The 115,343-nt window shown below is 51.7% G+C and carries 100 protein-coding genes, 1 pseudogene and 2 riboswitches (1 of these 103 running past the window's edge); of the genes and pseudogenes, 84 read left to right on the forward strand and 17 right to left on the reverse strand.

What is annotated here, in order from left to right; all coding sequences use genetic code 11:
• The coding region (locus tag OXH16_06425; GenBank protein MCY3681012.1) for a tetratricopeptide repeat protein at positions 1-1,013 on the reverse strand (1,013 nt) is incomplete at its 3' end.
• A gap of 247 nt (positions 1,014-1,260) precedes the next feature.
• On the opposite strand from OXH16_06425, the gene OXH16_06430 reads away from it, so the two are divergent.
• From OXH16_06430 to OXH16_06485, 12 genes are all read left to right on the forward strand, one after another.
• Complete coding sequence (locus OXH16_06430; protein ID MCY3681013.1) at positions 1,261-1,722, forward strand: PTS sugar transporter subunit IIA; 462 nt, start codon at positions 1,261-1,263, stop codon at positions 1,720-1,722.
• 69 nt (positions 1,723-1,791) lie between these two features.
• On the forward strand, positions 1,792-3,846 hold the full coding sequence (locus tag OXH16_06435; GenBank protein MCY3681014.1) for a BatA and WFA domain-containing protein: 2,055 nt from the start codon (positions 1,792-1,794) through the stop codon (positions 3,844-3,846).
• 98 nt (positions 3,847-3,944) lie between these two features.
• Positions 3,945-6,389, forward strand: a complete 2,445-nt coding sequence (gene topA / locus OXH16_06440; GenBank protein MCY3681015.1) for a type I DNA topoisomerase — start codon at positions 3,945-3,947, stop codon at positions 6,387-6,389.
• 132 nt (positions 6,390-6,521) lie between these two features.
• Positions 6,522-7,703 carry a putative DNA binding domain-containing protein gene (locus OXH16_06445; GenBank protein ID MCY3681016.1) on the forward strand — a complete coding sequence of 394 codons (1,182 nt, stop codon included), beginning with the start codon at positions 6,522-6,524 and terminating at the stop codon, positions 7,701-7,703.
• 3 nt (positions 7,704-7,706) lie between these two features.
• On the forward strand, positions 7,707-7,997 hold the full coding sequence (locus OXH16_06450; protein MCY3681017.1) for a HigA family addiction module antitoxin: 291 nt from the start codon (positions 7,707-7,709) through the stop codon (positions 7,995-7,997).
• A gap of 39 nt (positions 7,998-8,036) precedes the next feature.
• Positions 8,037-8,924 carry a tyrosine recombinase XerC gene (locus OXH16_06455; GenBank protein ID MCY3681018.1) on the forward strand — a complete coding sequence of 296 codons (888 nt, stop codon included), beginning with the start codon at positions 8,037-8,039 and terminating at the stop codon, positions 8,922-8,924.
• Between the two features lie 109 nt (positions 8,925-9,033).
• A complete protein-coding gene (locus OXH16_06460; protein MCY3681019.1) occupies positions 9,034-10,614 on the forward strand; it encodes an Ig-like domain-containing protein in 1,581 nt (526 codons plus the stop codon).
• Positions 10,614-11,003, forward strand: a complete 390-nt coding sequence (locus OXH16_06465) for a hypothetical protein (protein MCY3681020.1) — start codon at positions 10,614-10,616, stop codon at positions 11,001-11,003. Before OXH16_06460 ends, OXH16_06465 begins: the two co-directional genes overlap by 1 nt.
• A 1-nt stretch (position 11,004) precedes the next feature.
• Entirely contained in the window at positions 11,005-13,515 is a 2,511-nt protein-coding gene (locus OXH16_06470) for a beta-propeller fold lactonase family protein (protein MCY3681021.1), read from the forward strand.
• Positions 13,516-13,645: 130 nt separating this feature from the next.
• Positions 13,646-14,539, forward strand: coding sequence for a peptidyl-alpha-hydroxyglycine alpha-amidating lyase family protein (locus OXH16_06475; protein ID MCY3681022.1), 894 nt, complete (start codon positions 13,646-13,648; stop codon positions 14,537-14,539).
• The gene (gene ubiA, locus OXH16_06480; GenBank protein ID MCY3681023.1) at positions 14,505-15,401 is read left to right on the forward strand and encodes a putative 4-hydroxybenzoate polyprenyltransferase; all 897 of its coding nucleotides are present in this window, start codon (positions 14,505-14,507) and stop codon (positions 15,399-15,401) included. Before OXH16_06475 ends, ubiA begins: the two co-directional genes overlap by 35 nt.
• Before the next feature lie 20 nt (positions 15,402-15,421).
• Positions 15,422-16,018 carry a UbiX family flavin prenyltransferase gene (locus OXH16_06485; GenBank protein ID MCY3681024.1) on the forward strand — a complete coding sequence of 199 codons (597 nt, stop codon included), beginning with the start codon at positions 15,422-15,424 and terminating at the stop codon, positions 16,016-16,018.
• On the opposite strand, the gene OXH16_06490 is transcribed toward OXH16_06485, so the two are convergent.
• From OXH16_06490 to OXH16_06515, 6 genes are all read right to left on the reverse strand, one after another.
• Positions 16,015-18,168, reverse strand: coding sequence for an RNB domain-containing ribonuclease (locus OXH16_06490; protein ID MCY3681025.1), 2,154 nt, complete (start codon positions 18,166-18,168; stop codon positions 16,015-16,017). The genes OXH16_06485 and OXH16_06490 overlap by 4 nt on opposite strands.
• An 81-nt stretch (positions 18,169-18,249) precedes the next feature.
• Positions 18,250-19,674 carry a DUF1501 domain-containing protein gene (locus OXH16_06495; GenBank protein ID MCY3681026.1) on the reverse strand — a complete coding sequence of 475 codons (1,425 nt, stop codon included), beginning with the start codon at positions 19,672-19,674 and terminating at the stop codon, positions 18,250-18,252.
• Between the two features lie 39 nt (positions 19,675-19,713).
• Positions 19,714-21,186, reverse strand: a complete 1,473-nt coding sequence (locus OXH16_06500; GenBank protein ID MCY3681027.1) for a DUF1800 domain-containing protein — start codon at positions 21,184-21,186, stop codon at positions 19,714-19,716.
• Between the two features lie 223 nt (positions 21,187-21,409).
• Positions 21,410-21,727 (reverse strand): hypothetical protein, encoded by a 318-nt coding sequence (locus OXH16_06505; GenBank protein MCY3681028.1) that lies wholly within the window; start codon positions 21,725-21,727, stop codon positions 21,410-21,412.
• 1 nt (position 21,728) lies between these two features.
• Positions 21,729-23,150: an HD domain-containing protein gene (locus OXH16_06510; protein MCY3681029.1), complete on the reverse strand. Its 1,422-nt coding sequence runs from the start codon at positions 23,148-23,150 to the stop codon at positions 21,729-21,731.
• Entirely contained in the window at positions 23,147-25,996 is a 2,850-nt protein-coding gene (locus OXH16_06515) for an exonuclease domain-containing protein (GenBank protein MCY3681030.1), read from the reverse strand. The genes OXH16_06510 and OXH16_06515 overlap by 4 nt, the downstream gene beginning before the upstream one ends.
• Positions 25,997-26,158: 162 nt before the next feature.
• On the opposite strand from OXH16_06515, the gene OXH16_06520 reads away from it, so the two are divergent.
• From OXH16_06520 to OXH16_06540, 5 genes are all read left to right on the forward strand, one after another.
• Positions 26,159-27,175 (forward strand): alcohol dehydrogenase catalytic domain-containing protein, encoded by a 1,017-nt coding sequence (locus OXH16_06520; protein ID MCY3681031.1) that lies wholly within the window; start codon positions 26,159-26,161, stop codon positions 27,173-27,175.
• Positions 27,176-27,192: 17 nt separating this feature from the next.
• On the forward strand, positions 27,193-27,954 hold the full coding sequence (locus OXH16_06525; GenBank protein MCY3681032.1) for an SDR family oxidoreductase: 762 nt from the start codon (positions 27,193-27,195) through the stop codon (positions 27,952-27,954).
• Positions 27,955-28,089: 135 nt separating this feature from the next.
• Positions 28,090-29,073: an aldo/keto reductase gene (locus tag OXH16_06530; protein ID MCY3681033.1), complete on the forward strand. Its 984-nt coding sequence runs from the start codon at positions 28,090-28,092 to the stop codon at positions 29,071-29,073.
• A 165-nt stretch (positions 29,074-29,238) separates the two neighbouring features.
• The gene (locus OXH16_06535; protein ID MCY3681034.1) at positions 29,239-29,556 is read left to right on the forward strand and encodes an HU family DNA-binding protein; all 318 of its coding nucleotides are present in this window, start codon (positions 29,239-29,241) and stop codon (positions 29,554-29,556) included.
• Positions 29,557-29,722: 166 nt separating this feature from the next.
• Positions 29,723-30,661: a formylglycine-generating enzyme family protein gene (locus OXH16_06540; GenBank protein MCY3681035.1), complete on the forward strand. Its 939-nt coding sequence runs from the start codon at positions 29,723-29,725 to the stop codon at positions 30,659-30,661.
• A gap of 56 nt (positions 30,662-30,717) precedes the next feature.
• Here OXH16_06540 and OXH16_06545 read toward each other — a convergent pair whose 3' ends face one another.
• Complete coding sequence (locus OXH16_06545; GenBank protein ID MCY3681036.1) at positions 30,718-31,128, reverse strand: co-chaperone GroES family protein; 411 nt, start codon at positions 31,126-31,128, stop codon at positions 30,718-30,720.
• 371 nt (positions 31,129-31,499) lie between these two features.
• On the opposite strand from OXH16_06545, the gene OXH16_06550 reads away from it, so the two are divergent.
• From OXH16_06550 to mltF, 21 genes are all read left to right on the forward strand, one after another.
• Positions 31,500-32,534, forward strand: a complete 1,035-nt coding sequence (locus OXH16_06550) for a hypothetical protein (protein MCY3681037.1) — start codon at positions 31,500-31,502, stop codon at positions 32,532-32,534.
• Between the two features lie 14 nt (positions 32,535-32,548).
• Entirely contained in the window at positions 32,549-34,435 is a 1,887-nt protein-coding gene (metG, locus tag OXH16_06555; GenBank protein ID MCY3681038.1) for a methionine--tRNA ligase, read from the forward strand.
• A 58-nt stretch (positions 34,436-34,493) separates the two neighbouring features.
• On the forward strand, positions 34,494-35,030 hold the full coding sequence (locus OXH16_06560; GenBank protein ID MCY3681039.1) for a GNAT family N-acetyltransferase: 537 nt from the start codon (positions 34,494-34,496) through the stop codon (positions 35,028-35,030).
• Complete coding sequence (locus OXH16_06565; protein MCY3681040.1) at positions 35,023-35,259, forward strand: hypothetical protein; 237 nt, start codon at positions 35,023-35,025, stop codon at positions 35,257-35,259. Before OXH16_06560 ends, OXH16_06565 begins: the two co-directional genes overlap by 8 nt.
• Positions 35,260-35,294: 35 nt before the next feature.
• Complete coding sequence (locus OXH16_06570; GenBank protein MCY3681041.1) at positions 35,295-36,062, forward strand: TatD family hydrolase; 768 nt, start codon at positions 35,295-35,297, stop codon at positions 36,060-36,062.
• The gene (rsmA, locus tag OXH16_06575; protein MCY3681042.1) at positions 36,059-36,835 is read left to right on the forward strand and encodes a 16S rRNA (adenine(1518)-N(6)/adenine(1519)-N(6))-dimethyltransferase RsmA; all 777 of its coding nucleotides are present in this window, start codon (positions 36,059-36,061) and stop codon (positions 36,833-36,835) included. Before OXH16_06570 ends, rsmA begins: the two co-directional genes overlap by 4 nt.
• 21 nt (positions 36,836-36,856) lie before the next feature.
• Positions 36,857-37,777, forward strand: a complete 921-nt coding sequence (locus OXH16_06580; protein ID MCY3681043.1) for a branched-chain amino acid transaminase — start codon at positions 36,857-36,859, stop codon at positions 37,775-37,777.
• A 26-nt stretch (positions 37,778-37,803) separates the two neighbouring features.
• Entirely contained in the window at positions 37,804-38,610 is an 807-nt protein-coding gene (gene proC / locus OXH16_06585) for a pyrroline-5-carboxylate reductase (GenBank protein MCY3681044.1), read from the forward strand.
• Position 38,611: 1 nt separating this feature from the next.
• Positions 38,612-39,214: an imidazole glycerol phosphate synthase subunit HisH gene (gene hisH, locus OXH16_06590; GenBank protein ID MCY3681045.1), complete on the forward strand. Its 603-nt coding sequence runs from the start codon at positions 38,612-38,614 to the stop codon at positions 39,212-39,214.
• A 1-nt stretch (position 39,215) separates the two neighbouring features.
• A complete protein-coding gene (gene hisF / locus OXH16_06595) occupies positions 39,216-40,013 on the forward strand; it encodes an imidazole glycerol phosphate synthase subunit HisF (protein ID MCY3681046.1) in 798 nt (265 codons plus the stop codon).
• Positions 40,010-41,164, forward strand: coding sequence for a glutamate 5-kinase (proB, locus tag OXH16_06600; GenBank protein MCY3681047.1), 1,155 nt, complete (start codon positions 40,010-40,012; stop codon positions 41,162-41,164). Before hisF ends, proB begins: the two co-directional genes overlap by 4 nt.
• 32 nt (positions 41,165-41,196) lie before the next feature.
• A complete protein-coding gene (locus OXH16_06605) occupies positions 41,197-41,565 on the forward strand; it encodes a septum formation initiator family protein (protein ID MCY3681048.1) in 369 nt (122 codons plus the stop codon).
• Positions 41,562-42,356, forward strand: coding sequence for a DNA repair protein RecO (recO, locus tag OXH16_06610; protein MCY3681049.1), 795 nt, complete (start codon positions 41,562-41,564; stop codon positions 42,354-42,356). Before OXH16_06605 ends, recO begins: the two co-directional genes overlap by 4 nt.
• Positions 42,356-42,886 (forward strand): cyclic nucleotide-binding domain-containing protein, encoded by a 531-nt coding sequence (locus OXH16_06615; GenBank protein ID MCY3681050.1) that lies wholly within the window; start codon positions 42,356-42,358, stop codon positions 42,884-42,886. Before recO ends, OXH16_06615 begins: the two co-directional genes overlap by 1 nt.
• Positions 42,883-44,421 (forward strand): AI-2E family transporter, encoded by a 1,539-nt coding sequence (locus OXH16_06620; protein MCY3681051.1) that lies wholly within the window; start codon positions 42,883-42,885, stop codon positions 44,419-44,421. Before OXH16_06615 ends, OXH16_06620 begins: the two co-directional genes overlap by 4 nt.
• A gap of 22 nt (positions 44,422-44,443) precedes the next feature.
• Positions 44,444-47,155 carry a valine--tRNA ligase gene (locus OXH16_06625; protein MCY3681052.1) on the forward strand — a complete coding sequence of 904 codons (2,712 nt, stop codon included), beginning with the start codon at positions 44,444-44,446 and terminating at the stop codon, positions 47,153-47,155.
• Positions 47,142-48,140 (forward strand): Gfo/Idh/MocA family oxidoreductase, encoded by a 999-nt coding sequence (locus tag OXH16_06630; protein ID MCY3681053.1) that lies wholly within the window; start codon positions 47,142-47,144, stop codon positions 48,138-48,140. Before OXH16_06625 ends, OXH16_06630 begins: the two co-directional genes overlap by 14 nt.
• Positions 48,141-48,143: 3 nt before the next feature.
• A complete protein-coding gene (locus OXH16_06635) occupies positions 48,144-48,632 on the forward strand; it encodes a CinA family protein (GenBank protein MCY3681054.1) in 489 nt (162 codons plus the stop codon).
• 186 nt (positions 48,633-48,818) lie between these two features.
• A complete protein-coding gene (locus OXH16_06640) occupies positions 48,819-49,169 on the forward strand; it encodes an STAS domain-containing protein (protein ID MCY3681055.1) in 351 nt (116 codons plus the stop codon).
• A gap of 61 nt (positions 49,170-49,230) precedes the next feature.
• Positions 49,231-49,596 (forward strand): STAS domain-containing protein, encoded by a 366-nt coding sequence (locus OXH16_06645; protein ID MCY3681056.1) that lies wholly within the window; start codon positions 49,231-49,233, stop codon positions 49,594-49,596.
• A 178-nt stretch (positions 49,597-49,774) separates the two neighbouring features.
• A complete protein-coding gene (gene mltF, locus OXH16_06650; protein ID MCY3681057.1) occupies positions 49,775-51,871 on the forward strand; it encodes a membrane-bound lytic murein transglycosylase MltF in 2,097 nt (698 codons plus the stop codon).
• Between the two features lie 79 nt (positions 51,872-51,950).
• On the opposite strand, the gene thiC is transcribed toward mltF, so the two are convergent.
• Positions 51,951-53,633: a phosphomethylpyrimidine synthase ThiC gene (gene thiC / locus OXH16_06655; GenBank protein MCY3681058.1), complete on the reverse strand. Its 1,683-nt coding sequence runs from the start codon at positions 53,631-53,633 to the stop codon at positions 51,951-51,953.
• 60 nt (positions 53,634-53,693) lie between these two features.
• A riboswitch (TPP riboswitch) is annotated at positions 53,694-53,783 on the reverse strand.
• 96 nt (positions 53,784-53,879) lie between these two features.
• Positions 53,880-53,975, forward strand: a riboswitch (TPP riboswitch).
• Positions 53,976-54,029: 54 nt separating this feature from the next.
• Between thiC and thiO the strand changes: the two genes are divergently transcribed.
• The 10 genes and pseudogenes from thiO (at position 54,030) to OXH16_06705 (ending at position 64,636) form a co-directional block, all read left to right on the forward strand.
• Positions 54,030-55,163 (forward strand): glycine oxidase ThiO, encoded by a 1,134-nt coding sequence (gene thiO, locus OXH16_06660; GenBank protein MCY3681059.1) that lies wholly within the window; start codon positions 54,030-54,032, stop codon positions 55,161-55,163.
• A 4-nt stretch (positions 55,164-55,167) separates the two neighbouring features.
• Positions 55,168-55,374 (forward strand): sulfur carrier protein ThiS, encoded by a 207-nt coding sequence (gene thiS, locus OXH16_06665; GenBank protein MCY3681060.1) that lies wholly within the window; start codon positions 55,168-55,170, stop codon positions 55,372-55,374.
• A 22-nt stretch (positions 55,375-55,396) separates the two neighbouring features.
• On the forward strand, positions 55,397-56,173 hold the full coding sequence (locus tag OXH16_06670; protein MCY3681061.1) for a thiazole synthase: 777 nt from the start codon (positions 55,397-55,399) through the stop codon (positions 56,171-56,173).
• On the forward strand, positions 56,170-56,784 hold the full coding sequence (locus OXH16_06675) for a thiamine phosphate synthase (protein ID MCY3681062.1): 615 nt from the start codon (positions 56,170-56,172) through the stop codon (positions 56,782-56,784). The genes OXH16_06670 and OXH16_06675 overlap by 4 nt, the downstream gene beginning before the upstream one ends.
• Positions 56,781-57,575, forward strand: coding sequence for a bifunctional hydroxymethylpyrimidine kinase/phosphomethylpyrimidine kinase (gene thiD, locus OXH16_06680; GenBank protein ID MCY3681063.1), 795 nt, complete (start codon positions 56,781-56,783; stop codon positions 57,573-57,575). Before OXH16_06675 ends, thiD begins: the two co-directional genes overlap by 4 nt.
• Positions 57,576-57,608: 33 nt before the next feature.
• Positions 57,609-58,220 (forward strand): thiamine phosphate synthase, encoded by a 612-nt coding sequence (gene thiE, locus OXH16_06685; protein ID MCY3681064.1) that lies wholly within the window; start codon positions 57,609-57,611, stop codon positions 58,218-58,220.
• An 8-nt stretch (positions 58,221-58,228) separates the two neighbouring features.
• Complete coding sequence (locus OXH16_06690; GenBank protein ID MCY3681065.1) at positions 58,229-60,217, forward strand: SLBB domain-containing protein; 1,989 nt, start codon at positions 58,229-58,231, stop codon at positions 60,215-60,217.
• A gap of 14 nt (positions 60,218-60,231) precedes the next feature.
• Positions 60,232-61,827, forward strand: coding sequence for an SLBB domain-containing protein (locus OXH16_06695; protein MCY3681066.1), 1,596 nt, complete (start codon positions 60,232-60,234; stop codon positions 61,825-61,827).
• A pseudogene (locus tag OXH16_06700) lies at positions 61,820-63,928 on the forward strand (molybdopterin-dependent oxidoreductase). Before OXH16_06695 ends, OXH16_06700 begins: the two are co-directional and overlap by 8 nt.
• A gap of 234 nt (positions 63,929-64,162) precedes the next feature.
• A complete protein-coding gene (locus OXH16_06705) occupies positions 64,163-64,636 on the forward strand; it encodes a hypothetical protein (protein ID MCY3681067.1) in 474 nt (157 codons plus the stop codon).
• Positions 64,637-64,679: 43 nt separating this feature from the next.
• On the opposite strand, the gene OXH16_06710 is transcribed toward OXH16_06705, so the two are convergent.
• Genes OXH16_06710 through OXH16_06730 form a run of 5 tightly spaced genes read right to left on the reverse strand, consistent with a single transcriptional unit; the run spans position 64,680 to position 71,443 of the window.
• The gene (locus OXH16_06710) at positions 64,680-66,140 is read right to left on the reverse strand and encodes an aminotransferase class I/II-fold pyridoxal phosphate-dependent enzyme (GenBank protein ID MCY3681068.1); all 1,461 of its coding nucleotides are present in this window, start codon (positions 66,138-66,140) and stop codon (positions 64,680-64,682) included.
• A gap of 8 nt (positions 66,141-66,148) precedes the next feature.
• Positions 66,149-67,084: a cache domain-containing protein gene (locus tag OXH16_06715; GenBank protein MCY3681069.1), complete on the reverse strand. Its 936-nt coding sequence runs from the start codon at positions 67,082-67,084 to the stop codon at positions 66,149-66,151.
• 19 nt (positions 67,085-67,103) lie between these two features.
• Positions 67,104-68,717, reverse strand: coding sequence for a branched-chain amino acid ABC transporter substrate-binding protein (locus OXH16_06720; protein MCY3681070.1), 1,614 nt, complete (start codon positions 68,715-68,717; stop codon positions 67,104-67,106).
• Positions 68,718-68,773: 56 nt separating this feature from the next.
• Positions 68,774-70,378, reverse strand: a complete 1,605-nt coding sequence (locus OXH16_06725) for a branched-chain amino acid ABC transporter substrate-binding protein (protein MCY3681071.1) — start codon at positions 70,376-70,378, stop codon at positions 68,774-68,776.
• A gap of 42 nt (positions 70,379-70,420) precedes the next feature.
• Positions 70,421-71,443, reverse strand: a complete 1,023-nt coding sequence (locus OXH16_06730) for a phytanoyl-CoA dioxygenase family protein (protein ID MCY3681072.1) — start codon at positions 71,441-71,443, stop codon at positions 70,421-70,423.
• A gap of 246 nt (positions 71,444-71,689) precedes the next feature.
• Here OXH16_06730 and OXH16_06735 point away from each other — a divergent pair, with 246 nt between their 5' ends.
• Positions 71,690-74,857, forward strand: a complete 3,168-nt coding sequence (locus OXH16_06735; GenBank protein MCY3681073.1) for an efflux RND transporter permease subunit — start codon at positions 71,690-71,692, stop codon at positions 74,855-74,857.
• Between the two features lie 137 nt (positions 74,858-74,994).
• Complete coding sequence (pdxA, locus tag OXH16_06740; GenBank protein ID MCY3681074.1) at positions 74,995-76,023, forward strand: 4-hydroxythreonine-4-phosphate dehydrogenase PdxA; 1,029 nt, start codon at positions 74,995-74,997, stop codon at positions 76,021-76,023.
• On the opposite strand, the gene OXH16_06745 is transcribed toward pdxA, so the two are convergent.
• Positions 76,004-76,381: a Rid family hydrolase gene (locus OXH16_06745; GenBank protein MCY3681075.1), complete on the reverse strand. Its 378-nt coding sequence runs from the start codon at positions 76,379-76,381 to the stop codon at positions 76,004-76,006. The genes pdxA and OXH16_06745 overlap by 20 nt on opposite strands.
• Positions 76,382-76,531: 150 nt before the next feature.
• Here OXH16_06745 and OXH16_06750 point away from each other — a divergent pair, with 150 nt between their 5' ends.
• The 9 genes from OXH16_06750 (at position 76,532) to OXH16_06790 (ending at position 86,439) form a co-directional block, all read left to right on the forward strand.
• Positions 76,532-77,011 (forward strand): hypothetical protein, encoded by a 480-nt coding sequence (locus OXH16_06750; protein ID MCY3681076.1) that lies wholly within the window; start codon positions 76,532-76,534, stop codon positions 77,009-77,011.
• Positions 77,008-77,685, forward strand: a complete 678-nt coding sequence (locus OXH16_06755; protein ID MCY3681077.1) for a helix-hairpin-helix domain-containing protein — start codon at positions 77,008-77,010, stop codon at positions 77,683-77,685. Before OXH16_06750 ends, OXH16_06755 begins: the two co-directional genes overlap by 4 nt.
• A gap of 42 nt (positions 77,686-77,727) precedes the next feature.
• Positions 77,728-78,423, forward strand: coding sequence for a protocatechuate 3,4-dioxygenase (locus tag OXH16_06760; protein MCY3681078.1), 696 nt, complete (start codon positions 77,728-77,730; stop codon positions 78,421-78,423).
• Between the two features lie 75 nt (positions 78,424-78,498).
• Positions 78,499-78,852, forward strand: a complete 354-nt coding sequence (locus OXH16_06765) for a hypothetical protein (protein MCY3681079.1) — start codon at positions 78,499-78,501, stop codon at positions 78,850-78,852.
• A gap of 134 nt (positions 78,853-78,986) precedes the next feature.
• Entirely contained in the window at positions 78,987-80,246 is a 1,260-nt protein-coding gene (locus tag OXH16_06770) for a TolC family protein (GenBank protein ID MCY3681080.1), read from the forward strand.
• Positions 80,247-80,297: 51 nt separating this feature from the next.
• Entirely contained in the window at positions 80,298-81,686 is a 1,389-nt protein-coding gene (locus tag OXH16_06775) for an efflux RND transporter periplasmic adaptor subunit (protein ID MCY3681081.1), read from the forward strand.
• A gap of 27 nt (positions 81,687-81,713) precedes the next feature.
• Positions 81,714-84,932: an efflux RND transporter permease subunit gene (locus tag OXH16_06780; protein ID MCY3681082.1), complete on the forward strand. Its 3,219-nt coding sequence runs from the start codon at positions 81,714-81,716 to the stop codon at positions 84,930-84,932.
• Positions 84,933-85,012: 80 nt separating this feature from the next.
• Entirely contained in the window at positions 85,013-85,369 is a 357-nt protein-coding gene (locus OXH16_06785; protein ID MCY3681083.1) for a heavy-metal-associated domain-containing protein, read from the forward strand.
• A gap of 167 nt (positions 85,370-85,536) precedes the next feature.
• On the forward strand, positions 85,537-86,439 hold the full coding sequence (locus tag OXH16_06790) for a phytanoyl-CoA dioxygenase family protein (GenBank protein MCY3681084.1): 903 nt from the start codon (positions 85,537-85,539) through the stop codon (positions 86,437-86,439).
• Positions 86,440-86,492: 53 nt separating this feature from the next.
• On the opposite strand, the gene OXH16_06795 is transcribed toward OXH16_06790, so the two are convergent.
• Positions 86,493-87,164 carry a response regulator transcription factor gene (locus OXH16_06795; GenBank protein ID MCY3681085.1) on the reverse strand — a complete coding sequence of 224 codons (672 nt, stop codon included), beginning with the start codon at positions 87,162-87,164 and terminating at the stop codon, positions 86,493-86,495.
• Positions 87,165-87,343: 179 nt separating this feature from the next.
• On the opposite strand from OXH16_06795, the gene ggt reads away from it, so the two are divergent.
• The 17 genes from ggt to OXH16_06880 all read left to right on the forward strand — a co-directional run bounded on the left by ggt (position 87,344) and on the right by OXH16_06880 (position 105,936).
• Positions 87,344-88,981, forward strand: a complete 1,638-nt coding sequence (gene ggt / locus OXH16_06800; protein ID MCY3681086.1) for a gamma-glutamyltransferase — start codon at positions 87,344-87,346, stop codon at positions 88,979-88,981.
• An 11-nt stretch (positions 88,982-88,992) separates the two neighbouring features.
• Complete coding sequence (locus tag OXH16_06805; GenBank protein MCY3681087.1) at positions 88,993-90,171, forward strand: mandelate racemase/muconate lactonizing enzyme family protein; 1,179 nt, start codon at positions 88,993-88,995, stop codon at positions 90,169-90,171.
• Positions 90,172-90,185: 14 nt separating this feature from the next.
• On the forward strand, positions 90,186-90,731 hold the full coding sequence (locus tag OXH16_06810) for a YkgJ family cysteine cluster protein (protein ID MCY3681088.1): 546 nt from the start codon (positions 90,186-90,188) through the stop codon (positions 90,729-90,731).
• Between the two features lie 15 nt (positions 90,732-90,746).
• On the forward strand, positions 90,747-91,604 hold the full coding sequence (locus OXH16_06815; GenBank protein MCY3681089.1) for a hypothetical protein: 858 nt from the start codon (positions 90,747-90,749) through the stop codon (positions 91,602-91,604).
• Between the two features lie 17 nt (positions 91,605-91,621).
• Positions 91,622-92,371, forward strand: coding sequence for a RidA family protein (locus tag OXH16_06820; GenBank protein ID MCY3681090.1), 750 nt, complete (start codon positions 91,622-91,624; stop codon positions 92,369-92,371).
• Positions 92,372-92,750: 379 nt separating this feature from the next.
• Positions 92,751-93,242, forward strand: a complete 492-nt coding sequence (gene ilvN, locus OXH16_06825; protein ID MCY3681091.1) for an acetolactate synthase small subunit — start codon at positions 92,751-92,753, stop codon at positions 93,240-93,242.
• A 232-nt stretch (positions 93,243-93,474) separates the two neighbouring features.
• On the forward strand, positions 93,475-95,031 hold the full coding sequence (locus OXH16_06830; protein ID MCY3681092.1) for a 2-isopropylmalate synthase: 1,557 nt from the start codon (positions 93,475-93,477) through the stop codon (positions 95,029-95,031).
• A 187-nt stretch (positions 95,032-95,218) separates the two neighbouring features.
• Positions 95,219-96,616 (forward strand): 3-isopropylmalate dehydratase large subunit, encoded by a 1,398-nt coding sequence (gene leuC, locus OXH16_06835; protein MCY3681093.1) that lies wholly within the window; start codon positions 95,219-95,221, stop codon positions 96,614-96,616.
• A 15-nt stretch (positions 96,617-96,631) separates the two neighbouring features.
• Positions 96,632-97,225, forward strand: coding sequence for a 3-isopropylmalate dehydratase small subunit (locus OXH16_06840; protein MCY3681094.1), 594 nt, complete (start codon positions 96,632-96,634; stop codon positions 97,223-97,225).
• A gap of 169 nt (positions 97,226-97,394) precedes the next feature.
• The gene (gene cimA / locus OXH16_06845; protein ID MCY3681095.1) at positions 97,395-98,975 is read left to right on the forward strand and encodes a citramalate synthase; all 1,581 of its coding nucleotides are present in this window, start codon (positions 97,395-97,397) and stop codon (positions 98,973-98,975) included.
• Positions 98,976-98,995: 20 nt separating this feature from the next.
• Positions 98,996-100,168: an aminotransferase class I/II-fold pyridoxal phosphate-dependent enzyme gene (locus OXH16_06850; GenBank protein ID MCY3681096.1), complete on the forward strand. Its 1,173-nt coding sequence runs from the start codon at positions 98,996-98,998 to the stop codon at positions 100,166-100,168.
• A gap of 48 nt (positions 100,169-100,216) precedes the next feature.
• Positions 100,217-101,515 (forward strand): AAA family ATPase, encoded by a 1,299-nt coding sequence (locus OXH16_06855; GenBank protein ID MCY3681097.1) that lies wholly within the window; start codon positions 100,217-100,219, stop codon positions 101,513-101,515.
• The gene (locus OXH16_06860) at positions 101,512-102,180 is read left to right on the forward strand and encodes a DUF4276 family protein (GenBank protein MCY3681098.1); all 669 of its coding nucleotides are present in this window, start codon (positions 101,512-101,514) and stop codon (positions 102,178-102,180) included. The genes OXH16_06855 and OXH16_06860 overlap by 4 nt, the downstream gene beginning before the upstream one ends.
• A 41-nt stretch (positions 102,181-102,221) precedes the next feature.
• Positions 102,222-103,418, forward strand: a complete 1,197-nt coding sequence (argJ, locus tag OXH16_06865) for a bifunctional glutamate N-acetyltransferase/amino-acid acetyltransferase ArgJ (GenBank protein MCY3681099.1) — start codon at positions 102,222-102,224, stop codon at positions 103,416-103,418.
• A 27-nt stretch (positions 103,419-103,445) separates the two neighbouring features.
• Positions 103,446-103,688: a hypothetical protein gene (locus OXH16_06870; protein MCY3681100.1), complete on the forward strand. Its 243-nt coding sequence runs from the start codon at positions 103,446-103,448 to the stop codon at positions 103,686-103,688.
• A 60-nt stretch (positions 103,689-103,748) separates the two neighbouring features.
• Entirely contained in the window at positions 103,749-104,954 is a 1,206-nt protein-coding gene (locus OXH16_06875) for a pyridoxal phosphate-dependent aminotransferase (protein ID MCY3681101.1), read from the forward strand.
• Between the two features lie 13 nt (positions 104,955-104,967).
• A complete protein-coding gene (locus OXH16_06880; GenBank protein ID MCY3681102.1) occupies positions 104,968-105,936 on the forward strand; it encodes an acetyl-CoA carboxylase carboxyltransferase subunit alpha in 969 nt (322 codons plus the stop codon).
• 487 nt (positions 105,937-106,423) lie between these two features.
• On the opposite strand, the gene OXH16_06885 is transcribed toward OXH16_06880, so the two are convergent.
• Positions 106,424-108,709 (reverse strand): DNA internalization-related competence protein ComEC/Rec2, encoded by a 2,286-nt coding sequence (locus OXH16_06885; protein MCY3681103.1) that lies wholly within the window; start codon positions 108,707-108,709, stop codon positions 106,424-106,426.
• Between the two features lie 329 nt (positions 108,710-109,038).
• On the opposite strand from OXH16_06885, the gene truA reads away from it, so the two are divergent.
• The 8 genes in view from truA to OXH16_06925 are tightly spaced (at most 26 nt apart) and all read left to right on the forward strand, a layout consistent with a single transcriptional unit that may run on beyond the window.
• Positions 109,039-109,779: a tRNA pseudouridine(38-40) synthase TruA gene (gene truA, locus OXH16_06890; protein ID MCY3681104.1), complete on the forward strand. Its 741-nt coding sequence runs from the start codon at positions 109,039-109,041 to the stop codon at positions 109,777-109,779.
• Between the two features lie 11 nt (positions 109,780-109,790).
• Positions 109,791-110,900, forward strand: coding sequence for a trypsin-like peptidase domain-containing protein (locus OXH16_06895; protein ID MCY3681105.1), 1,110 nt, complete (start codon positions 109,791-109,793; stop codon positions 110,898-110,900).
• Positions 110,901-110,921: 21 nt separating this feature from the next.
• Positions 110,922-111,653 carry a CDP-diacylglycerol--serine O-phosphatidyltransferase gene (pssA, locus tag OXH16_06900; protein MCY3681106.1) on the forward strand — a complete coding sequence of 244 codons (732 nt, stop codon included), beginning with the start codon at positions 110,922-110,924 and terminating at the stop codon, positions 111,651-111,653.
• 26 nt (positions 111,654-111,679) lie between these two features.
• A complete protein-coding gene (locus OXH16_06905; protein MCY3681107.1) occupies positions 111,680-111,958 on the forward strand; it encodes a DUF4321 domain-containing protein in 279 nt (92 codons plus the stop codon).
• Between the two features lie 20 nt (positions 111,959-111,978).
• The gene (locus tag OXH16_06910) at positions 111,979-112,215 is read left to right on the forward strand and encodes a twin-arginine translocase TatA/TatE family subunit (protein MCY3681108.1); all 237 of its coding nucleotides are present in this window, start codon (positions 111,979-111,981) and stop codon (positions 112,213-112,215) included.
• A gap of 12 nt (positions 112,216-112,227) precedes the next feature.
• The gene (gatA, locus tag OXH16_06915) at positions 112,228-113,685 is read left to right on the forward strand and encodes an Asp-tRNA(Asn)/Glu-tRNA(Gln) amidotransferase subunit GatA (GenBank protein MCY3681109.1); all 1,458 of its coding nucleotides are present in this window, start codon (positions 112,228-112,230) and stop codon (positions 113,683-113,685) included.
• On the forward strand, positions 113,682-115,133 hold the full coding sequence (gene gatB / locus OXH16_06920) for an Asp-tRNA(Asn)/Glu-tRNA(Gln) amidotransferase subunit GatB (protein ID MCY3681110.1): 1,452 nt from the start codon (positions 113,682-113,684) through the stop codon (positions 115,131-115,133). Before gatA ends, gatB begins: the two co-directional genes overlap by 4 nt.
• 25 nt (positions 115,134-115,158) lie before the next feature.
• Positions 115,159-115,343 carry the 5' portion of a hypothetical protein gene (locus OXH16_06925; GenBank protein MCY3681111.1) on the forward strand. Its footprint extends 58 nt past the window's final position, so only the first 185 of its 243 coding nucleotides appear in the window; the start codon lies at positions 115,159-115,161; its stop codon lies off the right edge, out of view.

Here is a 115,343-nt window from a genome sequence, read left to right on the forward strand (position 1 = left end):
GAGATGTAGTCGGGTTCGCCATATCGAATATAGATTTCTCCCCGGCGATCCCACGGCCACTTTCTGCCAAAATGGGTTCGCGCATGCCATACTCTGCGGTAGTGTTCGGCTCTGCGCAGTGCGCCTCCCGAGGTTTTAAAGGGATCTTTTTGCAACCAGAAGCGTGTGAGAAAACGCTCGCGTTGTGTTTTGTTGTCCGAGGCCGATGCGAGGCGGTAAGCGCGCGCTTCGGCTTTTGAGCCGATATAAGAGATGTCGTCATAGAGGGGCAGTTCTTCTTTGGGCAGGGTCTCGATATAGTGTTGAAATGCCGCCAGTGCGCCTTCGTGGTCGCGTCTTTTTATGAGGGCCTGGGCGAGCAATGGCAGTGCGCGGGGGTCTCGCATGCGCGATGTGATGTCTTCGAGGTCGCGGTATTCTTTGGCTTCGTATAGCGCGTAGGCAAATTGGTATGCGGTTTCGTGGTCTTCGGGGTTGAGATCGAGGTATTTTTTGTAGTAGTAAAGCGCGACCTGATGCGCACTGCCTTCTTCGCGATGTGCGCGGGCGAGCAGGAGATAGGAAGAAGATAGGTCGGGAAATCGCGCAATGGTTTGTGAGGCCGCTTTTCGCGCGCGGCTTCCGGTATCTTCAAGCGCGAGCAAGGTTTTGATGAGGTCGTCGTGGGCGTCGGCGTCTGTGGTGTCGATGGCGACCGCTTTTTCGTAGTGCGACAACGCGCGGTCGGGTTTGTTGCGCAGGTTTTGGTACACGCGACCCAGGCCCGTGTGGGCAATTGCGAGATTGGGGCGCAAGGCGAGTGCATTTTGAAAGGCTGCTTCGGCGCTGTCGGCTTCTTCAAGGCGCAAATAGAGCAGGCCCATGCGCGCGTAGTTCGCCGATGAATCAGACGCGGTAGCCAGGTCTGCTTTCAACCGGTTGATGACGTCGCGGAGGTCGCGGTTTTGCGCGAAGCCCGTGCTTGCAAAACTGATGAGGAGTAGATAAATGGTCGAGTAGAGGACTTTGTGCATGGATAATCCTTTGTAGTGTCGTGGCAGTTTTTATACGTCTGTTTGGATTTTCGGTTTCGCTTAAACGTTAAAAACTTTTGCTGAATTTCTCAATGACTTTTGCGACTTATGGGATCGCGCAGGTATAAATATATCTAATTTTCTTGACTTAGTTGAAGGGGCGTTTTATTTTCCGTCTAAAAGCGATGTGTGCGGATAGGCGCGCAGGCAGAGATGTCTATGCTCTCACTCGAATGAAAGGGCATTTATGACGTTGATGGAGATTTTGTCGGGCAAATCGGTCATTATCGGGCTTAAGGGGCAAAACAAGCGGGAAATTCTCGAAGAGCTTGTTAATGAACTCGAAGTGGGCGATAAAATTACTGACCGCGATAAGGTGCTCCAGGCGGTTTTAGAGCGCGAAGATATTATGAGTACGGGTATTGGGCACGGTATTGCCATTCCCCATGGGAAGTCGGAATATGCCACGACGCTGGGCGGCGTGCTGGGTATCAAGTCGGAAGGTATTAATTTTAATGCTTTAGATGGTAAAAAGACCTACATTTTTTTTCTTCTGGTCTCGCCTCTGGATGTCTCGGGACCTCATATTAAAGCTTTAGCGCGGATATCAAGAGTACTCAAAGGAGAGGATTTTAGACAGCGTTTGATTGGCATTAGAAATCGCGAGGAAGCTCTGGCGATTATTGAGGCAGAAGATAAGAAGAACTAATAAATGTCATAAGATTTGACCCGATGCCTGCTTTGCTGTGAAGCAGGTTTTTTTGTTTGAGCTTTTCTCATGTTCGGTCTTTCATTTACAAATCCAATGTTGTTGCACGGTTTGTGGGCGGCGTTATTGCCGCTTGTGATTCATTTGCTGAATCGGCGCCGTGCAGTAACAGTGTCGTTTTCGAATGTGGCGCTTTTGCAAAAACTCCAGCACGACCGCATGCGACGGCTAAAATTCAAGCATCTCGCGTTGCTCATTTTGCGAACCCTGCTCATTGTTTTCCTTGTGCTGGCTTTCGCGCGTCCGACTTTGAGTGGGGGCAGTGGGCAGGTAGGCGATGCGGGGACATCGGCGGTTATTTTGCTCGATCGTTCGTTGAGTATGCAATACCGCACAGCAGAAGGTACGTTGTTTGAGCGCGCGCTTCGCAAGGTGCAGGCTCTGTTGGCGCTGTTTGATGAGCGCGACGATGTGCGTCTGGCATTGATCGACAAAGGCGTCGAGGAGGTTGATGTGACTTCGCCAGAGCGGTTGCGGTTGTTTATGGATACGCTGCAACCCGGATTTGGCAGTACAGATTTTGAGGCGGGATTGCAATTGGCGCTGTCGCATTTGTCCGGGTCACAGATGTCCAATCGCGAGTTGTATTTTGTAACGGATCGCGCATATAATGGGTGGACGAATTTGCCCGATACACTGTCTAATTTGGACGATGTATCGGTGTGCATCATTTCCGAACGGCCTTCGCAAGTTGCCAATATCGGCATTGGGCAGATCAATACCTCTTCTCCAGAGGTCGGGCGTTCAACCACGCTGGCGATCGAATTGATCAATTACGGTGTGGCAAATCGAGGCGATGTGCCTGTGCAGATATTTTTGGATGGTCGGCGCATTGGCCAGGATATTGCCCATGTGCCTGCGGGTGGCCGTCGCAAATTGCATACGTCGTTTGTGCCCAAAACAGGGGGGGATGTTGCCCTGCGCGTGGAAATAGGGGCAGACGCCCTCGAGGCAGATAATAAGCGCGTGACGGTATTGCGCGTTCCAGAGCGCGTTCGCATTTTGCTGGTGGGTCAGGCGTCCCACGAGTCTTATTATCTCGCAGAGGCATTATCCGTTGTCTCAAGCGAGGTGGTGCAGGTTACACCCGAACGCGTATCAGATCAGGTGTTGGAAGGTGTTGATGTGGTTTTTTTGTGCAATATTGCGCGGCTTTCTACAGGTGCGATTGCCGCTTTGCAAAATCGGATATCGCACGGGGTGGGTCTGGCTATTTTTCTGGGGGATCAAATAGACGTCCGACATTATAATGAGCATGTGTTGCCCGCGCTTTTTCCGGCTAAATTACTCGGTACGCGGGGCGCGTTGTCGGGTGCTTATCAGGCTTTGCAGACGGTTTTGCCCGATCATCCCATGCTATCGGGTTTGGAACTCAAGGGGGCGTTTCAAAGCCCGCGTTTTTTTGTTTCTTATCGGGTTTTGCCCGAGGCAAATGCACGCTCTGTGTTGTCCTTCGCCTCGGGGGCACCCGCGCTTATCGAGTCACGTAAGGGCAATGGTCGCGTCGTGCTGTTTGCGTCTTCGGTGAGCGCGAATTTGGGATGGAATGACGCGCCGCTTTCCGGCTTTTTTGTTCCATTTGTGCATCGCCTGAGTGGATATCTGGCGGTTGGGGCGTTTGGCCGATCTGACTACCGCGTCGGTCAGGTTGTGTACAGAGATATCCGACGGGAAAATGCGTCTGAAGCTGTTTTGCAGGCGCCGGGTGCAGAACCCAGAACAATTTGGCCCCAACAACGCGGCTTGCAATCGGTGTGGCCGGTTGGCGCGGTGGATGTGCCAGGGGTGTGGGAGATTTTTGCGCGCGAGCGCGTCTCTGATCGCTTTGCCGTTCAGGTTGATGAGCGCGAACCCGATTTGACGCCGGTTCCGATGGCGCAACTCGAAGCCCTTTTTGGTAAAGATCGCTTGCGCGTTGTGGATGGCGAGGCCGATTTGAAGGCGGTTGTCCTTTCCCAGAGACACGGTCAGGAACTCTGGCGATGGGTGCTGTTGGTAGCTTTGATGGCGATGGGCGCAGAGATGCTCATTGCACAGTCTGCGCGCACGAGCCGCGGGACGTGACCTTGACTTTTGTAATTGGTGCGCGTATTTTTTTGAATTGCAATGGGTGGGCAGAGAGGCACCGCCTCTACTTCATTTGAATGATAAAGGATGTTTTGATGGCGAAAAATTTGATTATTGTCGAATCACCTGCTAAAGCACGCACAATTTCTCGATTTGTGGGCAAGGACTACAAAGTCGCTGCTTCTATGGGGCATGTGCGAGATCTTCCCGCACGCGAATTGGGCTTTGATGTGGAGAGTTTTGATCCCAAATACGTGGTGTCGCAAGACAAGCGCAGTGTGATTCAGGCGCTGAAAAAGGATATTGAAAAAGATACGACTGTCTATCTGGCGACGGATGAAGACCGAGAAGGAGAATCTATTTCGTGGCATCTGATTTCCGCGCTGGGACTTAAGAATCAGCCTATTAAGCGGATTGTGTTTCACGAGATTACCCGGTCTGCGATTTTGCACGCGCTTGAAAATCCGCGCGAACTGGATCAAAATTTGGTGGATGCACAACAGGCGCGTCGCATTTTGGATCGCGCTGTGGGATATCAGTTGTCGCCTTTGTTGTGGCGAAAGGTAAAGGGCGGATTGTCAGCCGGGCGCGTGCAGAGTGTGGCGGTGCGGATTATTGTTGATCGGGAGCGGGAGATTCGGACGTTTAAGCCAGAGGAATATTGGCGGATTAAATCCGATTTTAAGGATCCCAAATTTCAGGCTGAATTGACGCGGCACAATGGCAAAAAAGCGTCTGTGAAAAATGAAGCCGAGGCAAAAGCTATTGAAGCGAGTGCGCTGAAGGGAGAATTTGTCGTGGCAGAGGTGGGCGAGCGCGAGGGCGTGCGGCGGCCCGTGCCTCCGTTTACGACATCGACGCTGCAACAAGAGGCGTCTCGCAAGCTGGGTTTTTCCGTGGCGCAGACGATGCGGGTTGCACAACAACTTTACGAGGGCAATTTTGAGATTCCCGGATATACCGGCGGTCTGATTACGTATATGCGTACCGATTCGGTGAGTTTGGCCGAGCAGGCGGTGAATCAGGCGCGGGAGGTAATTGTGCGGGAATTTGGTCGGGATTACACTGTGGAAAAGCCCCGGCGATTTGCCAATAGGACTAGGGGGGCGCAAGAAGCGCACGAGGCGATACGTCCGGCGGATTTGTCGATTAAACCCAACGGCGTTAGAGGACATCTCGATCCCCGACAATTTCGGCTTTACGATTTGATCTGGAAGCGCACGTTGGCGACGCAGATGGCCGATGCGCGCATTGCATATACGACGATTCGCATTCGGGCTGGTGAAGCGGGTGAATTGATTTTTGAGGCAAGGGGACAGCGCGTTTTATTTCCCGGATTTTTGAGGGTTTATACCGAGGGGTCCGATAATCCAGATGCGGACGTCAGCAATAAGGATGTGATTTTGCCCAGGGTTGCAAAGGGACAGGTGCTCAATTTGGAGAAGTTGCATTTGGAGCAACTGTTTACCAAACCGCCCGCGCGTTATACCGAGGCTTCACTGGTGAAGAAGCTCGAGGGCGAGGGTATTGGGCGTCCTTCGACTTATTCGCCGACGATTTCGACGATTCAGAGCCGGGAGTATGTAGAGCGCACGCGAGATAAGAAGCTCAAGCCCACGGATATCGGCGAGGTGGTGAACGATTTTTTGATGGCGCATTTTCCCGATATTGTCGATTTGCGTTTTACATCGCATCTCGAGGACGATTTTGACGAGATTGCACAGGGGAAAAATTCGTGGAAGACGATGTTGGAAGATTTTTATCCGCCGTTTAATAAGCGGGTGGAAGACAAAAAGTCGGTTGATAAAATTGGGCGCAAGTTGGGCAAAGATCCCAATACGGGGCGCGAGGTGAGTGTGCGTTTTGGCAATTACGGTCCTTATGTTCAAATTGGTAACGCTGGGGAAAAAGAAAAGCCTTTGTTTGCCTCTTTACCCCCCAATCAGAGTATTTTTGATATTGAATTGGCCGATGCCCTCAAGTGTTTTGAATTGCCCCGCAAACTCGGGCAAAATGATGCGGGTGATGAGGTGCAGGTCAATACGGGTCGCTACGGTCCTTATGTGCGAATAGGTCGCAACTTTTTTTCTTTGCCAGAGGGGGAAGATCTGTTTGGGGTGACGCTGGATCGCGCGTTGGAGATCGCGGCGGCTGAGGAAGATCGCAAAGCCAAAAATGTGATTCGCGATTTTGACGATTTCCAGGTGCTCAATGGGCGGTATGGTCCCTATATTCGCAAAGATGGGAAGAATTACAAAATTCCCAGAGGGATGGATGCGGCGACATTAGACCGCGAGACGCTCGAGAAATTTATGCAGGGCGGGGCGGGCGGCAGGCAGTCGCAGAATGTGATTCACGATTTTGACGGGATTCAGGTTCTTGCCGGGCGGTATGGTCCTTATATCAAACACAATGGAAATAATTACCGCATTCCAAAGGGCGTGGAGGCGTCTTCTTTGACGCAGGCGGCTTGCGAGAAAATTATCGCGGAAAACCCGGCGACGAATAGGAGAAGGCCGAGAAGAAGAAGTAGGAAGTGAAAAGTGTGAAGAGGGGAGCGGTGTACAACTGGTCGTAGTCCAGATCAGTTCAGTGATAGCACCCGTCATTGCGGCATGATGTTGAGCCGCAATTCAGAAGGTTTTAAAAGACTGTGTGAAGCGGGGTGGTCTATGGAATGGGATGACATTGCGCGGCGCATCAAAGCGGGCGAGGATGGCAGGACGGAATTTAAACGCGACCTGAGAGAGTTCTCGGGAATCGGTCGGGCAATTTGCGCCTTTGCCAATGCGGAAGGTGGGTTGATTATCCTGGGTGTTGATGATCTGGGAACGATTGTCGGGGTGAGAGAGAATCCGGATGCGGTGCAGGAAAGGCTGACGAGTTTTCTGCATTCGGGATGTAGTGCGCCGGTTTCTGCGCGCTGTGGGCGTTACAATGATCTGAACGGATGGGTGCATTGGATTGAGGTGCCTCGCCAGCGGGGGTTTGAGCCGCTTAACTATCGAGGACGCGTCTGGATTCGGCGCGGACGCAGCAGTGTAGAACCATCGGCAACCGAACTCCAAGAGTTGTACAATATTTTCGGTTTTATTTTGACGGAAGAACAGGTCATTCCGTCCGCGAGAATAGAGGATATTGATCTCGATGCGTTTCGGGCTTTCCTGCGTGCGCAAGGGCTCGATACAGAGGAGGAACCGCAGCCCGCAATTGCTGACGATCTGTGCAATAGACGCATTTTGGCTGAGTTCGACAATGCCCTGTGTCCAACGCTTTACGGGCTGATGGCGTTTGGCAAAGAGCCGCAGGCACATCCGCAGACAACGAATTTTTTCGTCGAGTGCGTAGCCTATTTGGGCGAGGATCGGGCGTCGGATGTTATTCTCACCGGTGAGGGGAAGGGACGTCTTGAAGAGCAAATACGCCGGTCAGTCGGATGGGTTCGCGGTTTGGGATGGAAGGAGAGCTACCACGGTCTTGATCGGGTGGAGACGCCACTAATTCCCGAGAAGGCACTGCGCGAGGCAATCGTTAATGCCGTTGTTCACCGGGAGTACGCGATTACGGGTTCGAAGGTGCTGCTCGAAGTATTCCGCGACCGAATTGATGTGACCAGTCCAGGGACTTTTCCAAATCACATGAGTGTCGAGAATGTGCGCTCGGGCGGCAATCCCCGATCCCGCAATGAGTTGATGGCAAATGCTATGCTCGTCGCGCGCTTGATGGAACAGCGAGGCCGCGGGTGGCCCGTGATGCGGAGAGAGATGCGGGAATTTAACGGTACTGAGCCAGAAATCGTGCAAGACGAGGGCGGGAAGTTTGTGCGGGTGACGTTTCGAAAGGGGAGCATCTGAACTATGTTGAAGCGAGTTGTTCATCCCGGCGAGATTCTGCGAGACGAGTTGGCGGAATTTGGGGTGTCCCCAGTGACGTTTGCACGCCAGATTGACGTGCCGCCAGATCGCATTGGTCAGATTATCGCGGGTAAGTGTTCTGTAGATAGCGATACCGCTTTGCGATTTGGGCACTGGTTCGGTGTTGATCCTTTATTCTGGCTGAATCTCCAGATGCAGTTTGATCTCGTTGTTGCCGATCAGCAAGTGGGGGCGGCGGTGCGCTCTCTGCCCACTGCTCAGGAGATTATCTGATGGTGCGATTGCCATTTGAAATGGGTCTTTTTTAATGCCATGAAAACAGCCATTACCCAATTTCTCACCCATCTATCGCGGCAGCGGCGATTGTCCGATCATACGTGTGCGGCATATAACACGGATCTGGATCAGTTCGCCGCTTTTTTGCATGGGCGTGGGGTGGATCGCCCGCAGCAGATTGATCGGCATGCGGTGAGGGATTTTTTGGGCTTTTTGCACAATAGGGGATTTGGTCGGCGGTCTGTTGCCCGAAAGCTGGCGGCGGTGCGAACGTTTTTGAGTTATTTGTGTAATGTAGGGGATTTGGATCGGAATCCAGCACTTGATGTGCGCCCGCCCAGGCAGGATAAGATATTGCCCGTTTATCTGGATGTTGACGAGGTTGCCCGCGCGATGTCCCTGCCGTCGCCCAATACGGTGTTGGGATTGCGCGATCGGGCGATTTTGGAGTTGTTTTATAGCTCGGGAATTCGATTGCGCGAGCTTGCGGGGCTTAAAATTGAGGCTGTGGATCTGGCAGATAAACTGGTGCGGGTTGTGGGCAAGGGGAATAAAGAGCGATTGGTTCCTTTCGGGGAACCGGCCCGGGTTGCGCTGGTGGCTTATTTGATGCGGCGAGGAGAACTGGTTTCTGAGCAGACGACCGACCAACGGCATTTGTTTTTGGCGCGGTCCGGGCGTCCGCTGAGTCCCAGTGGTATTCAAGGTCGCGTTGTCCGGTATCTCAGCAAAGCGACCGGGCGGTCTTTGTCTCCCCATGCATTGCGCCACGCCTATGCAACCCATCTGCTGGATGCGGGTGCAGATCTCAATGCGGTGAAGGAGTTGCTCGGCCATGCGAGTCTTTCTACTACACAGGTTTATACGCATGTGAGTGTCGAGCGGTTAAAAAGAGCCTATCGACAAGCACATCCACGGGCGTGAAAAAATAATGTGGCATTATCACCAGCACTTTCGCCAAGCAACTGCTCGCGTCTCGCGTCTTATATCTTACCTTTTTTTCTTTTTTCTTTTTTTTGCCTGTGCGCGGCAGATGCCTCCGCCAGGAGGTCCGCTCGATAAAACGCCGCCGAGGGTGATCGATACAGTGCCCGCAGATGATTCTGTGCGAGTCGGGTTGGATACGCCGATTCGCATTCGCTTTTCTGAGGCGATGGATCGCAGGTCGGTCGAGCGGGCGTTATTTGTTTCGCCACAGGGGGCTGAGGAATTCGATTTCAAGTGGCGTGGGGATGTGCTGGAAATTCGGTTGTCCGATGGCTTACAAGCCAACCGGACGTATCTGGTCACGGTGGGGCAGGAGAGCGCGGATGAGTGGCGCAACCGCATGCGGGCTTCTTATAGTTTTGGATTTGCGACGGGGGATCGCTTAAATCGCGGGGAACTCAATGGGCGGGTGTTGAAGTCTAAGGAGGAAAGGGGACAGGTTTTTGTTTGGGCTTATGATCTGTCTGTGGTGACAGCACCCGATCCGGTGAGAGACCGCCCCACTTATGTGACGCAGCCCGATGAAACGGGCCATTTTGTATTGCCGCGTTTGGGTTCTGGGAATTATCGGGTATTTGCTTTTGGCGATCAGAATAATGATCGCACGTATTCATCTGGCGACTTGTTGGCACTGCCGCCCGGCGATGTGGCGCTTTCCGATGAGGGGCGCGTTCGCCTGGGCGATCTCAAACTCGCGGTGCGCGATACATCAGCACCTGCGCTCGTTGCTGCACGCACTCCCGATCAACAGCATGTTTTGATGCGTTTTGATGAACCTGTGCGCGTTTTGGGCGTTGAAATATCTGGGCTATCGGTGTTGGAGATATATCAAGATCCCGTTGACTCTAGTGGGGTGGGATTGTTTACTGAACTGCAAGCGCAGGGCGTGGAATACAGGGTGCGGGTTGATGTCGCAGATCGGTGGGAGAATCGCGATACCACAGATGTAATGGTGCGAGGCGATGGTACGCGCGATCGACGCGCGCCAGAGGTGCTGGCACGCATACCGACGGAGAATGCCGAGAATGTTTTGCCAACGGCTGTGATTCGCATGTTGTTTTCCGATGCGATGCGTGTAGATCCCGTGTCTGACCTGTGGGTAGAGTCGGATTCGACGGTTGTTCCGCAAGGGCATTTTGAATGGGTTGCGCCCAATCATCTCGTGTTTGTACCGGATAGTCTCTGGAAGAGTGGCGAGACGATTCGGCTCATTGGAAAGCACGAGCGGCTATTGGATATTGGTGGCAATGTTCTTTCTGAACCGATTTCGTTTGTTTTTTCTGTGATGGACACTGCGGCTCTGGGGCGCGTTTCCGGGACGACGTCTTCTTCTGATGTGGTGATATGGGTGGTGGGGTTGACGCATGATTTTTTTCGGGAACAGGTTTTGCGGGATACGACGTTTAGTTTGACGAATTTGCTTCCGGGGACGTATCGCATTTCTGGATTTTTAGATCGCGACCGCAATGGTCAGTGGATATCTGGCCAGGTTCATCCGTTTGTGCCTGCGGAGCCTTTGATCGCGCGGGCTGATACGGTGGAGGTACGGGCGCGATGGGAGACGGAGGTCGAGAAGTTGGAATCCAGGGTCTGGTGGATATTGCCAACCAGTGAGGAGAGTCCGTGATGTTCTTTTGGAAAGATCGAGATCAGTTGCCTCAAGCGGGTATTGTGATTGGGCTGTTGGTGATGCTGTGCGTGGTGTTGTTTTATCAGTTTACATATCGCACGCCCGAAGATGCAGAGCGAGAACGCGCCCGTATTATGTTGCAACGCATTGCGGCTTTGGAACACGCATATCGCGCGGAATATGGCACTTATTTGCCTATTGATGAAAAAAATAACGGAGGTATTTTACAACTCAATAATGCGCCGGGACGATTTCGCTATCGGGTGACTGTTTCAGAGGATGGTTTCAAGGCGTATGCAGAAGCGGATTTTGATCGAGATGGCAAAGCCGAGGTGTGGATGATGGATGCAACGGGATCTGAATCAGTACTTAAACAAGAGGATTAATATGATAAGAAAAATGTGCGTTTTTGGCCTTCTGCTCGCTCTGTGGGTTGGTGCGGAAGGATATGTGATTCTTACAGAACAAAATTCGCGTGGACAAATTGTGACACTTCGCTGGTCGCCTTCTCGGGCCGGGGCGGGTATTCCCTTTGTGGTCAATACCGGGAGTTTTCCCTTTCCCGAGACCGAGGTGGTGCGGATTGCACAGCAGGGATTTAACGACTGGGGCGCGGTGCCGTCGGCATTTATTACCTTTGAATATGAAGGTACAGCACAGCTTGAAGTGTCGGGTAATGATAATCGCAATGTGATTTTTTACGATGCGACGGGAGAGATTATAGGCGCACCTGAGGGGACGGGGGTCATTGCCGTTGCACGGGTTATCAATAACGACGATGGTTTGATTACGGATGTGGATATTGTTTTTAATGGGCGGGATCATCAATTTTCGATTGAGGAGAATGCTACGCCTGAAGACTTCACCGATCTTCACGCTGTGATGACGCATGAAATCGGCCATTTGTTGGGGCTGGATCACAGCCCCTGGGTGGGTGACCCCGAACTGCGTGCGACAATGTTTCCCTATGCTTCGTCCCAGGCACCTCGTGCCGAGCGTTCTCTGGAAGCCGATGATATCGCGGGTATAACGGCGATATACCCGGTAGAAGGGCTGACCGGCGGTGTGCGTGGGCAGGTCTTGAGTGCCGATGGTCCCGCATTTGGCGTGCATGTGGTGGCTTATCAGGCGGGAACAGATTCCCTTATGTTTGTTGCGAGTGTTCTATCGGGGACGGCAGGTGAACAAAAGGGACCCAATGGCGATGGGCGTTATGAAATTCTCGGTTTGCCCCCGGGTGATTATCACGTTGCGATTGAGCCACACCATCGCGCAATTTCTGCTGATAATTTTGGCGGTATTTTTCAGACGTTATATGAAGAAAGATTAGACAGAGAATATTATAACAATGCGTTTGTGCAGGATAATGCCCAGATCATACGCGTTGAGATTGACCGCGTTATAGAGAATATCGATTTTGCGATTGGGCCTTCTGCACCGGGCGCGCCTTTTATTCGGGAGACTATTTTTCCAGCCAATACGCCCGATCCCAATGGTCCCTATCGCTTTTCGGCAAGGGTGACCGATAATACAGGGGTGGCGACTGTTGAATTGCGTTATCGGATTAATGGTGGGGGTGAGCAGGTGCTGCCAATGATCCCTACGGGGAACGATATTTTTGCCGCGGAACTCGACGGGCAAAGTGTGGGATCGAGGATTGAGTATCGGGTGATTGCGCGCGATGGCGATGGCAATGAGACGCCTTCGCCGGCATCTGATTTGCCCATGTTGCAATTCGATGTGATATCACTTTCTGGCTCATCTGTACTTTTTGTTGCATTGCGAGATGCCGATGTCGTGGCTGTTATCGATATGGGTACGGGCGAAGAAGTGGCACACATTCCCACTGGCGTGGTGCCTTTAAGTGTTTTGATGACGCCGGATCAGCGCTATTTGTTTGTCGCCAATACGGGGGGATCTGCCGGTACATCTGAGAATCGGGTCACGGTTATCGAGACCGCCACGCATCAGGTGGTGGCGAATATTGAGGTTGATACTGCGCCTCTGGATCTCGCTTTGAGCGCAGATGGGCAGCTACTTTATGTCACCAATTCACAGTCTAAGAGTATTTCGGTTATAGATGTGGCGAGTTTGACTGTGCGTTCTCGCATTCGGGTGCCGATTAGCGGAGAGAACGGTCCTTATGGCGTGGCGATTCACCCGGATGGGAAGCGGCTTTATGTTACAGATATCAATGGCAATCAGGTATTGGTTGTCGATACCGCACGCAGGGCGACTATTGGTCGCATTGATGTGATTGAGGAACCCCGGTCACTGGTTATATCTGCTGATGGGAAGCGGTTGTATGTGTCGGGTGGGGACTTTGGTGACGTTGGTGGTGGCGGTGTTGCGGTGATTGATACCGAGTCGGAGTCTGTGGTGACGACGATTCGTATGGATGGTGGGATATTTCGCCTCGCTTTATCGCCAGATGGTTCGCGGTTGTATGCGACAGACCGCTTGAATGCCCAATTGGTCGTCGTTGATGTGGCGCAAAATCGCGTTGTGAATACTGTAAAGGTTTTGCCCGAGGGTGAAGAGACGCGCTCTTTGTTTGTGTCGCGCGACGGGTCGCAGATATATGTGGCGAACCAGAGTTCGAATGAGCTGGTTATTTTTGATGCGGAGTCGTTTCAGATTCTGAGAACGCTGAATTTTGAGAATATGCCGCGCGGTATGGCGGTGCGTTCTCAGCCTGCTGTGTTTCTGCCTTTGAAGGAGATAGCCAGTAAAGCAGATTTTGATGGCAGTGGGAAGATCGATTTTGGCGATTTTCTCCTGTTTGTTGCTGCGTTTAGTTCTGAGAGTCCCGATGCGCGTTTTGATTTGAATGGGGATGGCCAGGTCAATTTCGGCGATTTTATTTTCTTTACCAGTGTTTTCGGAAGAACAGTCTGATATGCGATGATTCCTCGAAAAAAGCTCTGGGTTTCCAGAGTTTTTTTGTTTTTACCCTCAAATTGTGGTGTATATTGCAATGGCGTGTGGTTGGCATACGCGTTTGTAAAACTTCAATGTCGAGGCAGGGATGCCTCTCTTAACTGACGAGGAGGATGTGATGACATTTGGACAGGGTGATTATGTCTATACGGTGCAGGAAAATTGGTGGACGCTGCCCGAAGGCTGGTCGTTTGGGTGGATACCGGCGGTGGCCGTCGATTCGCAGGATCGCGTTTATGTGTACAGTCGCAGCGAGCACCCGATGGTGGTTTTTGATCGCGAGGGCAATTTTTTGTCTTCGTGGGGCGAAGATGTGTTAAAAGATGCACATGGCATTTATATCGATGCGGAAGATCATGTCTATTGTGTGGAGCGCAATACGCATTGTTTGCGGAAGTTTACCAGTGATGGCGAGTTGTTGGTGACGGTGGGGACACCGGATCGAGAAGGCGATGAGGGCGAGCCGTTTCGGTTGCCGACCGATGTGGCGTTTGATTCGCAGGGGTTTATGTACGTGTCCGATGGGTATGGCAATGCGAGAATGCACAAGTTCACTCCCGATGGCGAGTTGATCAAGTCCTGGGGCGAACCGGGTACTGGACCGGGACAATTTGATCTGGTGCATTCTGTGCGGGTCGATAAGGATGACCGTTTGTGGGTGGCAGATCGGAGCAATAATCGCATTCAGTTTTTCGATACTGAGGGCAATTTTCAGGGCGAGTGGACGGGTTTGCACCAGCCCGATACGGTTTATATTGATGACGAGGATGGGGTGGTTTATATCGCGGAGTTGGATCAGCGGGTGAGTATCTGGACGGTTGATGGCGAGAAATTGTCCGAGTGGGGGCGCGGGGTTGAAAGCGATATTCCGGGTGAGTTCAAAAAGTGTCCGCACGGTATCTGGCTGGATTCACACGGCGATTTGTACGTGGGAGAAGTGCAGACAGATGGCCGGTTGCAAAAGTTTATCCGGCAAAGGTAAGACTGTGATGGTTGAGGGTATTTTCACTTATGGCCGGATGATTAAATTCGGCCACAGTATTTTTGCCTTGCCATTCGCGCTTTCAGGTGCGGCATTGGCGGCGGCTGGATACGGAATTTCGTCCGAACAGGTGTTCTGGATTGTGGTGGCGATGGTGGGCGCGAGAAGTGCTGCCATGGGTTTTAATCGGCTCGTGGACCGGAAGATGGATGCGGCGAATCCGCGCACGGCTAATCGCGAGTTGCCGCAAGGGGTTATTTCTGCAGGTGCTGTGAAGGTGTTTGTGTGCGTTTTTTCTGCGTTGCTCGTTTTTGCGGCTTATAAGTTAAATCCACTGTGTTTGATGCTGTCGCCCGTGGCATTGGGTATTGTGTTTTTTTATTCTTATACGAAGCGTTTTACGTGGACGACGCAGCTTTTTCTCGGTTTGGCATTGTCTCTCGCGCCAGTGGGGGCTTGGATTGCTGTGACGGGACAATTGGATGCAAAGATTTTACTGCTCGGTGGCGCGGTGTTGATGTGGGTCGCGGGGTTTGATGTGATTTACGCCTGTCAGGATGCGGAGTTTGACCGGCGGTTTGGCGTGTATTCGATTCCGCAGAAGTTTGGGATTGGTCCCGCGTTGTGGATTGCGCGGTTATTTCATGTAATTGCTTTTGGTTTGATGGTGGGGGTGGGGCAGGTGTTCGAACTGGGTGTATTTTATGTGGCTGGCGTGGCGTGCGTAGGCGGTTTGTTGATTTATGAGCATTATCTGGTGAGACATCGGGATTTGTCAAAGGCGGGTATGGCGTCTTTGACGATGAATGGTGTGGTTAGTGTGGTGTATTTTGTCGGGACGCTGGCCGATTTGTTGTTGTAATCCTGGGGGGCCTGTTTGCTATGAGACGTATTACGGTTGCAATTACCGGAGCGAGTGGGGCTATTTATGCGCTGCGCACGTTGCGCGCATTGCTGATGCGCGAGGTTGCGGTGGATGTGGTGATATCCGAATTTGGCTGGATGTTGCTTCGAGACGAGGCGGGGTTTGAGGGAAAACAGCAAAATTTTGGCGGGTTTATTCGGGAACTTTACGGTGTTTCGGTGGATAACATGGCACTACATCCGTTTAAGAATCTCGCTGCAACGCTGGCGAGTGGTTCGGCGCGATCAGACGGTATGGTGGTGGTGCCGTGTTCGATGAAAACACTGGCGAGTATAGCACATGGGTTATCGCGCAATTTGATTGAGCGCGCCGCTGATGTCGCGTTGAAAGAACGTCGGACGCTCATCATTGTGCCGCGGGAGACGCCGATGAATTTGATTCAATTGCGCAATATGGTGGCGGTGGCTGAGGCAGGTGCTGTTGTGGTGCCGGCGATGCCAGCATTTTATCAGAAGCCGGAGACGTTTGATGATTTGGCGGATTTTGTCGTTGGTCGAATTTTGAGTTTATTGGGCATCGAGCACGATTTGTATCCGGCGTGGGAAGGGGACTAAAAGCCGACTGCTGATTTCTGGTAGGTTGTTTCCGTGAAGTGTGCCCAGCCTTTCCAGCGATCGATACCCGTCAGGCGCAGGTCAATTTCGTCGCCGACTTCTACGGGATAACCTGGATAGATGACTGTTTTGAAGGGGTGGTCGAGGAGTTCGACGAGTTCGACGAGGACGCCGCGCATTTTGAGGTGGAGAACTACGGCGCGAAATTCTCGACCAAGTTGGTTTTCCCACGATTGTAATATCAGATCGCGGGTACGGCGGTGTACCAGGTCGTTGATGAGGTCCTGCGTTTCCCACATGCGGTAGCGCAGGGTGTTGAGGTCGTCAACCGTGTAGAGGGATTGGTCGGTTTTAAGGTAGTGATCGATCTGGCGTTGCATTACGAGGTCTGTATATCTGATTGTGGGTTGGGTGATGGGACAATAATGCGAGATGCCATAGCCGTGATGTGTTTCTGGTGTTGTGCTGAGGCCGGTGTTCGGGGTGTGGCGGTGAAGTTCGTGGCGGCGCACGATGGGGTGAAAGATTTGTACGATGGACTCGGTATTTTCAATGGGATCGCGTGTTTCGTAAATTGCGGGGATCCCTTTATTTTTGCACCACCGACCAACGGCTATGCCAGCGAGCAGAGATAGTTCACGGGCAATGTGATGGGCGTGATTTGGCGGTGATTGTTCCTCGAGGTCGTGCATGGCTGTTTGCCTCTTTTTGAGGAGGCGTGCGGATAATTGCGAGAAGAATCGTATGGCGCGGTGCTGCGGGTGAGCGGGGTCGTTTAGTGCATGGTCGATGTTTTCTGGTGAAAGGTCCGTTTTATTGATTGCGGCCGTTTGCGCGATACAAAAATCTTTGATGCGGCTATCCCGATTTACGCGCCAGAAGATGCTGAGTGCTGAGTGCGCTTTGTCGCTCTGGAATTGGCCCAGGTCGTGTGAAAAGCGCGTGGGTAGCATGGGAACGGGTTGATCGGGAAAGGGTATGTGCGCCATGCGCTCGGCAGCGTCGCGGTCGATGTGCGAATTTTTGGGGATGAGTGCGCCCATATCTGGAATGTGTACGCCAAACTCTGCGCCTCCAAAGAGCCGGTGCCGATATGAGAGGGCGATGTTTGGATGATCGGGCGGGTGTATCACAAAGACGGGTTGTTTTTTGAGGTTGCCACAAGCGGGCGCGAGTATTTCTGCCTGGCGGATGGCGAGGTCTGAAAATGCAGTTGGAACTTCGGCGCGGAGTAAGTCGAGGTTTTGATCGCGTTTCCAGACCTTTTTTTTGATGAGTAGTTCGACTGCGGATTTTTGGCGATTTTTTTTGGTTTTGCAAATTTCAGAGATCAATGCCTGAGCGTGAGTTGCGTGTTGGGATTCTCTGCCCCACAATGCGTATTGTCGAATCTGTTCCAGATAGGTTTGCTGGCGCTGGGTCAGTGTGTGTTCTGCTATGGATTCGGTATTATTCGCCATGGCGTGGATAAATTCTTCGCGTTCTTCATCCCGATCTTTTTTGCGGCTGTTGTGTTGACGGCGGAAGTATGCCTGATCTATCGTATAGGGCGAGTACGAGTTGGGATATTGAGGTTGAAAATAAGGACAGGCACCGTGCAGGTGAAGATAGAGGGCGATCCATTGTATCGCATCGTTTTCTGTATCGTAGAAGAGATCGGCGATTTCTGAAAGTGGAAGGGGGGTTGCAGATTCAACGGCGATTTCCCATACGGATTCGAGGTCTATTTCCCGGCTCAAAGCGCGGATGGTCATTGCATAAGTTTTGAGTGGTACATCGGTTGATGAGGTGCCGGTGAGATAGACGAGGTTGGGGTGGTGAAAGCGTAGGCGTCGGCCATCTTCTGATAAAACTGTGATTTCGGAAATTTTGCGGGGCAAAACAGCCTGGCATGTTCCCAGGAGCAGGCGTTTTCGAAAGCGAAACAGGACAATTTCATCCTGGACAGGTGTGCCGGGTAACCTGCCTTTTGTATGAGGCGCATCCTGGGAACTCGGTATTCCATCTTCATCCAGATGGCCCGTGTAGCGCTCGTCGGGTTGATTTTTGTGTTCATTGCGGATGATCAGACCGTAGATGCGTTTGAGCAGGCTGGCGTAGTAGTAGAGGTAGCGATTGGAGATTGTGATTTCGCGTTTGGGTTTTTGCATGGTTTTGCCTCGTCTCTATTGCCCATGAGTAAAGCCCCGGTGAGTGACCGGGGCTTTTATGTTTCAGACGATGCCGGATGCTTAACGGTTTCGGTAGGCATCGACAAATCTCAGAAAATCGCCAAATCCAACCTTGCCATCGCCGTCTAAGTCGTATTTGGCTTCGTCAGTACCGAAAGCCTGGGTAAATTCGAGAAAGTCGGTAAAGTCGAGTTTGCCGTCGGCATTAAAGTCAACTTTGGAGAGATCAAGAGGTGGCCGTCTGAGAATGGGTATGTGAGACGTATTAGATGAAAAGATGCTTGAGACAACATCTTGTGATACGTCAAACCACTGGTTGAGCACCGAGGCATAGACGTGGCGGAAGTCGTGATCGTAGTAAAAGTCTCCTCGTCTGTCAACCTGTTCAAAATTGGGGGCTGGACCTGAAATGCCCGCCTGAACCGATGGACCAAAGAAGAACATGGGGGCAGATGTGCCGTGATCGGTACCTGCGCTGCCGTTTTCTTTTGTTCGACGGCCAAATTCCGAGATGCTCATGCCGAGCACGCGGTCTTGCAACTGATGTTGCCGCAGGTCCTGAACAAAAGCCGTGACTGCTCCATTGAGATCTCTCATCAGGTTATTGTGGCGGTTGAGTTGATTGGCGTGTGTGTCGTATCCGCCCTGTGAGACCAGATATACTTTGGATTGCAAACCACCTGCGATCAATCGCGCGACCAGACTGAGCTGGTTGGCGAGCGAATTATTGGCGGGATATTCAACCCTGTTCGCGCCTCTATTTGCGGCTTCTTTGACCTGTGTGGAGTATTGTAGGGATTCAAAATTGATGCGGCGGATAAAGTCGAGTTCATATCCAGCCGGTGTGGGGATTTGACCGTCTTCGATAATCTGGTTGCCCCGCTCCACGAGATAGACAAATTGCCTGGGGTTGCGCAGTGCAATGCCCATGGCACCATTTTTGCCCAATAGGGCGAGGGAAAGCACGGGACCGATATCAACTGCCAGAGGTTGTTCTGGCAGAGTGTCTGGGAATCCCGGAGTCTGGGATTCAAAATAGCGTCCCAGCCAACCGTGACTCAAAAATTCGTCGGAATTCGATGCGGTCATCCAGATGTCGGTTGATCGGAAGTGCGATCGGTTGGGATTGGGATATCCCACCCCCTGCATGGCCATCAACTGACCTTCGTCATAGAGTTCTTTGAATCCGGTGAGTTGGGGATGCAGGCCCTGTGTTGGGGTGAGTCTGAGGGCTTCTTGTTTTGTGATGTGGATTTTTGGGCGAGCTTGATAATAGGCATCGTTTTCAAAATTGACCAGGGTATTGAGGCCGTCATTACCGCCATTGAGGCGAATGATAACGAGCACGCGGTCGGTCTCGCTGAGGGCTGCTGCAGCCAGGGGACCTACGGCTTCGGCGCGCCCATAAGCCCGCGTCATAAAACCGCCGAGTGCAAACCCGGCACCACCTCGGGTTGCATTTTTCATAAAGTCGCGTCTGTTCATAACGAGCTCCTTCTGGAGGCTAACAGGCAGGCCTCAAGTCTAATTCAGTTGATAGTCGGGCAATTCAAAGATGAGTTTGAGGATATTCTTGATGCGTCGGGGAGCTGCAATATCGTCGGGGTTCCAGTCATAGACATCGGCGCCTTCGAGGAGTGTTTCCAAAAACATTTCGAGACGATATTCATCAACTGGAAAGGCCGTCAGACATTCTCCCATGTCGCGAACGAGTTTTTCTGCGTCGTAGGGTTCGGGAAATGCCTTGACGAATCCCACTGCATCTGGATTGAGAATGGTGTAACGATTGGGATTGCGCGGTTTGGCATCGACCATTTCGTCGGTCATTTTGTGGCGTTCGGGCAGTGTTGATGTGCTGATCCATAGCCGATATCCAGGCCACCCGGCCACATTGGGAGGATCGAGCAGTTTCTGACCGAGCACCTGGGCGATATAAACGAGGTACTCGGAACTGATGCTCCACCCATTCCCAGCTTTGAAACCGAGACTGCGCGCTGTGCCGGCGACGAGTTCGACGGGGCTTTTGATTTTGGAGCCGATGATGGCTGGATCGAAGAAGTGCTGGCTTAAGAGCAATGTCTTCAAAACCGGTTTGATTTCGTAGTTGTTGTCGCGCATGATTTGCGCGAGTGCCGAGACGACGTTTTTGTCTGGATGTTCATAGACAAATTCGCGATAGAGTTTGCCGCATATAAATTCAGCTGTGACTTCTTGCTGGAAGATGATGTCGATAATGTCTTGCTCATTGAAGTTGCCGGTTTGTCCCAGGAATGTTTTCTGACCTTTGTCGAATCGGTTTTCTCTAAATTCGGGTCGCTTACCTACGACAACCCAACCTGTGAGCGCGCGAGCCGCTTCTCCGATGTCTTGTTCTGTGTAGGTGCTGCCCTCGCCCATGGTGAATAATTCCATGAGTTCCCGGGCGTAATTTTCATTGGGTCTTCCCACTCTGTTGGTGTTGCTGTCGAGGTAGTAGATCATGGCCGGATCGCGCGTGACGCCCTCTACGAGTGTTTTGAAGTTGCCGACGGCGTGCTTGCGGAACAGGTAATTTTGGAGATACATCCACTGTGGGCGTCTGACATCTTTGGCCTGGGTGGCAAAGTGATCGTGCCAGAAGAGTACCATGCGCTCTTGAATTGAGAGTTCCTGGTTGACGATGAGTGCCATCCACCAGGCGCGGGTCTGGTCAACTCGCTGGCGCTCAATTTTGCGCTCATCTTGATTCGGTCTTTGAAATGGATCCTGATAAACCCACTGATCGGGTGGACTGGGAGGTAAAAAAGGCATTTCCAGAAGGCGATCTACAATGGCTTCTGGCGTGCTTTGCACGGCTTCTGCAATTTCTTTTGGCGTTGGGCCAATCAGGGTGCGCCGCAAGAGGTGTGCCGCCCGGTGCTCATCCCATGGCTGTTCTGCCGAGGGGATATACGGTTCGAGTCCCGTGGATGCATACGCAAGTTTGGGCGCAACGGGAAAGTGTTCGCGGTTGGACACGGATGCTCCTCCTCTTGATTAAATTTTTGGGGAAGTGCAAATATATGGTCAATATGACAAATTTGCGCTATTAGAGCAAGTTAATATTTTGAATGTGCAAAAGTTTGATATTGGATGGTAAATTTTTAAGAATGTTGGTGGTGAGATAATATTTATAACATAATGACAAATTTGCGCTATTAGAGCAAGTTAATATTTGTAAATATTTGTAAATACTAAAGCTTCAGGGAGAATATTTGGTGAGAGAGTCGAGCAATGCGCGTTGTGCAGCCAAATTTCTTTCCGATGCCACGACAATGGTTTCCTGAATTTTGATACGGGCGTGTTCTATTTTTTCTGCCTGTTCTTTTGGGATGCCCAGGGCGATATTGCGATGAATTTCGCTTTGCAGACTGTCGCGCAGGGTTTGCAGGCGGATGCGCTCTTCATCCAATGTCTTTTGGGCTTGTGTAACCTTCGCCTTTTGACTTTCGAGAACGGGATTGGTTCCCGAACAAGCAAAGATCAGGATGATAGCGAAAAATAAGAGAAAACGAGGCATATTATTTCAGGCTATTGAAATAGTGCTGGATGTGGCGACGGGCGCGGTAGGTTTTTACGCGGTTGATCCAGCTCTTTTTGGGATGCTGGTTTGGATCGGTGTCAATTTCAACGGTGTCGCCCCAGGCAAGTTTGGAGAATGGATAAGCCCGCGCGCCGTTGATACGGCCTCCTTTGCATTGTAAGCCGAGGTCGGTATGTACGGCAAAGGCAAAATCGACGACGGTCGCATCTTCGGGCAATATAAAGGGATCACCCCTGGGGGTGAGTGCGACAATTTCTCGGGTAAAGAGAATGCGTTTGAGTTCAGTCATCAGGTGATGGGAGGCATCGGCGCGGTCGTACCAATCGACAAAATCGTGCAACCAGCGCGTGCGTCGCTCTTCGTGTTGTGCGTCTCCGCGCAATGCGGCGATGCCAAATTCGCCCAGGCGATGCATTGCAGGGGTTTGAATGTGGATTTCGTAGCGTTGATCCCTGTGGTGGACGCTGGTATGCAGGGCCTGATAACCATTGCGTTTGGACAGGGATATAAAATCTTTGAAACGCTCCATAACGGGGAGGAAGTGCTCGTGTAAAATACCCAGGGCCAAATAACACAGACGACGGCGCGAGACAATGACTTCGACTGCGTAGCGATCCTGGATTTGACTGAGGGGACGATGTTGCATTTTGCGGTAAATGCTGCCCAAACTTTTCTGTTGTACGCGCACACTTGTCCGCACGCCATTGGCGTTGAGCAAGTTGCGAATTGTGTCCTGGAATTTTACGAGATGCCCGGTTGGTTCTGTTCTAAATGTCGTCTGTATCTGATTCGCGATACGCGGTTCAAGGCAGCAGAGGCTGCGGTCTTCAAGCTCGCGGCGAATGCGGGCCATGCCCAATAAGTGCGATAGGGGCGCGTATATATCAATGGTTTCTCGCGCAATGCGTTGTCGCCTGTCGATTTCTGAAATACCGTCGAGGCTGCGCATGTTATACATGCGGTCAGCTAATTTGAGGATGAGTACGCGAGGGTCTCTTCTGGCATGGGTGAACAGATGTTGCAGGGTGGCAATGCGCCGCGCAGTGCGACCGGCTTTTGATCCTTCTACTTTTGTAACGCCGCTGACGAGGGTGGCAATGTTTTTGCCAAAGGTGGGTTCAATGTCGTTAAGGGTCAGGGCAGAGTCTTCAACGGCGTCGTGCAATAGTGCCGCTGCCATCATTTCCGCGTCGCGTGCAAAGCCCAATTCAGAAGCCAGGATGAGTGCCACGCCGATGGGATGGGTAATATACGGTTGCCCGGCGTCGCGGTCCTGGCCTTCGTGGCTGGCATTGGCGAAGTGGTATGCATGCCCGACGAGCGGATGATTGCGCTGGGGGATTTGTACCAGCAATTTCCGCAGAGGTTCGCGTATGGATGTCAGGTGTTTGGTATTCACGACGCACTCGCTTTGTCGAACCAGTTTTTGATGGCTTGCAATAAATGGTCTGGTGCTCGAAACGCCCGATGTTGAACTGGCAATGCTTCGAGAAAGGCTCGCCCATAGAAAGTGGATAAAACCCGACTGTCGAAGACGATGACAATGCCTCTGTCGGATTTGTTGCGTATCAGGCGACCAAAACCCTGGCGAAATTTGAGAATGGCTTCGGGGACTGAATAGTGTAAAAAAGGATTTTTGCCCTGTTTTTCGAGTTCTTCCATGTGCGCTGCAACGAGGGGTTCAGATGGCACGGCGAAAGGCAAGCGAATAATACCCAGGATTTCGAGGGCTTCGCCGGGGATATCTACCCCTTCCCAGAAACTGTCGGTGCCTAGGAGCATTGCACGACGGTGGGTCTTAAAGCGGTCGGTAATGCTGCCGCGCGCACCGTCTATCCCCTGTCCCAGGAGCAAGATGCCGTCGGACGATAGATCGTTTTTGAGTGCGTCATAAGACTGGTTGAGCATGCTGTAGGACGTGAATAATGCCAGCGTGCCCCGTCCGACTTTGCGTGCGAGATGGCGCAACAAATCGTCAACAGCTTGTTGAAAATGAGGGGATTTGGGCGATGGCATAAATTGAGGTACGCAGACGAGGGCTTGTAAATTGTAGTCAAAAGGCGAACCCAGGCAACGCGTTTGTACGCGCGCTTCGGGCATGGTGTCGAGCCCCATGCGCTGAAGAAAGTAGATGAGTTTGCCGCGAATACCCAGAGTGGCCGATGTGAAGACGATGGTATGCATTTTGTCGTAGAGTGCTTCGCTCAATACTTCGGCGACGTGCAGGGGCGCGGAGAACAGACGCGTGTCACTGCTGTTTTCTCGGGTTGGCAATTCAACCCAGTAAACGCATTGTTCATCTTCGGGATGGGTCAAGTGGTTGAGGGCTGCGAGCAGGTTGCTGCATTCCTGTGCGCGCCCGTCGAGTTCGTTGACGAGTTCGTCCTGGTTGGGAAAGGTGTCGTCGGGCAAGTCTTTGAGCCAATCGCACAGATTTTTTAAGCTGTTGTTGAGGTCTTTGATCGCTTCGGCAAAGTCATCGAGACTTTCTCCAACCGCTTCAAACGTATTTTCACCCGGGCGATAGCGCACTTTGGGCGTGTAGTAAAATTTTCGGCTGCCCTGTTTGCCGTACAAAAATTCCGTGAGGTCTTGAAAAAAGGCCTGCGCTTTGAGATAGATGTCTTCGGCGGCGTTCACGGCTCGCCCAATGCCTTTGTCAAAGGTGGCGAAGATATTGTCTTTGAGATCGGCTACACCGATCCAGTGACGCAATGCGGGCAGGGTACCGGTGTTCTGAAAACCCGGACTGCGCAGTTGATCGGAAAAATTTTTGATTTGCCATATATTGAGTTCGCACCCCAAATATTGTGCGGCAATTTTTTCGATGTTGTGGGCTTCGTCCAGGATGAGGTCTTCGTATTCGCCCAGCACGGCATTTTCCGAGACGATGTCGGAAAAGAGCAGGGAGTGATTGATAACTACGATATGTGCTTTTTGGGCAGATCGGCGCACGGCGTTGGCAAAACACTGTCCGTTGGTGCGGCACTTTTGCGAGCGGCAATACCCCGAGTCGGAACACACTTTTGACCACAGACTGGCATAGCGACGCATATCAAAGCCGTTGTTTTCCGAGATGTCACCGGTTTGCGTTTGTTCTGCCCATATAACGAGGGATAAAGCGCCTTCGCGCTCGTCTTCGGTAAAGAAGGTTTCGATATTGGCGAGTGCGGCATGCCAGCGGTTGAGGCATATATAGTTGCTGCGACCTTTGAGCAGGACATAGCTGAAGGGGATATCCAGGGTGCGTTCGAGGTGGGGCAGGTCTTTGAAGAACAATTGTTCCTGAAGATTTTTGGTATTGGTGGATACAATGACGCGGCGGCCATTTTGTGCGGCGTGGTGAATGGCCGGGGTGAGATAGGCCATGGATTTGCCCACACCTGTACCCGCTTCGGCGACGAGGAGATGGTTGTTGTTGAAGGCATTGGCAATGGCGCGTACCATTTCGATCTGTTCGGCACGCACTTCATATCCTTTGGTTTGTTGGTCAAATGTGCCGCCGGATTCAAACAGGGTGCAGAGCATGTCTATGTCGAGGGGTTCGCTGTCCTCTGTTTCCGATCGGAGTTCTTCGCCGCCCACATTGGATAGAGGGAGGCCATCTGCCCCGCCACCGCGAATGCGGTTCATAAATTCGCTTTTGATCGCTTCATTGCCCAGATCGACAAAGATGTTGAGTAAGGGGCTATTTGTGCCTTGCAAAAGCCGCAGTATGTTTTGTTTTGTTTGCAATGAGGTTTCGCGTAAGATCTCGATGACACCCGGGTATATGCCTGCGAGTTGCTCGGCATCGCAAAGTGCTTTGTGTGCTGATTGGGATTTGACTTCAAAATAGTCCGCGAGCGTATTCGCCCGATGATCGGATAAATTGGGCAGGGCAATCTGCGCGAGGTCGCGCACGCTGTGTATGTTGTTGCCAAAGGGCAGGCCAGAGGCTTCAGATAAAAAGCGGGTTTCAAATCGGCCCTGATGTACGATGAGGGGCTGGTCGCCGGCAAAGGTCATAAAATTTTCGATTGCCGCGTTGATGCGGGGTGCGTTTCTCACGTCTTTGAATGCGATGCCCGTCAGGCGCGTTGTTTCTTCGGGTACACCCATTTGGGGGCGCACATAGGTCTGAAAGCGATCGGCTATTTCGCCATCTTTGACTTTGACAGCACCGATTTCGATTATTTCGGCTTCTTTCGGGTTCAGACCCGTGGTTTCGAGATCGAGGGTTATGTAGGTGTGGAGAATGGACATGGGGAATGAAAAGATCCTGGATGCTTTAAGTTGACTCTTTGAGTTCTGTGCAGTATCATAAATGCCGACCGGTTTTAGATTTTCCGATCGGCTCTTGCTGGTGGCGATTTATGAATTATACATTACAAAGCCCTGAATTTCAAGGGTTATTGCGGAGGTGAGATGAAAGCGTCTGTTTATCTGGGACCCGAGCGAGTCGAATTGCGCGATATTGAGGAACCCAAACCGGGCGATGATGAGGTGCTCATCAAGGTGGCGCGGGCGGGTTTGTGCGGTACGGATTTGCATGTTTATCAGGGGCATATGGATCAACGAGTGCAAATTCCCCTGGTGATGGGGCACGAGATGTGCGGCGAAATTGTAGAGGTTCCGAAAGATGCCGAGTTTAAAGTGGGAGATCGCGTGGTGGTTGAACCGACAGTGGCATGTGGGATGTGTGCGGCTTGCCGGCGGGGACACCGTCATGTTTGTCAGAATCTGAATTTTTTAGGTATTGACTCTGCGGGGGCATTCCAGGCTTTTTGGAATGCACCTCTCGACCGCCTGCACCGCGTACCCGATGCACTGGACGACGATGCCGGTGCGCTTATTGAACCGCTTGCGGTCGCTGTCCACGATGTTCGGCGTGCAAAGGTGGAATTGGGTGACCGCGCGGTTGTGATTGGCGGTGGCCCGATTGGGATGCTGGTTGCAATGGCGGCGCGATTGGATGGGGCCGAGGTGGTGATTTCCGAAGTGAATCCCTTTCGTTTGGCAAAGGCGAGGGCATTGGGCTTTGAGATTGTGAATCCATTGGAAACAGATCTTCTCGCATATACCGAAGATTGGACCGGGGGCGCAGGTGCGGATCTCGTATTTGAAGTTAGCGGCAGTGCGCCCGGCGCAAAGGTTATGACGGAGTTGGCCCGGGTCCGCGGAACCATTGTGCTGGTTGGGGTACACGCTGAACCACCGCCTGTGGATTTGCAGCGTTTTTTTTGGCGGGAATTGCATCTGGTGGGGTGTCGCGTGTACGAGCCCATAGATTTTGAGCGGGCAATTCGATTGGCGGCGTCTGGCGCGGTTGATGTAAAAGCGCTGGTTACGGATACGCTGCCACTGGCGGATGCGGCAAAGGGATTTGAACAGATGGTGGCAGGTGGCGAGGTGATGAAGGTGCTTTTAGATTGTCAGGCGTAACAGGGGTTATTATGGGAATTTTGGATAAGTTTGATTTGAGCGGTAAGACTGCACTGGTGACGGGGTGTCGGCGCGGTATTGGGCGCGCTTTTGCCCAGGGGTTGGCCGAGGCAGGTGCCGATATTGTGGGGGTGAGTGCATCGCTGGCGTCGGGTAGTGAGGTGGAGGGGGATGTTACCGGATTGGGTCGTAGTTTCCGCCCTTATGCGTGTGATTTTTCCGATCGAGATGCTTTGCGGGCTTTTATAGCACGGGTGAAAGCAGATGTCGCTCAGGTCGATATACTGGTGAATAATGCGGGTACGATCTTGCGGGAACCTGCGGCGGATCATCCGGATGAATACTGGGATAGAGTGATTGAGGTAAATTTGAATGCGCAATTTGTTCTCGCACGCGAGTTCGGCAAAGAGATGGTCGCGCGCGGAGGTGGCAAAATTGTTTTTACAGCGTCTTTGCTGAGTTTTCAGGGTGGCATTACAGTACCGGGTTACGCTGCGGCCAAAGGGGGAATTGCGACTTTGACGATGGCGCTGTCAAATGAGTGGGCGAGCAAGGGGGTGAATGTCAATGCTATTGCGCCGGGGTATATTGCAACGGATAATACCGAAGCCCTGCGCAATGATTCTGTCCGTTCCGAGCAAATTTTGACGCGGATTCCGCGGGGGCGATGGGGGCAACCGGATGATTTGAAAGGCGCGTGTGTGTTTTTGTGTTCAGATGCGGCTAATTATATCAATGGTGCGATTCTGACTGTGGATGGCGGATGGATGGGGCGGTGAAGAAAAAACGCGAATAGACGAATAGACGAATAGACGAACTTGGAATACATACTGGTTTTGGGAGGATGGGCGGGGTTCGTTGATTCGTTGATTCGCAGATTCGTTAATTCGCTCATTTTTAACCGGAGGTTTGATATGGAGTACAGGCCGTTTGGAAAGACCGGGTTGGATGTTTCGGCGATTGGGTTTGGGTGCTGGGAACTCGGTGGGAATTATGGTTATTTTGATGAGGGCGAAGTGATTGCGGGCATTCACAAGGCACTGGATTTGGGGATTAATTGCTTTGATACGGCTGAAGGCTATGGGAAGGGGAAATCAGAGGCTCTGCTCGCGCGCGGTCTGGGAAATCGACGCAAGGATGTGATTGTGGTGACGAAGGTCGGTATTGGATATACGGATTCGGGACGGGAGAAGGGGCGCGACAGTCGCAGAGAGCGAATTATGGCGTCGGTAGAGAACAGTTTGCGGTTTTTGGATACGGATTATATCGATGTCTATTTGATTCACTGGCCCGATCGACACACGCCTTTTGAAGAGCCTATGCAGGTGCTGGAAGATTTGATTCAGCAGGGCAAGGTGCGCTTTGGAGGGGTATCGAATTTCAAGGCTGAGGAGATCGATGCATGTATGAAGACGCGGCGGGTAGATGTGGGGCAATACGGCTATCATATGTTTGATCGGCGTATGGAGAGGGATGTTTTTCCCTATTGCGAAGCGCATGGTATTGGGATGATGGGATATGGCTCTCTGGCGCATGGGCTGCTCGCCGGGGCGTTTGATGAGAATACGATATTCGACGCAGAAGATTGGCGGTCTAAGGGCGGGTTGTTTAATATGCCTTTGTTTACCGAAGAGAATTTTCCGCGCAATTTGAAGGTGGTGGAAGCGTTAAAACAGATGGCGGCAGACCGCGGCACAGCGATTTATCACCTCGCGCTGGCGTGGGTGTTGTCCAACCCTGTGATCAGCACCGCACTGGTTGGCGTGCGTAAACCCGAGGAGGTGGTGTCGAATATGGGGGCATTGGAGGTGGTGTTATCCGAAGACGATAAGTGTGCTATTGATGCGATATTTGATAATTACGGGGTGGATACACGCCCGGATATTTGGGTGGAGTAGGCTAAAAAGACATCAAAAATGAGGAATGGGCAATCTATACTTGACAAATCAAAGCATGCTGGACTATAATTGGGATATGTTACACGATATAGCCTTCAACCTGAGCAGTTGGGAATAAGGTTTGAAGATTATAGGGTACATCCATTTTCACAAAGGGAGAGAATTATGTCGCAAGCTGTAACAAAACGATGGAGCAAAGCCCAAATTGTAAGCGCGATCGCAGAAAGTACCGGTCTGAGTAAAAAAGATGTGGGTAGCGTTCTCGATGGGTTGGACAGTGCCATTGAAAGCCATATCACAGCAGGTTCCGTCGGCGAATTTGTGTTGCCTGGTCTGCTCAAAATCAAAAGGGTTGAAAAACCGGCCCGCGCAGAACGAGAGGGCGTCAATCCCTTCACAGGCGAAAAAATAACAATTGCAGCTAAACCCGCTTCGCAGGGTGTAAGAATCTCAGCTCTCAAAAAACTGAAAGACATGGTTTAGCAATTGTCGCATTTAGGGAACCGTCGCAAAGCCCAGCCTTTTAAGGTTGGGCTTTTATTTTTATAATCACTGTGGGTATGTTTTACGGGACTGGACAAAATACCGCGAAATGATTACTTTCAAAGTCGCGACTAAAAAGCGATAGTCCAATCGCCAAGGAGGCAAAATGCGGCGGTATATGATGGGAGTATTGTTGATTGTATTTGGGGTGTTATCTGGCCTGGTCGATACAACTGAGGCTGTTGAAGTCGTTCTCAAATCGGGTCGCGTTGTGCGAGGCGAACTGATTCGGGAGACCGCGACTTCTATTACGCTTCAGCTTTCTTCCAGCCGGATCGAAATTTCCAAGTTGAGTATCAAGACGATTGATGGACGTTCTCCTTTTGAACAGCCCAGGTCCCGTGTAGCCGTGTCTTCCGATAGTACAGATAAAATGGAGGTGCAAATTCCCGCAGGCGATTTTCTCATGGGAGATACCCGAGATAAAAACGCGCCTGTACACAAGGTTTATCTCGATGCGTACTGGGTCGATACACGCGAAGTTACCAATGCTCAGTACCGCGAATTTGTGACGAGCACAGGGCATGCGGCTCCCCGGTATTGGGGTGAGGCCAAATACAATACCCCCAACCAACCCGTTGTGGGTGTTTCGTGGCATGACGCCAATGCCTATTGTTCGTGGAAGGGCAAACGGCTGCCCACTGAAGCAGAGTGGGAGCGCGCAGCACGGGGGGCACAAAGTCGTCTTTACCCCTGGGGCGACCGTTTTGATGTCACGAGGGCAAATACCCGGGAAACCCGGAGCCGGCGCCCATTGCCTGTGGGAACCTTCCCGGAAGGTGCTACCAGTGAAGGCTTGCTCGATATGTCGGGCAATGTGTGGGAGTGGTGTTGGGATTGGTTTGAAGACGGATATTACCGCGTTTCTCCGCGCAACAATCCCACGGGACCAGAGGCTGGGAAAAAGCGCGTCATAAGGGGTGGGGGCTGGAGTGCCCCTCATATTCACATGGCCCGACGGCGGGGTGAAAAGCCCGATAAAACCTATCCTTCTCTGGGTTTTCGATGCGCCAGATCAGATACTGAGGCACAGGCAAAACAGTGAGTTAAAATAAAAAAGCCGCTGATCAGCGGCTTTTTTATTGATCATTTGCAAAACCATCACAGGTCAAGACCGTCCAGTTCATCCAATACCTCGTCTTCACCTACTATGGTATCCGACTCTCGAATCACAACGAGAATGGAAGCCTGGGGCACAATGAGGTATTTCTCGCCTTCGAAAGAGATCTCCATCGCGGCTTTTTGCAAAAATAAGGCAAAATCGCCTTCTTCAACTTGCAGGGGCAAATACCGCGGTTCTTTTGGAGAATTGCGCCAGGGTTCATCGTCTTCGGGCGTTTCTGGCAGCGGCAGACCAGGGCCTGTGGCCATAATACGACCGCTTTGTACTTCCTCTTTTTCGACCACAGTTTGAGGCAAATAAAGCCCTACTTTGGTTCGTTCTTCCAAATCTTCCCGCTTGACCAAAACGCGGTCGCCAATAACGACGAGTTCTTTGTTTCCTATTTGCATTGCATTTTCTCGCTCAGTGAGGCATTAACATATCTGAAGAATTGTTTGTGAAACTTAAAAAATTGTACCGCAAGTGTCAACAGTTTAGGGGTAAAACTATTTTAGTAATAAAATCTTGACAAATGGGTGGATAAGGTATATTATTTTTCATCGCGTTGTAATATACTTTTGATTATGGAGCCGTTCCATGTTGTTTTTTGCGCCAACAATGCAAATGCCGATGCCCGTCATTGTACGGGCTACACGTGTTGTACATTCTCATTGTGAGCCGGAGCATGGATAGCGGATCATTTTAGTCGTTTGCATTCAAAAAAAGCCGTTGGAATGTTCCGTTCCAGCGGCTTTTTATATGAGAGGTGATATTGGAAAGGGTGACTGGACAGGGGCGCGCGGTTCGGTTTTTGACCGAATTGATTGAAAGAGATCGGGTCCCGCACGCGCTGTTGTTTTTGGGCACTTCTGGTACGGGTGCAGTGGCGGCGGCATTGGATTTTGTGCAGGCGTTGCATTGTCGGGAAGATGGTGCTGTGGCCTGTGGGCATTGTGCCGCATGCCACAAGGTGACAAATCTCAATCATCCGGATAGTGCGCTGCTCTTTCCCTTTTCTTCTCGCGTGAAAGAGGAAGATAGGCAAGCTGCACTGTTTCAGGTATGGCAATCGCCGTATCACTATCCATTGCCAGACGATAATGCAGCGATTGCTATTAATCGCGTTCGGGAGATGCAGCGGCAGTTTACGCACAGTGCTTTTGCAGGGGGATGGCGCACGACTCTTATTTTGCACGCGGATCAAATGCGCGCAGAGGCGGCCAACGCTATGTTGAAAACTTTGGAGGAACCGCCTGTCCGGTCGCTGATGATTTTGATTGCTTCCCATGGCGATGCGTTGTTGCCCACTATTGTGTCGCGGTGTCAGTTTGTAAAATTTCCCGCGCTTTCGCCGCATGACATCAGTGCCGGGTTGGTGGCAAAGGGCGTTGATGAAACAACGGCAGATTTTATTGCACGCACGTGTGGTGGCGATTTTCGCAGGGCATTGGATATGACCGATGGCCATGTCACAGACAGGCAAGATCGATCTTTCAGGTTTTTGGAAGCCTTGTTATGGGAGCAGGAGGAGCGCACGTTTGAAGCACTGGCAAAACTCGACCGACAAGAGGCGTTGGATATTTTGGCAGGTGCAGAGATCTGGCTCAGGGACGCGCTGTTGCTGCAATGTGGTCGGGGTGACCATATTGCCAATGTCGCGCAGGAGGACAATGTCGGGCGATTGGCAGAGGTTTTTTATTTGGACCAGCTCGTCGCAATTGTAAAAAAGATTGAGTCTCTGCGAGAGATGAATCAACGCAATGTAAATATGAATCTGGGCTTGATTTCGCTCTGGCGACAGATCAGGTCCTTTTGAGTGGGTGTAGAAAAATGAGTACATTTTATATTACAACACCGATTTATTACGTCAATGATGAACCCCATATCGGGCATGCGTACACGACGATTATGGCCGATGTGCTGTCGCGTTTTCACCGCCTGGCTGGCGATGATGTGTTGTTTTTGACGGGTACGGATGAGCACGGGCAGAAAGTGGATGAGGCGGCGAAAAAACGCGATTTGTCGCCGCAGGCACACGCAGATGAAATGGTGGTGCGATTTCAGGCGTTGTGGGAGGTTTTAAATATTTCTAACGATGATTTTATTCGCACTACCGAAGCGCGGCACAAGCGCGTTGTCTCCGAGATTTTGCAACGCATTTACGATGCGGGCGAGATTTATTCCGATAATTACGAGGGCTGGTATTGTATTCCGGACGAGCGGTTCTGGACGGAGAAGGATCTGGTTGATGGGAATTGTCCGGATTGCGGTCGGCCTACGGTGAAAATTTCGGAGAAGAATTACTTTTTTAGAATGAGTAAATATCAGGACTGGCTCATTGAGTATATTGAGACACATCCCAATTTTATTCGGCCGGAAAAGCGGCGCAACGAGATCCTCGGATTTTTGCGCCAGCCGCTGGGCGATCTGTGTATTTCTCGCCCTAAAGAGCGTTTGGAATGGGGGATTCCGCTTCCTTTTGATGAAGATTATGTCTGTTATGTGTGGTTCGATGCGCTGATCAATTATATCACGGCACCGGGTTATATCGCCGATGATGCGCGTTTTGAGCACTGGTGGCAGGCGTCTTGTCATTTGATTGGCAAGGATATTTTGACCACGCATTGCGTGTATTGGCCCACGATGCTCAAGGCGATAGGTGTGCCATTGCCCAAAACGATTATGGGGCATGGTTTTTGGCTCGTGGATGAGACAAAGATGGGGAAGTCGCTGGGCAATGCGATTCGACCTCTGGATCTGTCTGATAAATACGGGGTGGATGCGTTTCGGTATTTTCTGGTGCGCGATATGACGCTGGGGCAAGATAGCGATTTTAGCGAGGAGGCTTTTGTTCAGCGCTATAATACCGAGTTAGCCAATGAGTTGGGCAATTTGCTGAATCGCTCGGTGGTGATGGCTGCGCGATATTTGGATGGGGTTGTGCCTGCTGTTGATGGCAATCACGCGGCGCTTGATGCTTTGAAAGCGCAGACGCAGGAGACGCTCGATGCGGTGGGCAAAGCGATTGATGCGATGAATCCCAATGCGGTGCTGGATGCGGTTTGGCGGTTGGTGCGGGAGGCCAATCGGTTTGTCGAGGTGCAGGCGCCGTGGCATTTGGTGAAGGATGCGAGCAAGAGGGATGAGCTTGAGGTGACGATTTACGCGCTGCTGGAAACGATGCGGCAATTGGCCGTGTTGCTGTTTCCGGTGATTCCCTCAAAGGCGTGTGAGATTTGGCGACAACTCGGTGCAAAGGGATCGCCAGAAGATGTTCATTTGGATGATTTAAAAACATGGGGGGGGCTGGATGCCAATTTGAAGGTTGCGCCTGGCGATCCGGTGTTTCCGCGTATTGAGGAGGTCAATGTGGCAGAGGAAAAAACAGAAGAAGATTTGATTTCTTTTTTAGAATTTCAGAAGCTCAAGTTGCGCGTGGCAAAAATTGACGCAGCCGAGCGCGTGAAGGGGGCAGATCGCCTGTTGCAGTTGCAGATCAGTTTGGGCGATGAGCAACGCCAGATCGTCGCCGGGATTGCCGAGTTTTACGAGCCGGAGGCACTCGTGGGGCAGCAGATTGTTGTGGTTGCCAATCTGGAGCCAGCGACTATTCGCGGTGTCGAATCCCAGGGTATGCTGCTGGCGGCTTCCGATGATCAGGGCCTCACACTCGTGACGCCGGATAATGAGATTAGTGATGGGGCTGAGGTTAATTGAGGGTGGTGAGATGTAATATAACCTCACACAAAGACACGAAGACACAAAGATACAAGACATGAAACGCGGGAAGCACATAGAGGTTAAAATTCGCCCCTTGCGGTACAGCGATGCAGCAGCCGTACAGCGCTATGCCTCTGATGAACGCGTTGCTCTTACGACTAACATACCTCAACCATATCCGGAAAATGGTGGGGAAATATTCGTCAGAAGAAGCATTAGAGCACACAGAAATCGAGAGGGTTTCTCTTTCGCTATTGTTGCAGATGGCGATATGATTGGCGTGGTGGGACTCGGAGCAGTTGATTACGAAAAACGCAGCGTCCGGTGTGATTACGCAATCGCATCATCGCACTGGGGCAGGGGAATCACAACCAGAGCTGTTGCTCTCGCGCTACACTACGCGTTCTGTGAACTCGACATGGAGATCGTCCATTCGGCTTGCCTGAAGCGCAATCCGGCGTCTGCTCGTGTTCTGGAGAAGAATGGGTTTCAGGAGATGGATGGGTTTATCTATAACAGTTCCAAGTTCGAGAACGAACCCGCACGGCGGTTTCAACTGACCCGGCAGGCATGGAGAAAACAGAATGTCTGATCATGGAGTGGAGCGTGAAACATTGGTTGAGATGAGTGTTACATATAGCATTGAAGTCAATGGGCGGTTTGTTATTATTGAAGATGTTCCTGCTCGGGTTAATGTTGAGACGGGGGAAAGGTTCTTTTCTCCAGAGACTGTCGAATGTTTGCAACAGGCGGTTTGGGAACGATGTAAACCCGTTCGCACTATTGAAACACCTGTGTATGATTATGCCGCATTAACCTGAATATAGCCGACGGTTTCGGTTTTTAGGATTTCTACATGCTTGTCGATTCACACGCGCATTTGATGTTTCCACAGTTCAGAAAGGATCTGGACGATTTGCTCGCCCGGGCGCGTGCCGCGGGGGTGGGGCAGATTGTGAATGTGGGGACAAATTTGGATACGAGTCGCGCGGCTATTGCCCTTGCTGAGGTAAGGGATGATGTATATGCTTCGGCGGGGTTTCATCCGTCGGATTCTGCAAAGGCGGATGAAGCGGCTTTGAAAAAGTTGCCTGCGCTTTTGAAGCATCACAGGGTTGTTGCAGTTGGCGAGACGGGGCTGGATTTTTATCGCGATTACGCGCCGCGCGAGGTTCAGGAACGGGCGTTTCGGGCGCATATTCGCCTGGCGAGAGAGATGGGCCTGCCGCTGATTATTCACAGTCGGGGTGCCGAGACGCGGGTGTTAGATGTGTTGGAGGAGGGAGGTGGATCGGAGGTGGGTGGTGTGATGCATTGTTTTGGCGGGGATGTCGCAGAAGCTCGTCGTGCGGTTGATCTCAATTTTTATCTGGGTTTTGGTGGTATTGTTACTTTCAAAAATTCGGGTGCGCTGAAGGTCGCATTGGATGTGCCCGCTGAGCGGTTGCTTTTGGAAACAGATTGTCCGTTTCTGGCACCAGCGCCAAAGCGCGGCAAGCGCAATGAGCCGGCTTATGTGCGCTATGTGGCCGAGTGCCTGGCCGATGCTGGATGGGGGGAGACTGGAGATGTGTGTCGGCAGACGACGCAAAATGCTCAGACTTTGTTTGGGTTGATATCGTGAAAACGAAGACGCGGCTGGGCCAGCATTTTCTCACAGATGGCGCATCTATCGAGCGAATCGTAGAGGCTGCACAGATTGAGAAAGAGGATCTGGTCGTAGAAATTGGTCCCGGGCGAGGCGCGTTGACGGGCCTTTTGGTTGGGCGGGCAGAACAGGTGGTCGCTATTGAGATTGATGAGGCGTTGTGTGATCTGCTTTCCGATCGATTTGGTTCGCGGTTAAAAATTGTATCAGATGATGTGCGGCAGGTCAATTTGCCCGCGCTTGTTGAAAATGAAAAACGAGAAAAAGCGATTCTGGTGGGCAATTTGCCCTATCATATTACGGGCGCGCTCATCAGGCAAATTACGGATGCTCGAAGGGCTTGGAAACGCGCTGTGATTACGGTGCAGCGCGAGGTGGGACAACGCATGATCGCACAGCCGGGTAGTAAAATATATGGCGTGTTGTCGGTTGTTACACAGGTGCGGTGTGTTGCAAAACGGTTGTTTGATCTGTCTCCTGCGCATTTTTATCCGCGCCCCAAAGTGCATTCTTCTGTGTTGATGCTGGATTTTGAAGCAAATTCTGCTTATGATATTGCAGATGAAAGGCGTTTGTTTGGCGTGGTGCGCGCCGCATTTCAGCAGCGGAGGAAGATGGTGCGCAATGCATTATCTGGTGTGGTAGATGATGAGATTTTGATGGAAGCGAATATCGATGGTCGCGCGCGTCCCGAAACCATATCGATCGATGGATTTGAACGGATTTGCCGCGCATTGGCTGTGCGATAGTTTTTTAGAAAGGGATTTCTTATGCCCATTCCAAAGTCAGACAAGATCTGGTTTAATGGGAATTTTGTGGGTTGGGACGATGCCCAAATTCACGTGCTGTCCCATGTGGTGCATTACGGTTCGAGTGTTTTTGAGGGGATACGGTGTTATCATACCGAAAGGGGGCCGGCCTGTTTCAGGCTGAGAGATCATGTGAAAAGGCTTTACGATTCGGCCAAAATTTATCGCATGGAAATTCCCTATACACAAGATGAACTGGAAACGGCCATTTTGGAGACGATTCGCATTAATAACTTGCAGGCGTGTTATGTCAGGCCCGTGGTTTTTCGGGGTTTTGGCGAATTGGCGGTCAATCCAATGCCATGCCCGGTTGAGGTGGTGGTCGCGGTGTGGGAATGGGGCAAGTACCTGGGCCCAGAGGCTCTGGAGAAAGGCGTGTCGGTTCGGTTTGCGTCGTGGAATCGCCTGGCGCCCAATACCATGCCTTCGCTGGCCAAGGTGGCGGCAAATTACATGAACGCACAACTCATCAAGATGGAGGCGATGGCCGATGGATATGCCGAGGGTATTGCCCTGGATACACAGGGTTATGTGAGCGAAGGCAGCGGCGAGAATATTTTTATGGCGAAGAATGGACAGATTTACACGCCTTCTACCGAGTCGTCTATTTTACCCGGTATTACGCGACATTCGGTTATTACACTTGCCCGAGATTTGGGACATACGGTGACGACGCGGCCGATTCCAAGAGAGTCCCTGTACATTGCTGATGAGGTATTTTTTACGGGTAGTGCGGCAGAGATCACGCCGATCACGGCTATTGATCATATCAGTATTGGCTGTGGTTCTCGGGGCGAAATCACGAAGAAACTACAGGATGCCTTTTTTGCCGTTGTGGAAGGTCGTGCGGAAGATGAGCGCGGCTGGTTGACGTATGTTTAAAGAAGGTCCTTTAACTGCTAATTGCTATGAAAAATAAAAAAATCGCTGTTATTGGTGCAGGCAATATGGGGGGCGCGCTGATGGCCGGTTGGATTCGGTCGGGAGAGATCGCGCCTGAAAATATCACGGCGGTGGATCTGGTTGCTGAGGTATTGGATCAGAGAAGGCGCGAGTTGGGTGTCCAGGTTGCGGCAGATGCGCGCGAAGTGGTGGGCCATCAGGATATTGTGGTGTTGGGCGTGAAGCCCCAGTTCTGGAAGCAGACCGTTGTGGGCTTTCGGGATTTGTTGCACGGTGATCAGGTGATTATTTCCTTTATGGCGGGTGTGCGTATTGCGGCATTGGAAGCGGAATTGGGTGCGCTGCCCGTTATTCGCGTGATGCCCAATGTGCTGGCGCAGGTCGGTGCTGCAGGTTCGGGAGTGTGTGCTGGCGCACATGTGGGTGAGGATCATCTGAGTCTGGCACTGTCTCTGTTCAGCGCGGTTGGTGCAGCGGTCGTTGTTTCAGAATCACAGATGGATGCGGTGACTGGACTCGCGGGCAGTGGGCCTGCATATGTGTACGCGGTAATTGATGCGCTGGCAGATGGCGGGGTGCGGTCTGGTTTGTCAAAAGATATGGCGTTGACTCTGGCGACTCAGACTGTGCTTGGGGCTGCGCGTATGGTTGCCGAGAGCGGCGAACATCCGGCAATTTTGAAAGATCAGGTGACGTCGGCGGGCGGAACGACTATTGCGGGTTTGCACGCGCTGGAACAGGGCGGTTTGCGCGCGGCTTTGATGGATGCTGTTTTGGCTGCTACAGAGCGATCGAGTGCTTTGGGGGAATGATATGATTGCGGTTGTGGATTATGGGATGGGGAATTTGCGAAGTGTTCAAAAGGCGTTTGAACACGTTGGGGCAGGGGCTGTGATTGTCGATAGACCTGAGGATATTGATGCCGCCGAGCGCGTTGTGCTTCCCGGTGTTGGAGCATTTGGCGATGCGATGAACAATCTGAAAACAGCGGGATTGATTGCGCCCATTGTAAGAGCTATTTCAGAAGGCCGACCTTTTTTGGGTATTTGTCTGGGGTTGCAATTGATGTTTGCCGAGAGTGAAGAAATGGGGCAGCACAGGGGATTGGGCATTTTGCCGGGGAAAGTGAAGCGTTTTCCCGAAGGGCAGCGCGTTCCGCAAATTGGGTGGAATGAGGTGCGAATTCAGCGCGAGACAGCACTTTTAGATGGCGTGCCCGATAGGTCTTATTTTTATTTTGTTCATTCTTTTTTTGTGGCGTCTGAGCGCGATGAAGATGTGGTGGGGGTGACGGATTATGGGATTGATTATGCGTCAATTGCCGGAAGTGGTCGGGCTTTTGGCGTGCAGTTTCACCCTGAGAAAAGTCAGGATGCTGGCTTAAAAATTTTAAAGAATTTTGCGGAGAAGGTATAGGATGCTGGCCAGGCGAATTATTCCGTGTTTGGATGTGAAAAACGGTCGCAATGTGCGCGGGGTCAAATTTTCAGCCGATAAGGATGCCGGCGACCCTATTGAACTCGCGAAACGCTATGATGCAGAAGGTGCCGATGAACTGGTTTTTTACGATATTACGGCGTCGGCGGAGAAGCGCGATATTGTCGGCAAACTCGTGCGGCGCGTGTCCGAAGAGGTGTTTATTCCCTTTACGGTTGGCGGAGGCGTTCGCACGTATCAGGACATTCGCACAATTATCGAAGGGGGCGCGGAAAAAGCATCGATCAATTCGGCTGCCATACACACGCCTGAAATTATTACGCGGGGGGCTGAAAGTTTTGGATCGCAGGCAATTGTGGGGTCAATTGACGCAATTCGACAGCCGAATCTCGATCAAATAGAGGATGTGCAGTGGGAAGTGGTTATCAATGGCGGGCGCACATATACTGGGCGAGATGCCCTCGAATGGGCTGAGGAACTGGTGGACCGGGGTGCGGGGGAACTGGTTTTGAACAGCATTGATGCAGACGGTACAAAAGATGGATACGATATTGAGTTGAACAGCATGGTTGCCGAGCGCGTGGATGTACCGATTGTAGCATCTGGTGGCGCTGGCGGGCCAGAGGATATGTACGAAGTGTTGTCCGAAGGCAAGGCGAGTGCGGCATTGGCGGCGTCGATTTTTCACTACAGTCAATACAGTATTGCGGAAGTCAAAACCTATCTCGCAGAACGCGGGGTGCCAGTGCGTCCCAAAATCGAAATTGATTTGACATGAATGGGCTGAATAGACGGATAAATCGCAGAGCTTTGTTTGCCAATGTGCGTCGGATGGTGGTAAAATTGGGCACGCGGGTGGTGACGGCACATGGCAACACACTGAATCTCGCGGTGATCGACCGCCTGGCCGCCGATGTGGCGGATTTGAGAGATCGCGGTTTACAGGTGGCAATTGTGACATCCGGAGCCGTTGGCGCCGGTATGGGGCGATTGGGGGTGGCGGAGCGGCCGAGACGTTTGGCCGATTTGCAAGCTACGGCCGCGGTGGGGCAGGGATTGGTGATGGATGCGTACAAACGGGCATTTGAGGCACACGGCGTTCTGGTGGGGCAGGTGCTGTTGACATCAGATGATCTGGACAATCGCACGCGGTATGTGAATGCACGCAATACATTAGATCAATTATTTCGGTATGGTGTTGTGCCGGTTGTCAATGAGAACGACAGTGTGGCGGTGGAAGAATTGCAATTGTCTGTGGGCGAAAATGACCGCCTGTCCGCAATGGTGTCGCATCTGGTGGATGCGGACCTGCTGATGTTGCTGACCGATGTCGATGGGTTGTTTTTAAGTGATCCCGCAAAAGACCCAAACGCGCAACTGGTTCGGTCTGTGTACGGGATGCCCGAAGAACTCTACGCAACTGTGGGGTCTTCGGGGAGTGCGCTGGGACGCGGGGGAATGCGCACAAAGCTCAGGGCGGCGGAGGCCGTGATGCAAGGTGGGCAGATGGCAGTGATTGCAAATGGATGTACAAGCGGTTTGCGCGAAATTTTGGATGGGGCAGATTGTGGTACGTTATTTGTAGCGGATAATCGCAGTTTGAACAGTAGAGATTTGTGGTTGGCGCATTCCCGAAAGCGAGGGGGTGTGGTTGTAGATGATGGTGCAGTAGTAGCTTTGAGCGATGGAGGCAAAAGTTTGTTGCCTTCGGGTATTATTCGCGTTATTGGCGATTTTGAAGTTGGTGAGCTCATTGGCGTTGAATCAGAACAACGCGTTGAGATCGCGCGCGGTTTAACCCGATTTGACGCCGATGATGTGCGACGTATTCGCGGGAAAAAAACGCCAGAAGTTGCAGAAATTCTCGGGATCAACAATGGGGCGGTAGTTATCCATCGGGATGATATGGTGGTGTTAAATCGGAAGTAGGACAACCGACAACTGACGTTGGAGATTGTGTTATGCGCTCATTTTATCGGGGACAAAGTACGGTGTTGCCGGAAAACAGCCCGATGATACCGGGAAGTGCAAGGCGACGCCTGAATAGATTTTTGATATTTGCGCCCGTGGTGCTTTCGCTTTATTTGTTTTTTGCAGGAGATAGTGGGATTTTTCAACTCATAATGCGCAAGCAGCAAATTGCCGCATTAGAACGGGAAATTGAAACTATTCGCCAGCAGAATGCGATGCTGGAACGCGAGGCGAAATTGCTGGAAAACAATTTGGATGAAATTGAGCGCATTGCTCGAGAGCGCTATGGCATGGTGTATCCCAATGAATCGATTTATATGGTCTATCCCAATCCCCCAACAGTATTGGAGTCGCCGTGATTTGCCATACAGATGGGTTGGTGTTGCGCGGTTTTCGCATGAGTGAAAGCAGCAAGGTTGTGGTGCTGTTTTCTCGCGATTACGGCAAGTTGCGTCTGGTAGCCAAAGGAGCGCGACGCCCCAAAAGCAAATTTGGCGCAAGTCTTGAACCCATGACATGGGGGCATTATGTTTTTTATCGGCAAGATAATCGAGAGTTGCAAATATTGAGCGAAGGCGATATTGCACACGCTTTTGAATCGGTAAAACAACACTATGGTCGGATGGCAGCTGGAAGCGCGATATGCGAATTTCTGGATTATGTGACAGAGGATGAAGATCGCAACCCACTTTTGTTTAGTATTGCACTTGAAGCGATGCAATGGGTGGGGAGTATCGCTGAAATAGCGCTGGATGTACCGGTGTGGTATTTCCAGATTCGCGCTGCGGGTGCGGTGGGATATCGCCCCCATATGAGCGGGTGTGTTAAATGCGGTGCTCGGCTCCAGGGGCACCGTCTGGGATTTAGCCCCGGTCTGGGCGGTACACTGTGTGGCAATCACGCAGGGGAGGGCATGCGCGTGCAGTTCGAGACGATAAATTTTATGGCACATCTACAGGTGGGACGTCCCGATCGCATTGATCTTTCCCTCTTGCGGGGTGTAAACCGCGCAGAGGTGACGCGAATATTGCGCGCTTTTTTTGATCAACACATCGAATCGCGCTATCGCCCAAAGGCACTGGATTTTTTTGAACGCTTAAGGGCAGCAGAACCCGCAATGCCCTATCGCGCAGGGATACAGGATTTGTGATGAATCGATTTCTACAGCGATGGTTGGAGCGCGAAAAGCCGCTATTTCCCGAATTGCGCGCTATTCCACTGTTTCGGGAACTGAATCGCCGAGAGTTGCAGGCGGTGGTGCAACTTATAGAGATTCGCAAGTATTCAACAGGCGATATTATTTTTAAACAGGGTGCCCCAGGAGACGGCGTTTACGTAGTGTTAAGAGGGTGTGTAGAGGTGATTCAGAAGGATGGTGAAGACGGTGAGAACATGCTACTTGCCCAATCTGAATCCGGTTCCTTTTTTGGTGAAATAGCACTTTTGGAAGATGTGCCGAGAACAGCAGCAGCCGTGGCGACAAAAGATACCAGACTGGCACTTTTCCCGCGAGATGCACTGCACCAGTTGGCGGGACAACGACCGCATTTGGGGGCAAAAATTGCCATTCAACTTTCGCGGATTGTCGCGGAGCGATTGCGACAAACCAATCACAGTTTGCAGGTTGCCCGAGATGAGCTGGCGACAAAACAAAAAGAAGACGGAGAAGACGCGTCATGAATGAACCCTCATCTGGCGGTCTGGGCACGGCTCAGATTTTGCGTATTGTGATTTTTTTGGGCCTCATCGTTGTGGCGGTCTGGCTGTTATATACTATTCGAAGTACGCTGGTCCCTTTTTTTATTGCGTTTGTGCTGTCGTATTTTCTCATGCCCGTGGTTGATTTTCTCGAATCGTACCGCTTAAATCGTCTTATCGCCGTGGTTGTCGTCTTGCTGGCTGTTTTTGCAATTGTGGTCATTCCGCTTATTGTGGTCGCGCCTATGATTGTGCGCGGTACGGAGGATATGGTCAAGAGCATTATTGGTGAGCAGGGCACATGGTACTGTGTGGTAGAAAATATGGGCGATGATGTGGTGAAGATTGATCGGTTTGAGAGCGAGCTCGAAGATTTTAAGGTCGATGGCTTGCCCCTGGAATTGGCACCCGGTGGGGGAGACGCGGAATCTGCTGTCCCACAGGACAACCCAAAAGTGGTCGGTGGGAGAGATACACTGCGCGTGGTATTTTCTCCACAAGCGGATGAACTGCGCCAGGCGTCTTTGAGGTTGTACGGTTCGTCTGGCAGTCGGGAAGATTCTATTGTGTTGACGCTTAGGGGGAATATGGAGGATGTGTCATCGGTTTCGGATACAATGGCTTCGGTTCAATTTGGCACATCTAAAATTTTAATCTCGGCGACAAAATATGCGTTTGGCAAATACAAGCCCAGTTCTTTGATAGCACTCAAGTCAGTTTATGAAACTTCATTCCTGCCATGGCTGAAATCAGCTCAGATCTATCTCGAAGAAATTTTGCCAATGCTTAAGGGCCGCGATTGGGAGGAAGAAATTTTGCCAATGCTCAAGGGCCGCGATTGGATACAGGCCGCGAATCAGTACCTGCAAAACGTCGTGACAATTTTGCTTAAGGAAACTCCCGGATTGGTCGGGCAATTGCTATCGGGACTTGCCTTGTTCATCATTGTGCCTTTTGCTTTATTCTTTTTTTTAGCAGAGGGCAGAACGATCAAGCGTGCGATTATCGAGCAGGTGCCAAATCGATATCTCGAACTGATATTAAATCTGTTGCATCGCATTGACAGGCAATTGGGGAGCTATATGCGCGGTATGGTGTTATCTGTAATAATTGTTTCGCTTCTGTCAAGTACCGGACTTTATATCATCGGTCTGGAACATTTTTTGGTGATTGGTCTTCTCGCTGGTTTGGCCAATGTAATTCCCTATATGGGACCTGCGATTGGGATTATAGCCGGTGTTGTTGCCGCTGTATTGCAATATTCTGCGCTGAGTTTTGGTGTGGTTATTCCAGTGATTATAGTGTTTGCGATCGTTCAGCTCGTAGATAATGTTTTTGTCGCTCCTATGGTGGTTGGGCGCAGTGTTAATTTGCATCCTCTGCTCGTCATTTTTGCGGTGTTCGTTGGCAGCGAGTTGTTTGGCGCAGTTGGCATGTTATTGGCCGTGCCCACAACAGCGGTGATTAAAGTATCTGTGCGGACGATCTATGAGGGGTGGCGAAGTTATTCGGTTTAGGAGAGAAGGAGTAATGGAGACGATGAAGAATAGAGCTTTGGAGCGTGCATACGATCCAAAAGATATTGAAAAGACGTGGTATGATTTTTGGCACAGGAAGGGATATTTTCGCCCGGAGTTTCGCGCGACAGGTCCCGCCTATACGGTGACGATTCCACCGCCCAATGTGACGGGGGAGTTGCACATGGGTCACGCGCTACAGCACGCGATTCACGACGCGGTGATTCGATACAAACGAATGCGGGGATTTCGCACGCTGTGTTTGCCCGGTACAGATCACGCGGGTATTGGCACGCAGATGAAGGTGGAGCAAGAGATATGGGAGAACGAAAAAAAGACGCGCCGAGAAATTGGGCGCAGAGACTTATTAAAACGGATATGGGCCTGGCGGGAAAAATACGGCAGCACAATTTTGCGACAATTGCGCGAGTTGGGCTGTAGTTATGACTGGTCGCGCGAGCGATTTACAATGGATGAGGAGTACGTGCGGGCGGTGTTGGAGACGTTTGTGCGTTTTTACGAGAAGGGCTGGATTTATCGGGGCAAACGCATGGTGAATTGGTGCCCGCAGTGCGGCACTGTGATTTCCGATCTCGAGGTGGAAGAAAGAGAGGTCGATAGCCACCTGTGGCATATTCGGTACAAAGGGATAGATGACGCGCCCGATGTGGTTGTGGCGACAACGCGTCCGGAAACCATGCTGGGCGATACCGGGGTGGCGGTACATCCATCTGATGCGCGATGGCGCGATGCCGTGGGTAAAATGGTGATGCTGCCGCTTATGGATCGCTCTATTCCCATTGTGGCAGATGATTATGCCGATCCGGAAATGGGGAGCGGTGCAGTGAAGGTGACGCCGGGACACGATCCCAATGATTACGAGATAGGGCAGCGTCACGATTTGCCCGAAATCGCGGTTATTGGTCTGAATGGCGAGATGACAGAAGCTGCGGGTGCTTATGTCGGGCAGGACCGGTATGCGTGTCGTAAGGCAGTGGTCGAGGCACTCGACGAGCTGGGGTTGATGGAGAAAATTGAGGATTATACCCACGCGGTACCCCATCACGACCGCTGTGGCACGGTGATTGAACCGATGCCTATGGAGCAGTGGTTTGTGGCGATGCGCGATTTGGCCGATTTGATTTTGCCTCTTATGCGCGAAAAAAAGATCGATTATGTGCCGGATCGGTTTCGGGAATATTCGATTGAATGGTTGGAGAATATCCGCGACTGGTGTATTTCGAGGCAACTGTGGTGGGGACACCGCATTCCGGTGTGGACGTGTGAAAATTGCAGTGAGGTGATTGTGAATGCAGAACCTCCCGAAGTGTGTACAGCGTGTGGCAGCCAGCAGTTGATGCAAGATCCCGATGTGCTCGATACGTGGTTTTCCTCGGCGCTGTGGCCTTTTGCAACGCTGGGATGGCCCGAAGATACGGAGGATTTGAAGCTGTTTCATCCGACGGATTTGATGATTACGGGACGGGATATTTTATATCTGTGGGTGATTCGGATGATTATGACGGCTGTCGAATTTGTGGGCGAGATTCCGTTTCGGACGGTGCTGGTTCATCCCACGGTGCAAACGCGCGATGGCAAGCGCATGAGCAAGTCATTGGGTACGGGGGTTGATCCGCGCGAATTGATTGACCGCTATGGCGCAGATGCCACGCGCCTGTCGCTTTTGTATCAATGCGGCAGTTCGCAGGATATTCGGTTTGATGCCGATGTGAAGGATAATAAGTTACAAGATTCGCCTATTGCAGAAATGTGCCGCAATTTTTGCAACAAGATCTGGAATGCCGCGCGGTTTGTACAAATGAATCTGGACGATCGCGACATACGCGATGTGGCGTTGAGGACGGTCCCCGAGCGGGTCACGGACCTTTCTGATCGGTGGATTTTGAGTTTGTACAATCGCACGGTGTTGCAGGTTACAGAGGCTTTGGAGGCGTATCGCTTTGACGAAGCGGCGCGCGCGCTGTACGATTTTGTGTGGAGTGCGTATTGCGATTGGTATGTGGAGATGGCGAAAGTGCGCCTGTATGGCGATGATCAAAGCGCCCGTCAAACCGCGCAGTCGATTTTGTGTGTCGTGTTTGAAGGCACGCTGCGCCTGTTGCATCCCGTTGCGCCTTTTATTTCTGAGGCGTTGTGGCAAACATTTCCACGCGAAGGCGAAGCACTTATTGCCGCGCCCTGGCCCAAATGCGACAAGACGCAATTTGATAAAGCGGCGGAGCGAGAAATGGCTTTGATGCGGGATGTGGTGGGTGCTGTGCGCCATATTCGAGGTACAATGCGTATTCCGCCGGGCAAGCGCGTGGATGTGGTGTGTAAGACGGGTTCAGAGGAGGCGCGCGCGATTTTAACTTCTGTTCAGGGCTATATGAAGGCGTTGGGACGCATTGAAAATTTGACCCTCGGCGCGGCTTTGGAACGCCCGGCAGCGTCTGCGAGTGCTGTGGTTGGCGATGTGGAAATTTTTGTGCCTCTGGCCGGTGTGATTGATCTCACTGTAGAACGCCAGAGATTGGAAAAGGAGATTGGGGGATTGGAAAAGGCGCTGGGCGGGTTGGAGAAGAAGTTGAGCAATGCGGGTTTTTTGAACAATGCCCCCGCAGAGGTCGTGGCAAAAGAGCGCGAGCGCGAGCGCGAGTATCGGGATACACTGTCGAAGTTGCGGGAAAATCTGGCAGTGCTTTCAGAGGGAGATTCAAATGTCGAGCGTTAGATTCGGTATTATGGGATTGGGGCGTGGCCGCGGAGCAGCAAAACAGGTGGTAGCAGCAGAGGACAGTGCGCTGGTTTGCGTGTGTGATTTACAGGAAGACAAGGCCGTGGAGCAGGCCGAAATGTATGGATGCGACTGGACGACGGATTACAAGGCGATGTTTGCGCGCGATGATATCGATGCGATCGGTATCTATACGTCCAGTGGCACGCATTGCGATTACGCTATTGAAGCGATAGAAGCAGGCAAACATGCGTTTGTCACCAAGCCGATGGATATTCTCGTAGAAAAGTGCGATGCGGCGATTCAGGCGGCAAAAGATGCGGGAAAGGTTCTGGCAGTGGATTTTGGGAATCGCTATTCTAAGGCAAATCAGCAATTGAAGGCCGCCATTGATCAGGGGATCATTGGACAGATTTTTTTGGGTGATGTGAAGATGAAGTGGTGGCGCGAGCAGAGCTATTACAATGGCGGCTTTCCCGTGGGGTGGCGTAGCCGCAAAGAGACAGAGGGTGGCTCGATAGCCAATCAGGGTGTGCATTTTGTCGATCTCATCAGCTGGTTGCTCGGTCCGGTAAAGGAAGTTTATGGGCGCAGTGCAACCATGACACACGATATTGAAACGGAAGATATTACGATTGCACAGCTGACATTTCAAAGCGGCGCGTGGGGGCTGATTACGACCACGACATCGAGTTATCCAAATTTGGGGACACAAGTGGAGATCAGCGGCACGGAAGGTACTGTACGGTGGGATCAGCGCGGCGGTGTAGAAGTGATGACAAAGGATGAGGAATTGGTAGATTTGAGCCGTTTTGAAGTGCCCGATGCGCCTGCCGATATTGCAGAGGATATGGTTTCTGCTATCACCAAAGGCACGGATCCTGTTGTGTCGGGAGAAGAGGGGCGAAAGTCTGTTGAGATCTTTTGCGCAGCTTATGCGTCTTCAAGATCGGGTTCTCCGGTGGTTATTGATCAGCGGTGAAACATGTCTGAACAATTGGAAGAAAAACTCGGAATATTGCTTCGAGAATGGGGCTGGAATATTGCAGTTGCAGAAACCACGACAGGGGGACTGATCAGCGCTCGCATTGTTTCGGTTCCGGGCAGTTCGGCTTATTATGAGCGCGGGGTTATTGCGTATAGCGCGTTGTCTAAATGCGAGATGCTGAAGATAGATGAAAAGGTAATGGATACTTATGGGGCTGTGAGTGTGGAAGCCGCGTGCGCAATGGCCAAAGGCGTGCGAAATGTGAGTGGTGCAGATTTGGGCCTGGCCGAGACCGGGATCGCCGGTCCCATTCGCGGGCGGTCGCCCAAGCCTATCGGTACGGCGTATATCGCAGTTGCCGGTGCAGAAGGTGTGGTTTGTGAGGTCTTTCAGTTTGATGGAGACCGCGATGCGATTCGCAATGCGATAGCAGATGCTGCCTTGAAAATGGTGATTGAGGCGAAAAAAACAATTGATAACCGATAACGGATGTCACGCAATTTATTGAAAAAACTTTATTTTGCCACCATATCTTGTATATCTCATTTCAAATAAATCACAAGATATAGAGTCGCTGCATAATATCACCTGATAAGCTTGATTTTTTTTTCGTTCAGCCGTATTTTCAGTGCCCTGCGCGATGTTCGGTGAGTTCTGGTCCTGGAGGTTTGTATGAAAATTTCGGAAAAGATCCGCGGCGATGTCGCTATCTTGACCCTGTCGGGTGAATTGATGAGCGGCCCCGAGGTTGCCCCTTTTCAAGATCATATTAAAAAACTTGCAAGTGAGGGTGTAAAAAAGGTAGTGGTTGATTTTTCCAGGGTGAGATGGTTTGGCAGTGCCATGCTGGGTGTGCTAACGGCGAGTTTGACGACGTTGCGGGGTGAAGGCGGCGATTTGAGATTGACGGGCGTTACCAGAAAGATTGAAAGTATTTTGATGGTTACGCAGTTGGCAAATATTTTTACGACTCTGGATACAGTAGATCGGGCTGTGGAAAGTTTTGCCGATCAGGATGTGTAGAGATTTTTGTAAATTGTGGACTGAGCAACGTCCAATTTTTGAAGAGTTGTTCGCCAAATCGATGAGAGTCAAAGTTGACATTCGCGACCAGGTCGCGGTTCTGAGTGTATCGGGTACCCTGATGAGTGGTCCTACAGTCGTTCCTTTTCAGCACTATGTCGAAGAGGTCATGGCCGATGGCATTACAAATGTCGTGGTCGATTTTTCCAGAGTGAAATGGTTTGGCAGTACGATGTTGGGAGTATTGGCGGTCAGCCTGGAGATGTTGAGAAATGCCGGAGGTGATCTCAGGTTGGCTGGCATTGCAAATCGGATGGAGAGTTTGATGATGGTCGGAAAATTGTCGTCACATTTTCGCACGCTGGAATCCGTTGACGCGGCTATCGAAAGCTTTGTATCCGACCCGCCGGGGAGACGGGAAGTATAAATCGCCCCAAACTATCATCTATATTTCGTTCATAAAAAAGGGGTGCGGTCATTATCGCAATCCCTTCTTCTTTTAGAAGAAAATACCGCAAAGTATTTAGCTCCATCGGCCCGGCGATGAGGCTCTATATTGAAAGGAGACACATCGTATGTTGCATCGTATGATCCCCCCAGCACTGATGTTCTTATGTGCTTTTGTACAGTGCAGCGAAAAACAACCCGTGCCACCCAAATACACCGGCGATCTTCCGCAATTGCAGGATCGGGGCGTATTGCGAGTTATCGTCAGTGAAGAACCGATTACTTATATGCCCCGACAGGCGGAGCCGGTGACCCTGGATTACGATATCGCCCATAGTCTGGCGGATGCACTCAAGCTGAAGTTGGAGCTTGTAAAGGCCGATAATTATGTCCAGATGTTGGAAAAACTTCTCGAGGGCGAGGGCGATATTATCGCCTCCAGCTTGACGATTACACCGGATCGAGAAAAGATAGCCGCGTTTTCAGTTCCGTATTTATACGTCGATGAATATTTGATTACAGCGCGGGCAGATAGTCTGCCCGAGACAGTAGCTGATCTCGCCGGTATGGAGATTAGCGTGCGGCAGTCCAGTTCGTATTATCAGACCTTGATCGATGTTCAAAAGGAAGTGCCTTCTTTACGCATCCACACTGTGTCAGATACGCTCGGTACCGAAGATCTGGTCAAAGGCATTGCTCAGGGCGAATACAAAGCGACTTTATGCGACGCGCATTTATGGCATGCCATCGCCAATTATCACGATAATCTCGTTGCGCCACTCGTTGTGGCCGAAGCGCGTCCACTCGCCCTGATGATGCGCCCCAATGATACAAAGCTCAAGGTCGTGGTGGATGAGTATTTGCTGGCGCATCAATTTACGCGCCAGCGCCAGCAGACATTTACCGATGATCTACCTGGCCTTAAAGAACGCCGCCGGTTGCGGATGATTACGCGCAATAATGCGATGACTTATTTTATTTACCGGGGGCAGCAGATAGGGTTCGAATACGAGCTTATAAAGCGATTTGCCTCGCGGCACGATCTGCGTCTCGAAATTGTTATTCCGAATAGTCACGCCGAGCTGTTGCCGTATTTGAATGGAGGCAAGGGCGACGTCGTGGCGTCGGCGATGACTATTACTGAGGAACGGCAAGAGCAGGCGGCATTTACGCTACCCTATAATGAGGTGAGTGAACTGGTGGTGGTGCACGCGGATGACGATTCGATTGCCAGCCTCCAGGATCTGGCTGGACGGACGATACATGTGCGCGCCAGTTCTTCGTTTTATACGACGCTGATGGCATTGCGGGATTCCGTCAAAGGTCTCGAGATTGCAATAGTGCCCGACGATGTAGAAACCGAAGATATTTTGGCTGGAGTTGAAGAGGGTATTTATGATCTCACGATGTGCGATTCCCATTTGCTCGATATAGAACGCGCGTATGGCCGCCGCCTCAAAGCTGCTTTGAGTATAAAGCCCGCAGCACTGGGTTGGGCGGTTCGCAAGGATAATTCAGAGTTGCTGACGGCATTGAACGAATACATAAAACAAGAAAAAGGCGGCTTGTTTTTTAATATGATGAAAAAGAGGTATTTTAAGAGCACGCGCGCTGTTGCCAGAGCCAAAGATTCAATGCGGGTCGGTTTGAGCGGGCAGTTGTCGCCTTATGATGATCTGACAAAAAAATACGCCTCTCAATACGGGCAGGACTGGCGGTTGATTACCGCACAGATGTACCAGGAATCTAGATTTGATCCAGGGGCTGTCAGTTGGGTCGGTGCGCAGGGGCTGATGCAGGTGATGCCGAGCACGGGAGAGCAGTTGGGATTTACCGATCTTCACGACCCCCAGGAGAGCATTCACGCAGGGGTCAAGTATATGCGTCAGCTTATCAACCGGTTTGATCACAATTTGCCTATGGAAGAGCGGATTCGCTTTGCGCTGGCTTCTTATAATGCGGGATACGGCCATGTGCTCGACGCCCGCCGTCTGGCGCGAGAAATGAGATGGGATCCCAACCGCTGGTTCGGCAATGTGGAAAAGGCGATGCGCTTGCTGTCCCAACCGGCCTACTACGAGCGGGCGCGATACGGTTTTTGTCGTGGCGGTCAACCCGTACACTATGTCGAAAATATTCAGAATTTCTACGATGCTTATGTCGAAATACTGAATACGACAATACCTGCGAAGGTGACACAGCCGCTTAGCTCAGGCCTCGGCGGACCTCCGCCTATTGTAGAAGATCGCCGCTGAGTCTCCATCCCTTTTAAAAACAGGTATTGCTCAAAAATAGAGCAATACCTGTTTTTATTTTCGGTTTTATCTTTCTGCATCAATCCGCGGTCTGATAAATCTCAGATCCTTTTTCTTTGAACTCTCGCGCTTTTTCAGCCATGCCGATTTCGAGGGCTTCGGCTGATTCTATGCCTTTTTCTTCGGCATAGGCGCGCACGTCTTGCGTGATTTTCATGCTGCAGAAATTGGGGCCGCACATGCTGCAGAAGTGTGCGATTTTGGCGCCCTGGGCAGGTAGTGTTTCGTCGTGATAAGAGCGGGCTGTATCGGGATCGAGCGAGAGATTGAATTGATCTTCCCACCGGAACTCAAAGCGCGCTTTTGACAGGGCGTCGTCCCAGTCTTGCGCGCCTTTGTGTCCTTTGGCGAGGTCGGCGGCGTGAGCGGCTATTTTGTACGCGATCAGGCCGTCTTTTACATCTTGCTTGTTCGGCAAGCCGAGGTGTTCTTTTGGGGTGACGTAGCAGAGCATAGCCGTGCCATACCATCCGATCATTGCCGCGCCAATGGCGGAGGTGATGTGATCATAGCCCGGCGCAATATCTGTGGTGAGAGGCCCCAGGGTATAGAAGGGGGCTTCGTGACACCACTCCATTTGTTTATCGACATTTTCTTTGATGAGGTGCATCGGGATGTGCCCGGGGCCTTCGTTCATGACTTGAACATCGTATTCCCAGGCGATTTTGGTGAGTTCACCCTGGGTTTGCAATTCGGCAAACTGCGCTTCATCATTGGCATCGGCAATGGATCCTGGGCGCAACCCGTCGCCGAGAGAGAATGAAATATCGTATTGTTTCATTACTTCGCATATGTCGCGGAAACGGGTGTAGAGAAAACTTTCCTGGTGATGGGCGAGACACCATTTGGCCATGATGGAGCCGCCGCGAGATACGATGCCTGTGACCCGTTTGGCGGTGAGGGGCACATAGCGGAGCAGTACGCCGGCATGCACGGTGAAGTAATCGACGCCTTGTTCGGCCTGTTCGATGAGGGTGTCCATAAAGATGTCAAAGGTGAGGTCTTCGGCAACGCCGCCCACTTTTTCCAGAGCCTGATAAATCGGCACTGTTCCGATGGGTACGGGAGAGTTGCGGATGATCCACTCGCGGGTTTCGTGGATGTCTTTGCCCGTAGATAGGTCCATCACCGTGTCGGCACCCCATTGGGTGGACCACTGCATCTTTTCGACTTCTTCTTCTATAGAGGAAGTGACCACCGAGTTGCCAATATTGGAATTGACTTTGACGAGGAAATTGCGCCCAATGATCATGGGTTCGCTTTCGGGGTGGTTGATATTTGCCGGGATGATGGCGCGGCCTCGCGCAACTTCTGAGCGCACAAATTCGGGATCGACATTTTCCCTGATGGCGATGAATTCCATTTCGGGCGTGATTTCACCGCGTTTGGCATAGTGCATCTGCGTGACGTTGCCTGTGCCGCGAAGAACGGTTTTGCGGCGAAGATTTTCCGGGATTTCTGGTGCCTCTGGCTGCGGGGCATAGGTTGGTGTGACATCCTCGACATCGCCCCGCGCCCGTATCCACGGTTCGCGCAAAGGGGGCAGACCATTTCGCACATCCCCACCTTGTGGTCCGCTGGTGTCATAGACGTAAACGGGATCTTCACCATTTGTCAGAGATATTTTGCGGGCAGGAACGCGAATTCCGTGTTTGCCTTCGAGATAGACTTTTGTAGCGTTGTTGCCATTCTGGTTGCTCATTGCCTTCTCCTTAAAAAAAAATAACCGACGATGTGTGCGAAGGCATCGGCGGTTTGTATCTCCATAATGCGCCGTGTTCCCTTCGCTGGCATTACCCAGATCAGGTTCGTAGGGTGTGTTCTCAGCCTTTCGGCACCCCTGTACGGTCAGCGTTGTTTTGAAAACGTAAGGAATATATTGGCGTCTGTCAAGTGTTATGGAGAACGTCTTGACCTGGGGATGTGAAAATGGTATCTTTGCAAAACTGAAAGAAGACAGGGGTGCTTGCTGCTGCGAGCTGAGATTATACCCTTTGTACCTGATCCGGATCGTGCCGGCGTAGGGAGTTTGTTAAACGGATGGTGAAACCACCTTTCGACTCTGCGCGGAGGGTGGTTTTTTTAGGTTGAGGTGGCGATGATGCAAAAGCGCGTGCTCATTGTGGGGGGTGGAGTGATTGGGCTGGCGATTGGCTGGCGGTTGGCGCGTGCGGGGTGTGCGGTGGCTCTGTTTGATCGGGATCGCGTTGGATATTCCGCGAGCTGGGCTTCGGCGGGTATGTTGTCGCCGCTGTCAGAGGTGCAATTCGAAGAGGAAGACCTGTTGCATCTCGGTTTGAAGGGGCTGGCGGTTTATCCCGAATTTGTCGGTGAATTGGAGGCTGACACCGGGTGTTGTGTGGGCTATCGCCGCGATGGGGTGCTGCTGGTGGGCATTACGCAAGACGATCTGGAGTACTTAAAATTTCGGTATCGCTATCAGCGCGATCTGGCGTTGTCTGTTACCTATCTCTCGGGTGATGAGGCCCGGGAACGAGAGCCTCATTTGTCGGCTCAGGTGAGCGCTGCTGTGTGGTGTCCGGGCGATCATCAAGTGGATAATCGGCGTCTGGTGGCGGCGTTGAAGAAGGGACTTGTGGCTGCAGGTGGCGAGGTTTTTGAAGAGATGGGAGTAGATGCGCTTTTGATAGATGGGACGCGGGTGCGCGGGGTGCGGGTTGGCGAAGAAATTTTTGAGGGCGATACCGTGGTGTTGGCTTCGGGATGCTGGTCGCGTCTGATACCGGGTTTGCCCGATTGTGCCAGGCCTCCGGTGCGACCCGTGCGCGGGCAGATTATGCGCCTATCTATGACGGAGGACTTCGCGCTCAATACAATGGTCTGGTATTCGCGGGTGGCGACTTCTACGGTGGCGTATCTCGTGCCCAAGGACAATGGGCATCTCGTTTTGGGGGCTACGTCAGAAGAGATGGGATTTGATGAAGATGTGACCGCGGGAGGGATGTTTGAGCTGTTGCGCGCCGCGTGGGAGGTGGTGCCGGGGGTTTACGATTTGCCTCTGGTCGAGTCTGCGGCGGGATTGCGTCCAGGTAGCCGGGATGACGCACCTATTTTGGGCAAGACGCCTATTGAGGGTTTAATTATGGCAACTGGTCATTATCGGAAAGGTATTTTGCTGGCACCGTTGACTGCGCTATCTATTGCCGAATTGATTTTGGAGCGGCGTACCCTGGCACTTATCAGGCCTTTTGGAATTGACCGATTTGGATAAACCGATGCAACTTACAGTAAATGGCCAAGAGCAATCAGTGGATGAGGCGTCAACGCTGCTTGATTTGCTGATTGAGATGAATTTTAACGCCGAACAAAAGGGTATTGCCGTGGCTGTAAATGCGGAGGTTATCGCGCGGGCGATGTGGGCAGATACGCGGTTGTGCAATGGCGACAGGGTGGATATTATTCATGCGGTTCAGGGGGGATAGTGGGAATAACTGTGAGGATATTATGACTGGCGATTTTAAAATAGCAGGCGTAACATATCGTTCACGGCTGTTGATAGGCACTGCGCGTTATCCCAATATGCAGGTGATGCTGAAGTCCGTTGAAGCCAGTGGCGCAGAGATTGTAACGGTGGGCATTCGGCGGCTCAATGTGAATGACGAATCTGGCGAGGGTGTTCTCAATTTGATCGATCGATCGCGATACACTATTTTGCCAAATACAGCCGGGTGTTTTACAGCTCAAGACGCGGTGCTTACTGCGCGATTGGCCCGAGAAGCGCTGAAAACCGATCTGATTAAGTTAGAGGTGATTGGCGATGAGCGCACTTTGTTTCCGGATGTGGTGGGGTTGCTCCAGGCTACCGAGACTCTGGTGAATGACGGGTTTACTGTGTTGCCCTATTGCAATGATGATCCGATTACCTGTAAGAAGTTGGAAGATTTGGGGTGTGCCGCAGTGATGCCTTTGGGTGCGCCCATTGGTTCGGGAATGGGGATTCGCAATCCGTACAATATTCAGATTATTCTGAATTCGGTCAATGTGCCGGTGATTGTCGATGCGGGGGTGGGGACCGCATCGGACGCTGCTTTGGCGATGGAATTGGGTTGCGATGGCGTGTTGTTGAATACAGCAGTGGCAGGTGCTCGGCATCCGGTGAAGATGGCGATGGCAATGAAGAAGGGCGTTGAAGCCGGGCGGTTGGCTTTTGAAGCCGGGCGGATTCCCAGAAAGCTGTACGCGACGGCTTCGACAGCGATGGAAGGACGGGTGGAAATTTGAATTTATTGCCACCCCTCTATCTGATTGCTGACCGGGCAACGTGCGGTGATCGACCAATGCTGGATGTGCTCGCGCGTGCGCTGGATGCCGGGGTGCGGCTGGTGCAGTTGCGGGAAAAAGCACTGGATAGAGATGCATTAGAGGCTCTGGCTGAGCGGGTGTTGTCGTTGACAGCGCGTTATGATGCGATGTTGTTGATTAATTCAGTAGCAGATATTGCCGTGAAGATCGGCGCGCAAGGTGTGCATTTGCCAGGTAGTGCATTGCCGAGGGCGGTCCGAGATCGGGTCGGGCCGTCATTTTTAATCGGCTATTCCACGCATACCCATGCAGAATTAGATTGCGCTGATGGGGCAGATTTTGTGACTTATAGCCCCATTTTTACACCGGGGTCCAAACCCGGGTATGATGGTGTGGTAGCTGGGTTGGCGGGGTTGGCAAATGCGGTGATGTATTCTCGCTTACCCGTTTACGCGCTGGGTGGAATTACACCTTCTCGTGCGGCCAAATGTCGCACGACGGGATGTGCGGGCGTTGCGGTGATGTCGGGTATTTTGGCAGCGAGAGATCCGGCCAGGGCGGTATGCGAATTTTTGAAGGCATGGGAATGAAACAAGCGCTGACAATTGCAGGTTCGGATTCCGGTGGTGGCGCAGGCATTCAGGCGGATTTGAAGACATTTCACGCCCATGGCGTGTTTGGTCTGTCTGCGATTACATCGGTTACGGCTCAAAATACGCGAGAGGTGCGTGCGGCTTGTGATTTGTCCGAAGAGATTGTCCGCGCTCAGATAAGTGCCGTGTTTGACGATTTTGAGATTGCTGCGGTGAAGACGGGGATGTTGTCTTTGCGTGCGATTGTAGAGGTTGTGGCCGATGAGTTGGCAACTCGCAATGGGCAACCGCTCGTGGTCGATCCGGTGATGATTTCGACGAGTGGGTTTCCGTTGCTCAAGGATGATGCCATACAATGCGTTACGGACCGTTTGTTGCCGCTGGCTACATTGGCGACGCCGAATTGCCATGAAGCGGAATTGTTGACTGATAAAAAAATAAAAACGCGAGAGGATGCCGGTTTTGCAGCGCGTAAAATTGCCGATTTGGGTGCGTGTGCCGTGCTGGTAAAGGGGGGGCATTTGGAGGGTGCTGCGGTGGATGTGTTGTGGGATGGGGCGTGTGAAACGATTTTTGAGCGTGAACGCATTGATACCGGAAATACACATGGGACGGGTTGTACACTGGCATCGGCGATAGCGGCTAATTTTGCGTTGGGATACGGGTTGTGCGACGCGATAGATAGAGCAAAAAATTATGTTACAGAAGCTATCCGGCATGGTCTGGATATTGGCAAAGGTAGTGGTCCTACAAATCATTTTTATTTTTTAGACTGTACTGAACGCTGAGTACGGGCGGGTTTGAAACCCGCCCCTTCTAATATGAAAAAAATTGGCAGACTTCACGTCATAACCGATGTTGTTTTGCAAGATCGCTTTTCACACGTAGCGCTGGCACAAATGGCTGTTGCCGGGGGAGCGGATACCATTCAGTTTCGACAAAAAGAAGGTTCGACGCGCGCGTTGATTGAGACGGCTATTGCCGTGAAGAATGCGTGTGGCGATGTGCCTTTGATTGTGAATGATCGGGTTGATGTGGCGATTGCTGCAGAGGCCGATGGAGTGCATTTGGGTCAAGATGATTTTCCCATTGAAAAAGCGCGCGATCTGCTTGGGGAAGATGCGGTGATTGGCGGGACGGCAAAGACGCTTTCACAGGCGAGGCAGTGTATTGCCGAAGGTGCGGATTACATCGGTTTTGGGCCGATTTATGCAACGGGTTCAAAAGCCGATGCGGGCCTGGTGAAAGGTCTGGAGGGCTTGCGCGAGATGGTCAGTGGGGTCAATGTTCCTGTTATTGCTATTGGGGGTATTGGAATAGAAAATGCTGGCGAAGTGATGCGCGCAGGGGCGCTGGGTATTGCGGTGATTTCAGCCGTGTGTTGTCAACCCGATCCCACCGAGGCTACCCAAAGGCTGGTGGATCAATTATAGGTGCGATTTTGTCTAAAAGCCATTTGATTATTCACACGCTAATTCTGGTCCCGATTTTTGCGGGATGTCAGCAGAGCGAACAGGTGACGGTTTCGGGTGCGGTTGCAAAGCCGGGGACTTATGTATATCAGCCCGATAAATCGGCGAACAGTTATCTCGAAGGTGCCGGCGGCATGACGGAAGAGGCACTTCTCGATAGTGTATATCTGGTTCGCGGTTTGGTTGACTCTTCTGGCAAAGAGATAATCAAGAGTGTGACGATTCCCCTGTCGGATTATCCAGAAGTTTTGCCCAGTGATGAGATTAAAGTGCCAGTTCGCGTTTATGACGTGCGATTGGATACGGTTCGCGTTTTGCGCAATGTCCGATTGGTTCATGAGAATCGGATTTTCAAAATTCCCTCTGGTGCCCTGGTGTCTGGGTGGACAGAGCGCGGCGTGCTGGTCGCGTTGTTACTTGGGCGCGGAAAAGTTTACGAGATGGCTGATACTGCAAAGGCAGTATGGGCTTTTCATTACTTATACGTTCATTTGCACCCCGATGAATACGGCCGTCTAAGGGGGTTTGCGGGAGATGTGGTTGACAGTTTGGAGGCTCTGGAAGATGCACACGCCATCCATACACGCACCATAAAGCAGTTGGATTATGTACGCCCTGGAGGGTTACAGCTTCCAGACACGGGTTATTGGCGCGTGTTGCTGGGGATTTTGCTAACGCCCAGGAGTGCATCTTTTCCGGGTAGTGGATTGCGCCGGCGTCGCTTTGAGGATGGGCGTGTGTGGACAACTTTTCCCAATGGACGACAGCGTTGGCAGTATCCCGATGGGCGGGTGGAGGTGACATTTCCCGGGGGCGCGAAAGAAATCCGGTTTCCCGATGGACGGGTTGTATCTGGCTATGAACAGCAAGTATCTCGCTTGAAAGATGAGTCGATGGTTCGCAATGGTGTAGCTGGCCGCGCGATGGAGGAACGCACTTCGGAAAGGGCGACGGGGATTTCGGCAGAGGTAATACCCGATGGCACTACGGTAACCCGCCAAAAAGGGGGAAATGAGCCTGCCATTCAGCCCGATGGGTATAGGATTGTGAAAGGGGTGGATGGTTCAACTCGGGAAACATTTTCCGATGGGCGAATTTTGCATCGCAGCGGAACCGGGTATCAAGTGGAGATTTTGCCCGATGGACGAGAGATCGAGAGTAATCGATTTGGACAAAAAATCACCTCGTGGCCCGATGGTCGAAAAGAAGTGCGAATGCCGGCCGCATACAGTTATCCCGGTCCGTTGCGAACAGATCTCGCGGTGGTCAATCCGCTTCCAGATTCGGTTGGTGTAGGTGAAGAACTGACGGTTACAGGGCAGTTACATAGCGAGGTGGAAGATATATCTATCTCGGCCTTTCTCGCGCCCGATGGCAATGTGATCAAAGGGGCTGTGCGAAGGCGGGGGCGGCGGTTTCAGGCGCGGTTTCGGTTTGGGGAGGTGGGACACTGTCGCGTACAGGTTCAGGTTGTCCTGCCCAAAGCACGCACCTTTACGGTTTCTCATCAGGCTGTGGTTGTTGGCAATCCCGAGAAGTTAGAAGATGAAGTTTTGACAATAGCCCCTTATCCGGGCGATGAGGGGGCTGAACGATTTTTGATTGATCAAATTAATGCGGCGCGAAGGCGGATTGGATGTCAGGCTGTACTTCCACATCCCAATTTGATGCATGTGGCGCGCATCCGCCTCGAGGAAATGTTGGCTTTGGGTGAGGTATCCCACTTTTCTTTATCGGGATTGGATGTGACGTGGCATGTAACCACCCGACGCTTGCCATTTTTCCAGGTGAGCGAAAATGTGGCAAACGGATATTTTGTCGAAACGATGCAGGCAGGTTGGATGTTAAGTGCGGGCCATCGTTCAAATATATTGGCGAGACACTGGACACATGTGGGGGTAGCTGTGGCAAAAGATAGGGGCATGGTGTGGGGCGTTCAGGTGTTTGCACGGCAATAAAAGCGAGGTTTGATGTGAATAAAAAACAGGCCGATGTGCCCGATTTGCTTCAGATTGAAGGCGGGTTAAATCCAGGTGTGTCGCGGGAGGTGTCGCAACAAACCAGCGTTCCCGAAGCTCATGTCTATGGCGTGGGTAGTTTTTTTGATTTGTTGACTGATGTGGATAAAAAAGTGCGGGTATGCACGGGTTTGTCGTGTCGCATGGCGGGTGCAGATCAGGTGCTGCAGGCGATGGAAGATGCGGGTCTGCCAGCGATGGGGTGTTCATGTCTGGCAGCTTGTGATCGTCCGCCTGCGGTGTTGCGAGACCGCGATGTGTTGCCCGCTGTATCGGTCGAGGATGTGGTGCGGGCAGATGGCGATTGGACGCGGCTCCTGCCAGAGATAGTGTCCAGTGGCAAAAGCTGGTTGGGACATGTGGGACCAGAGGTGGATGATCCAGATACTATGGCGATTAATTTGTTGGGTCAGGCCGATTGGTCGGGCAAAGCGTTTGCTAAGGCCGCGAAGATGCGTCCCGAAGAAATTATCGAAGAAATAGAGATGTCGGGGCTGCAGGGCCGCGGTGGCGCGGGTTTTTCTGCGTCTTTTAAGTGGAATGCCGTGTGCTCAGAAAAAGAGACCACGCGTTATGTGGTCTTAAATGGCGACGAGAGTGAGCCTGGTACATTTAAGGACCGCGAAATTTTGATGCGTCGTCCCGATCTGGTTGTTGAGGGATTGGCGATTGCGGCTTATACAATCGGGGCGAGAGATGTCTATTTGTACTTGCGGGGCGAGTTCGCTTTTCCAAAGGCTGTGATGGCAAAAGCTGTTGCGAAGTTTGAATCGCATAATATATTTCCCGATATCCGTTTTCACATGCACTCGGGGCAGGGGGCGTATATTTGCGGCGAGGAGACGGCGCTTTTAGAGGCTTTGGAGGGCAAGCGCGGGATGCCGCGTTTGCGCCCACCCTATCCCACAGAATACGGCCTGTGGGGAAAACCCACACTTATTCACAATGTGGAAACGATTGCGTGCGTGCCTTCGATTATTTCTAACGGCGGCGATTGGTTTCGCAATTTGGGGCGCACAGAGGCAGGGTCAAAAGTGTATTGTATTAGCGGGCATGTCAAATGCCCCGGTGTTTATGAGTTGCCATTGGGTGTGACTTTAGATGAGTTGGTCGAAGAGGCCGGCGGATATGTTGGGACTCCGAAAGCGTTTAGCCCCGGAGGGGCGAGTTCGGGTTTTTTGCCGGCTAAATACAGAGATCAGCCATTGGATTTTAAGACAATGGATGGGTTGGGTTCGCTGCTCGGCTCGGCCGGTGTTGTTGTGTTGAACGACACGGTGGATATGAAATGGTCAGTTAGTCAGCAGTTGAGATTTTTTCACGATGAAAGCTGCGGGCAATGCGCCCCCTGTCGCATTGGCACGCGGTATTTACACGAGGCACTGGAAAATCGCATTTGCAATCGAGAACAGGGCCACAAACCTCACTTGCAACACGCAGCAGATGTGGCGTGGCAGATGCGTGAGGGTTCGATATGTGGTCTTGGGCAAATTGCTGCTCTCCCCCTGACGAGTGCCCAAAAATTCTTCCCCGAGGAGTTTGATGAGTAAATTGATATTGAACGGACAGACGATATGCTTTGCCGAAGGGGAAACCCTGCTGGATATTGCATCTCGTCATGGGTTGGAAATTCCGACCCTGTGTCACGATCCGCGTTTAGAACCCGCGGGTGCGTGTCGCTCTTGTCTTGTGGAAGTTGCCGGTGAGCGTTTGATGACGCCGGCCTGTGCGCGCATCGCACAAGATGGTATGGAGGTGACGACTGAGAATGAGCGCATTGATCGGCACCGCCAAACCCTGATGGCTTTGTATATGACCGATCATCCACACGAGCGCGAAGTATCGGAAGTGGGTTCCCCAGATTTATTACTGGATATGGCTGCCGAGTTCGATGCGCCGATGGATTGGGGCTGGATGGAGCCGATGCGGGGAGATCGAGAGGATCGCAATCCCTATGTCGATTTTAATCCCGATACCTGTATTGCGTGTGCGCGATGCGTGCGCTATTGCGAGGAAATAGAAGGTGTTTCGGCTATTACCCTTGCGGGTAGAGGGTCGCATACGACGATTTCTACGGTGGATGAAAAATCTCTGCTGGATACGACGTGCGAGTTGTGCGGTGGATGTATCGATGTGTGTCCAACCGGCGCAATGAATGAAAAATTGCCACTTATGCGCGGGCAAAAACCCGAGCGCGAACTGGTGAAGGTGCGGTCAACCTGCAATTTTTGTGGGGTGGGTTGTCAGCTCGATCTCAATGTGGATTCAGAAGGACGAGATGGTCAGGGACAGATTGTAAAGGTGACGAGTCCACCGCCAGGCACGACGACCAATGACGGCAATTTGTGTGTCAAGGGACGTTTTGCCTATGATTTTGTCCACCACAAAGACCGGTTGACGCAGCCACTTGTGCGGGGTGAGGATGGTGTACTGCGTCCAACTACATGGGACGATGCACTCCAAAAAGCAGCGGATGGGTTGTTGGGCGTTGCGGAGCGACACGGTGTAGATGCCCTGGGTTTTGTGAGTTCGTCGCGGTGTACGATGGAGGAAAATTTTCTCGTTCAGAAGATAGCGCGCGCACTGTTTCGGGCAAATCACGTCCATCAGTGCGCGGCTACGTGACACGCGCCAACTGTGGCCGGTCTGGTCGAAACATTTGGTGCGGGTGCTATGACGAATTCAATTGGCGAGATACGCGATGTTGATTTTTTGTTTGTGATTGGCAGCAATACGAGCGAGGCACATCCGATTATTGCTATGGAAATGAAGCGCGCGATTCGCAAAGGCGCGACCCTCGTTGTCGCCGATCCCCGGGCGATATGGATGACGTCTATTGCGGAAAAGTATTTGCAACTCAATCCCGGTACAGATGTGTGGTTGCTCAATGCCATGGCTCATGTCATTGTGGCAGAGGATTTGATTGACCGCGAGTTTATCGAGAATCAGACGGAAAATTTTGAGCAGGTTAAGGAAGCCGTTGCGTCTTATACACCCGAAAAGGCGGAAGAGATAACGGGTATTTCGGCAGATGATATTCGCTGGACTGCGCGGCAGTATGCTACGACGGAAAAAGCGGGTATATACTATACGCTGGGTATTACGGAACACGCACACGGTACGGATAATGTGTATGCGCTTGCCAATCTGGTTTTGATGACGGGGCATCTGGGCAAGCCGTCGATGGGGATGAATCCCCTGCGCGGACAGAACAATGTGCAGGGTGCAAATGATGCAGGTGCCACGCCGATGTTTTATCCGGGTTATCAGCGCGTGGATGATCCCGAGGTGCGGGCAAAGTACGAAAAGTCATGGGGTGTTCCACTGTCTCCGGTGCCGGGTCTGAATCTCAATGAGATGATGAAGACGGTGGGGGAACAGATGCGCGGCTTTTTTGTGATGGGTGAAGATATTGTATTATCCGAGCCAAATGTTCTCGAGCTGGAAAAGGGTTTGAATAATGTCGATTTTATCGTGATGCAGGATGCGTTTATGAACGAGACGGCGCGTTTTGCCGATGTGATTTTGCCCGCAGCCGTGTTTGCCGAGAAGGAGGGTACGTTTACCAATTCAGAGCGCCGCATTCAGAGGGTTCGCAAAGCGGTTGAACCTCCTGGGCAAGCGCTTCCAGATTGGGAGATTCTGGTGATGCTGGCGAATAAGATGGGCGCGAATTGGTCGTACAAAGATCCGGCAGAAGTGTATGCCGAGATGGTTAAAGACGTTCCTCAATTTGCCGGTATCAGTCACGAGAAGTTGGAGAAGATAGATCGCACAGCAGGAGAAGAGAGCATAGCGGGATTACAGTGGCCGTGTCCCGATGCGGATCATTCGGGTACAAAATTTTTACACGAAGATGGCATTTTGCGCGGCAAGGGGTTGTTTATGCCCGTGCATTATATCCCGCCGGCAGAATTGCCAGATGAAGATTACGGTCTTTTTCTTTCTACGGGACGCACGCTATATCACTACAATGCCGCAACGCAGACGCGCCGAGAGTCTGGACTCGATGCAAAACAGTCCGAGGCTTTTGTGGAGTTGCACCCGAGCGATGCGCGGAAGCGGGGTGTTCATCACGGGGATATGGTGGAGGTGGCGACGCGGCGCGGGCGTGTGCAGTTGCGGGCTATTTTGTCGCGGCAAGTGCGGCCGGGGTGTATCTGGATGCCGTTGCATTTTGCCGAGGCGCGCGCCAATGTGCTGACGAATGATGTGGGCGATGCAGTGACGGGAACAGCCGAGTATAAGGTTTGTGCGGCGGAGGTGCGATTGGTTGAGTCGATGCCCGATAATGAAACGTTCTTTCCGGGGAGTTATTACTACGAAGAGGGACCGGGGTTGCAGCGCGTGGGTGATTGAGTTTGGATTAAAAAAAAGCCGCGAGCATAACTCGCGGCTTTTTTTAGTAGGCTAACGCCTCTCGCCCGAATCGCTCGGCGGCCTCAAGGGTCTCGCGCACATCGTCCCATGTTGTGTTGTGGTTGGCGATGCACAGCCGGAGTGAAAATTTTCCATGCAGAAGCGTCGAGGATATAAAGGCTTTGTCTTCCCAAAAGATGCGGGCGAGTATTGTTTTGTTGATCTCTGCGAGTTCTTCCTCGTCAATAGCGGTAGCAGCGGGGATGATCCGGAAGCCTACGACCCCCAGAGACGCGGGGGTCAGCATCTCCAGTATCTGGCTCTCCCGTACATACTCTTCCGCCCGAACGGCCAGTTCCATTCCCTTTGCTATGGCCCGCCGAAATGCGGCCATTCCGAAGGTCTGGACGGACATCCAGACTTTAAGCGCGCGTACTGATCGGCTCAGTTGCAGGCCGCGATCCGAGAAGTTCGGGTGGTTCGCACCCCATATTGTGTCCTGGAGAATATCGTGATGAACGCCGAAGGCGTTTTCAAGCGTACTCAGGTCCTTCACCAGCAGGCAACCAGCCTCATAAGGTTGGAAGAACCATTTGTGCGCATCCAGCCCGATGGAATCTGCCCGCTCGATCCCGCGCAAGAGTTCCTTGCCCTGTTCGGTCACGATAGCGAAGCCGCCGTATGCAGCGTCAACGTGTAGCCATATTCCTTCTGCCTCACAGTAGTCTGCCATGGCTTCGAGTGGATCGATAGTCCCGGTACTGCTCGTTCCGGCATTGGCGCATATTGCAATGGGGTTGAATCCCGCTGCGCGGTCATCGGCTACAGCCTGTGCGAGTGCTTCCATGTCCAGGCGGAAGAGGTCGTCGCTCGGTATCAGGCGTATGCACTCTGGACGAATGCCGATGATCCTGGCTGCGCGGATGTGCGCGCTATGGCTCTGGTCGTTCATATAGACGGTCGCACGTTTGGGGTGGCCCGCTGCTTCTCGCGCTGCGACAAAGGCGTCGAGGCTGGCCGCCGAGCCTCCGCTTGTGAAAAGCCCACCCGCGCTTTCTGGATAGCCGAGCCATTGCCGCAACCAATCAATGACGACCAGTTCGAGTTGACTCGGACCGCTCCCGACCAGCCAGGTGCATGCATTGACGTTGTATCCGGCGGCCATGAAATCGGCCAGCACGCCGGGCCAGGTGGGTGACGATGGGATAAACGCGAAGCAACGCGGGTGGTCCAGTCGCATCGCAATTGGGAGGATCTCGCGTGCGGCCTGCTCAATGACTTCCTCTGGGGACCGTCCAGCTTCGGGTGGATCCTTCAAGAGTTGTTTCTCCAGTCCCTGCCTGAATTCTCCATCCCAGGCATTTTCTCCGGGCAAGGTCTCAGTTCGCGTCACCAAAAGCTCCGCGGCTTTGTGCGCGAGTTCAAGCATGAGTTCGGGTGCCATCTGGAGGCTGTTGCCCGCCTCGTCTGAAAGTTCTCCTTTTGTCTTAGATTGTCTTTCCATATTCCTTCTCATCCGTCTGCTGCTACCTGTGGATAAAACCCTGAGAGCAGGGTTAATTCCATGCCGGTCTCAGGATCAGTGATTGGGGTGGCATAACCTATCTTGGGTGAGCCAATGGGATCGCCTAACAGTTCGCCATCTCCATTCTCATCTACCGCCGGATTATCGAAATAATACGCGACAAAACCGCCACCTGCAGCGGCTGCAGCGATGAGTTCCTGGACGTATTTGACGCCATTGGGATCTTCAAAATTAATCAGGTTTTGTCCCTCGAGATCTGCATTGGCTGCGTGATACACTATGACGCCCTCGCTGTTTAAAACTGCGAGATAGATGGCTTCGTGTTTCCACCTTCCGCCCTCTTGTCTGAATTCTTCTGCGATGTCCTCGGAAAAGGGGAAGCTTTTCGCGTATTCTTTTGCGGCTTCTACAAATGCTTTCAGGGTTTTCTTATCTACTACATCTCTGGCTGTGATCTGTTTTGTTGGCTCTTCCAGGGAGTATGAAACTTTCACCTGTGCCTTTCCACCAACGGGTAAATAGAGTATGACCTTATAGCCTGCGTTAATTGGTATGCTGGACCAGGAGCCGATCTCGACTCCGTCTTGCGAAGCACGCGCTTGATAATAACCATTGCCCGATGCGATTTCCACCAGTGTTTGACCTTTTTCATCGGTTGTTCCCGACCACTCATAGGCTGGCGTCTGTCCGGCAATGGAGCGCGAAAATTCTACGGTTGCACCGCTTACTGGTGCGCCATCACGATACAAAGTGACCATGACTACAGCCTGTGCTTTGTGATGGGCCACTGCCAATTTGCTCAGAGGGCGTCCGACCTGTTCTTCTGTTCCGATTTCTGACTGCGTCAAGCGCTCTCCGCCGCAGTTCCACATCAGTCCTGCAGCAAGAGCTATGATAGCTATACTGCGAATGTGGTTCAACATGGAATCCTCTAAAAAAAATTTACGGCGTAAACCGATAGACCACGGGCAATTGCGCGGGGTCTGTGATGTTCAAATCTGTGTGGTGGTAGATGTTTATGCGCCCGGTGCCGCAGTCTCCAAATTCGTCGCAGTTGAGCATGCCGATGAGAGCCTGAAAGCCTGACGTCGCGTGGAGTTCCCTGCGCAGTGCGGCGCGATCTACATACAATTTTCCACCAGCTTCGCCTGCAACAATCTCGATGGCGTTGAGCAGTAGCGTTGTGGCATCGTAACCGTGCGCCCAGTAAGGTGTGCCTGGAAATTCGACATACGCAGCTTCATACGCGGCGAGCACTTCACTTACGCTCTTGCCGGTTATAGCATTGACATTTGTGCCGAGGTCTGTCTCCGGTCCCGCAGCGTAAACACCCTCTGACTGCGGTATGGAGAGGAACTCCGAACCGAGGAGAGCCGCACCCGTGATGAGTGTCGCGTCTTTCAGGCTGTCGTGTTCCCGCACCTGCCTGGTAAAAGGTATTCCTTCCCTATTGAAGAGCGGGAAGAAGATGCCGTCTGGTGTGGCTGCTGCAAATTCCGTGAGGACGGATGTCATGTCCGTCTGCCCTTTCGCGATCATGGCGGTAGTAGTGACTGCGCCGCCGAGGGCGCTGAACGCATCGCCAAACGCGGTGGTGAGGCCCCGGGTGTACGAGTCGCCATCGTTGAGGGCCGCCATGCGCCGCAAGCCCAATTCATTATATGCGAAGTCGGCGACTGCTCTCGCCTGGTAGAGATCGTTGACAGAAACGCGATAATAGCCGGAGTGGTAGTCGGAACTCGCGTTGCCAGCGAGGTCGGATGTGAGTGCCGGCGAGGTATTGGACGGCGAGATCATTACCAGCCCCGCCTCGCTGATCACTGGTGAGGCCGCCACTGCTGCGCCGGAGCAGGACGTGCCGATGACGCCCAACACCTGTGGGTCGGCGGTGATCTGCTCTGCGCCCATGCGTCCGCCTTCTGGTCCACATCCGCCGTCTATTGGCTCGCCGAGTTCAACCGCGTGACCGTGGATCATGCCGAAGTCTTGTACGGCCAATTCAATGGCGTTCCGCGGCGGCCCACCGAGCCACCCCTCAATGCTATGTGTGAGCAACGAACGGATTTGAACGCCTTCGCCTTCACCAATTGTGACTAAGGCATCCATAGATGAACTGGTCACCTGTGCTTGTCCCCCGATGGGCAAATCCATGACCTCGTAGCCTGCGTTAATAGGAATGCTGGACCAGGAACCAATCTCGACCCCGTCCTGCGAGGCTTGTGCCTGGTAATAACCATTGCCCGATGTGATTTCCACCCATGCCTGACCATTGTCATTGGTCAGGCCCGACCACTGATAGTCTGGAGCCTGTCCTGCAATAGAGTGCGAAAATTCTACGGTTGCACCGCTTGCTGGCGCGCCATCACGATGCACAGTGACCATTACTACAGCCTGTGCCGCGTGATGAGCTACTGCTAATTTGCTCAGGGGACGTCCAATTTGTTCGTCTGTCCCGGTCTCTGACTGCATTACGCGCTCACCGCCGCAGTTCCACATCAGTCCTGCGGCAAAGACGCTGGTCAATCCCAAAAGTATTACTGCTGTTATATGCTTCAAGGTGATTTCCTCCCTTTTTAAGTGTGATACTTTGAAATAGGTCTTTCTTCAGGATTTTACGGCGAGAACCGATAGACTATGGGCAATTGCGCGGGGTCTGTGATGTTCAAATCCGTGTGGTGGTATATGTTCACGCGCCCGGTGCCACAGTCTCCGAATTCGTCGCAGTTGAGTGTGCCCAGGAGACCCTGAAAGCCGGATGTCGCGTGAAGTTGCCTGCGCAGCCCGGCGCGATCTACATACAATTTCCCGCCAGCTTCACCTGCAACAATCTCGACGGCGTTGAGCAGCAGGGTTGTGGCATCGTAAGCGTGTGTCCAGTATGGCGTGTCCGGAGATCCGCCGTACGTGGCTGCAAATGCGGCGAGTACTTCATCTACGCTCTTGCCAGTGGCAGCATTGACGTTTGAACCAATCACTGGCTCCGGGCCGGCAAAGTAGATGCCCTCCGATTGCGGCAGGGCGAGAAACCCCGTCAGGAGGAGGGCCGAACTCGTGATGAGTGTCGCGTCTTTCAGACTGTCGTGTTCCCGCACCTGCTCGGCGAAGGGCGCACCTTCCAGGTCAAAGAGTGGGAAGTAGATGCCGTCTGGTGTGGCTGCTGCAAATTCTGTGAGGACGGATGTCATGTCCGTTTGCCCTTTTGCAATCGTGGTGGTGGCAGCGACTTCGCCTCCGAGAGCGCGGAACGCATTGCCGAATGCGACGGTGAGGCCCATGGTGTACGGGTCGCCATCGTCTATGGCCACTAAGCGCCGCAGACCCAATTCATTATAGGCGAAATCGGCGACTGCGTTCGCTTCATAGAGGTCGTTGTTAGAGGTTCGGAAATAGCCGGGGTGATAGTTGGGACTCGCGTTGCCGGCGAGGTCGGATGTGAGTGCTGGCGAGGTATTGGACGGCGAGATCATTACCAGCCCCGCTTCGCTGATCACTGGTGAGGCCGCCACAGCCGCACCCGAGCAGTTCGTGCCGATGACGCCGACTACCTGCGGGTCGGCGATGATCTGCTCTGCGCCCATGCGTCCGCCTTCCGGTCCACACCCGGTGTCCAGTGATTCGCCGAGTTCAACCGCGTGACCGTGGATCATGCCGAAGTCTTGTACGGCCAATTCAATAGCGTACCGCGATCCCTCAGCAAGCCCGGGCACGACGGTGTGCGAGAGCAACGAACGGATTTGCACGGCTTCGCCCTCGCCAATCGCGACAAGGGAACGCATGGATGAACCGGTCACCTGTGCTTGTCCACCGATGGGCAAATCGAGCATGACCTGGTAGCCCGCGTTGATGGGTATGCTGGACCAGGAACCGATTTCGACCCCATCCTGCGAGGCGCGCGCCTGATAATAACCATTGCCCGATGTGATTTCCACCCATGTCTGACCATTGTCATTGGTCATGCCCGACCACTGATAGTCTGGGGCCTGCCCGGCAATGGAGCGCGAAAATTCTACGGTTGCACCGCTTACTGGTGCGCCATCCTGGTGCACAGTGACCCCTATAGTAGCCTGTACGACATCTTCGTGTACTGCTAATTTGCTCAGGGGACGTCCAATCTGTTCGTCTGTCCCGGTCTCTGATTGCGTGACGCGCTCGCCACCGCAGTTCCACATCAGTCCTGCGGCGAGGGCCATAACAACTATAATGCGGATGTGTTTCATCACCGGTCCTCCTGAAAAACGTTGTGTGAAAATACTGTCGAATCAAGCAAGTGCCAGAGCTTTTCTGGCAGCCTGGGCTTGAGGTGAGTTGGGATCGCGTCGTATGGCGCGATTCATAGCAATATACGCGCGTTCATCTCCGGCTTTAGCCAATTCGAGGGCTTCTGCAAATCCTTTCTCCGAATAGCTGAGGTCGCGGGGTATGATGCGATTGTCCTGGTTTTGCCAGTAGTATTTGAGGTCGTCGTTTTCCCAGTCTTTGTACACGTCTTCCCAGGTGAGATTGTTGAAGATGTTCAGATGGGGTTCGAGCATGTGTTCAGATAGGGTGTCACCGAGTTTTTGATAGCGGTTGTCGAGGGAGACGCGAAGGCGGTCTTCGGTGAGGTTCGGTAGAGCCTGGTGTACCGTGAGTGCGGGGAAGATGAGGGTATCGCCGATTTCGTAGTCTGTGCTGTGCCATTGGCCTTCCAATTCGTCGGTGTGGATGCACAGGCTGCCCGCGCCGAGGGAGAAGTGGTGGTTCATCACGGCATTGATTTTGTGAGAGCCGGGCAGTACGGCGAGGCCACCGAGTTCAATGGGGCAGTCGCCTACAGGTGCCCAGCAGGTGTAGGTGTCGAAGTTGCCCTGAAAGTGTACAAAGTCCTGGTGAATCGGCGTGGTGTGTGCCGTGTATTTGGGAAACCACAGGCGAGCGACTTTGTGCGGATGCGGGAAGACAGGGCCATCCATTACTTTTTCGAGCAGGTCGAGTACTTCTGGTTCATGGGCAATGTGGTGAAAGGCTTCGAGTTTGTACACTTCGTGATATACGTCGGTGTATTCGGGGTCGCCTTCGGTACATTGTTTGGAAATATCGGCTATGCCATCTATGGGATCGGTTCCCTCGACGAGCCACGGTGTCATTTTGTTGAGCATTTGTCGCCGCAAATCCCGGAGTTTGTCCGGGTTCTGCAATTTGCGAAAGAAGAGATATCCCTCTTCACGGATGCGCCGCCGCAACTCTTCCGAATCGTCAATCGCGTCGTTGGATACGCGCAATTCTGCAATCTGGTCTGTCATGGCCTGCTCCTGGGGTAATGAGGAGATTGGGGCGATTTCTCTTCGGAGGAGATGGTCTTCTCAATGGTCTTTAGATCCCTTATAATTTATGTACCCTATATTAGAATGCAACTTAAATTAGTGGAGAAGAGTTTAACTATTTTGATCTGACATCTGATAGGGCATCGCAAACTCCGTTTGCCAAATTTGTGCAAATCTTCGATAATTAAGAGCGATACTCTGTTGATGCTAACTAATGAATTTGCCATGAATTCTAAATCTTCTCTTTTGCCGCGTATTTCGGTGTTGCGACCCGTGTCCGTTACCATGTGCCTTGTTGCACTACTGGTGCTGGGGGCGGTGGCGTATGTGCGTATGCCTGTCGAGATGATGCCCGATGGTTTGACGCCGCCCTTTTTGGCTGTGTCTGTTGGGTTTCGCAATGCCTCTCCGCAGGAGACCGAGCAACAGATTACTCTGCCGTTGGAAGAGACGCTGCGTACCGTAAAGGGTATTAAGACTATGCGTAGCTATAGCTCTCGGGGCGCACGCGTGCATATGGAATTTCGCCAATATACAGATATGGTGGCTGCGTACAATCAGGTTTCGGACCGGCTCGAGCGCCTCAAGCCCTTGCTGCCAGAAGAGGCGCGAGACGAGGTGCGTATTCACAAATACGATCAGGATTCGTGGCCTGTTATGTATGTGGCTGTGTCGGTAGATCCGGCTATTGCGGAACCCTTTCAGTTCATCGAGACCTTTGTGCAATATCCCTTGGAGCGCGTGGATGGGGTTGGGCGCGTGGATATATTTGGCGCGGACCGCAAGGAAGTGATGGTGGAGGTGGATCAAGAGCGCATGAGGGCGCGCGGTGTGCGCATTGGCGAGATTGTTTCGACCTTGAGGAGCGACAATTTTTCACTCGCTGGGGGCTATGTGCGCGAAGGCACAAAGAAATTTTATGTGCGGTCACTGGCGCAGTATGTCACGTTGCAGGAAATTGAAAATATCCAGATTCAATCACGGGCAGGCAAGGTGCGCCTGGGCGATGTGGCTTCGGTGGTTTTCGAGGTGCCCGAAAAGTCGTGGACGCAGCGCATTGATGGCAAAAGAGGTATGAGTTTTGGCATCAGACAGGAATCGGGTGCAAATGTCGCGGATGTGACCGATCGGGTTGTGGCAAAATTGAAAGCTATCGAAGAAGATCCGCGCATGGCCGGGCAGGTGTCGTTTCAGGTGATGTTCAATCAGGGATTTTTTGTTAAGGAATCGATTCGCAATCTTCGGGAAACTGGGCTTTGGGGCGGGTTATTTGCCGCGCTGGTGTTGTTGTTCTTTTTGCGTACTGTGCGGATGACGGCCATTATTACATTGGCTATTCCGCTGTGTGTGATGATTGCGATGACCGCGTTGTATTTTATCGGCTGGTCGCTCAATGTGGTGACTATGATGGGGCTTATGGTTGGGATTGGGCTGGTTGTGGATAATGCCATTGTGATTTTGGAGAATATTTATCGCCGGCGGGGCAATGGCGAGGCGCCTGAAGATGCCGCTATATTTGGTGCGAGTGAGGTGGGGCAGGCCATTACTATGGCGACGTTTACGACGGTGGTGGTGTTTTTGCCTATGATGTTGTTTAGCGGCAATATGTTTATGACTTTTTACATGACGCGCATGGGCGTTCCGGTTGGGGTGGCTCTGGTGGGGTCGCTATTTGTGGCGCTGTTGTTTATTCCCCTGGCATCTGTGCGATTGGGCAAAGGTCGGGTGCGTCCCAACCCCAAAATCATTGTGAAGGCGCGAGGTATTTATGCGCGCATGTTGAGTTGGACATTGCGACACCGCCGGGACGCGGTGTTGATCGCGCTGGCACTTGCGGCAACAACGATGTATCCCATGGATAATCTGAAGCGCGCAGATCGCCACCGCGGGGATAAGTTTAACGATTTGGATGTGCGGTTGAGGTTGCCGCGTCACTTTTCGCCAGAAGAAACCGAGGATATTGTGGGGGAAGTTGAGGAATTTCTGGAGGCGCGGCGCGAAAAATACGGCTATGAAACCCTGCGTGTTTACTACCGACCTGGCTACGGTAATCTGAGTTTATATATGCCGGCCAAGAGCGATGATCCGTGGTGGTACGTGGCGTACAAAAATACGCGCAAGGCCCTGGGGATACCCGTTGCTGGGCCTATGGAACGGGCTGAAATCGTGGAAGATATTAGCAAAAACATGCCCAGATATGTGGGTGTGCGGCATTCCGTGGAGGGGCGTGGTGATGGGGGAGGTGGTGGCGAGCCGGGCGTGACGGTTTATCTGATAGGCGATGATACCGAGGTTCTGGTTAGTCTCGTCGATGAGGTGGAGCGACGCTTGCGGCAGATCCCATCTCTCGTCGGTGTTGATACGGATTTGGAACTGGCTGATGACGAGGTGCGGATCGTGATTGATCGGGAGCGGGCGAAAAGACTTGGGATTTCTGTACGGGATGTTGCGCGCTATATTTCTTATGGTCTGCAAGGGGTGTCGTTGCCCCGTTTTAAGTCCGATGACGGCGAGGTGCGGGTGCGGCTTTTTCTGGAGAGGGCAGACCGACAAAATTTGAATCAGTTGCGCAATTTTCCGTTTGAGACCGACGATGGTACAGAAGTGGCTTTGAGCGAAGTCGCCTCCTTTCAGGTCTCTCAGGGGATGGAGCGCATTGCGCGGTACGATGGCAAGGTCAAGTTGCGCGTCAGGGCTTATACGACGCGGGGAGATACTAAGGGTCTGGCCGAGGATATTGACAAAGTGATGGCTGGCCTCGAGCTGCCCCGCGGGTATTCATGGGACAAAGGAGAGAGTTTCAAGCGACTTAAAGAGGACGAAGCCTCTGAGCGACTGGGAATTGTGATGGCGGTAACGAGTGTGTTTTTGTTGATGGGCGTTTTGTTCGAGTCATTTATTTTGCCGTTTTCAGTGCTTTTTTCAATTCCATTTTCTTTTTTGGGTGTTTACTGGACGCTGTATTTGACAGACACGCCTATGGATAGGATGGCGTCTGTGGGGGTGATTGTGTTGATCGGTGTGGTGGTGAATAACGCGATTGTGCTGGTGGATATGGTCAATCGCTTGCGTGCCGATGGCATGGATCGCTTTGATGCAATTATGGAAGCGGGGCGCAATCGCTTTCGTCCCATTTTGATGACGACGTTTACAACGGTCTTTGGCTTGTTGCCTATGGCTGTGGGCGATAGCAATGCAATGGGTACGTCTTATGCGCCTTTGGGGCGCACGATGATGGGCGGGCTGTTGGCCTCGACATTTCTGACTTTACTGGTCGTGCCTTTGTTTTATACTTTGCTCGACGATTTACGTCTGGCGATTCGGCGTTTGAGCGCGAGTGTGTTTGCCTCTCGCGCGAGGGATGAGGCTTATGATACGGCCGACGATGATTGATTAAAGAGGATGCGTAATGGAAATAGTGATTGGGATGATTGTTGTGTATATCATTGCGGTCCTGGTGGTGCGGTGGCAGGGAAAGGAGAAGTAACGATTGTGGCGGTTTTGAGACCGTCACTTTTTTTGGGATTTTTATGTTAGAGAAAGACGTTTCAGAAAAACGCCCGCTGATGGGTATTACGATGGGCGATCCGTGTGGTATAGGACCGGAAGTGATTTTGAAGGCTCTGGAATGTGAGGAAAGCTATCGCGTGTGCAAGCCGCTGGTTATTGGGCATCCGGAAATATTGAAGCGCGATATGGTTATGGCTGGTGTACAATTGGATGTGCGGGTTGTGGAACGACCCGAAGATGGTGCGTTTGAGTTTGGGTGTGTTGATGTCTGGTGTCCGGTGGATGTGAATGTGGATCAGATTGAAATGGGTGAGGTGTGTTGTGAGGCGGGTAGAGTAGCGGCTGAGTGGGTGATTTGCGCGGTTGATCTGGCGATGGCGGATCGCATTGACGGGATTGTGACAGCGCCTTTGAATAAGGAGGCGATGAATCTGGCGGGTTATCCCTTTGCGGGTCATACGGAGTTGTTGGCTGAGAAATCGGGCGCAGAGCGCGCACATCTTATGCTGGTATCTGATCGCATGAATGTGTCGCATGTGACGGGGCATATTGCGTTGCACGAGGTTCCAGATAGGCTTACGGTTGATTTGATTTGCGATACGGTTCGGCTTACCCGCGATGTGCTTATCGGCATGGGGAAGTTAGATCCCAGGATAGCAGTATGCGGGTTAAATCCACACGCGGGCGAAAATGGCTTGTTTGGTAGCGAGGATGCAGAGGTCGTCCGTCCCGCAGTTGAAAAGGCTCTGAGCAAAGGCTGGCGCGTTGATGGGCCTCTGCCTGCGGATACGACTTTTTTGAAGGTTTATAATGGACTATACGACGGCGTGGTGGCGATGTATCACGATCAGGGCCATGTGCCCGCAAAGCTGGTGGCGTTTGACAAGGCTGTCAATGTGACCCTGGGCTTGCCGATTGTGCGGGCGTCTGTGGATCACGGTACGGCTTATGATATTGCGGGCAAGGGTATCGCTAAGGCCGTGAATATGTTGCAGGCGATTCGCGTGGGGAGTAAGTTGGCGGTTCAGATTACTCCATCCCCGCGATGACGTCGAGGAGTATGAGGTGTGCGCCGGTATCGCCAAAGATGGGGGTGCGCGTGGGGGCGTTGTCGGGGAAGAATTCGGCGTAGGCGTCGTTGAAGTCCGAGAAAAGAGAGCGGTCCTGGAGGATGACGGTTACTTTCAGGACGTTGTCGAGCGATGTTCCCGCGTCTTCGAGTATGCCCGATATGTTGGTGAGAATGCACCGGGTTTGCGTTTTGATATCGTCTCCGACAATTTCATCGGTTTCCGGATCGACCGGGGGTTGGGCAGAGATGAAGATGAGGTCGCCGTAGATTATGGCCTGGGAGTATGGGAATTTGGGGATGTTGCCGCGTTTGCTGGTGAAGGGTTGTTTTTTCATTGTGGTCTCCTTGTGAAATGAGTGTTGAGGATGCGTAAATATAATTCCCAATGAAAAAAAACAAAGAGTTTTAGATGAAAGTTTTTCGCAGGGAACGTTCTGGCGTGTTGGGTGGTCTAAAGTTTAGTGTTAAAAAAATAGGAATGCGTTTTGGATATCTCAACCCAACGATCTCGGCGAGCAGACGCCGACATGCTGCGGCGTTTTGTGCTGGCTATTTTGATAATGGGAATTGTCGGTACGGGAGCCGAGCTTGTTCTCCTCGAGCATATGGAGGATTTCTGGCAGTGGGTTCCTCTCGTGCTCTTTGTGGCGGCACTTCCGTGTGCTGGCTGGCTTCTTGTTGCGCCTGGCGTGGTAAGCGTGCGCATTTTTCAGATTGTGATGGTGCTGTTCGTTGTTTCGGGTTTTGTCGGGCAGTGGCTTCACTACAAGGGGAATGTCGAGTTCGAGTTGGAGATGTATCCATCACGCGGTGGGCTTGAGCTCGTTTGGGAAGCTCTGGGGGGCGCTACCCCGTCGCTGGCACCAGGGACGATGACACTTCTCGGGTTGCTCGGTTTAGCAGTTTGTTTTCGCCATCCTGATTTGAGTTCCGCCGGAAAGAGAAATTCTCAGGAGGAAAGATGAATATTTGCGGAAGAAGCGTGAAGTTTACCAATATGGTGGTGTTGCTCGTGTGTTTTGCGATGCTCTGGAGTTGTGGTGGGTCGAATGTGGATGAAACTGCTACCGTGGAAGAAGCTAGCGCGATGGTAGTCAATCCAAATCTCGCAGAAGCCGATGAACTCGGCGCGCTTCCAGGGATGAGCAAAGAACTCGTTGACGCGATTATGGCGCAGCGCCCATTTCTCGGTATGGAAGCATTGCACCCGGTCGTGTCACAGCATCTGGACCAGGAGGCGGTCGAGATGCTCTACGTTCAGATGTTCATTCCGATTAATCTGAATACCGCCAGCGAGGAGGATATTCTTCTGGTACCTGGCGTGGGAAAACGGATGGCGCACGAGTTTGAGGAGTATCGGCCTTATACGGCTATTGCCCAATGGCGCCGTGAGATGGGCAAATACGTAGATGATACCGAGGTTGCGCGGATGGCGCAGTATGTTTTTGTGCCTATCGACTTGAATACGGCTACCGAGGATGAGATCCTCGCCATTCCCGGCGTGGGAAAGCGGATGGCACACGAGTTTGAGGAGTACCGTCCGTATGTGAGTATGGAGCAGTTCCGGCGGGAGATTGGCAAGTACGTCGATGATGGCGAGGTGGCGCGTCTGGAGCGGTACGTGGAGATTCGACCTTAGTATTTATTTAGTCTTAGAAGATTTTATGCAATGGAGGTTGTGATGTCTGTTAATCGCCGACGTTTTCTGTATCAGTCCGCTGCACTGGGTGCTGCGGTTTTTGTGACGCCAGGGGTTTTTGCCGAGCAACTGATGCTTACGCCCCGGCAAACCGAGGGGCCATATTATCCGAATAAGATGCCGCTGGATGTCGATAATGATCTCGTGATAATCAACGATGCGATTACGCCCGCAGTGGGAGAGATTACGCATTTGACCGGGCGCGTTCTGGACGTGAATGCCAATCCCGTAAAGGATGCCATAGTGGAGATCTGGCAGGTTGATAGCAATGGGGTTTATATTCATACCGGGGCTCCGCGGCAGAATAGGCGAGACGCGAATTTTCAGGGTTTTGGGCGTTTTGAGACGGGATCTACGGGTGAATACCGCTTTCGGACGATTAAGCCCGTGCGGTACGGGGGGTCGCGAACCGCTCATATCCATTTTGCGATTAATAAAAATGGGCACCGGCTTTTGACGTCGCAGATGTACGTGAAAGACAATCCGGACAATGAATGGGATTCTATTTTCAGGAATACGGGTCGCGCGTCTCACGATTTGCTGTCCGTGCCGTTTAAGCCATTGCCCGGGTCTGAGATTGGCGAATTGACGGCAAATTTTGATGTTGTGATTGGCGAGGCGCCCGAAGACCGGGAAAATGATCGCGGACGACGAGGTCGGCGGCGCGGGTGGTGGTAAAAAATACGTGTCTTGACGGAATAAGTGTTTTTGGCTATTTTTTGTAAAAGTTTTCCAACTTCTGGAGATTGAGCCGTGTTTCGTCGTTTTCCACACATTCTTATTGTCGCGCTGACGCTTATAGGAATGGTTGCGCCCTGTCTGTGTTGGGCGCATCAGGTGTCGATGCCAGAATGCCATGCTGCGGCAGAGATGAAAGATTGTTGTTGTAGCACAGAGGCGGCAGTCGATCAGCAGATGCCGGCGCGCGATCTGGCTGTTTTGCCCGGTGAATGGCAAAATCCAAAGTTGGATTTGACTGGTGTGACGTTGTATCCCTCGGTTGTTCTTTCCCAGAGTAATTTCCTTCCTTTTGTGGCGTATGATCGCCAAGATGTTCTACGGTCACCGCCCGATCTGTATCTTCTCCACGCTGCATTTCTCATCTGATTTTCCTTCCTGTGCTTGAATGGCGTTTGGGGATAGGTGTGTACAAATCGTTCCCGATTGTCGCTTTTTCTGCCGCATGTTTTGCGGACTTTTTCCTTTTTAAATACTAAATATAGATTCTCTGGAGGTGGCTTGTGTCTGCTATCCGAGCCATGATCGGACTATGCCTCATGGGTATATCTATTTTGCCTGTGGGGGCAGATGAACTGGATCTGGATGCGCTGATCCAGGAGGCTGTGGAAAATAATCCCAATTTATCGGTTTTGCGAGCGCGATTGGCTGCTTTTGAAGCGAAAATTCCGCAGGCGGGCGCGCTGGAAGATCCGTCTTTTCGCTTTGAGGTGAGCAATTTACCATTGAGCGATTTCAATTTGAGCAGTACGCCGATGAGTGGGAATCAATTTGTGCTTAGCCAGAAGTTTTCTCTACCGGGAAAACAGCGGGCGCGCGAGCGATCAGCAGAGTTTGCTTCAGATTCTGTTGCATGGCTGTTGCGCGACCGAGAACTGGCTATTGCCAATGCGGTCAAGCAGCCTTTTTTTGATCTGGCTTATGTTATTCGTGCTATTGCAATTATGGAAAAGAATCGGGTGTTGTTGCAAGATCTGATTCGCATTGCTCGCACGAAATACGCCGTTGGAAAGGGGTTGCAACAGGATGTATTGAAAGCTCAGGTTTCGCTGTCAGCGCTGGATACAGAGTTGATTGCGCTTCGGGCTAAAAAACAATTGGCAGAGGCGCGTTTGAATCTGGTGTTGAATCGGTCTCCGCAAAGCCCTCTGGACGCGCCGCCAGATACTATTGGTCTTTCGGGTGTGCCGTTAACGGTTGATGTCTTGCAGGCGCAGGCCGATGAGGGACATCCATCCCTGAAGGCTATGGATCAATCGATTTTGATGTGGCAAGCAGAGGTTGAGGTTGCAAGAAGAAATCTCTGGCCGGATATGACGGTGAGTTTAGGTTATCGCCAGCGCGTGTTTGCGGCCAATGATCCGGTGAAAGGAAGCGATTTTATATCTGTTGGTATAGGCATTCCATTGCCCGTGTTTGGCGGGCGCAAGCAACGCCAGCAGATTGCAGGAGCGCGGGCTAATCTGCGAGAGGTTGAAGCTCAAAAGGCCGCTGAACGCCAGCGGATTCACTATGAGATTCAGCGTCTAATTATTGAGGTCAGGCAACACCGGGAAAGTGCCGAGTTGTTTCGCACTGCGATGTTGCCTCAAGCAGAGCAGTCGCTGGCGTCGGCATTGTCGGGGTATCAGGTGGATAAGGTGGATTTTTTGACGCTGTTGAACAATCAGATGACGCTGTTGAATTTTGAGATCACACATTATCGACATGTGATTGAGCATGAAAAACGGGTGGCAGATCTGGCGGCGGCGGTGGGGCGTTAGGTATGAGGTAGGGACAGGCCTGTGCCTGTCCGTTTAATAAGGAGTTGAGACATGAAATATCTCCTTCCAATTTTAGCATTGATTGTGGGATTTGTTGGTGGGGTCTGGATTTCGGGAGATACGCATACAGAGCAGGATCAGGCGTTGGAAACATATATTTGTCCGATGCATCCGACGGTGGTGTCGGATAAGCCCGGATCTTGTCCTATCTGTGGTATGGATCTGGTGGTGAAGGAGGTGGATGGTGGGCACGGCCATGAGATGCATGCGGATCACGAAACACATATTTGTCCGATGCATCCGACGGTGGTGTCGGATAAGCCGGGTAGTTGTCCCATTTGCGGTATGGATCTGGTGGTGAAGGAGACTGATGCGTCGTCTGTGCAAAACGGAAGTGTGCAGATTGATCCTGTGACGATTCAGAATATTGGTGTGAAGACGATGGTGGTGGAAAAGCAGCCTTTGAAGCGCACGGTGCGCGCGGTGGGCCGGGTGGATTATGACGAGACGCGGATTATGGATGTGAATAGCAAGATCGCCGGGTGGGTTGAGCAGTTGTATGTGGATTATACTGGTCAGTGGGTGAAAAAGGGGCAGCCTTTGCTGGCGCTTTACAGCCCTGAACTGGTCGCGGCGCAGGAGGAGTATTTGACGGCTCTGGATTATGCGGAGAGAATGCGCGGGGGTGTGGATCGAGATGTGGCGCAAAGTGCCGACGATTTGCTCGCTGCTGCGAGGCAAAGGTTGTTGTACTGGGATATTTCGGTGGGTCAGATTGCGGAGTTGGAAAAGACGCGACGGGTTGGGCGAACAATGCCCATTCTGGCTCCTCGTTCGGGGATTGTGACGCACAAAGATGTGCTGGAGGGTGCGTATATCGGATCTGGTCAACATTTGTATCGCATTGCGGATCTGTCGGTGGTGTGGATTTTCGCAGATGTGTACGAATACGAGATGCCGTGGATTTCCAAAGGGCAGCGCGCAGAGGTGTCGCTGTCTTATTTGCCGGGCGAGCAATTTGAAGGCAAAGTGGATTATATTTTCCCGTTTATGAATGAAAAGACGCGCACGGTGCAGGTGCGGATGGTTTTTGACAATGCAGATGGTGCGCTTAAACCGGATATGTATGCCGATGTGGTGATTCGATCCGAGGTAGGGCGTGAGGGCGTTGTGATACCCGCTCAGGCGGTGATTCATTCGGGGACGCGCAGGGTTGTTGTGATGGCTCAGGGTGACGGCAGGTTTGAACCGCGCGAGATTCACATCGGGGTCGAGACTGAGGATGGCTATGAGGTCATGCACGGGCTAAATCCGGGGGAGCAGATTGTGACTTCGGCGCAATTTTTGATCGATTCAGAGAGCAATTTAAAGGCTGCACTGGCGGGGATGCTTGGAGATCCTGTGAAACATGGTGGACATAGTGGACATGGTGGACATTGAGGCGCATTTTGAGGAGGTTGGAACGCGATGCTAAATCGAATTATTGAAGCGAGTGTCGAGAATCGGTTCCTGGTGGTGATCGCTACTTTGATGGTGATTGGATGGGGGGTGTACGCGATGCTGAATACGCCACTGGATGCGATTCCCGATTTGTCGGATGTGCAGGTGATCGTGTTTAGCGAATATCCGGGTCAGGCGCCGCAGGTGGTGGAGGATCAGGTGACGTATCCGCTGACGACGGCGATGTTGTCCGTGCCTTATGCAAAGACGGTGCGGGGATATTCGTTTTTTGGCATTTCTTATGTGTATGTGATTTTTGAGGATGGTACGGATATGTACTGGGCGCGCAGTCGGGTGTTGGAGTATCTCAATTCCGCGTCTGATAGATTGCCGCAGGGGGTGACGCCAAAGCTGGGGCCAGATGCGACGGGTGTGGGCTGGGTTTATCAATATACGGTGCTGGATACGACCGGGAGATATGATCTTTCGGAGTTGCGGTCGATTCAGGATTGGTATTTGCGGTATGAGTTGAGCAGTGTGCAGGGCGTGTCGGAAGTGGCGTCTGTGGGTGGGTTTGTGAAGCAGTATCAGGTGGTTGTGGATCCCAATCGCTTGCTGGCATACAATATTCCTTTGCAGAAGGTTCGGACGGCGATTCAGCGCAGCAATAGCGATGTGGGAGGGCGATTGGTCGAACTGGCAGAGACGGAGTTTATGGTGCGCGGATTGGGGTATATCCGTTCTGTGGCGGATATCGAGCAGATTGCCCTGGGCGTGGATGAACACGGTACGCCGATTCGAGTAAAAGATGTTGCGACTGTGCAGGTGGGGCCAGAGCTTAGAAGGGGATTGGCGGAGTGGAATGGCGAGGGGGAGGTCGTGGGGGGTATTGTGGTGATGCGGTATGGGGAAAATGCGCTCAAAGTTATTGATCGGGTGAAAGAGAAGATGGAGTCGCTAAAACCCGGTCTTCCGGAGGGCGTGGTGGTGGTCGCCAATTACGATCGCTCGGCACTTATTCTGCGCGCGGTTGATCATTTGCAAAAAAAGCTGATTGAAGAGATCGCGATAGTGGCAGTGGTGTGTATTGTTTTTTTGCTCCATTTTCGCAGTGCTTTTGTAGCTGTTTTCACATTGCCGATGGGGATTTTAATTGCGTTTGCCGCGATGTATCACCAGGGTGTCAATTCGAATATTATGTCTCTGGGAGGCATTGCGATTGCCATTGGGGCGATGGTGGATGCCGCTATTGTGATGATTGAAAATGCACACAAGCATATCGAACGCGATGGTGGGACAAAGTCGCACAGTGAAATGATTATTGCCGCTTCGAAAGAGGTGGGGCCTGCGCTGTTCTTTTCGCTGTTGATTATTACGCTGTCGTTTTTGCCGGTTTTTACACTGGAGGCGCAGGAGGGACGGTTGTTTAAGCCGCTCGCATATACCAAAACTTATGCTATGGCGGCGGCGGCATTTTTGGCGATTACGGTTGTGCCGGTGCTGATGACTTTTTTTGTGCGCGGCAAAATTCGGTCCGAAGCAGAGAATCCCATCAGTCGCGTGTTGATTTATCTGTACCGGCCCGTGATTGATTGGGTGTTGCGACATCGGGTGCTGACTGTGGTACTGGGCGGGTTGGTGTTGTTTGTGACTGTGTTTCCTTTTCGAGATATTGTGGTGTCGCGTTTTTCAGACCGACCGCAGAGTTTGACTTATAAGGCATTGGTGAAGTTGGACGCGCTATTTCCTGTGGAAAAAATTGGATCGGAATTTATGCCGCCTCTGTACGAGGGCGATCTGTTGTATATGCCCACGACATTGCCGGGGGTATCGATTACGCGGGCGCGGGCATTGTTGCAACAGACCGATAAAATTATTCGCACTTTTCCCGAAGTTGAACACGTATTTGGCAAAATTGGTCGGGCGGAGACGGCGACAGATCCGGCGCCGCTGTCGATGATTGAGACGACGATTATGCTCAAGCCCGAGTCCGAGTGGCGAGAAGGCATGACGCCTCAAAAATTAATTCGAGAATTGAATCAGGCAGTGAAATTTCCGGGATTGACCAATGCGTGGACTATGCCGATTAAGACGCGCATCGATATGCTTTCAACGGGTATTAAGACGCCTGTGGGTATTAAGGTGGTGGGGGATGATCTGGAGACATTGCAGGTGTTGGGCGAGAAGATCGAGACGGTGATACGCGATTTGCCGGGTACGCTGAGTGTGTTTGCCGAGCGCGCTGCGGGTGGCAATTATCTGGATTTTGAGATCAATAGGCAGGCTGCTGCGCGTTATGGGCTGACGGTTGGAGATGTGCAGGATGTTATTATGTCGGCATTGGGCGGGATGAATATCACGCATACTGTGGAGGGTTTGGAGCGCTATCCGGTGAATTTGCGTTATGGTCGGGAGTTGCGCGACAATTTGCCCGCGCTTCGGCGCGTGCTGGTGCCCACGCCAATGGGGGCGCAGATTCCCATTGGACAGTTGGCAGATCTGCGCATTCGGAAGGGTCCTCCGGGTATTAAGAGCGAGAATGCGCGGTTAAATGCGTGGGTCTACGTCGATATTGAAGGCGTGGATGTGGGGACTTATGTCGCGCGGGCGCAACAGGCGGTGTTGGAGCAGGTGCAGATGCCACCTGGTTATACTGCGATCTGGAGTGGTCAGTATGAATATATGTTGCGGGCAGAGAAAAAGCTGAAGGTTGTGGTGCCCGTGACGCTGGCGATCATTTTTTTGCTGTTGTATCTGAATTTTAGAAATGTGGCTGAGACTGCGATTGTGATGCTTTCTCTGCCCTTTGCTCTGGTCGGTGGGATATGGTTGATGTATATTTTGGATTACGATATGAGTATTGCCGTGGGTGTTGGGTTCATCGCGCTGGCGGGATTGGCTGCCGAGACAGGGGTGGTGATGCTGATTTATCTGGATCAGGCTTATGAGAGTATTAGACGTGAGAATGGCGATGTTTTGACGCTGGCGGACTTAAACCAGGCGGTGATGTCCGGTGCTGTGGAGCGGGTGCGGCCCAAGTTGATGACAGTGTTTTCAACGATGATGGGTCTGTTGCCGATTATGTGGTCAACAGGCACGGGGTCCGAGGCGATGAAGCGCATTGCAGCACCTATGGTGGGGGGGATGGTGTCATCGACGATTTTGACGTTGCTGGTGATTCCGGCGATTTATGCGTTGTGGAAAGAGAGAAGGGTATCCGCAGATGACGCAGATAGACGCAGATGAAAGGCGAAATGTAGGGGTGGGTTTTTAATCCACCCGTATAGAGGTAAAACCCGAATCATTCACTTTTCAGGAGGTGTGTTATGAAGTCTCGTATTTTTGCATTATTGGTCATTGGCGCGACAGCTATAGGCATGGCGGGATGGGTCGGCTGTTCGTCAAAGTCGGAGGCGACAACTGTCGAGGTGAAGTTGTCAACGATGCAGTGCGCTATGTGTTCGAATACCATTGAGAAAGCACTGAAAGAGGTCGATGGTGTTCAGAGCGTGGTAGTTAATCTGGATACGAAAACAGCGAAGGTGACGTTTGATGCTAAGGTGACCGATGTTCCCGCTCTGGAGCAGGCCGTTGTCAAGACGGGTTATGCGGCTAATGACAAAAAGGCCGATGCCGATGCGTATGCCAAGTTGCCCAGTTGCTGCCAAGTTTCTGATCAATAATCGTTAGATCAAAGCCCCGGATGTTTTGATGCATTCGGGGCTTATTTTATTGCGGTTGGGAAGTTTTTTGAATTAGTTGTGTCTTGAATTATTCACAGGTGATGAGTATATTCGGCGTGAAATAGTCTTTGGTGAAATACCTGGATATGCAGGTTAAGGAGGGATTTATGGCTCTTGCGATGACAGAGCAGCAAGAGAGAGATTTTGATGAGAAGGGATTTGTTATTCTCGAGGATTTTTTTACTCAGGACGAGGTGAATCGGCTTTTGCTGGCTATTGATGAGGTGGCAGAGCGGGTTCGAGAGGCCGAGGGCCTGGGTCCTGATGATCCTTTTGCCGTGCGCAATGCCCTGTCGCAACACGAGGCGTTTCTCGATTTGATTGATCATCCGCGCATGTTGCCTCTGGTGGTGGATGCGATTGGCTGGAATATTCAGATCCGAACCACGCATCTGGATTATCGACCGCCGTATCCCGAGGGTTTGAAAGCAGGCGATGTTGGCGTTGGCAAGGGCGAAGATCAGGAGGTGGGGTACCGCAATGTGGCCTGGCATCCCGATTTGGCAAGCGATATGCTATTTCTGGGACCTTCGCTGGATGGGCGTCTCCCATTTATGGAGATCAAGGTTTTTTACGTGCTTTACGATATGACCGAATCCAATTGTGGCAATTTGTGGTTGGTGCCGGGTAGTCACAAGCGCAAGCCCGAAGAGTTGCGGGAAATGGGGCGCGAGGTCAATCCAGAAGAGGCGGTCGAGCTCAAGTTGCGGGCTGGTTCTGCGGTGTTGTGGCGAACCGCTGTTTGGCACTGCGTGGGTCCCAATTTGTCGAGGAAAACGCGAAAGATTATGCATGTGGGGTATAATTATCGGTGGCTTCGTCCAACTGATTATATCGAGCAGGATGCCGCGCTCATCGAGCGGAGTTCGCCCATTCGGCGCCAGTTGTTGGGCGCGCTGGCATCGGGGAAAGACCCGCTTGGTCCAGAACCAGATTTTCACCCTTCGTCACAATACTGGCTGACAAAAAATTGGGATGATGTTCCGTTGCGAGCCTGGGCACAGAGGTGAGCACAGGATATTGTGACCCCTAAAAAAAACCAGGAACGAGCTTCTGGGGTTTGTCAGGAGGGATCAAATTTGTAGCCGACACCGCGTACTGTGGTAATGGCTTTGCCCGATTCGCCGAGTTTGGAGCGCAGGCGGCGAATGTGGACGTCAACGGTGCGCATGCCGCCGTAATAGTCATAGCCCCAGATGCTGTCGAGCAGGTCCGATCGGGTAAATACGCGGGCTTCGTGTGTGACCAGATGTTTGAGTAGTTCGTATTCTTTGAGTGTGAGTTCGACAACACTGCCCTTGACGCGCACTTCGTAGCGCGCCATATTGATGACGAGGTCGTCTATTTTGAGGGTGTGATCGTCGGGGGGCTGGTCGTCGTTCCAAAGAGCCAGGCGCAGGCGGGCTTCGAACTCGCGCAGGCTATAGGGCTTGATGACAAAATCTGAAATGCCGAGTGAAAAATCGAGGTTGAGTGCGGTCATTTCATCGGTGATGACGAGCAGGGAACCGTCGTTGGCAGAGCGCTGTTGTTGCAGGTGCGCAATGGTCTGTGCGAGGCGATCGAGGGAGGATTCGGGATCAATGATGGTTAAATCAATGCCGTTGGCAGGTATGGGAGGCAAATTGCTCCGTCCCCTCAGGATCACATGTTCGACCTGATGCCCGATGTATTCGAGGTCTGATTTGAGACGCGCGCCGTAGGCTTCGTCTGCGAGAAGAAGAATATTTGCCATTAAAATTAAGAAGAAACAGGATGTTATGCAGTTTAATGCGCCCATTACTTAGAGCCAAAAGATATTGCAAATTAGTGTCCTCAAAGAATTTTGTCAAGGCGTATATAAGAATACGCACGCAGGCGCTTGTAATAGGGAGTAGCAAACACTTTAATTAAAAATCGCCTCAGGAGTACATTATGTCTTCTCCTCATGCAATTGCTCATCCCGCTTTCAGGCCGTCCGTTATGGGTAGGAACGGCGTGGTCACATCGGGACACCATCTCGCTTCTCAAGCAGGTATTCAGGTTATGATGGCGGGGGGCAATGCCATTGATGCCGCCATTGCCACGGCCGCTGCGCTCGGCGTGGTTGAACCGCAATCTTCAGGCGCAGGGGGGGATGGTTTTATTTTAATTTACTCGGCTAAGACGGGGACCGTATCTGCGATCAATGCCACTGGCGCAGCCCCAACGGGTGCGACCCGAGAATTTTATCTCAAACGCGGTGGTATCCCGATGAAAGGTATTTTGAGTGTTTCTATTCCCGGTCTGGTAGATGGCTGGCTCGTTGCTCACGAGCACTTTGGCACGCGCTCGCTCGAAGAGATTTTTGCGCCGGCAATCGCCTTTTGTGAAGACGGTTTTCCGCTCAGTCACAAATTGGCGAATAGCTTGCGGGGGGAGACAAAACGCTTTGCTTCCGATCCATATACACGGGCGGTTTTTACAAATGATGGTCAGCCTCTCAGTGCCGGGGATATTGTCTATCAGAAAGACCTGGGTAAGACCTTGCGAAAAATCGCCGCAGAGGGCCGCGACGCCTATCGCACGGGTGAAATAGCCCGGGCACTTGTTGCATTCAGCCAGTCGCGAGGTGGGTTGTTTACCGAAGCTGATTTGAAAAACCATTGCGCCCGTATTGGGGATCCCATTGCTGTGACTTACAAAGATTATACGGTGTATGAAACGCCTCCCAATTCGAGTGGGCATATTTTACTTCAAGAACTCAATATTGTCGAAAATTTTGACCTTCGAGCACTGGGATGCAATACTGCCGAGAGTATCCACCTTATGGTCGAAGCCAAAAAACTCGCTTTTGCAGACCGCGAAAAATACGTGGCTGATCCAGATTGGATCAATGTGCCGATTGAAGGACTTCTCTCGAAAGATTATGCAAAAGAACGCGCTGCGTGCATCGATCTCGAACGCGCTGCTATCCACGTTCCGCCCGGTATCCCGGAATCGGTCGAGGATACCACCTGTTTTTGCGTAGCTGACGGCGAGGGCAACGCGGTTTGTCAATTGCAGAGTATTCAATCTGGCTGGGGTTCAAGTCTTATTGCAGGAGATACGGGTATTCTTCTCAATAACCGCATGACGTACTGGCATCTGGAAAAAGATCATCCCAATTGTCTGATGCCCGGAAAGAGGGTTCGCCATACTATGAACCCCGTTATTGTCGCGAAAGACGGCAAGCCCGTTTTGATATGCGGTACGCCGGGCGCAGATACACAGGTACAGACGAATTTGCAACTGGTGACACATATTCTGGAATTTGGTATGACGCCTCAAGAGGCTGTTGAAGCCCCCCGCTGGCGTTCTCTGCAAAATCCTATGGAATCCACGGTTCCCCATACCTGCGAAGATGTGCTTCAACTCGAAAGCCGTTTTCCTACAATCGAGTGCGAAGCTCTGGCTCGGAAAGGTCACGACCTTCGCTACCTCTCAAATTGGGGTGGGCCGGGAAATGCTCAGGCTATTCAGTTCAATTCCGAGACCGGCACTCTGATGGGCGGTTCAGATCCCAGGCGAGATGGATATGCCATTGCTTTTTAAGAGGAAGGATTATGAAAATCAAAGATATTCGCGCAGTTGCCGTCGATATTTCTCCCGTTCAAAAAACAGAACCTCGCGTCCCGAAGTTGCCTACAGATGGGTTTATCAGCCCTATGGCGCGATATTCCGAGTTCAAAAGATCGGAGTGGAATACAAGCTGGACGCGCACGGCCTGTGTTGTGACCGCGCAAGACGGCACATGGGGGGTGGGATTTACCAATCACAGTGGTCCGGTGCTCAGTATTATCAACGATCATTTTGCCCCTTTGCTCGAAGGGCAAAATTGCATGGCGACTGAAAAGTTATGGGATATGATGCGTCGGGCTTCTTCGCCTTATCACACGGCGGGTTTGTCCAGCTATGCCATCAGTGCTGTGGATAATGCTCTGTGGGACTTGAAAGGAAAAATTTTGCAGCGTCCTGTTTACGAGCTTTTGGGCGGTCCTCAAAAAGACAAAATTTTCTGTTATGCCAGCAATACAGATATATCTTATGGTACGGAAAATAGTATTGAATGGTTTCTCGAACTGGGGTTCAAGGCGGTCAAGCTCTTTGCGCGATATGGACCGGAGTCCGGTATTGAGGGAATAAATAAGACTGAAGAACTGGTTGCAAAAACGCGCGAGCAGATTGGCGATGATGTCGAACTCATGCTCGATGCGTGGATGTCGCTCAACGTCGAGTACACGGTTCGCCTCGTCGAGGCTCTCAAACCGTATCGTCTCAAGTGGCTTGAAGACTATGTGCTGCCCGAAGATATGGAAAGCTATATGAAAGTGCGCCAACGCGTTCCCGGGCAGATTCTCGCAACGGGTGAGCACTGGTACACCATCCATCCCTTTGCCACAGCCGCGAGCCAGGGGCTTGTCGATATTTTGCAACCCGATATTCAGTGGGCAGGTGGTGTGACGGCCTTGATGCGGATATGCCATATTGCCGAGGCGCATGGACTAACGGTTATCAGCCACGCGGGCATGAATTACCCCTACGGTCAGCACCTTTCTTATGCTATGCCAGCGATACAGTGGGGCGAGCGTTCCGAAGGGGTGTCGCCTCCGGGCGTCCCGCTTGAAGAACGCGTCGCGCTGCCGGGAACCCCCGTGATCAAAGACGGTTATCTCATTCCGAGCAATGCCCCCGGTTTTGGTCTTGAAATCACGAAAGACTGGTTGGAGCAAAAGGTCGTATAATCATTGGAGACGATATGGCGCAAGAGTGGAGACACTTGCTCAAGTTTCGCTGCACTCGCTGTGGAAATTGCTGTCGAGACCCCATTGTTCTGGTTACTGACGAAGATGTGCGCCGCATTATTGAGGGCACAGATCAGGCGGCTTGTGATGTTGTCGATTTTTATAAGCCGAGTGAGATTGAATGGGGCGAAGATCAACCCGGCTGGATACGTTTGAAGTCTGGCCAGCGCATTATGGGATTGCGTAGAACCGAGAGTGGATGCCAATATCTGGGGGAAGACGATTTGTGTACTATCTACGATTATCGCCCGGTGACTTGCCGAAGGTATCCATTTGATCTCGAGTTTGACGAAGAGGGCGATATCGAGTTGCTTAGCATTAGCCAATCTACCGATTGTCCATATGAACTCGACGGGTACACGCCATTGGGTGAGATTAAGGCTATTGCAAAATGGGAGACGTGGGAAGAAGAACCCTATTATGCCAGAGTTGAAGCGTGGAACGCGCGCAAAGAGACGGGTGGAAAAAAGACGTTTCTCAAATTTATTGGGTTGGAGTGAAAGAGAAGATAGTCTATGAATAATATTTTTGATCGCGCTGAAGAGTTTATCTATAACAATGCGCGACTGCTCGAGCGACAGTTGTTTGCCTATCATTTCAAAGGGGGTTCGCGGGAGCAGGTGCTGACAGCGCTTCGCGCCTATCAGAATGAAGATGGCGGATTTGGGCATGCCCTCGAACCGGATATTCGCTGTCCAGAAAGTCAACCCGTGCCGGTGCAACACGCGCTTGAGTTTCTCGATGCCGTGGGTTTTGATGCCGATGTGGTGCAGCGCGCCTGCAATTATTTGATGGCGATTGCGACGCCCGAAGGCGGTGTTCCCTGGTTATTGCCTTCTGCACATCGCTATCCGCGAGCATCCTGGTGGAATACAGTTGAAAATCCACCAGCGTCTCTGAATCCAACGGCTGCAATTGTCGGTTTGTTACACAAGAATTGCGTTCGACATGTATGGGTAGATCGCGCGACCGCGTACTGCTGGTCAAAGATAGCCGATTTGCAACCCGTAGAGATGCACGAAATGGGTGTGGTGTTGACTTTTCTCTATTATGTGCCGGACCGGGCGCGCGCAGAGCGCGAAATTGAGCGTCTGATCGGTGGGATGTTTTCTGCGGGTCTCGTTGCCGATGCAAATGCCACGGGCTATGTCCGCAAACCACTCGATTGGGCGAATACGCCCGATCATTCGCTTCGCAAGTACTTTCGAGAAGAAGATGTTGCGGCAAATCTCGATGCAGTTGTTGCGGGACAACAAGGAGATGGTGGGTGGAATATTACCTGGCAAGCCGTGAGTCCGGGTTGCGAACTCGAATGGCGCGGCTGGGTGACGTTGGGAACATTGCTGACGCTGCGGGCGAATGGGCGGTTGTAATTGTACAGAGAGTTATCATGTTGATTGCTAAGGCTGAAGGACACTACCACTTTCTCAAGGGTATTGACCCTTACTCTTGCGGCGTTATTGCCGATCCCGGCTGGGAGATCGTTCATGTGACACTGGAACAGGCGGTGCCCTGGCGGCAGGGGTTTGATCGGGTCGAGGCGTATTTGCAGGAGGTCGGGCGAGATCGACAGGCATTGTGTGGCATGGAGTTGCGTTCGCCTGCGCCTTTTACTATGGCGGGGTTTATCGCTTTCAATCGGGATTATTGTCAGGTGCTCAAGGCATGGGACCTGTACGTGGGAGAGTTGAATCCAGTAGCTCGCACCAATGTGGCACCGCTGTTCGATCCGCCGGGGGAACCGGTGCTGCACGCATTTTCCTATACGGTGCCGGCAGCGACTGATACACCCCGGACTCTGGTGATCGCCGGGGCAGGGGAATTGCGCGAGGGGATATTATTGGAGCAGGGGATTGTCCGCAGTGGGGATACCAGTGCAGAAGCGATGCGGGAGAAGGTTGGTTATGTGGTGGATGTAATGGTCGAGCGATTGTTTGGTCTGGGTGGGGCATGGGAGATGATCAATGCGGTGGATGTGTACACGGTGCATTCTCTGGACGGCCTGGTAGAGGATATTTTGTTCAATCGCATTGGGCCAGTCCGACGGCACGGTTTCCGCTGGCACTTTACCCGGCCGCCAGTGGTCGATATTGAATTTGAGATGGATATGCGAGGGGTGCGGCGGGACTTTGTGATATAAGATCACGGGTAGGGATGGGGCTGGCTGGCTGCGAAATGATATTTTTTCTTGACATATTCCACTGAGATTGCGTAAGTTGTTTAGTCTAAAATACATTATTACTTCTTTTTCCAAGTCTTCTATTATGCGCTCAATTTCTACATTGGCGATTTCCACAATGCGAGACGGTGTACAACTGCGTATCCGTTCTTTGCGCCTTTCTATTGCAGGGCGAGTTCTGATCGTTCTGCACCTTCTCCTGCTCGTGAGCCTTTTTCTATCTATTATCATTCATTAGTTTCAGGCTCTTTCCCCAACTCTTGCGACAGCACCTATAAAAGGACAGAGCCTGTGATTTACTCATAGGTCGTTGTCACTTCATGTATTCGGGAAATGTTTAATGACTCAAAAACACACGATAAGTGCCCTGGTCGAAAATCATTTTGGCGTTCTGTGTCGCGTTGCGGGCCTTTTTTCCAGTCGCGGATTCAATATCGATAGTCTGTCCGTTGGCGAGACAGAAGACCCGAGTATTTCTCGCATGACTATTGTCGTCGGTGGCGACGATAGCGTGCTCGAGCAAGTGGTCAAGCAATTGGACCGCCTTATTGATGTCATTCGCGTGATCGATATTACGCAGGGCCAATTTGTCGAACGCGAACTCATGTTGGTCAAGGTCAAAGCGGATACAACAACGCGTGCAGAAATTATCCAAATTGCCGAGGTGTTTCGCTCAAATATCGTCGATGTATGTCCCAGATCGATGACCATAGAGGTTACGGGCAAAAATGATAAAATTCAGGCTATTATTGGCATGCTCAGTTCTTTTGGCATCGAAGAAATCGCGCGCACAGGCACGGTTGCCCTGTTGCGAGACTCCGCGACACAATGACGAATCAACGAATCAACGAATCAACGAAAGAGGCTAATGATGACTTTGAGGGGCAGGGTGGTGTTCGTCTATTCGTCTATTCGTCTATTCGCACAAGGAGGTGATGCAGATGGATCCCGATCTCGGTGATCTTACCGAAGAACTCGCTCTCGTTTGGCAGATGGGGATAGACCGCCAGAGCGTTCCATCTGCCCATTTCCACTTCGATTCTGGCATGTTTTAGGGAATAACAATGTCAAATGTGAAAAACAAAGACCGCGTCATTATTTTTGATACTACTTTGAGAGACGCGGAACAGACGCCGGGGGCTTCGCTCGCGTTGCGCGAAAAGGTTGAAATTGCCCATCAACTCGCGCGGCTCAATGTCGATGTTATCGAGGCCGGATTTCCCATATCGTCCGATCAGGACTACAATGCGGTGCGGCGTATTGCACACGAGGTCGAAGGCCCTGTTATTTGTGGCCTGTCTCGTGCAATTTTCAAAGATATTGACCGCGCAGGTGAAGCCTTGAAAGGTGCGCCAAATCCACGCATACACACGTTTATTGGGACCTCTCCGCTTCATATTTCCATGGTGGGCAAAACGCCCGATCAAGTTCTGCAAATGGCTGTTGATGCAGTTGCGCGAGCCAGGTCGCATTGCGACGATGTGGAGTTTTCGCCGATGGATGCTGCGCGTACAGATCCGCAATATCTCCTCGACGTGATTGAGGCTACTATTGAAGCGGGTGCGACAACCATCAATATTCCCGATACCGTGGGCTACGCAGTTCCCGACCAGTTTGGTCGTATTATCCGCAATATTTGCGAGAAAGTGCCCAATGTCGATCGCGCCATTATCAGTGTCCACTGCCACGACGATTTGGGCATGGCGACTATCAATGCTCTCGAAGCACTCAGAAATGGTGCGCGTCAGGTCGAATGCACGGTGAATGGGTTGGGTGAACGGGCGGGCAATACCTCGCTTGAAGAAGTGGTTATGGCCGTCAAGACGCGCGGGGATTATTTTGATCTCTATACGGATATCAAGGCGCGCGAGATCGTAAATACGAGCCGTCTGGTCAGCCGCCTCATGGGTATTGTCGTTCCGCCCAACAAGCCCATTGTGGGAGCCAACGCCTTTGCACATAGTTCGGGTATTCATCAGGATGGGGTGCTCAAAGACCGCGAAAATTTCGAAATTATCGATCCCAAATCTGTGGGGTGGGAAGAGTCGAGTATTGTGCTCACGGCGCGTTCTGGTCGCCACGCATTGCGCCATCGCCTGGAAGAGCTCGGCTATCATCTCAATCTGGATGAATTAAATATCGCTTATGAGCGTTTTGTTAAGGTTGCCGATAAGAAGAAGGAAGTTTATGACGAAGATCTCATGGCTATTGTGGAAGATGAAATTCGAGACTTTCCCATGCGGTTCGTGCTGGACTATTTGCATACTGTAAGTGGTACTGGTACGGTTCCCTCTGCGACGGTTCGCATTGGTATTGACGGTAAAAACCACGTTCAGGAATCTGCCTGGGGCGATGGGCCGGTAGATGCAACGTATCGGGCGATCAAGAAAGCCACAGATAATACAAATACAAAAGTGGAAGATTATACTATCCGCGGCGTTACCGGGGGTGCCGAAGCGATGGGAGAAGTCACGGTCAATGTGTCGTGCAATGGTCGAATAATCAGGGGACGTGGCGTTTCAACCGATATTATCGAAGCCAGTGCCAAAGCTTTTCTCGATGCGCTCAATCGCCTGGTCATTCAGCAAGATAATCACAAGGAGAGAGAACCAACCGTTTGAAAAGCAACCACCGATGAACACGGATGGACACAGATGGGCCGCAATTGGGGATCGGAGCGATAAGATTTGAGAAAAGGGCTGCGAATGCCATTCCGGCGAAAGCCGGAATCCAGTGCTTTTGTTTTTTTATCCCTGTTCATCTGTGTTTATCTGTGGTTCCAAAGGGTTTTAAGAATAGAGGTTATAGATGGGTCAAAGTTTATTTCACAAAGTTTGGGATGCGCATGCGGTGCGAACGCTGCCTTCGGGGCAGACGCAGTTGTTTATCGGCCTGCATCTCGTTCACGAGGTTACCAGTCCGCAGGCTTTTGATATGCTCAGAGAACGCGGTCTCACCATTGCGTATCCAGAACGCACATTTGCCACGGTTGATCACATTGTGCCCACAAGCGATGTTGCCCGTCCATTTGCCGATGAGATGGCGGAGGACATGATGATCGCCATCGAAGAAAATGCCCAACAGTTCGGCCTTTCTTTTTTTGGTCTCGACGACGATCGTCAGGGTATTGTCCACGTTATTGGTCCCGAATTGGGTCTGACACAGCCGGGGATGACCATTGCTTGCGGCGATAGTCACACTTCAACGCACGGTGCTTATGGTGCTATTGCATTTGGTATTGGCACCTCGCAGGTGCGCGATGTGCTCGCCACACAATGTTTGGCGATGGATCCCCTTAAAGTGCGTCGTATTGAAGTCTCCGGTACGCTGGCCAATGGGGTTTACGCCAAAGATGTTATTCTCAATATTATTCGCAATCTCGGCGTAAAAGGCGGTACGGGCTATGCTTACGAATATGCCGGATCCGCTATTGAAGCTATGGACATGGAAGCGCGTATGTCGGTATGCAATATGTCCATTGAAGGCGGTGCCCGCGCAGGGTATGTGAATCCCGATCAGACGACGTTTGACTATTTGCGGGGGCGCACGTATGCGCCTTCGGGAGAAGCCTTTGATCGCGCGGTTTCCTGGTGGCGCTCTATGGCTTCGGATGCCGATGCCGATTACGACGATGTTTATCATCTCGATGGCTCTGCCCTTGAGCCTACTGTGACATGGGGCATCACGCCGGGGCAGGTGCTCTTTGTAACAGAAAAGGTACCGGCTCTGACAGATTTGCCCGATGATGAGCGCGATGTTGCAGCCGAAGCGTATGATTATATGGACTTAAAGCCGGGTACGGCCATATCTGGTATGCCCATTGATGTGGCTTTTGTGGGATCGTGTACCAACAGCCGTATCTCTGACCTCAGAGAAGCTGCCAGAGTTGTCGAGGGTCACAAGGTGGCCGATGGCGTCAAAGCGCTGGTCGTGCCGGGGTCTAAGTCCGTTCTCAAGACAGCCGAAGCGGAAGGTTTGCACCACATTTTTGAAGATGCGGGCTTTGAATGGCGCGGTGCGGGGTGTTCGATGTGTTTGGCTATGAATCCCGATAAATTGCAGGGACGCGAAGTGTGCGCATCGTCGAGTAATCGCAATTTCAAAGGGCGTCAGGGCAGCCCCACGGGACGCACACTTTTGATGAGTCCCGCAATGGTCGCAGCCGCGGCTATCGCGGGTGAGGTTATTGACGTTCGCGTGATGTAAAGGAAGGACTTATTTATGAATTCATCTGTGATCCAGCAGGTAGAAGGGCGCGCGATTCCCGTTCGGGGAAATGATATCGATACTGATCGCATTATTCCCGCGCGATATCTTCGCGCTATCACGTTTGACGGCCTGGGTGAGCACGCATTTGAAGACGACCGCAAATCAAATCCCGATCACCCATTTGATGATCCGCGCTATCAGGGTGCATCCGTACTCATCGCCAATGGCAATTTTGGGTGTGGATCTTCGAGGGAACACGCGCCTCAAGCCCTGATGCGCTGGGGAATTTGTGCCATTGTGGGCGAATCTTTTGCAGAAATTTTTCTGGGCAATTGCACGGCTATGGGCATGCCTTGTCTGACGGCTTTGACCGGGGATATTGTCAAAATACAGGATGCGGCCGAAGCAGATCCGCAACGGGAAATGACTGTTGATTTAAAAGAAAAAAAATTAACATTTGGCGATATAGAAGTCGATCTGCAGATTGCAGAAGGCAATCGGCTCCAACTCATTGAGGGTGCGTGGGATGCAACGGGCATGCTCCTCGAAGGCCGCGGTGCGGTGCGGGAGGTTGCTGATAAACTTCCCTATGTTACGGGCTTTTAATCTTTTCTACGCCCGCATCTCGCGGGCGTTTTTGCGAGTCATTATGTATTCTCACATGCGAACAGGCAGGAGATATTATCCGGGCACTCGTTGCCCGGAGGCCATTGGTTTGGGTATTGGATCGTTTTGCATGATCGCTCTTTTTTAATTCCAAACCAGAGGAAGTCACATGTCTGAACTTGTACAAATCTACGATTCGACCCTTCGAGACGGTGCGCAGGCAGAGGGTATTTCGTTTTCCGCTGAAGACAAAACCGTGATTGCACAGCATCTCGATGTGATGGGCATTCACTATGTCGAAGGCGGTTGGCCCAATCCGACGAATCCCAAGGATCTCGAATTTTTTGACCGCGTGCGCGATCTCGATTTTCACAATACCAAAATTGTCGCTTTTGGCAGTACATGCAGAGTTGACAATCCGCCCGAAGACGATCCCACTCTTACTACTTTGCTCAAGGCAGGAACAGAGGTCATCACGCTTTTTGGGAAAAGCTGGACGCTTCACGTGACCGATGTATTGCGGGCAACATTGGACGAAAATCTGCAAATTATCAGGGATTCCTGCGCCTGGCTCAAGGAAAATGGTCGTGAAGTTATTTACGATGCCGAACACTTTTTTGACGGTTACAAAGCCGATCCCGAATACGCGCTGGAAACTTTGTTGGCCGCACAAGCAGGCGGGGCAGAGGTGCTCGTTTTGTGCGATACCAATGGCGGTACGATGCCATATCAGATACAGGAGATTATCGGCGATATTCAACCCAGGCTCGATGTGCCTCTGGGTATTCACACGCACAATGACGCGGGAATGGCTGTGGCCAATAGTATTGTCGCACTCGAAATGGGCGCCACGCATGTGCAGGGTACTATCAATGGTTATGGAGAGCGCTGTGGCAATGCCAATCTGTGTTCGGTGATTCCAAATATTGAATTTAAGCTGGGGAAGACAGCGATTGGCGCGACAAATCTCACAAAGCTCATGGAATTATCGCGCTTTGTGAGCGAAATCGCCAATGTCTATCACGATCACCGCCAACCTTATGTGGGCGAGAGTGCTTTTGCTCACAAAGCGGGAGTTCACGTCGATGCGATGCTCAAACAACCCGTCGCGTATGAACACTGCGATGCGGAATCTGTGGGCAATCAGCGCCGTTTTCTGCTTTCAGAACAATCGGGTGGCGGGGCTGTTGCTGCAAAATTGCACCATCTGATTCCGGGGTTGGACAAGCGCCATCCAACTGTCCAGAAATTGCTGCAAAAAATTAAGCAACTCGAATACGAGGGCTATGTTTTTGAAGCCGCCGAAGCGTCGTTTGAAATTATTGCCCGTCAGATATTGGGCAGTATTCGCAAACCGTTCAAGCTCATCAATTACAGGACGATCAATCGCAAAAGTGCTGCAGGATCTGAAGTAGAAGCCATTGTGAAAATAGAAATTGAAGGACAGACCTACCACACGGTTGGTGAAGGCGATGGTCCTGTCAATGCCCTCGACACGGCATTGCGCCGGGCGCTTGAAAGCGTGTATCCCATGCTGAAAGATGTGCGCCTGGAAGACTACAAAGTGCGCGTGTTATCCAGTGCCGATGGTACTGCGGCAAAAGTGCGGGTGCTGATCGAGTCTTCTGACCGGCGGCGCGTGTGGAGTACTGTGGGTGTATCTGAAAATGTCATCGAAGCCAGTTGGACAGCACTGGTCGATAGTTTGACTTATAAATTGCTACTCGATGGCATCATTGTCGTTGACTGACCCTTTTCAAAGAGTATCGTATGCAAATCAATTCTCGTCGCATTGAACGGTTGCCGCCCTATGTTTTTCACGAGGTCAATGCCCGTAAGATGTACCTGCGGCGCAAGGGCGTTGATATTATTGATCTGGGCATGGGCAATCCCGACCAGCCGACACCGCCACATATTATTGACAAGCTCACCGAGGTTGTCCACGACCCCAAGACGCATGGATATTCGCCATCGGCGGGTCTTCCGGCTTTGAGGCGGGCGATTTGTCGCCATTACAAACGCCGTTTTGGCGTTGATCTCGATCCGGAAACAGAAGCTATTGTCACGATTGGTTCAAAAGAGGGGCTGGCGCATATTTGTCTCGCGCTTCTCGATCCAGGCGATCTCGCCATTGTGCCCAATCCGGCGTATCCCCTGCATCTTTATGGTGTCGCGATTGCCAATGGCAATGTTTTCAGCTTGCCATTGCGTCCGGAAAAGGAATTTGTGCCCGATCTGCAAATGATTTCGCGGGAGTTGTGGCCCAAACCCAAAGTGATGATTTTTAATTTTCCTCACAATCCCACCACAGCTACTGTTGATATTTCTTTTTTTGAGGAGATTGTGGATTTTGCCCGCCGTCAAAATATCATTGTTATTCACGATATGGCCTATTCGGATATTGCGTTTGACGATACTGTGGTGCCGAGTCTTTTACAGGTTAAGGGTGCGAAAGATGTGGGGGTTGAATTTTACACGATGTCCAAGTCCTATAATATGGCTGGTTGGCGCGTGGGGTTTTGTCTTGGAAATCCGGAGGTGATTAAAGCGCTTTCCGTGATCAAAAATTACTACGATTACGGCGTTTTTACTCCCATACAGGTCGCTGCAATTTCCGCGCTTGATGGTCCGCAGGACTGCGTGCAGCAATCAGCCGCCAGGTACCAGAGTCGCAGGGATACGCTGGTAGAAGGTCTCAATCGCATCGGTTGGCCCGTCAACAAGCCCAAAGCGTCGATGTTTGTTTGGGCGCCTATTCCAGAAAAGTATCGGTATCTCGGTTCTATGAATTTTTCCCTCAAGCTCATGGAAGAGGCCGAACTCGCGGTTTCTCCCGGTATTGGTTTTGGCGATATGGGCGAGGGCTATGTACGCATTTCTCTGGTCGAAAATGAACACCGAATCCGCCAGGCTGTTCGCAATGTCAAACGCGCGCTTTTTTAATAAAAAAGCAAATACAGGCTTGTCCCGGTGAAAACAGGGTAATAGATCATGATTACACAAATCGAGATCGGGGGGTACCGGCTTCTCGACGAGTTTGAGGCCGACCTCAACCCGCTGACAGTGGTCATTGGCGCGAATGCCGTTGGCAAGAGTACGCTGATCGATTGTTTGCAACTGATTGCCGATTGTAGCGCGGTTCCGGTAAATACCGCAATGGGTTGGCATGGGAGGGCAGCATCTCTTCTTACAGTAGGAAACAAAAATCGACGGTTGACATGGAAGATCACTTTTCATAAGTCCGCGGCGACTCCGTGGAATACTGTTCCATTGGCAAAGGGACAGTCCCTGGTGTACGAGGTCGTTCTCCAGGCCGATGCACAGAGCCAGATGTACCCGCAATACGAGGTTCTCAGGTATCGAGAACCAATGAAGAGATATGGCGATTCCTCCACATTGCTGGAAGCAACTCCGGATCAACGACGCATATTTGACAGAAAACAACGCCAATTGGTACCGTTTGATGAAGCACAACCTCCGCCTGATGGCGTCCGCGAGTCCGATTCGGCGGAAGCTATCTCGAAAAGTGGTCTCCACCAACCTGCACAACAGGAGCCAGCGTTGTTGCTTTCACAAATTCGCTTCTTCAACGAGTTTCCCATTCCCTCCTTGGTACGCGTTCTATTGGCAAACATGGCGTTCTATCCGGGTTTCGATGTAACACGGTCTTCCGCGCTTCGTACCAGGGCCGCCGATATCAAGCCGGTTACGACATTATCGGCTAACGGCGATAACTTGGGTACTGTGCTGCACGAAATCCTGACCCGCTATGATTACCGTTCTGCAGCAGAGGAGTTGCGCGATTTTCTGCGCGTAGCCTATCCTGCATTTGAGGAAATTCATTGCGATACCACGTATGGAACGCCGCCACAAGTGATCGTGGGGGTGCGCGAGAAGGGCATGTCCCGCTCTATGGAGTTGGGAGAATTATCCGACGGCTTGGTACGTTTTCTTTGCCTGGCGACAGCTCTGTTAAATCCTCGACCTTCGCCGTTAGTAGCGATTGATGAACCGGAATTGGGTCTGCATCCCGGTCTGTTGCCGATTGTGGCAGGAATGATCAAGGTAGCTGCGGAGCGCACACAGGTGCTCGTGACGACGCATAGCCCAGATCTGCTCAACTGCTTCGACATAGCTGATGTTGCCGTTATGGCGCGGAATGCAGATGATGCAAAGGTCGTGTGGCATCGTCCCGCGAATCGCAAGACACTTGTGCAAATGCTTAAAGATGTTTCAAGCGAAACTCTGGGTGATCTTCATCGCTCCGGCGAACTGGAGGCTGGCGCATGAAGGTGTGGGTTTATGTGGAAGGGAAATCGGATGTTGGTGCATTGTCGGCATTGTGGAGCGGCTGGAAGGAGAAACTCAGGAATGAAGGCTGGGGCATTCAGCTAATACATCTTGAAAACAAGTCCAACTATTTCATAAAAATTGGACATCGAGTGACCGAGAAATTGTTAAATGATCCAGGCGATCTGGTTGTGGGCTTACCCGATCTCTATCCAAATCAAAACTATGCGAATACGGAGTATAGGCACAACAATCTGAAAGAGCTTCAAGGCGTTCAAACGCGCCTGGTGAAACAACACTTGCAACAAAAGGTTAGAGGGGCGGATGTGGACAGCCACATGGCCCGTTTTTATGCCAGTGCGTTGAAACACGATTTGGAAGTGCTGCTCCTTGCCGCGACGAGTCAACTTCAATCTCGACTCAAGACGCAGGACAAACTTAGCGTTTGGCGGTTACCTCCAGAAGATCAGAACCAAAGCAAGCCTCCCAAACGAATCGTTGAGGAACTTTTTTCCAAATATCGCAAGGGGAAGTCCTACAACGATGTAGAGGATGGTCCTGCCATTCTCAGAAATGCAGACTTGCGAGAGGTGGCGGAACAGTGCCCGGCATTCCGTAACATGATTGATTGGATTGGCGAAAAGACCAAGGTACCTGGATACTGAGACAGAGAGATATTTCGAAATTACTACAATTGAGGTGTTTTGTGAACATTACAGAAAATACCATCTATCCCCCAAAAGGTTATACGGCCGCCGGACTTCATTGTGGTCTCAAAGATGGGGATGAGAAAGATCTCGCGCTTATTGTCTCTGATCGAGCGGCTTCGGCAGCGGGGATGTTTACGACCAATCGCGTGTGTGCAGCACCCGTGCATCTCAATAGGGAGCATTTGCAAAATGGACGGGCGCAGGTCGTTGTGGTTAATAGCAAAAATGCCAATGCGTGTACTGGAGACCAGGGCATGGCCGATGCGCGGCAGATGGCGCAATGGGTGGGCAGTGGATTGGATATTGCACCAGAAGACGCGCTGGTCAATTCGACGGGGGTTATTGGTGTGCCTTTGCCGATGGGATGCCTTGAAACGGGTATCCGAAATATCATTCCGCAACTCGATGTTGGGGGATGGGACGATGCTTCAGAGGCGATTATGACGACTGATACCGTGCCGAAGAAAGCATCTGTGCGATGTGAAATAGATGGCTGTGAAATTACCATTGCCGGGATCGCCAAGGGCGCGGGTATGATTGCGCCCAATATGGCGACTATGCTCGCTTTTGTGCTCACGGATGCAGCGCTTTCCCCAGGGGTACTCCGGGACGCGCTTTGTGAAGCTGTTACACAATCTTTTAATTGCATTACTGTTGATGGCGATATGAGTACCAATGATACAGTTCTGGCTCTGGCAAATGGCGCGGCGAGGAAGAGCGAACTCGCAGGCGAAGACCTCTGTACCTTCCAGGACGCGCTCAATGCAGTCTGTATTAGTCTGGCCAAACAAATTGCTCGCGATGGCGAGGGGGCGACCAAACTTATCACTGTGCGCGTTGATGGTGCAGGTACCGAGGCCGATGCACGCACTGTGGGGCTGTCTGTCGCCAATTCAAATCTCGTCAAGACCGCTGTTTTTGGACGCGATCCCAATTGGGGGCGAATTTTGTGTGCAGCGGGTTATGCTGGCGTTGACATTGATCCCGACCGCACAGCCGTTTCAATGGCTGGCATCCCCATTTATGATAATGGTAGTGGTCTTCCTTTTGACCAGGGCCACGCTATCGAAGCTCTGGGTGCTTCCGATATCGATATTGATATCAATCTGAATATCGGCGAGGCATCGGCTACCATTTATACCTGTGATCTGACTTATGATTATGTCCGTATAAATGCCGAATACACGACATGAAATTTTTTGTTTTAAAGGGGCAAACGTATGGACTTCAAACAAGCTGCAGAGCAACTGAGTTATATGTACAACAATGCACCGAAAGGTGAGGCCGTAACATTCATTCATTTGTTTGGAATTAAATACGCCGAAGAAATTAACGCATTAAAGGAACGCGGCGTTTCGGTTCAAGAACTGGTCAAAAAATCCGGACTTTCAGATTCATATAAGACTGAAGTCTCTAAGGGCATTAAGCTGGCAAATTATGTGAATCTAAAGACGAATCTCTAAAAATTGGCCGCTTTGATTGTGTCATCTGTGTCCATCCGTGTTCATCTGTGGTTGCTTTTTATGCCCAAATCTTTCTTTACACAGCGCGTTCTCAATATTCAGGCTTCTGCGACGGTATCGGCTTTTGCCAGGGCAGGAGAACTGAGACGACAGGGCGTTGATCTCATTTCTCTCGTTGCAGGGGAACCCGATTTTGAGACCCCTGAACATATAAGAGATGCTGCGATTCGGGCTATTAATGCGGGCCATACGCGATATACCAATCCCGCGTCGGGCATTTTCGAACTCAAAGACGCGATATGCGACAAGTTTGAGCGCGACAATAATTTGCATTATGTTCCCCCACAAATTATCGTGACGTGTGGGGCAAAACAAACGATCTTTGATGCTATTATCGCTTTGATAGAGGAGGGGGATGAGGCCGTTATTCCCGCTCCTTATTGGACGAGTTATGCCGATCAGGTGCGCTTAATGGGTGGCAATCCGATCATTGTGCCTACTACGCAAGATTCGGATTTTTGCATGACGGCACAGCAACTCCAGGATGCCATTACTTCGAGAACAAAATTTGTGCTCTTAAACAGTCCCTGTAATCCCACGGGAAGTGTTTATACTCGTGAGAACCTGAATGCATTGGCCGATGTGATTGCGGGTGCTAATATTTATGTGATTGCCGATGAAATCTACGAAAAGCTTCTCTACGGAGATGCCGAGCATGTGTCTATTGCCGCTTTGTTGCCCGAGTTGGCAGATAAAACGCTGACTGTCAATGGGGTATCAAAATCCTATGCGATGACCGGATGGCGCGTTGGGTATGGCGCAGGTCCCCAGAATTTGATTGACCTTATGATTAAGGTGCAGACTCAGGAGACCACGAATACGTGTTCGATTTCCCAATACGCCGCGCTGGAGGCTCTTACAGGACCCCAAGATTGTGTCGAAGTGATGCGGCGTGCTTATGTTAAACGACGCAATCAAATTGTTTCTCGTCTCAATCAGATGCCGAGCGTATCTTGCAATATGCCCCGGGGCGCGTTTTATGTTTTTCCCGATATCTCTGAATACATTGGCAAGTCGTCATCTTGCGGGCGTATTGACAGCGATGTCGAGCTTTGCAATTTTCTGCTTGAAGAAGCGCGTGTTGCCTGCGTTCCCGGCACGGGTTTTGGAGCGCCGGGGTATCTGCGGTTTTCGTATGCTGCGTCACCCGAGCATATCGCCCGGGGCATGGACCGCATTGAAGCGGCTTTGACCGCACTTTTATAAAGGACGATCATTCATGAGCGACCGATCTTATCTCGATTTTGAACAGCCACTGGCCGAGTTGGAGGAGAAAATCGCCGCGCTTCGGAAACGAGCCAAAGCGGAAGGTCTGGATGTTACTGATGCAATTGAAGTTCTCGAGAAACGCCACGCGAAACTCGAACGCGAGATTTTTCGCAATCTCACGCGATGGCAAAAATACCAGCTGTCGCGCCACCCTCAGCGGCCTTATTCGCTGGACTATATCGACCGTATAACGTCTGATTTTATTGAACTACATGGGGATCGTTGTAGTGGAAATGATCAGGCGATTGTCGGGGGATTGGCGTATTTTGAAGGCCAACCCATCGTCGTTATCGGGCAACAAAAAGGGCGCAATACACGCGAGAATCTCAAGCGCAATTTTGGCCTTCCCCATCCTGAAGGATATCGCAAAGCCCTGAGGTTGATGCAATTGGCTGCCAAATTTGGTCGGCCCGTGCTTTGTATGATCGATACGCCGGGCGCGTTTCCAGGACTGGCCTCGGAACAGCGAAGCATATCAGAAGCCATTGCTCGTAACCTTTTTGAGATGGCACGGCTACCTGTTCCCATTGTCGTTGCTATTATAGGTGAGGGTGCGAGCGGGGGGGCACTGGGTATTGGGGTGGGAGACCAAATACTCATGCTCGAAAATGCCTGGTATTCCGTGATCAATCCCGAGTCCTGTTCGCTCATTCTCTGGCGCAACCGCGACAAACGCACCGAAGCCGCAGAAGCCATGAAAATTTCGGCTGATGATCTCCTGGACCTCGGTGTCATTGACAGCATTGTGCCAGAGCCTTATGGGGGAGCACATCGCAACTTTGATCTGGTCGCGCAAAATCTCAAAGAAGCCGTTTCAGACGCTTTTGCAGAGATTGTTAAAATACCCGCTGAAAATCTTCCAAAATTGCGGGTTGAAAAATTCAATCGGATGGGGATTTGGGAAGAATCTCATAGATAGCGAGATCGTACATTCAGCCCGAATATCCGTGCGAGAAAATCCCGTAAAATTTTTTTTAGATAGCAATGTTATTAAGTTTCAAGACCTTATTTCAATCACTCAAAAAAAAACGACATTAAAGGGCAATTTAGTAGTTGACGAGCGGACTTTCACTATATATATTCTATGTGTGCATCGGAAGAAATTTCTGATGTATCTTTATATTTTTAATATGGTTATAGGTATTTTTATATTAGGTGGATGGAGGTTGCTCTAACCTTCCAGCCCTGAATTGGTCCAGGAGGAATTTGGGTTGGCCTTTAACGGTCAAACTATGGTATTACCGGGGGAGATAATACTATGGTACTGGCCGACAACTGAAGAAACCACATCCCTATTTTGGTGCACCCCAATCAGCGAAGGTTGATGGGAAAGACCCCTTCATCCACCTCAACAAAAAAGCGATCCTATTTGGATCGCTTTTTTCTTTGTTTTTGCCCAACAATGCCTAAGGTTCATTATTCTTTATCCACGGCACGATATCGATGTGTCCGCGATCTATTCTCACCGCGATTGCACCCGAATGATCGGTTCGCCAAATTTGTATCCCCATCTCGTGAAAGCGCTGCACAACTTCTGGCGAAGGATGCCGAAACTTATTGTTTTTTCCGCATGATATGGCCGCAACGCTGGGATTGACACCCGCGAGAAACTCGGGTGTCGAAGAAGTGCGCGAGCCGTGGTGCGCTGCTTTGAGGATATCTGAGCGCAGGCGAGGTCCCCAGCGCATCAGGTCGCCATCTGTCTCGTGCTCTATGTCTCCGGTCAATAATATCGATGTTCCCCGATAGACGATTCGAATGACGACCGAACCGTTGTTCACGCCATCAGGTGCCGGTCCCGAGTTGGAAACATAAGCCGGTGTCGGATGCAGTACCAAACCGCCAATACCCACCAGACTATCTCCCGCAGCCACAGTATGATATTTGATGCCTTGTGTCTTTACGACCTCTTGAAGCCGTTTGCCTGTAAAAGAATTGACGTGCTGTCCCGCATCGAGATAATGACCTACCGACATTTGTTCCAAAACGGAGATCAGGCCGCCAATATGATCGGCATGTGGATGAGATCCAACCACGACATCGATGTGGTCAATACTCTGACTTTTGAGAAATGGCAGAATCACGCGTTTTCCCATGTCGGTGTATTGCGTGCGAATACCACCATCGACCAGGAGTGTTAGCCCATTCGGGTATTTGCAAAAAATAGCGTCGCCCTGACCGACATCGAGAAAATAGACTTCAAGGGCTGACTCTGTTTGCCAGATATTTTTCCAAATCCCGATATTTGCCAGAACAAGGGCGATTATGAGACAATAGGTACTCCAGAGGCGTCTGGCAGTCGGGTGAATCAGAGGTATCAGGACCAGATAAATTGCAAAGATAACCCAGGAAGGACGCGCTATTTCAAAGGCAGCCCACTCTGGTTCGGCCATAAATTCTGTACATTTGATTGCCGTGCTCAAAATGAGCCAATTCGCGGCGTTTAATACCGTCGCTATGGGTTCCCAACAGGCGAAAGCCAATACCGTCAGGAGTCCCAGTCCAACGCCAATACCTATGAGCGGTACGACAATTAAATTTGCAATCAAGCCAATGATCGATACCAGCCCAAAATATGCCACAATAAAGGGAAGGGTCGTTGCTTGAGCAGCGAGAGAAACAGCCAGCGGCCCTGCGATACAGGTATCGTACCATCCCTTTTTTCGGGGCAACAAATCGCGCAGTGGCCGATAAAAGATTAAAATGCCGCCTGTGGCTACAAATGATAGTTGAAAACCCACATCGAATAAATCCTGTGGTCGAGCGATTAACAACCCCAAACCCGCTATGCCCAGGATGTTTCCACCGTCTATATCGCGTTGTCCCACCAGGCCCAGGAGTGCCACACAGCCCATTGTCGAAGCGCGCACGACTGAAGGTGGCAACCCGGTTATCAGCGCGTAAAATACCAGCGCGCAGATTGTCAATGCAGCAGTGATACCTCGCCCGATTCCCAGTATCTTTAGCGAGAAAAATACAGCTCCAGCAATCAATCCCACGTGAAGTCCAGACACCGCTAAGACGTGATTGACACCCGTTTGCGTGAATGCGGTTTTGACTTCTTCGGGCACGGCGTGCTTTGCACCCAAAAGCACCCCTTTTAAGAGGCCAGCAGGCCCGCCGGAAAGGTTCTGCTCAATTGCCTGGCGAATGAGATTTCTGACGGGTAATACGATCTGCGCCCACCAGTCATCTTTTTCCCGTTGATGTGCAAGAATCTGAGAGGGCTTTTGCACCGTGCCCAGAGCATCTATGCCCCTTCGCTTCAGGAATTCTCGGTAATCAAATGCGCCCGGATTTCGCGGGGGATCCGGTTGATAAAGCTGGATTTGCAATTGCATTCGATCCCTGTAGGTGGGTAATGCAGTGTCCGCTTTAAACCTGATTAGTGCCCTGCCACTTACAGCGCGTACCGTGTCCTGGACGACGAGTTGAAGTACGTCAAAGACGATGCGATAATCGCCGTTGATGTTTTCGGGGTCCGATGAGACCAGTCCCTCGACTTCGACAAGTGTGCGGTCTGCAGGTAAGAACTGGGCAAAGTGATCTACAGCGCGTTCCAGGCTCTGCGCGCTTCTCAATGTACCCAGCAAAATGAGAAGGCTCGCAAAAAGGATGCTCATTTTTCCCTTATTCCATTGCCACCAAAGCCCCGCGCCACAAATGCAAATAACACCAAAGGCACAGAGCATGGTGGGGACTGGGAACACCCCAATATACCTGTGTAAGCCGATTCCCAAAGCAAAGTACAGCGCAGTCCACAATGCGGGTCTTCTCATGATTTTTCCTTTCTCGAACCCGTATTGTGGCAATTTTCGTGCCATCTCTCATGGCGTGCTTATTTCGCTATTTGTGGAAAGAATTGTTCACTTGTCTGAAAAAAATGTTTCCCCCTTTTCGTCATTGACTTTACCCATGTGAGATGGTATATTTGCAAAACTATTCGAAACTGAGTTTTAACTGTATGCTTTTTGTGGGCGTTGGGATCGTTCTCTCTTCGCGTTTGGTGCGGGCCGTTATCATGCAGATTCGCCTGACGCTCGAATACGATGGAACCGACTTTAAGGGCTGGCAAATTCAGCCCGACCAGCGCACGGTCCAAGGCGACCTTCAGGCACGCCTTGAGCAACTCTATGGTGCACCGATCCCGGTTACGGCGTCTGGTCGCACAGATGCGGGCGTTCACGCACTCGGGCAGGTTGTCAATTTCACGCCCACGCGCGATATTTCGCTCGATCGTCTGCAGCACGCGCTCAATGGCATGTTGCCGCCCGATGTTGCCGTCAAGAGGGCCGATTATGTCGGTCTTGACTTTCACGCGCGTTTTGATGCCCAGCGCCGCCATTATTTTTATCGCATCCGATATAATAAACAGCCCATCGGCCGGCACTATGCGTGGTATATACGTCGCAAACTCGACCTGGATGTGATAAAACGGGCGAGCGAAACTCTCATTGGTCGGCATGACTTCACGTCCTTTTGCGTGGCGGCCGATGAAAAAGAAAATCGAGTCTGTCAGGTCTATACCTGCGATTGGCAACAGCAGGGTGACGAACTCACATTTCATATTTCCGGTGATCGCTTTTTACGCGCAATGGTGCGCAGTATCGTTGGCACCCTCGTAGAAATGGGCCGAGGGGCGCGACCAGCCGAATCTATGCGCGATATTCTCTGTGCTCGCAACCGCCAAAGTGCCGGAGAATCCGCTCCTGCCCAGGGCTTGTTTCTCGAAAGGGTGATTTACGACGATGAACTCCCGTGAGGATGAGTGCCGTGAAGCACCCTCTGCTGATTTTGCTATTGGGCCTGTGCATTGGCCTGGCATTATTTCCCTTGCTCAATCGGTCTTCGTCCAACACGAGCGCGGTGAGCACAAGTATTGAGACGTCGCGCCGAAATGCCATTGTTCGAGCGATTGAAAATGTGGCGCCAGCAGTCGTTAGCATCAATACGGTTTACGATCGGGATTATCCCCGATATCCCGATCGTTTTTTTGAACCCTTTGAGCCTTTTTCCGACAGGCAGCGGATTCCCGGAGTTGGCTCGGGGTTCGTGATTCAGACCGATGGTTATATTCTGACCAGCAGCCATGTTGTCGATGGTGCTCAGGAAATTTTTGTAATCTTTCCCGACGGTCGTCGCTTTGATGTTCTCGACGTTTTTATAGATCGCCAATGGGACCTCGCAGTTGTGCAGATTGATGCCGATAGCCTCTATGTCCCCGAGATTGGGACATCTGAGAGCGTTATTATTGGCGAATGGGCGATCGCGCTTGGAAATCCTTTTGGCTTGCACTTTGAAGATCTCAATCCCACCGTTACGGTTGGTGTTATCAGTGCAGTAGATCGCATTGTTCGTCCGGAACAAAATGAACGCGCCTACAAAGGCATGATTCAAACGGATGCTTCAATTAACCCGGGCAACAGCGGCGGCCCTCTGGTGAATAGTCTCGGTCGCGTTATTGGCGTTAATTCATTTATTTTTTCACAGGGCGGGTCGTTGGGTATCGGTTTTGCCGTGCCTATTGACCGCGCAATCCAGGTGGCCTGTCAGCTCATTGACCAGGGTAGTCGCGAGTTCTGGACCGGGCTGGATATTCACAATCTCAACTCGCACATTGCTCGCACCCTGGGGGTTCAGACACTGAAAGGTGTTTTGATTACCGTCGTTGATCCCCTCAGCCCGGGTGAAAGCGCTGGTTTGTTGCCTGGCGATGTGATTGTGATGGTCAACGATAAACATACAAGTAGTGCAGATGATGTCGTAGATGCTTTTCGGTACGCGGCTGTTGGCGATATATTTAATCTCAAAATTATGCGTGGTCGGGGAGGCCGCGTATTTGATACCCAACTCGTCTTAGAAGCCGACCCGCGCAACGAGTAATCCCCGATTGGAGTCGTGTCAATGAATGTGAATGCCAAAGCAGCCGTGCCCAGCCTGTTTACCATTAGCAGTTTGTTTTGTGGTTTTTTATCTATGTATTACGCTGTGAATGGGCGTTTTATCGGTGCAGCTCTCCTCATCGTTATTGCGGGATTTCTCGATGCGTGCGATGGAAAAGTTGCGCGGTATCTCCATACGTCCAGCAACTTTGGCGTCCAATTTGACTCCATTGTCGATGTGTGCTCTTTTGGCGTGGCGCCGGCCCTGCTGATGCTGTACTATCTCGATACCTTGCTGGTCATTCGCTGGTTGCCTTTTGGCGTCTGCTTTTTGTTTCTTCTGTGTGGTGCTCTGAGGCTGGCGCGTTTCAACGCACTATTAAAGGGTTTTGACAAAGAGAATTTCTCCGGTCTCCCGATTCCAACGGCAGCGGGTACTCTGGCCGCATATATTCTTTTTACAGAACGGGTGTGGCAGAGTAGCACTCATGCGCCTCATATTGCCATCGCCCTGTGTGTTGTGCTCTCATTTCTCATGATCAGCACAATTGAGTACAGTGCGTTTTCGAGGTTGTCTATGGAAACAAGACGCGACCGCGTTCGCTTGATTTTTCTACTATGTATTATTGTGCTCATGTTTTTTTATACTTATGAAGTATTCTTTCCCATGGCACTTGCCATTTCCTTATCTGGTCTGTTCAGATGGTTGTATTACACGATTACAGACCGCGAAGTGGCAGATGTACGGGACTAAAAATTCACTTTTTTTAAAGCGTGATTATGAGGCGAAAAAGTCTGGGAATTCTCCTTGTTGCGATCTTTATTGGCATTCTTGCTGGCAACGTGGTTGGCCAGGTCCTTGCTGTTATTTTTGATGGCCTCGGCCTGGAAAATAATGTGGCAGAAAAAGTGCTTATCGAATCTTATGTCTATAAGCTCAATCCCATTGAGATCAACTTGATTGTTATGACCCTTACATTTGGTTTTTCGCTCAGCTTCAATGTGTTGAGCTTTCTCGGTATAGGAATAGCCTGGTACTACGTCAAGTATTCCTATTGAGTTATTTCAGGAGGTGTGACATGTTCGGCATGGGACCTTGGGAAATCGTATTGATTCTGGTCGTTGTCCTGCTGGTGTTTGGTGCAAAACGCATTCCCGAAATTGCCCAGTCTCTCGGCAAGGGCATTACCGAATTTAAGCGCGGCGTAAGGGATGTTCAGACGGAGATAGAAAATAACGTCAATACTGCTCCGCCTCCCGAACCACAACCCACACAGACCACACAGACAACATCGGGTACAGAAACAAAATCGTAATCTGGAGGCAGGGTGGCTGACGATTCTGTTTTTTCCGCCCAAACAGCGCGGGAGCTTGTACAGGGCATTCGCACGGGTACGCACACAGCCCGCGAAATAACGGAAGAGATTCTCGCGCATATCCAAAATACAAATCCCGATATCAATGCCTTCATCACCATTGATGAAGAAGGCGCGCTCAAAGCTGCCGATGTTGTCGATCAAAAGGCCGCAGAGGGTCAGGTCCTTGGCCCTCTTGCAGGCATTCCGATTGCCCTGAAAGATGTGTTGTGTACCAAAGGGCTGCGCACGACCTGTGCTTCAAAAATTCTCGATAATTTTATCCCGCCTTATGATGCAACCGTTGTTTCCCGTCTGCGTCAGGCCGATGCAATCATCCTGGGCAAACTCAATATGGATGAGTTTGCCATGGGCTCTTCCAGCGAAAATTCCCATTTTGGTGCGGTCAAAAATCCACGCGATCAAACCCGTGTAACGGGTGGGTCCAGCGGCGGTTCTGCTGCTGCTGTTGCTGCCGGTCAGGCTCTTATGACTCTGGGGTCTGATACTGGAGGATCTGTTCGTTTGCCCGCATCTTTCTGCGGTGTGGTGGGGCTTAAACCCACTTATGGTCGCGTTTCTCGTTATGGCCTGATCGCTTACGCCTCTTCTCTCGACCAGATTGGTCCATTTGCGCGTACTGTCGAAGATGCGGCCACCCTGCTCGGCGTCATCGCCGGGCACGATTCTCGAGATTCTACCTCTGCTCATGTACCCGTGCCCAATTACCTTTTGGCCTGCCAAAGAGGCGTTGATGGTCTCACCATTGGCTTGCCGACAGAGTTTTTTGGCGAGGGCCTGCAAGCCGATGTTCGCGATGCCGTTATGCAAGGGGTTGAAATTCTGGAAGAAAATGGCGCGTCTATTCGCGAGGTTTCGCTGCCAACTGCTGGGCATCCCGCCTTTGCTATTGCCGCTTATTATATTGTTGCCACGGCTGAGGCATCGTCAAATTTGTCGCGTTACGATGGGGTGAAATACGGCTTCCGAGATGAGGCAGAAAACCTGATTGATATGTATGTTCAAACGCGCAGCAAGGGTTTTGGCGCAGAGGTCAAGCGTCGCATTATGCTGGGGACTTATGCGCTGAGTGCGGGGTATTACGATGCGTATTATCGCAAGGCGCAACAGGTGCGCACGCTTATTCGTCGAGATTTTGACCGCGCGTTTGAATCCTGCGATCTCCTCGCTTCGCCCGTATCGCCTACTCCGGCATTTAAGCTGGGTGAAAAACTCGACGATCCGCTCCAGATGTATCTTTCCGATATTTATACTGTTTCTGTGAATCTCGCGGGGATTCCCGGTATTTCGGTGCCTTGTGGTACATCGACCGAAGGCTTGCCCATAGGCTTGCAGTTGCTCGGCAATGCTTTTGCCGAGGAGACCATTTTGAGTGCGTCTGCGGTTGTTGAAAGAGGGTTGGCGTCATGAATTACGAGTCTGTCATCGGCCTGGAAGTGCATGCCCAACTTGCGACCACGACCAAAATTTTTTGCGGATGTAGTGCCGAATTTGGGGGGGATCCCAATACCCATGTCTGTCCGGTGTGTTTGGGCTTGCCGGGTGCGCTTCCCGTGTTGAATCAAAATGTTGTTGAACTGGCGATGCGCGTTGCACTATCTGCTGGTTGTACCATTCAACCGCGCAGCCGTTTTTTGCGGAAGAATTATTTTTATCCCGATCTGCCCAAGGGGTATCAGATTTCGCAGTTTCAATCGAATGAAGAAATGCCCCTGGCTACTGGTGGGGGTGTTGATGTGCCCACGGCTGATGGGGGTAGAAAGACCATTCGTCTTACGCGTATCCATATGGAAGAAGATGCTGGCAAGAGCATCCACCAGGAGGCTTTTGTGGCTGCAGGGGAGTCTCTCGTGGATGTCAATCGCTGTGGGGTGCCGCTTATCGAGATTGTGAGTGAGCCGGATCTTTCGACGTCGGAGGAAGCTTTTCACTATTTGACGAGTTTGCATCAATTGCTGGTGTACACGGGTGTTTCTGAAGGCGATATGGAAAAAGGACACATGCGGATCGATGCCAATGTGTCGATTCGGCCTGTTGGAGAAACTCGACTTGGTACTAAGGTTGAGATCAAAAATGTCAATTCTTTTCGCAATTGTCAGCGCGCTATCGAGTCCGAGATTCAGCGGCAGATTGATTTGCTCGAGACCGGCGGTGAGATTGAGCAGGCGACGATGCTCTACGATCCCGATCGCAATATTTTGCGGGCTATGCGTACAAAAGAGGAGTCGGACGATTATCGCTATTTTCCCGATCCGGATCTGGTTCCCCTTGTCGTAGATGATGCCTGGGTTGAGCGCGTTCAGAGCCAGATTCCAGAGTTGCCAGAGGACAAACGCGAGCGGTTTGCAGAGGTTTACGATATTTCCGGCGATCAGATTGATGTACTTACCGCGGAACGAGATATTGCCGATTATTTTGAAGCCGCGGTTGCGGCGGGTGTGCAGAGCAGACTTGCGGCCATTTGGATACAGGGCGATGTGATGCGCGTTCTGAATGATCGGAAGATCGCGATTGGCGATTTGCGCGTTTCAGCCGAACTCCTTGCGGAGTTGATTGGTTTGATCGATAAGGGCGATATCAGTACCAGTATCGCGCGAACGGTTTTCGACGATATGGTGGAGACAGGGGATAGTCCTGCGGCTATTGTTGAGAAGAAGGGGCTTGTGCAGATTAGCGATGCGGGTGAACTCGATGGCGTGATCGACCAGATTATTGCCGATAATCCCGAGGAGGTTGAGCGTTTTAAAGGCGGCGACCAAAAGCTTATGGGGTTCTTTATGGGACAGCTTATGAGAGCCACAAAAGGCCAGGCCAATCCCCAAAAAGCCAGTCAGTTGTTGAGGGAGAAATTGAGTTGATATAAATCTTAGAAAGGTACTGAAAATGGCTCATTCAAATGTCTCTACAAGCGCAACAAAAGTTGCAGATTTAACAATTGATGAGTTTAGAGAGCTCGTGCAAGAAGTTGTCATACAAACGCTCTCAGAAATGATGGTCGACCCCGATGAGGGGCTGGAATTGCGCGATGACTTCGTCGAAGAACTTAAGCAATCCATTGCTGATGTGAA

The organism is Gemmatimonadota bacterium, assembly GCA_026705765.1.
Taxonomy (GTDB): Bacteria; Latescibacterota; UBA2968; order UBA2968; family UBA2968; genus VXRD01.

Bases quoted from the DNA above. Each gene is read 5' to 3' on its own strand.
- OXH16_06475 (MCY3681022.1), top strand. From the start codon at position 13,646: ATGCCTCTCTTAACTGACGAGGAGGATGTGATGACATTTGGACAGGGT.
- OXH16_06730 (MCY3681072.1), bottom strand. From the start codon at position 71,443: ATGACAGACCAGATTGCAGAATTGCGCGTATCCAACGACGCGATTGAC.
- OXH16_06725 (MCY3681071.1), bottom strand. From the start codon at position 70,378: ATGAAACACATCCGCATTATAGTTGTTATGGCCCTCGCCGCAGGACTG.
- OXH16_06485 (MCY3681024.1), top strand. From the start codon at position 15,422: ATGAGACGTATTACGGTTGCAATTACCGGAGCGAGTGGGGCTATTTAT.
- OXH16_06830 (MCY3681092.1), top strand. From the start codon at position 93,475: ATGTCAAATGTGAAAAACAAAGACCGCGTCATTATTTTTGATACTACT.
- thiE (MCY3681064.1), top strand. From the start codon at position 57,609: ATGAAAAAAATTGGCAGACTTCACGTCATAACCGATGTTGTTTTGCAA.
- OXH16_06810 (MCY3681088.1), top strand. From the start codon at position 90,186: ATGGCGCAAGAGTGGAGACACTTGCTCAAGTTTCGCTGCACTCGCTGT.
- mltF (MCY3681057.1), top strand. From the start codon at position 49,775: ATGTTCTTATGTGCTTTTGTACAGTGCAGCGAAAAACAACCCGTGCCA.
- OXH16_06635 (MCY3681054.1), top strand. From the start codon at position 48,144: ATGTCTGAACAATTGGAAGAAAAACTCGGAATATTGCTTCGAGAATGG.
- OXH16_06515 (MCY3681030.1), bottom strand. From the start codon at position 25,996: ATGTCCATTCTCCACACCTACATAACCCTCGATCTCGAAACCACGGGT.
- OXH16_06530 (MCY3681033.1), top strand. From the start codon at position 28,090: ATGGAGTACAGGCCGTTTGGAAAGACCGGGTTGGATGTTTCGGCGATT.
- hisF (MCY3681046.1), top strand. From the start codon at position 39,216: ATGCTGGCCAGGCGAATTATTCCGTGTTTGGATGTGAAAAACGGTCGC.
- OXH16_06910 (MCY3681108.1), top strand. From the start codon at position 111,979: ATGTTCGGCATGGGACCTTGGGAAATCGTATTGATTCTGGTCGTTGTC.
- hisH (MCY3681045.1), top strand. From the start codon at position 38,612: ATGATTGCGGTTGTGGATTATGGGATGGGGAATTTGCGAAGTGTTCAA.
- truA (MCY3681104.1), top strand. From the start codon at position 109,039: ATGCAGATTCGCCTGACGCTCGAATACGATGGAACCGACTTTAAGGGC.
- OXH16_06715 (MCY3681069.1), bottom strand. From the start codon at position 67,084: ATGTTGAACCACATTCGCAGTATAGCTATCATAGCTCTTGCTGCAGGA.
- OXH16_06735 (MCY3681073.1), top strand. From the start codon at position 71,690: ATGAATTCTAAATCTTCTCTTTTGCCGCGTATTTCGGTGTTGCGACCC.
- OXH16_06795 (MCY3681085.1), bottom strand. From the start codon at position 87,164: ATGGCAAATATTCTTCTTCTCGCAGACGAAGCCTACGGCGCGCGTCTC.
- OXH16_06465 (MCY3681020.1), top strand. From the start codon at position 10,614: ATGTTCTTTTGGAAAGATCGAGATCAGTTGCCTCAAGCGGGTATTGTG.
- OXH16_06580 (MCY3681043.1), top strand. From the start codon at position 36,857: ATGCCCATTCCAAAGTCAGACAAGATCTGGTTTAATGGGAATTTTGTG.
- OXH16_06565 (MCY3681040.1), top strand. From the start codon at position 35,023: ATGTCTGATCATGGAGTGGAGCGTGAAACATTGGTTGAGATGAGTGTT.
- OXH16_06785 (MCY3681083.1), top strand. From the start codon at position 85,013: ATGAAGTCTCGTATTTTTGCATTATTGGTCATTGGCGCGACAGCTATA.
- OXH16_06820 (MCY3681090.1), top strand. From the start codon at position 91,622: ATGTTGATTGCTAAGGCTGAAGGACACTACCACTTTCTCAAGGGTATT.
- thiD (MCY3681063.1), top strand. From the start codon at position 56,781: ATGAAACAAGCGCTGACAATTGCAGGTTCGGATTCCGGTGGTGGCGCA.
- ubiA (MCY3681023.1), top strand. From the start codon at position 14,505: ATGGCCGGTTGCAAAAGTTTATCCGGCAAAGGTAAGACTGTGATGGTT.
- OXH16_06875 (MCY3681101.1), top strand. From the start codon at position 103,749: ATGCCCAAATCTTTCTTTACACAGCGCGTTCTCAATATTCAGGCTTCT.
- thiS (MCY3681060.1), top strand. From the start codon at position 55,168: ATGCAACTTACAGTAAATGGCCAAGAGCAATCAGTGGATGAGGCGTCA.
- OXH16_06445 (MCY3681016.1), top strand. From the start codon at position 6,522: ATGGAATGGGATGACATTGCGCGGCGCATCAAAGCGGGCGAGGATGGC.
- OXH16_06645 (MCY3681056.1), top strand. From the start codon at position 49,231: ATGAGAGTCAAAGTTGACATTCGCGACCAGGTCGCGGTTCTGAGTGTA.
- OXH16_06435 (MCY3681014.1), top strand. From the start codon at position 1,792: ATGTTCGGTCTTTCATTTACAAATCCAATGTTGTTGCACGGTTTGTGG.
- OXH16_06630 (MCY3681053.1), top strand. From the start codon at position 47,142: ATGTCGAGCGTTAGATTCGGTATTATGGGATTGGGGCGTGGCCGCGGA.
- ggt (MCY3681086.1), top strand. From the start codon at position 87,344: ATGTCTTCTCCTCATGCAATTGCTCATCCCGCTTTCAGGCCGTCCGTT.
- leuC (MCY3681093.1), top strand. From the start codon at position 95,219: ATGGGTCAAAGTTTATTTCACAAAGTTTGGGATGCGCATGCGGTGCGA.
- OXH16_06545 (MCY3681036.1), bottom strand. From the start codon at position 31,128: ATGCAAATAGGAAACAAAGAACTCGTCGTTATTGGCGACCGCGTTTTG.
- OXH16_06620 (MCY3681051.1), top strand. From the start codon at position 42,883: ATGAATGAACCCTCATCTGGCGGTCTGGGCACGGCTCAGATTTTGCGT.
- OXH16_06850 (MCY3681096.1), top strand. From the start codon at position 98,996: ATGCAAATCAATTCTCGTCGCATTGAACGGTTGCCGCCCTATGTTTTT.
- cimA (MCY3681095.1), top strand. From the start codon at position 97,395: ATGTCTGAACTTGTACAAATCTACGATTCGACCCTTCGAGACGGTGCG.
- proB (MCY3681047.1), top strand. From the start codon at position 40,010: ATGAATGGGCTGAATAGACGGATAAATCGCAGAGCTTTGTTTGCCAAT.
- OXH16_06520 (MCY3681031.1), top strand. From the start codon at position 26,159: ATGAAAGCGTCTGTTTATCTGGGACCCGAGCGAGTCGAATTGCGCGAT.
- OXH16_06460 (MCY3681019.1), top strand. From the start codon at position 9,034: ATGCCTCCGCCAGGAGGTCCGCTCGATAAAACGCCGCCGAGGGTGATC.
- OXH16_06430 (MCY3681013.1), top strand. From the start codon at position 1,261: ATGACGTTGATGGAGATTTTGTCGGGCAAATCGGTCATTATCGGGCTT.
- OXH16_06855 (MCY3681097.1), top strand. From the start codon at position 100,217: ATGATTACACAAATCGAGATCGGGGGGTACCGGCTTCTCGACGAGTTT.
- OXH16_06775 (MCY3681081.1), top strand. From the start codon at position 80,298: ATGAAATATCTCCTTCCAATTTTAGCATTGATTGTGGGATTTGTTGGT.
- OXH16_06880 (MCY3681102.1), top strand. From the start codon at position 104,968: ATGAGCGACCGATCTTATCTCGATTTTGAACAGCCACTGGCCGAGTTG.
- OXH16_06840 (MCY3681094.1), top strand. From the start codon at position 96,632: ATGAATTCATCTGTGATCCAGCAGGTAGAAGGGCGCGCGATTCCCGTT.
- ilvN (MCY3681091.1), top strand. From the start codon at position 92,751: ATGACTCAAAAACACACGATAAGTGCCCTGGTCGAAAATCATTTTGGC.
- OXH16_06760 (MCY3681078.1), top strand. From the start codon at position 77,728: ATGTCTGTTAATCGCCGACGTTTTCTGTATCAGTCCGCTGCACTGGGT.
- OXH16_06615 (MCY3681050.1), top strand. From the start codon at position 42,356: ATGAATCGATTTCTACAGCGATGGTTGGAGCGCGAAAAGCCGCTATTT.
- topA (MCY3681015.1), top strand. From the start codon at position 3,945: ATGGCGAAAAATTTGATTATTGTCGAATCACCTGCTAAAGCACGCACA.
- gatB (MCY3681110.1), top strand. From the start codon at position 113,682: ATGAATTACGAGTCTGTCATCGGCCTGGAAGTGCATGCCCAACTTGCG.
- OXH16_06705 (MCY3681067.1), top strand. From the start codon at position 64,163: ATGCCCGTGCATTATATCCCGCCGGCAGAATTGCCAGATGAAGATTAC.
- OXH16_06860 (MCY3681098.1), top strand. From the start codon at position 101,512: ATGAAGGTGTGGGTTTATGTGGAAGGGAAATCGGATGTTGGTGCATTG.
- OXH16_06745 (MCY3681075.1), bottom strand. From the start codon at position 76,381: ATGAAAAAACAACCCTTCACCAGCAAACGCGGCAACATCCCCAAATTC.
- pssA (MCY3681106.1), top strand. From the start codon at position 110,922: ATGAATGTGAATGCCAAAGCAGCCGTGCCCAGCCTGTTTACCATTAGC.
- OXH16_06670 (MCY3681061.1), top strand. From the start codon at position 55,397: ATGACTGGCGATTTTAAAATAGCAGGCGTAACATATCGTTCACGGCTG.
- thiO (MCY3681059.1), top strand. From the start codon at position 54,030: ATGATGCAAAAGCGCGTGCTCATTGTGGGGGGTGGAGTGATTGGGCTG.
- proC (MCY3681044.1), top strand. From the start codon at position 37,804: ATGAAAAATAAAAAAATCGCTGTTATTGGTGCAGGCAATATGGGGGGC.
- OXH16_06490 (MCY3681025.1), bottom strand. From the start codon at position 18,168: ATGCAAAAACCCAAACGCGAAATCACAATCTCCAATCGCTACCTCTAC.
- OXH16_06755 (MCY3681077.1), top strand. From the start codon at position 77,008: ATGAATATTTGCGGAAGAAGCGTGAAGTTTACCAATATGGTGGTGTTG.
- OXH16_06540 (MCY3681035.1), top strand. From the start codon at position 29,723: ATGCGGCGGTATATGATGGGAGTATTGTTGATTGTATTTGGGGTGTTA.
- OXH16_06455 (MCY3681018.1), top strand. From the start codon at position 8,037: ATGAAAACAGCCATTACCCAATTTCTCACCCATCTATCGCGGCAGCGG.
- pdxA (MCY3681074.1), top strand. From the start codon at position 74,995: ATGTTAGAGAAAGACGTTTCAGAAAAACGCCCGCTGATGGGTATTACG.
- OXH16_06470 (MCY3681021.1), top strand. From the start codon at position 11,005: ATGATAAGAAAAATGTGCGTTTTTGGCCTTCTGCTCGCTCTGTGGGTT.
- OXH16_06805 (MCY3681087.1), top strand. From the start codon at position 88,993: ATGAAAATCAAAGATATTCGCGCAGTTGCCGTCGATATTTCTCCCGTT.
- OXH16_06535 (MCY3681034.1), top strand. From the start codon at position 29,239: ATGTCGCAAGCTGTAACAAAACGATGGAGCAAAGCCCAAATTGTAAGC.
- OXH16_06505 (MCY3681028.1), bottom strand. From the start codon at position 21,727: ATGCCTCGTTTTCTCTTATTTTTCGCTATCATCCTGATCTTTGCTTGT.
- OXH16_06885 (MCY3681103.1), bottom strand. From the start codon at position 108,709: ATGCTCTGTGCCTTTGGTGTTATTTGCATTTGTGGCGCGGGGCTTTGG.
- OXH16_06870 (MCY3681100.1), top strand. From the start codon at position 103,446: ATGGACTTCAAACAAGCTGCAGAGCAACTGAGTTATATGTACAACAAT.
- OXH16_06570 (MCY3681041.1), top strand. From the start codon at position 35,295: ATGCTTGTCGATTCACACGCGCATTTGATGTTTCCACAGTTCAGAAAG.
- OXH16_06560 (MCY3681039.1), top strand. From the start codon at position 34,494: ATGAAACGCGGGAAGCACATAGAGGTTAAAATTCGCCCCTTGCGGTAC.
- OXH16_06815 (MCY3681089.1), top strand. From the start codon at position 90,747: ATGAATAATATTTTTGATCGCGCTGAAGAGTTTATCTATAACAATGCG.
- OXH16_06790 (MCY3681084.1), top strand. From the start codon at position 85,537: ATGGCTCTTGCGATGACAGAGCAGCAAGAGAGAGATTTTGATGAGAAG.
- metG (MCY3681038.1), top strand. From the start codon at position 32,549: ATGAGTACATTTTATATTACAACACCGATTTATTACGTCAATGATGAA.
- OXH16_06625 (MCY3681052.1), top strand. From the start codon at position 44,444: ATGAAGAATAGAGCTTTGGAGCGTGCATACGATCCAAAAGATATTGAA.
- OXH16_06605 (MCY3681048.1), top strand. From the start codon at position 41,197: ATGCGCTCATTTTATCGGGGACAAAGTACGGTGTTGCCGGAAAACAGC.
- OXH16_06495 (MCY3681026.1), bottom strand. From the start codon at position 19,674: ATGAACAGACGCGACTTTATGAAAAATGCAACCCGAGGTGGTGCCGGG.
- OXH16_06640 (MCY3681055.1), top strand. From the start codon at position 48,819: ATGAAAATTTCGGAAAAGATCCGCGGCGATGTCGCTATCTTGACCCTG.
- thiC (MCY3681058.1), bottom strand. From the start codon at position 53,633: ATGAGCAACCAGAATGGCAACAACGCTACAAAAGTCTATCTCGAAGGC.
- OXH16_06450 (MCY3681017.1), top strand. From the start codon at position 7,707: ATGTTGAAGCGAGTTGTTCATCCCGGCGAGATTCTGCGAGACGAGTTG.
- OXH16_06710 (MCY3681068.1), bottom strand. From the start codon at position 66,140: ATGGAAAGACAATCTAAGACAAAAGGAGAACTTTCAGACGAGGCGGGC.
- OXH16_06905 (MCY3681107.1), top strand. From the start codon at position 111,680: ATGAGGCGAAAAAGTCTGGGAATTCTCCTTGTTGCGATCTTTATTGGC.
- OXH16_06780 (MCY3681082.1), top strand. From the start codon at position 81,714: ATGCTAAATCGAATTATTGAAGCGAGTGTCGAGAATCGGTTCCTGGTG.